The following is a 111,263-nucleotide window of genomic DNA, read 5'->3' as shown; positions in this document are numbered from 1 at the left end:
GGTTGAGTGTTCGTATGAGCCGATCACCGTGTATTCGGCGCGCTGGATTGATTGCAGCGATAAGAAGAAGTTGGAAGAGTTCTCCAACAAGGCCGTGGAAAACCTGGCAATCGACGGCGGTGGTCACCTGACCTACCTGGCGCCGACGCGGGTGAACCTGGCGTTGATGGAAGAGCGCTGGCCGGATGTGAAGTTCCGCGCGACCCGCGAACACCACTAAGGTCTGAGCGGTTCAGAGAATGTGGGAGGGGGCAAGCCCCCTCCCACATTTTGACCTCCTAAAGGCTGGGGATTGGCGGTAATCCGGCATCGCGACTAGCGTAAACGCTGGTGGCAGTTAATGACTGCCGTGCGGAGCCCATTTACTGACTGGACGGAATCGACCATGAGTATTTTTCAACGCGTAGTGCTGTTGATGAAAGTGCTGGTGCTGTTGTCGTTGGGGATGTCGACGGCCTGGGCGCATAACCCGGTACCGAGCGCAGCGGTGGTGACCAGTGGTCAGGCATCGCACTTGCAGTTGGCCAAGTCCGAAGCCGAACCAGGCGATCAGGGCCAGGGCGGCAGCGAGGGTGATGATGACTCTACTACCGACGAGCCCGACAGCGACGACGCAGACGCAGACGAAGGCGATAGCCAAACGTAGGCTCGCTAGAAAGAAAGCGCCTCCCGCCAGCCTATAGCTGGTGGGAGGCGCTTTTCAGACCTCAAACAATGCCTTAGAACGATGTAGTCACCGACGCGAAGTAAGCGCGGCCCGGTTCATTGTAGGTCTGGGCACCGGCGTCGTCGGCGTTACCTTTGCGAGACAGGCGCTTGTCCAGGAGGTTGTTGATGCCCACGCGTACGCTCAGGTTTTTGCTGAATTCGTAGCCGCTGCTCAGGCCCATCAACCCGTACGGGTCGACGTCCTGCTGGGCGCTGCGCTCGTAACTGCTGGCGCTGCGTGAGTTGAGCGTCGGTGCTTCTTGTTTGCCGTAATAGGTGCCGCTGACCTGGAATGACAGCTTGTCAGTGGCTTGCCAATCCAGCGTGGTGTTGACGGTGTACTTGGGGATGATGCTCAAGGGCTCGCCGGTGTCCTTGTCCTTGGAGTCGATCATGTAGGTCAGGTTGGTATTCAAGTCCAGATCATCGCGCAGGCTGATGAACAGGTTGCCTTCAACGCCCTGCACCAAGGCGGGCCCGCTGTTTTCCCACTCCAGCACGCGGCGACCGTTGCCCAGGCGGAAGGCCGCCTCGTTACTGGCGTTGATCTTGTTCTTGTAGTCATTACGGAAGTACGTCGCACTGGTACGCCAGGTGCCCTTGTCGAAAGCCAGGCCGATTTCCTTGTTGACGCTGATTTCCGGCTTCAGGTCGCGATTACCCACCAGGTAGCAACCGCCCATGTTGGCTTCGCTGGCGTTGCAGCCATTGCCACGGCTGTACAGCAAATAGTTCGGGTTGGACTGGTACAGGTTGGGTGTTTTATAGGCGCGGGCGATGCCACCCTTGATGCTCAATTCATCGGTCAACTGGTGCGAGGCGTTGAAGCTGGGGCTCCAGTTGCCGCCGTATTCCTCATGGTCGTCGAAGCGCAAGCCAGGCGTGATGACAGTCTTGCTGCCTAGCTCGATGTTGTCCTCGGCAAACAAGGCGTAGCTCGAGGCGGTGGTCTTGGTGCTGTTGCGGCTCACGCCCGGGATGGCGGGGATGCCGCCGGTGCCTGGGTCATAGCTTTGCGGGCGCAACGAGCCTGGGTCGTTCATCGACTCGTAGAGGTACTCGCTGCCCAGGGTCAGCACCTGTTCGGCACCGACGCTCAGGGGCAGGTTGACCTCGGCGGTGGCCCGAGTGTTGCGCAAGCGCGACTCGAAACGGCCTGCGCTGGCAGACGGCGCACCCTCGCCAGAACCGGCCAGGCCTTCATTGAGGCGTTCGTTGCGGGTCAGGTCGTGGGTTAGCGAAGCCAGGGTCGAGCCCCAGTCGAACTCGCCGCGGTGCGTGGCAGAAAAGCTGCTGCGCTGAATCACACTGGTTTCCTTGCCCACCAGGCTTTCCACGAACGCGCCACCGCCGTTGAGCATGGTATCGCCGGCGAAAATATTGCCCTGGCGGCTGTAGCTGGCTTCCAGGTCGAGGGTTTGCTCGGGGGTGAACTGCCAGCTCAGCAAGCCGTTCACGTCTTTATTGCGCACGCCTTCGCGGCCGGCCACCAGCGAGTCTGGGGTCGCCTGTGCTGCGCGGTTGATGTCGGCGTCATCGGCGTCGGTCTTGTTCAGGCCGCCATAGACGCGGAACGCCAGGGTGTCGGTCAACGGGCCGCTGAGGTTGAAGTTGGTGCGTTTGCTCGCGCCTTCGGCATCGTTTTCGGGGAAGGCGGTGTAGGCGGTCAGCGAGCCGTGCAGTTGGTCGGTGGGGCGTTTGGTGATGATGTTGATGACACCGCCCATGGCACCGGAGCCATAACGGGCGGCGGCCGGGCCGCGCAGGATTTCAATGCGTTCGACTTCTTCGGCCGGCACCCAATTGGTTTCGCCACGGGTATCGCGGTCGCCGCTCCAGCCATAACGCACGGCGTTGCGGGAGGTGGACGGCTTGCCATCGATCAGGATCAGGGTGTTTTCCGGGCCCATGCCGCGCAGGTCGATTTGGCGGTTGTTGCCACGGCTGCCGCTGGAACTGTTGCCGGTCAGGTTCACGCCCGGCTCGCGGCGGATGATCTCCGACAGGTCGTTGGTGGGCGGGCGTTTCTTGATGTCTTCGGCGGTGATGATCGACACACCGGGCGCCTGCTTGAGTTCTTCGGCAGCGGTGCCCAATACACGCGTTTCGCCCAGCACCAGGGCTTGGGGCGTGCCATCCACCGGCAGGTCTGTCGCTTGGATCGGCACTTTATCGCGCTCTTTTTCCACACTCTGCGCCAGCAGCGCGGGTGACGAAAGGGTAGCGATAAACGCCAGCGAGAGATGGCTGAGCCTGAATTGAGACGACATGTCCACAAAGTCCTTTAGGAGGGGCGATTGAACGAGAGGCGTCTGAATTTTTGTCGTGCATCCAGCGCTCTCCGTGCGTCGTAATGGTATTGATTCTCAAACAGAAGTAAATTGCATTTACAATCTATACACTTTTCGAAACGCTCTGGCTCAATGTTTTCAGGGCTTTTGGCATGGGTTCAAACGGTATGTTTTTTGTTACAACCGCGCAAAAAAAAGCCCCTCCAGCCAGACTGATGCGCAATCTGGCGGGAAGGGCGATGGAACTCGATATTACGCATTACCCCTGTGGGGCGGGCTTGCTCGCGAAGACGGTGTGTCAGCAACCCATCTGTAGCTGAACCCACGCATTCGCGAGCAAGCCCGCTCCCACAGAGGGAAACAATGTTGCTTCAGGCCACGAATTGCTCCGCGTAGTGACAAGCCACCTGCCGGTTATCCAACGGCCGCAACAGCGGCTCCTCACTGCTGCAGCGCTCGGTCGCATACGGGCAGCGCTTGTGGAACGCGCAACCCGGCGGCGGGTTCAGTGGGTTGGGCAGTTCGCCGACGATCTTGATCTTTGGCTTGCTCGGGTCCGGGTGAATGGTCGGCGTGGCCGACAGCAGCGCCTGGGTGTAAGGGTGCAGCGGGCGTGCGTAGATGTCTTCCTTGGGGCCCACCTCAACCGGGCGGCCGAGGTACATCACCATCACATCGTCAGCTACGTGCTGTACCACCGCCAGGTTGTGGGAAATGAACACGTAGGCGGTGTTGAATTCCTGCTGCAAATCCATGAACAGGTTAAGCACCTGTGCCTGGATCGACACGTCCAGCGCCGAGGTCGGTTCGTCCGCCACCAGCACCTTGGGTTGCAGCATCATTGCCCGAGCCAGGGCGATACGCTGGCGCTGACCACCGGAGAACATGTGCGGGTAGCGCTGATAATGCTCAGGGCGCAGGCCCACTTGCTTCATCATCGCCTGCACTTTTTCGCGGCGCTCGGCAGCGGACAGGTGGGTGTTGATCAGCAGCGGTTCGGCCAGTTGATCGCCGACTTTCTGGCGAGGGTTCAACGAGGCATAGGGGCTCTGGAACACCATCTGCACGTCTTTGCGCAATTGCTTGCGCTGAGCCTTGTTGGCGCCGGCCACTTCTTGCCCGGCGATTTTCAACGAGCCCGACGAGGGCTCTTCAATCAGCGTCAGGGCGCGGGCCAGGGTGGATTTGCCACAGCCCGACTCGCCTACCACGGCGAGGGTCTTGCCGGCTTCCAGCTCAAAAGACACACCATTAAGAGCACGCACGGTGGCGTGGCCTTTGAAGAGGCCACGGGACACTTCGTAGTGACGGGTGAGGTCGCGGGCGGTAAGTACGACGGCCATTACGCCACCTCCTGGTTCAACGGGTAGAAGCAGCGGGCAAGGCTGTTGCTTTTCGGATCGAGGCCCGGCCGCTGGGCGCGGCAGGAGTCCTGCACATACGGGCAGCGCGGCGACAGCAGGCAACCCTGCGGACGGTCATAGCGGCCCGGCACGATGCCCGGCAGCGTGGCCAGGCGCGTGGCACCCAGGCTGTGCTCGGGAATCGCCTTGAGCAACGCTTCGCTGTACGGGTGTGCCGGAATGTCGAACAGCTGCGGCACCTGGCCGACTTCCACTGCCTGACCTGCGTACATTACGCAAACGCGCTGGGCGGTTTCAGCCACTACCGCGAGGTCATGAGTGATCAGCACCAGGCCCATGTTCTGCTCTTTTTGCAGGGCCAGCAGCAATTCCATGATCTGCGCCTGGATGGTCACGTCCAGCGCAGTGGTCGGTTCATCGGCGATCAGCAGTTTGGGCTCGCCGGCAATGGCCATGGCGATTGCCACGCGCTGGCTCATACCGCCGGACAGTTGATGCGGGTAAGCGTCCATACGGCTGGCGGCGCCCGGGATCTCGACTTTTTCCAACAGCTCAATGGCGCGTTTGCGTGCTTGTTTGCCGGACATTTTCAAATGCAGGCGCAGCACTTCTTCGATCTGGAAACCCACGGTGTAGCTGGGGTTCAACGCGGTCATCGGGTCCTGGAACACCATCGCCAGGTCTTTGCCGACGATCTGACGGCGCTGGCGGTTGCTCAGCTTGAGCATGTCCTTGCCGTCGAAGTTCAGGGCATCGGCGGTGACGATGCCGGGATGTTCGATCAGGCCCATCAGCGCCATCATGGTCACGGATTTACCCGAGCCCGACTCGCCAACGATCGCCAGTACTTCGCCCTTGTCGACGGAAATGTCGAGGCCATCGACCACCGGCACGGCGGTCTTGTCGCCGAAGCGCACGTTGAGATTCTTGATTTCTAACAATGACATGGGAATCTCCTCAGGCGGCGTTCTTGAGTTTCGGGTCCAGCGCATCGCGCAGGCCGTCACCCATCAAGTTGATTGCCAGCACGCTGAGCAAAATGGTCAAGCCAGGCAGGCTCACCACCCACCAGGCGCGTTCGATGTAGTCGCGGGCCGAAGCCAGCATGGTGCCCCACTCAGGGGTTGGCGGTTGTACGCCAAGGCCGAGGAAGCCCAGGGCCGCGGCATCGAGAATCGCCGAGGAAAAGCTCAAGGTCGCTTGTACGATCAGCGGCGCCATGCAGTTAGGCAGCACGGTGATGAACATCAGGCGTGGCAGGCCGGCGCCGGCGAGGCGGGCGGCAGTCACGTAGTCGCGGTTCAGTTCGCCCATCACGGCGGCGCGGGTCAGGCGCACATAGGATGGCAACGACACGATGGCGATGGCGATCACGGTGTTGATCAGGCCAGGGCCGAGGATGGCCACAATCGCCACGGCCAGCAGCAGCGATGGCAGGGCCAGCATGATGTCCATCAAGCGCATGATGGTCGGGCCGAGCAAGCGCGGGAAGAACCCAGCGAACAGGCCCAGCAGGATGCCCGGGATCAGCGACATCACCACCGACGATAAACCGATCAGCAACGACAGGCGCGAGCCCTGGATCAGGCGCGAGAGCAAGTCACGGCCCAGTTCGTCGGTGCCCAGCAGGAACTGCATCTGCCCGCCTTCCAGCCAGGCCGGTGGCGTGAGCAGGAAGTCGCGGTATTGCTCGCTGGGGTTATGCGGCGCAACCCACGGGGCGAAGATCGCGCAGAACACGATCAGCAACATGAACAGCAGGCCGGCAACCGCGCCTTTGTTCTTGGAGAAGGCTTGCCAGAATTCTTTGTACGGGGACGGGTACAGCAGGCTCTGATCGACTGCTGACACTTGAGTAGGTGTGGTCATGGTCATGATCTCAGCGCTGGTGACGGATGCGTGGGTTGGCGAAGCCGTAGAGGATATCCACCACGAAGTTCACCAGGATCACCAGGCAGGCGATCAGCAGAATGCCGTTTTGCACCACCGGGTAGTCCCGCGCGCCAATGGCTTCGATCAGCCATTTGCCGATGCCGGGCCACGAGAAGATGGTTTCGGTCAGTACCGCACCGGCCAGCAGCGTGCCGACTTGCAGGCCGACCACAGTGAGCACCGGGATCAGCGCGTTACGCAGGCCGTGCACGAACACCACGCGCGCCGGCGACAGGCCCTTGGCCTTGGCGGTACGGATGTAGTCCTCACGCAGCACTTCGAGCATCGACGAACGGGTCATGCGCGCGATCACCGCCAGCGGGATGGTGCCGAGTACGATGGCTGGCAGGATCAGGTGGTGCAACGCATCCCAGAACGCGTCCGGCTCGTCGGCCAGCAGGGTGTCGATCAGCATGAAGCCGGTGCGTGGCTCGATGTCGTAGAGCAGGTCGATACGCCCGGACACCGGGGTCCAGCCCAGGCTCACCGAGAAGAACATGATCAGGATCAGGCCCCACCAGAAGATCGGCATCGAATATCCCGCCAGGGAGATGCCCATCACCCCGTGGTCGAACAGGGATCCTCGTTTGAGTGCCGCGATCACCCCGGCCAACAGGCCCAGAATACCGGCGAACAACAGCGCGGCCATGGACAGTTCCAGGGTCGCGGGGAAGAGGGCGGTGAACTCGGTCCACACGCTGGTGCGAGTGCGCAACGATTCGCCAAGGTCGCCCTGGGCGAGCTTGCCGACGTAATCCAGGTATTGCGCATACAGCGGCTTGTTAAGGCCAAGGCGCTCCATTGCCTGGGCGTGCATTTCGGGGTCAACCCGTCGCTCGCCCATCATGACTTCTACGGGGTCGCCTGGAATCATGCGAATCAACGCAAAGGTCAGCAACGTGATGCCGAAGAACGTGGGGATCAATAACCCCAGTCGGCGGGCAATAAAACTAAACATCTTGGTGTGTACCTCAATCAGCCGGTTAGGCAGGTCCGGCACCGTCAGTGTCGACGGTGCCGAGCGTTTTTCTTATTTACTTCACCTGGGTGGTGGCGAAGTTATTGGTAGTCAGAGGGCTTTGGGTATAACCCTCGACGTTCTTGCGCATGGCGGTAAACATTTTCGGGTAGGCCATGGGGATCCACGGTTGGTCCTTCTCGAAAACGGCCAAAGCTTGTTCATAGAGTGCGGCGCGTTCGGCGGGTTCAGCGTCGGCGCGGGCCTTGTCGATCAAGTCTTGAAACTCTTTGTTACACCAGCGGGCGTAGTTTTCGCCGTTTTTCGCTGCGTCGCAACTCAGGTTAGGGGTGAGGAAGTTATCCGGGTCGCCGTTATCCCCGGCCCAGCCTGCAGAAACCATGTCGTGTTCGCCGGCTTTAGCGCGCTTGAGCATTTCGCCCCACTCCATGACCTTGATATTGACCTTCAGGCCAATCTGGGCCAGATCCGCCTGCATGCGCTGGGCGCCGAGCATCGGGTTGGGGTTGGTCGGGCCGCCGCCGTTACGGGTAAACAGGGTGAACTCGGTGCCTTCCGGTACGCCGGCTTCCTTGAGCAGGGCGCGCGCCTTGTCCAAGTCGCGAACTGGGTTTTTCAGCTTGTCACTGAAGCCCAGCAGGGTCGGCGGGTACGGCCCGGTGGCATCGACGGCGTTGCCTTTGCCGTACAGCGATTCGTTGTAGCCCTTTTTATCGAAGGCAATATTGATCGCGTGACGTACCCGCGCATCGCTCATGTACTTGTGGGTGGTATTCATGGCGGTGTAGCTGGTGGTCATCGCCGCTAGTTCCGCCACTTTCAGGTTGGGATCAGCCTTGGCGCTGGGTACATCATCGGGCTTGGGATACAGCGCGATCTGGCATTCGTTGGCCTTGAGCTTTTGCAGGCGCACATTGCTATCGGTGGTGATTGCCAGAATAAGCGGGTCGGCCGGCGGCTTGCCACGGAAGTACTCCGGGTTGGCCTTGAAACGCACCTGGGCATCTTTTGCGTAGCGGTTGAAGATGAACGGCCCGGTGCCGATGGGCTTGGCGTTCAGGTCATCGGTCTTGCCGGACTTGAGCAACTGGTCGGCATATTCGGCGGAGTGAATCGAGGAAAACGCCATGGCCAGGTCGGCCAGGAACGGGGCTTCAGGACGGGTCAGGGTAAAGACGACGGTGTGATCGTCGGTTTTCTCTACGCTCTTGAGCAGTTCTTTAAAGCCCATGCTTTCGAAGTACGGATAGCCCACGTTGGACTTTTTATGCCAAGGGTGATTCGGGTCCAGCTGGCGCTGGAAGCTCCAAAGCACATCATCGGCATTCAGTTTGCGCGTGGGTTTGAAATAGTCGGTGGTGTGGAACTTGATGTCGTCACGCAGGTGGAAGGTGTAGGTCAGGCCATCGGCGCTGATTTCCGGCAGGTCTTTGGCCAGGGCAGGCACCACTTCTGTGGTGCCGGGCTTGAAGTCCACCAGGCGGTTGAACATGGTTTCAGCGGCGGCGTCAGCGGTCACGGCAGTGGTGTACAGGACCGGGTCGAAACCTTCCGGGCTGGCTTCGGTGCAGACCACCAGCGGTTTGGCCGAAACGCCGATCGCCACGCTCAACAGCGCAGCGGCCATGGCGGCTTGTAGTGGGAGCATTTTCATTCAGAGCCCTCTGCAATCGATGGAACCAGAAAAGCGTAGGCGGCAAGCTCGTCCTGAGCTCGCCGCCTGCCTGGCATTAATTAAAGGATGTTGAACGGGATGGTGGTAACCAGACGGAACTCTTTGATGCTGCCGTCGGACTGGAACTCGCTGCCACGGTGCTCAACATAGGTTGCGCGCACGGTGGTGGCTTTGAGCGGGCCGCTCTGCAGCGCGTAAGAGGCGCCTACACCGTATTCCTGGTGCTTCTCGCCGTCCTGGGACTGGATGCCGTCATAGGCAAACTTGGCCCGGCCATTGTTGCCGGTGTAGTGGGTACCATCGATGCCCCAGCCGCGTGCCGAGTAGGCGTTGAACTTAAGGCCAGGTACGCCGTATTCAGCCATGTTGATGGCATAGGCGATCTGGAAGGATTTCTCGTTCGGGCCGTTGAAGTCAGACGTCAGGGAGTTGGCCAGGTAGATACCGTTGGTTTCGTGCAGGTAGTCGAAGTACTCGTTACCGTTCACTTGCTGGTAGCCAAAGGTCAGGCTGTGTGCCTGGTGAGTCAGGCCCAGGGAGAGGGAGAAGGTATCGTTGTCGATTTCCCCCATCTCTTTTTTGCCTTCATCGACAGTCTTGTAGTAGTTGAAGCCGGTGGTCAGGCCCAACTGCTGCGCGTCGCCCAGCTCGTGGGTGGCGCCGAAGTAGTACTGGTTCCAGAAGTCCTTCACGTTAGCGGCGAAGAAGCTGGTCTTCAGGCTTTTCAGCGGCTGGTAGTTCACACCCAGGGTCGACACTTTGTCGGTTTCTGCGCCATTGCCGTATTCGGTACGGAATTTCGACAGGCTCTGCTCGCTACGTGGGGAAACGCGGTCGAACACGCCGCCCTGGAACGACAGGTTGCTGAACTCTTCGCTGTTGAAGCTCACGCCCTGGAAGCTCGAAGGCAGAGCACGGTTGCCGATGGTGTCGACGATGCCGCTGCTGAAGTTCTGGCGACCGGCGGTCAGTGTGGTGTTGGACACACGGAATTGCACGTTGGCCAGGCCCAGTTTGCTCCACTGGTCTACGGCGTCACCGTTGGAGTCGGCCAGGGTACGGTTGGAGCCGCCTTTGATATCACGCTTGCTGCGGTCCAGTACCAGGGCGTTGTACACCGCCACTTCAGTCTTGACCCCAACGGTGCCCTGGGTGAAACCCGAGCTGGCGTTGAGGATGGTGCCTTGCACCCAGTTGGTACGGTTGCGATCGGTCAGGGTCTGGCCGTGTTTCTGGTACGAGAAGGTGCCCCCGCGGTATTTGCTTTCATGGGAGTACCAGTTACGCGTGGTGCCGCCCAGGCTGAAATCTTCGATAAAGCCTTTGGCCTCGCTTTGGGCGCTGGTGCCGGCCAGGGTGGTAGGAACGAAGTCCTGGCTTTGCGTTTCAGCGTAGGCGGTGGCCGTGATGCTGCTGATGGCCAAGGCCAGAAGCGCTTTGCTGCTCAGTTTCATGGGTGAAGCTCCTTTGGTTCTCTTTTTTAATGCCGGTCTTTTTGGGTGATCCGGCTATTGGGTGTGGAACTTGTTCAAGCTATTGCAAACGTTTGGCGTAGGAAAATTCCCAACAAAAGCCTGCACGTTTGCCGGGGAGCTGATTTCGCTCCCCGCCATCCGGTTATTTTCTTATGGGTTGATGCTGACGCCCGAGAACACGTTGCGGCCGAAGGGGCTTACCTTGAAGCCTTCGACTTTGGCGCTTAACGGCTGGTTGACCGTCGAGTGGGCGATGGGCGTGATCGGCACCTGCTGCTTGAGCAGTTGCTGCGCCTGTTTGTACAGAACAGTCCTTTGTTCACGGTCGGTCACGACCTTGGCTTGCTTGATCAGCTTGTCGTACGCCGGGTCGCACCACATGGAGTAGTTGTTCCCGCCGATGGCGTCGCAGCTGTAGAGGGTGCCGAGCCAGTTGTCCGGGTCACCGTTGTCGCCGGTCCAGCCGATCAGGCTGACATCGTGCTCACCGTTCTTGGTGCGTTTGATGTACTCGCCCCATTCATAGCTGACGATCTTGACCTTGAGACCGATCTTGGCCCAGTCGTTCTGCAGCATTTCCGCCATCAGCTTGGCGTTGGGGTTGTACGGGCGTTGCACCGGCATGGCCCACAGGGTGATCTCGGTGCCTTCCTTGACGCCAGCGGCCTTGAGCAACTGCTTGGCTTTTTCCGGGTCGTAGGCGGCGTCCTTGATGCTGTCGTCGTAGGACCACTGCGTGGGTGGCATGGCGTTGACCGCCAGTTGCCCTGCGCCCTGGTACACAGCATTGAGGATGCTCTGCTTGTTCACCGCCATGTCCAGCGCCTGGCGTACTTCCAACTGATCGAACGGCTTGTGGCGCACGTTGTAGGAGATATAGCCCAGGTTGAAGCCCGGTTTGGTCAGCAGTTGCAGGTTCGGGTCGGTCTTGAGGGCTTCGACGTCGGCGGGGCGTGGATGCAGGGTCACCTGGCATTCGCCGGCCTTGAGCTTCTGCACGCGCACCGAGGCGTCGGTGTTGATGGCGAAGATCAGTTGGTCCAGCTTGACGCGGCTCGGGTCCCAGTACTGTTTGTTGCCCACGTAGCGGATCTGCGAGTCTTTCTGGTAACGCTGGAACACGAAGGGGCCAGTGCCGATCGGCTTCTGGTTGATGTCGCTGGGCCGGCCTTGCGTGAGCAACTGCTCGGCGTATTCCGCCGAAAGGATCGCGGCAAAGCTCATGGCGATGTTCTGCACGAACGCTGCGTCGACCGTGTTCAGCGTCATCACTACGGTGTAGGGGCTGGTTTTCTCGACCTTGGCGATGTTCTTGTTCAGGCTCATCCCGTTGAAGTACGGAAACTCGGTGGGGTAGGCCTTACGGAACGGGTGCTCGGGGTCAAGCATGCGGTTGAAGGTGAACAGCACGTCGTCGGCGTTGAAGTCTCGCGTCGGCTTGAATTCTTTGTTGCTGTGGAACTTCACCCCTTCACGCAGGTGGAAGGTGTAGGTCAGGCCATCAGGGGAAATATCCCACTTGGTTGCCAGCCCAGGGACGACGTCGGTCGCGCCTTTTTCGAACTCCACCAAACGGTTATACAAAGGCTCCGCCGCATCGTTGTCGGTAGCGGTGGTGTATTGCGCAGTGTCAAACCCTGCCGGGCTGCCTTCGGAGCAGAACACCAGGCTCTTTTTCTCGGCGGCTTGGCCCATGGTGGCCATGGCCAGCAGGCTGGTGGCAAACAGAGCGGATACAACGGTGGTATGGCGCATGACGATCCCGGTCCTTGTTTGTAGTTATCAACAGCGAGCCTACCTGCTGGCGTGCAGCCAGGCAGACCTCACTGATCCCACACACAGCAAGTGCCCTTCCCAGAGTGATGCCTCTGCTGTCCTACGACCTTATGGGGCGTTGACCTTGCAGTAAATGCGTCAATTCTGACTGACCTTGTAGGCAACGGAGGCACGGGTCGCAGTTCATTGCTGTAAGACGGCAACGCTTGCAAACGTAGTCTGTTTCCTAAGGTCCAGGCGGATGGAATAACGGCGACGTTATGAAACGTCGCCGTTATTGGTCCTTACTTGCCGCTGACGCTAACGCCGTAGAAGGAATTCAAGCCAAACGGGCTGATCTTGAAGTCCTGCACGGTATTACGCATGGGTTGATACACCGTCGAGTGCGCGATAGGTGTGTAAGGCAATTCGCGTTTAAGCAGCTGTTGCGCCTGTTTGTACAGTTCGGTGCGCTTGGCGACATCCGTGGTCGATTTGGCCTGGCTGATCAGGTCGTCATACTGTTTATTAACGAACTTGGAGAAGTTGTTACCGTTCAACGCCGGGGACGAAAACAGGGTGCCCAGCCAGTTGTCAGGGTCACCATTGTCACCGCTCCAGCCGATGATCATCGCCTGGTTCTCGCCACCTTTGGAACGCTTGATGTACTCGCCCCACTCGTAGCTGACGATGTTGACCTTCAGGCCGATCTGTTTCCAGTCGCTCTGCAGCATCTCGGCCATCAGCTTGGCGTTCGGGTTGTACGGACGCTGAACCGGCATGGCCCAAAGAGTGATCTCGGTGCCTTCCTTTATGCCAGCCTCCTTGAGCAGTTCCTTGGCTTTGGCAGGGTCGTACTTGGCGTCCTTGATCGTAGTGTCGTACGACCATTGGGTGGGTGGCATGGCATTGACGGCCAATTGCCCAGCGCCCTGGTACACGGAGTCGATGATCTGCTGCTTGTTCACCGACATGTCCAAAGCCTGGCGAACCCGCAGGTCAGCCAGCGGGTTTGGCGTCGTCTGGCCCTTGAGCACAGGCATCACGTTGTAGGCGATGTAGCCCAGGTTGAAGCCGGCCTGGTGCGGCATCTTCATGTCCTTGTCCGCTTCCAGCGGCTTGATATCGGCCGGGCGAGGATAGGCTGTGATCTGGCACTCGTTCTTTTTCAGTTTCTGGATGCGTACTGAAGGGTCCGTGGAGATTGCGAAGATCAGGTTATCGATCTTGACGTCTTCAGGCTTCCAGTATTCCTTGTTGCCGGTGAAGCGAATGTTGGAGTCTTTCTGGTAGCTCTTGAACACGAACGGGCCAGTGCCGATCGGCTTCTGGTTGATGTCGGCGGCCTTGCCTTCCTTCAACAGTTGGGCGGCATATTCGGCCGACTGGATCGATGCAAAGCTCATCGCGAGGTTCTGGATAAACGCCGCGTCCACGGTGCCAAGGGTGAACTTGACGGTGTGGTCATCGACTTTCTCGATGTTCTTGATGTTCTTGTCCATCTCCATGTCCGAGAAGTACGGGAACTCGGTAGGGTAGGCCTTACGGAACGGATCATCTTTATTGATCATTCGGTTGAAGGTGAACAGTACGTCGTCAGCCGAAAATTCACGAGTAGGCTTGAAGTACGGGGTGGTATGGAACTTGACGCCTTCGCGAAGGTGGAAGGTGTACGTCAGGCCATCCGGGGAAACGTCCCAGCTGGTGGCCAGGCCAGGAACGACGGCGGTGCCGCCACGTTCGAACTGGCTCAGGCGGTTGAACATGGTTTCGGCCGAGGCATCGAAGTCTGTTCCGGTGGTGTACTGGCCTGGGTCGAAACCGGCCGGGCTCCCTTCGGAGCAGAACACCAGGTTAGTTGCCGCAAGGGCTACGGGGGCTGCGGCCATAAGGCCAGCGCTCACTAATAACGGAAGGACTGCGTGTTTAAGCATGTTGGCCTCATGATTTGTTGTCATTTTTGGTGGTGAGGGCGACCTCGTGAGTCGGCCTGCGGATACTTATGCAGGCGCCATACCCAATGCAAGATGCAGAGCGGTTGCAAAGGGAAAACTGTGGTACGAACGTACAGGAATGTCGCAATTATGAAAGTTTCGACACAAAAGTGCTTATTTGGAGGGTTTTTTCGGTGCAAATGGCGCACCAAAAATGCCCATCCGAGGCGTCTAGCGCACTCGGTTGGAGCATTGATGTTACTTATCTAGACCCACGCCGTAGAAGGGCGTCAGTCCAAACGGACTGATCTTGAAATCCTGCACTTGCTTGCGCATAGGCTGGAAAACCGTCGAGTTTGCAATGGGCGTTATAGGTACTTGTTCCTTAAGGATTTTCTGGGCCTGTTGATACCACTTGATGCGCTGCTCGCGGTCGCTGCTGACCTTGGCTTGTTGCACCAACTTGTCGTAGGCCGGGTTACACCATTTGGCATAGTTGCTGCCCTTGACCGCGGCACAACTGTAGAGCACGCCTAGCCAGTTATCGGGGTCGCCGTTGTCGCCGGTCCAGCCATAAATCATTGCATCGTGCTCGCCGTTTTTGGTGCGCTTGATGTACTCGCCCCACTCATAGCTGACGATGTTGGCCTTGATACCGACCTTGGCCCAATCCTGTTGAATCATCTGCGCGGACATCCGTGCATTAGGATTCGAGGCGCGTTGTACGGTCATCGCCCACAGGTTAATGGTGGTACCTGGTGCAACCCCTGCTTCTTTTAGTAGCAACCGGGCCTTGGTCGGGTCGTAGGGCGCATCGTGTATCGTGGGGTCATAAGACCACTGCGCGGGAGGCAGTGCGTTCTGCGCCAATTGTCCGGCGCCCTGGTAAACGGCCTTGATGATGGCGGGCTTGTCGATGGCCATGTCCAGGGCCTGACGAACCTTGAGTTGATCCAGCGGCGGGTGAGTCACGTTATAGGCCAGGAAGCCCAGGTTGAAGCCTGCTTGTTGCAATACGCGCAGGTTGGGGTCTTGCTTCATCATTTCGATATCGGCAGGGCGCGGGTAACCGCTGACCTGGCATTCGCCTGCCTTGAGTTTCTGCAGGCGCGCGGCGGCGTCCGGGGTGATGGCGAATATCAGGTTGTCGAGCTTCACATCCTCGGGTTTCCAATACTGTTTATTGGCCACATAACGGATCTGCGAGTCCTTCTGATAACGCTTGAACACAAACGGCCCGGTACCGACCGGTTGCTGGTTGATCTGCTCGGCCTTGCCTTGTTTCAACAACTGGGCGGCGTATTCGGCCGATTGAACAGAGGCAAAGCTCATGGCCAGGTTTTGCACGAACGAAGCATCGACAGTGTTCAAGTTGAACCGCACAGTGTGCTCGTCGAGTTTTTCGACGCTTTTGATCGTGGTGTTCAAACCCATGTCGGTGAAGTAGGGCGATTCGGACGGGTAGGCCTTGCGAAACGGGCTGTCGGCATCGAGCAAGCGATTGAAGGTGAACAGCACGTCATCGGCGTTGAAATTGCGGGTCGGGATGAAGTGGTCGGTGGTGTGGAACTTGACCCCGTCACGCAGGTGGAAGGTGTACGTCAGGCCGTCCTTCGATACATCCCAGCTTGTCGCCAGACCAGGTTCTACCTCGGTGCCGCCACGCTTGAACTGGGTCAGGCGGTTGAACACGGTTTCGGCGGAGGCATCAAAATCGGTGCCGCTGGTGTATTGGCTGGGGTCGAAGCCGGCGGGACTGGCTTCGGAGCAATAGACCAGGGTGGTGGCGGCCTGGGCCATGGGCATACAGGCCAGCAGGCTTGCGGCGATCAATAGTGGTTTGAAGGCGATTCTTTCCATGGAGACCCCTGAAATGGCAAGCATATTAGGCTGCCCAAACAAAAACGGCGGTTACCGAGGTTACCGCCGTTCAGGTGTTTCAGGTAAGGGGCCTTAGCCGGTTTATGCATTTACTATGTAGGTGACCTCGACCTTGGTAGGAACATCTTTATCGATCGCATAGGCACCGTCCAACTCGTTACTCTCCCGTATCGTGAAGGTCCTGTTGATTGTTAACTTTACACCCGGAGCATTTTGGATATTTTTATCGGCGTTAGAGAAGTGTCCTTCAGAAGTCATATGGACCTTGGCCAGGTTGTTCGAGGGATCGTATTCAATCTGAAACTGGGTATTGTCAGCCTTAAAAAAATAGCCCTTCTGCAGAGTCACCTCTTCTTTGTTCAGGTCAAGTTCGTGTAGGTCAACGATAGCGGGCCCGGCAGAGCCTTGATGAGCCACTTCGGAGATGCGAGCCCGCAGATCGGCATTGGGAATTGCCGCTTCGAACTGCGCAATCCTTGCTTGCTTGGCACCCGCCGTCGTGTCTGCTGTTGCGTTCAGCTCAGTAGTCACTGACAAGGCGTTTTCGGTAGTGGTGACAGTGTAAGGATTACGATCGATATCCTTGACGAAGGCGGGCGAATACTCGCTGGCACCGTATTCCGTGGTGTGTGCTATCTCTTCCGGCAACAAGGTAAAATTCGGTTCTTCAAGGGTCCACGAGGTGATGAGCTTTTTTTTAATTATTCCTTCTTCCTCGATGTGACTGAAAGAGAACTCGTAGTTGGTTCCCGCTTTGTTCTTCAAGATTTCATCGAACTGTTCGGCACCGGCTATTTTTTTTCCATCGATATCGACAAATTCATCGGCAAAAGTGGGTGGGGACTTCAGGTCATCACTCGGCGTTGGCGAAACTGGACGACGTAGCCATGCAAACAACCCAGCACCGTCGCCGGGCGCGCGAGCCCATTCGCCATCGCGCCCGGGTGTTATTACCGTCAGCCCTGCGCGAGTATCCGGGTCAATAATTTTGGCAAATGAGTCGCCGGTCCTGTAGCGCCCGGATATTTCAAAGACCTTGCTCGTCCTTGTTTCATCGGTAAGGCGTACGAATTGGCGGAACGCCCCGGTGTCGTCAGTCATTCGATAAACCCCCAGTGCATCTCGGGTGGCATTTTTTATCAATGCCTCACCCTCAGGGACCGCATATTTGGCCAGCGGGATGAGTGACCGGGAGTCAGGCAGGGGCTGTGGAGCAGGTTTGCCAGCGCGCGTACCCCCGGACGGTCCCGGTTGTGGTTCCGCGACTTCATTGGCGGGGGTTGGGGTAATCGGTTCACCCAGTGGTAATTCTTTTTCGGGAGGCAATGCAAAAGGGTCTTCGGGGACTGAGCTGGCTCCGACCGAGAAGAGTGTGTTCAGTAAGCCATCGAACGCCTTGGAGGCACCCTCGTCACGCTCTTGCACTGTGTCGCCAGACGAGGTTTTTTCTGCGCCCAGCGCCAATTCGGTCAATCCTGTCACGACGGCTACCGCGGCCACGGGTGCGGCAATCGGCGCAAGTTTGGCCAATAAGCCAGCCGCCACGGTAATGTCGTTGAGCCAGGTGTCTCGAGTCTCTTCGCTGTTTGACTTGATGACCACGTCAGCATCGCTTTTCATGCGCTCCTGGGTGGTGGTCGCCAGGGTAGTAAATAAGTCGCCGGTAATTTTCGAGTGGCTTGCATCGATTGCCGGTCCCTTCAGTTCGCCGCTGGCCATTTTCTTCAGGTGTGTATCCAAGCCATCTTTCGTTTCGCCTACGTGGGTGAACCACAGGAGGGGCATAAGTACTTTCGCCGCTCTGGCGGCAAAACCGGCGGTTTGGTCCTGGCGATAAATCATCGGGAAGTGACTCGCCAAGGCCTCACTTTTTTTCGGATCTTTTGCCTGATCAATCAGCCATTGTTCCAGCTTTTGCGCAGAGTCGAACCTGAGAAACGCCGGCTCGGCGCCTGGGATGTAAAGCACTTGCCGGCCACCGTCGCCCGCGCTGAATCGCACAATGTCGCTGGAGGTAAAACCGTGGATGCTCAAGGCATTCGCCTGTACAGGGGCTTTTATCGGTGTTTTGGCTTTGAGTTGGTCGACGCTGATCGGTGCATTTTCATCCAGGGGCAGGTCGGGTACTGCTGCCATCACCATCTTGTAGTCGTCACGAGTGAATTGGTGTTCGGGTGCTTGCAGCGCACGTTCAACTGCAGGCCATGCTTGAGCTGTCTTGAATTGTTTGCGGGCCTGGAAGGTGAACTCGCCTTTGATCGCCGTCTGGTAGCTATCGGAATGAGAGTTCCAGAAGTTGTCGATCTTCTGGGTCATTTGGCTCTGGAAGTCAGTCTTCCAGCTTTCATGCATCACTTGCGACGGTTTGAGGTCGATCTGGTTGTGCTTGCCGTAGCCGCCTTTTTCGCTTTGCCCAGCAGGTTGGGTATACAGCCCCGCTTCCAGGTCCAGGTTGCCGGGCACCCAATCGTGCTCGGAGAAGTTTTTCAGCAGGGCGTCGGGCAGGCGCAGCGAAGACCAGGGCTCTTGGAATGTGTGTTCCCAGCCGGTCGCCGTGTCTGCACTTTCGCCACCTTTGAAACGGTTCAGGTACACGGTGTCGGAGTCGATAGGTTTGCCCGTGAGTTTGAGCAGCAGGTCATCCGCCCACTTTTTGGCCTCTGCCCGCGTATTGGGCAGGTTGTTGGCGACGTCAACCGCCAAACGCTTGTAAGCCAACGCCTGTGGTGCGGTGCTGTAGTAATTGGCGGCATTGTGTTTTTGCACTTGCAGCGCTTGTGAAGAGCGGCTGCTGGCAGGGCGCAGGCGGTCATTGGCGGGGATAGGGTCGAAGCTGTCTTTATGTTCCAGATACCTTATTTGTGTTCGAGCCTGGGACAGCGTTTGGGGAAGGGACACGCCTTCAAAGTTGGCCACCACTTTTGCACTGACCTGTATGGAGTCCTTACCCAGCCTCACACGCAAATCACCGTTATTGCCAGGGGCGATAACTTTTGCGGTCTCCAGCAAGGGGCCTGAAATTTGTCCCCAGCCTGATGTATCCGAGAGATGGAAGGTTTTCGTTTTGCCCTCGATCTCGGCGGACAAGGTACCTGTAGACGGGTTGATTGAAAGCAAGGTGTCCGGGGCGAAGTGTTGTTCGCGCAGCCAGCCCTGTACCACGGCGTTTTCCACATGCATGCGATACAGCCCGAGCCATTGGCCCAGAGTGCTTTGGGGCGGCACGGTTATCAGCCCGGCATTGCCGTGCAACACCTTGCGTTGTACGGCCTCGAGGTAGGCCTTGAGCAGTGCTGTTTCATCGGGTTGGACAGCCTTTGGCGTGGGCGGTGACGATGCCGGCGTCGCCTGAGCTTGAGTGTTGGATGTCGCAGTAGCGACGGCGAGGGGCAGCGATAACGAGGGTGTTGGATCGAGTGATAGGGACATGAATTCGGCTCTCATTGTATGAATAAATGCCAGCACAGCCCTCCCTGGTAGCTATGGCAGTAATGAGTCGTGAAAACCGGACACTTGATTCCTACGAGATGTGCTGCCGTATATGACGGCGCGCGTGCGCGCAAAAAAAGCGCAATCCCGTGGGGCTGCGCCTTTGTTCTGTCTAAAAAGTTACTGTAAAACTTCGATCACACCATCGGCACTCATGCTGACCTGGCTGGTACCTGCTTCCACTTCCGGCGTCGGTGCTGAATCGGCCATCGCGGCTTTCATCATCATGCCGCCATTGCGGGCGTAGGGCATCGGGTAGCCATTGGTGTTGAAGTTCAGGTTGACGATCTTGTAGCCCTTGCCACCGAGTGCATCGGTCGCCAATTGTGCGCGCGCCTTGAATGCAGCCACGGCGTCTTTGAGCAGCGCATCTTCGCTGGCCTTGCGCGTGGCATCGGCGATGGCGAAGTCCATGCTGTCCATTTTCAACGTGTTCAACAGCTCACCGGTGAGCTTGGACAGCGCCGGGAAGTCCGCGCTTTCCAGGCGCAGCTCGGCGCGTTCACGCCAGCCGGTGATCTTCTGGTTCTTGCTGTCGTAGATCGGGTAGCTGTTGCGGCTGCCCTGGCGCAAGGTCACGCCTTTGACTTCGCGGGCCTGGCCCAGGGCCTGGTTCAGGGTGGTGGTGATTTCGGCCGCGAGCTTGGCCGGGTCGGCGTTTTGCGATTCGGTGTAAAGGGTGACGATCATCTTGTCGCGGGCCACTTCCTGGCTGGCTTCGGCGCGCAGGGAGATCTGGTTGTAATGCAATGCATCGGCGGCCATGGCCGGCAGGCTGGCCAGGGCGCTGGCGCTGAGGGTAATGATGGCTGCACTGCGAATGAAACGAGACATGGAAGCTCCTTGAGATAGTCGTGCTCGGTATGACTGTAGACGTTGGCACTGGGTTCTTCGGGTTTACACATTACCTACAAGTTATGCCGGCGCCGACGAACGGTCATTTACCCGGCCTGCGTCAAAGAGCCACACACGCCGTGCCAGCAGGTCTGCTTCGTTTATACTCGTGCCGATCCGCCTGCAGCGCTCAACGGGAGAGCTCATGCTCGCCGCCGTAAAACTGACTTCCGCCACTCGCCAGAACCTTTGGCGCCTGACGTTCATTCGCACCCTGGTATTGGCCGCACAGGCTGGTTCCGTCGGGCTTGCCTATTGGTTCGACCTGCTGCCGCTGCCCTGGCTGCAACTGGCCGTGACCCTGGGTTTTTCCACCGTATTGTGTGTGTTCACCGCCATTCGATTGCGTACCACTTGGCCGGTGACCGAGTTGGAATATGCTCTGCAACTGGCCTGTGACCTGTTTATCCACAGCGTGTTGCTGTACTTCTCCGGTGGGTCCACCAACCCCTTCGTCTCCTACTACCTGGTGCCTTTGACCATCGCTGCCGTCACCCTGCCGTGGCGCTATTCGGTGGTGCTGTCGGGGATTGCGCTGACGCTGTACACCCTGCTGTTGGCGCAGTTCTACCCCTTGCAGACGTTCCCCATCGCCCGGGAAAACCTGCAGATCTACGGAATGTGGTTGAGCTTCGCCCTGTCTGCGGCAGTCATCACCTTCTTTGCCGCGCGCATGGCCGAAGAACTGCGCCGCCAGGAAGAACTGCGCGCCATTCGCCGTGAAGAAGGCCTGCGTGACCAGCAGTTGCTGGCTGTCGCCACCCAGGCCGCAGGCGCTGCCCATGAGTTGGGCACGCCGCTGGCGACCATGAGCGTGCTGCTCAAGGAAATGACCCAGGACCATCACGACCCGGCCCTGCAGGACGATTTGAGCGTGCTGCAGGAACAGGTCAAGCAGTGCAAGCTGACGTTGCAGCAACTGGTGCGCGCCGCTGAAGCCAATCGCCGTCTGGCGGTCGAAATGCAGGACGTCACCCAGTGGCTCGATGAGGCGCTCAACCGCTGGCACCTGATGCGTCCCGAAGCCAGTTACCGTTTCAACCTGCTGGGCCAAGGCAGCGTGCCGCGCATGGCGCCACCGCCGGACCTGACCCAGGCGCTGCTCAACTTGCTGAACAATGCAGCCGACGCTTGCCCTGAAGGCCTCGGCGTGCAGTTGGACTGGGACGCGGAAAACGTCACCATCAGCATTCGTGACCACGGCGCGGGCGTGCCGTTGGCCATTGCCGAGCAGATCGGCAAACCCTTCTTTACCACCAAGGGCAAAGGCTTCGGCCTGGGCCTGTTTTTGAGCAAGGCCAGCGTGACCCGCGCGGGCGGCTCAGTGAAGCTCTATAGTCATGAGGAAGGTGGCACGCTCACCGAGCTGCGCCTGCCCCGTGTCGCACGAGGAGATATCGATGAGTGACGAGATCCAAGTCGAAGGCGAAGAACTGCCGCACCTGTTGCTGGTAGATGACGACGCGACCTTTACCCGCGTGATGGCGCGCGCCATGAGCCGGCGCGGTTTTCGCGTCAGCACCGCAGGCTCTGCCGAAGAGGGCCTGACCATCGCCCAGGCCGACCTGCCGGACTACGCCGCCCTCGACCTGAAAATGGACGGCGACTCGGGCCTGGTACTGCTGCCCAAGCTGCTGGAACTCGACCCGGAAATGCGCGTGGTGATCCTCACCGGTTACTCCAGCATTGCCACCGCCGTCGAGGCGATCAAGCGCGGCGCTTGCAATTACCTGTGCAAACCCGCGGATGCCGACGACGTGCTGGCCGCCTTGCTGTCCGAGCATGCCGACCTCGACACCCTGGTGCCGGAAAACCCGATGTCGGTGGACCGCCTGCAGTGGGAACACATCCAGCGCGTGCTGACCGAGCACGAAGGCAATATCTCCGCCACCGCCCGCGCTTTGGGCATGCATCGGCGTACCTTGCAGCGCAAGTTGCAGAAGCGCCCGGTACGACGCTGAACGGCGACTGAACAACTCGCTTCAGGCTGCACGGACGCACGAACCGATCCCCTATGATCGGTTCAAACGCCTGTGACTTTTTCCTACCGAGCCTGAACGATGAATCAGAATGCTGAATATCGCGCGGTCAACGACGCGGTGCGTGGGCAATTCTTCCGCCGAACCTGGGCGATGATCACACCCTATTGGCGCAGTGAAGAGAAGGGCAGGGCCTGGCTGCTGCTGGCCGCAGTGATTGGCCTGTCGCTGTTCAGCGTGGCGATCTCCGTGTGGATCAACCACTGGTACAAAGACTTCTACAACGCCCTGGAGAAGAAGGACACCGCGGCCTTCTGGCAGTTGATCGGCTATTTCGGCGGGATCGCGGCGGTGGCGATACTCGGCGCGGTGTACCGCCTTTACCTGACCCAGATGCTGACTATCCGCTGGCGCGCCTGGCTCACCGAAAAACACTTCAGCCGTTGGCTGGCCCACAAGAATTACTACCAGCTGGAGCAGGGCGGCTACACCGATAACCCGGACCAGCGGATTTCCGAAGACCTCAACAACTTTACGTCCGGCACCTTGAGCCTGGGCCTTGGGTTGCTGCGTAACGTGGTCAGCCTGGTGTCATTCTCGATCATCCTGTGGGGTGTCTCGGGCAGCATCGAAGTGTTCGGCATCACCATTCCCGGCTACATGTTCTGGTGTGCGTTGCTGTACGCCGCCGTGGGCAGTTGGCTGACGCACCTGATCGGCCGGCGCTTGATTGGCCTGAGCAACCAGCAACAACGCTTTGAAGCGGACCTGCGTTTTTCCATGGTGCGGGTGCGTGAGAATGCCGAAAGTATCGCCCTGTACAACGGCGAGCCGAATGAAAGGCAGCGCCTGAGCACCCGCTTCGGCAAAGTCTGGCAGAACTTCTGGGACATCATGAAAGTGTCCAAGCGCCTGACCTTTTTCACCGCCGGCTACAGCCAGATCGCAATCATCTTCCCCTTTATCGTCGCCGCGCCGCGCTATTTCACCGGCAAGATCGAGCTGGGCGAGCTGATGCAAATCAACTCGGCGTTCGGCAACGTGCAAGAGAACTTCAGCTGGTTTATCAACGCCTATTCGGAGCTGGCAACCTGGCGCGCCACCAGCGACCGTCTGCTGAGTTTCCAGCAGGCCATGAGCGACAACGAGCAACGCACGCCGGCGATCGACGTGCGCCCTGAAGGCGAGCGCCTGGTGATCAAGGACCTGGGCATGGACCTGGCCGACGGCCGTCACCTGCTCACTGATGCCGACATGACCGTGGAGCCTGGCGAGCGCGTCATGCTCAGCGGGCGTTCCGGCAGCGGCAAGAGCACTTTGCTGCGGGCGATGGGGCATCTGTGGCCCGCCGGTCATGGCAGCATTCGCTTACCGGCGACGCGCTATCTGTTCCTGCCACAGAAGCCTTACTTGCCGATTGGTACGCTCAAGGCCGTGTTGAGTTATCCACAGGACGACAGCGTCTATCCGGCAGAACGTTATGCACAGGTCCTGGAGACTTGCCGCCTGCCGCACCTGGTCAATCGCCTGGATGAAGCCAACCACTGGCAACGCATGCTCTCGCCGGGTGAGCAACAGCGCCTGGCCTTTGCCCGTGCGCTGTTGTTTGCACCGCGATGGCTGTACATGGATGAGGCAACCTCGGCCATGGATGAAGAAGACGAAGCAACCTTGTACCAGGCGTTGATCGATGAGTTGCCGGGGTTGAGCATCGTCAGCGTCGGCCACCGCAGCAGCCTCAAGCGTTTCCATGGGCGGCATGTGCGCATCGACGGTGGGCGGTTGCAGGAACAACAACCGACCTGAACGCGTGCGCGCTCGATGTGGGAGCCGGGCTTGCCCGCGATGGCGGAGTGTCTGAGGCAGGTGTGTCAACGGGCACGCCGCTATCGCAGGCAATCCAGCTCCCACAGGAGACGGTGTTGTCTGATGATTCAGGCACCTAATAAAAAGCCCGGCTGATCATCGATCAGCCGGGCTTTTTTATTGCCCGAAGATGACTTACTTCTTCAAGCCGTAATGCTCATCCAACATGCCTGGAGCGTTCGGCGTCTTTGGCGCGTAGTCCCGTGGTGGCTCCTGGTTTTCCCGAGGCGGGGTCAGGCGTTCCCGTGGGGTTTGCGGTGCATCGGAATGCAGCGCGGCCAGCAGGCGCTGGCGGGTGATGTCGTCGAGGGCCAGGCGGTTAGCGCCATCGGCGAGGTGATCCTGTACTTCCTGGTAGCTCTGGGTGAGCTTCTTGACCAGGGTCGCGGTGCTGTTGAAGTGGGTAACAACCTCGTTCTGATAACTGTCAAAACGTTCCTGAATGTCATCCAGCTGACGCTGCGTGCGGTTAGGCGCGGCATTCGGCAGCAGGCGGGCAACCAGGAAACCAATGGCGACACCGGCAACCAGGGCAAGAGTCGGCAACAACCAAACTAAGAGCGAGTGTTCCACGAGTCCTTCCTCTATAAACGGCTTTGCTTTACGTTAACGGCTCAAACCTGCGCTGTATACCGCGATTAAGCTCGCAATGATGCCATGCACAGACTTTTAGCTAGACGAGTCGACCCCTTGAGAGGTCACGGAGTTCATCCTTGCTCATGCGTGAAACCCCCGTTTTGATCGATGGCCCGGCGGGCCAATTGGAAGCCCTGTACCTGGATCACCCCGAACCACGTGGCCTGGCGCTGGTTTGCCACCCTAACCCGGTGCAGGGTGGCACCATGCTCAATAAAGTCGTCTCGACCCTGCAACGCACTGCCCGCGATGCGGGTTTGATTACTTTGCGTTTCAATTACCGTGGTGTGGGTGCCAGTGCCGGTACTCACGATATGGCCACCGGTGAGGTCGACGATGCTGAAGCGGCCGCCACCTGGCTGCGTGAAAAGCACCCGGACCTGCCGATCACCTTGCTCGGTTTTTCCTTCGGCGGTTACGTGGCTGCCAGTCTCGGCGGGCGTTTGGAGGCCAAGGGCGAAAAGCTCGCGCACCTGTTCATGGTGGCTGCGGCGGTGATGCGCCTGGGCGAGTCGGACGTGCTGCCCCAAGGCTGCCCATTGACCCTGATCCAGCCGGAAAGCGACGAAGTGGTCGACCCGCAAGTGGTCTACGCCTGGTCCGCCGCCCTGAAACGCCCCCATGAGCTGCTGAAAGTGGCAGAATGCGGACACTTTTTTCATGGCAAGCTGACCGATCTCAAGGATCTGGTGCTGCCACGCCTTTCGAATTGATGACAAGCGATCACCCATGACGACCCGTACCCGTATCCTCACCGGCATCACCACCACCGGCACGCCGCACCTGGGCAACTACGCCGGTGCGATTCGCCCGGCGATCCTCGCCAGCGAAGACGCGAATGCCGATTCCTTCTACTTCCTGGCCGACTACCACGCCCTGATCAAATGCGATGACCCGCAGCGCATCCAGCGCTCGCGTATGGAAATCGCCGCGACCTGGCTGGCCGGTGGCCTGGATGTGAACCGGGTGACCTTCTACCGCCAGTCGGACATCCCGGAAATTCCCGAGCTGACCTGGCTGCTGACCTGCGTTGCCGCCAAGGGCCTGCTCAACCGCGCCCATGCCTACAAGGCCTCGGTGGACAAGAACGTGGAGAACGGCGAAGACCCGGATGCGGGCATCAGCATGGGCCTGTACAGCTACCCGGTGCTGATGGCCGCGGACATCCTGATGTTCAACGCGCACAAGGTGCCGGTGGGCCGCGATCAGATCCAGCACGTGGAAATGGCCCGCGACATCGGCCAGCGTTTCAACCACCTGTTCGGCAACGGTAAAGAATTCTTCACCATGCCCGAGGCGCTGATCGAAGAAAGCGTGGCCACCTTGCCGGGCCTGGATGGCCGCAAGATGTCCAAGAGCTACGACAACACCATCCCGTTGTTCACCACCGCCAAGGACATGAAGGACGCGATCTCGCGGATCGTCACCGACTCCCGCGCGCCAGGCGAACCCAAGGATCCGGACAATTCGCACCTGTTCACCCTTTACCAGGCGTTCGCGACCAAGGCCCAGGAAGCCGAATTCCGCGGTCAGTTGCTAGACGGCCTGGGCTGGGGCGAGGCAAAGAACCGTCTGTTCCAACTGCTCGACGGCCAGCTCGGCGAAGCGCGCGAGCGTTACCACCAACTGATGTCGCGCCCATCGGACATGGAAGACCTGCTGCAGGTCGGCGCCAAGAAGGCCCGCGCTGTGGCGGCACCGTTCCTGGCCGAGCTGCGTGAAGCGGTGGGCCTGCGTTCGTTCGTCAACCAGGCGGCGGCGCCGGTCGCCACCAAGAAAAAAGCCGCGAAGGCTGCGCGGTTTGTGAGCTTCCGTGAAACTGACGGCAGCTTCCGCTTCCGCCTGCTGGCCGCTGATGGCGAGCAACTGCTGCTGTCGCGCAACTTTGCCGATGGCAAAGCAGCCGGCGCGGTGACCAAGCAACTGCAAAGTGGTGATGCGCTGGACGTACGCGCCGAGGCCCTGGGCTTCAGCGTATGGCTGGACGGCGCCGCAGTCGCTGACAGTGCCGAGTATGCCGATCAAGCATCGCGTGACGCGGCCATCGAAGCCTTGCGCGTTGCGTTGACCCCAATCGAGGATTAACCCGACCAAGGGTTGATTGCCATTATCCAGGGCCGTCGTTACAGTGTCGGCCCGTTTTTGTTGCCTTGCTAACGAAATTATGACGCCCCTAGAACGATATCAAGCTGATCTGAAACGCCCCGAGTTCTTCCACGACGCGGCCCAGGAAAATGCCGTGCGTCATTTGCAGCGCCTGTACGAGGACCTCGTGGCCGCGTCGCAAAGCAAGCCAGGGATGTTCAGCAAGCTGTTTGGCAAGAAAGACCACACGCCGGTCAAGGGCCTGTATTTCTGGGGCGGCGTGGGCCGTGGCAAGACTTACCTGGTAGACACCTTCTTTGAAGCGCTGCCGTTCAAGGAAAAGGTGCGTACGCACTTCCACCGCTTCATGAAGCGCGTGCACGAAGAGATGAAGACCCTGCCGGGCGAGAAAAACCCGCTGACCATCATCGCCAAGCGTTTCGCCCAAGAGGCCCGGGTGATCTGCTTCGATGAATTCTTCGTCTCCGACATCACCGACGCCATGATCCTTGGCACCCTGATGGAAGAACTGTTCAAGAACGGTGTGACCCTGGTGGCCACGTCGAACATCGTGCCCGATGGCCTGTACAAGGACGGCCTGCAACGTGCACGCTTCCTGCCGGCCATTGCGCTGATCAAGCAGAACACCGATATCGTCAACGTCGACAGCGGCGTCGACTACCGCTTGCGTCATCTGGAGCAAGCCGAGCTGTTCCACTTCCCGCTCAACGAAGCAGCACACGAAAGCCTGAAGAAAAGCTTCCGTGCGCTGACGCCGGAGTGCACCCAGGCGGTGGAAAACGACAAGCTGATGATCGAGAACCGCGAAATCATCGCGCTGCGCACCTGCGATGACGTGGCCTGGTTCGAGTTCCGCCAACTGTGCGATGGGCCACGCAGCCAGAACGATTACATCGAGCTGGGCAAGATCTTTCACGCCGTGATCTTGAGTGGTGTGGAACAGATGGGCGTGACCACCGACGATATCGCCCGACGGTTCATCAACATGGTCGATGAGTTCTACGACCGTAACGTCAAGCTGATCATCTCGGCGGAAGTCGAACTCAAGGACCTCTATACCGGCGGCCGCTTGAACTTCGAATTCCAGCGCACCTTGAGTCGCCTGCTGGAAATGCAGTCCCACGAGTTCCTGTCGCGCGGCCACAAGCCTTAAGCAATCTCCAGCTCAATGGAGAGCTAATGTGGGAGCCGGGCTTGCCCGCGATGGGGGTGTATCAGCCAACTATAGGCTGGCTGATACACCGTCATCGCAGGCAAGCCAGCTCCCACAATGGTTTGTGTTGGTCTGAGCTCAGGCGGCTTGCTGGAATTGCTGCCTGTACTGGTTCGGCGACAACTCCGTGTGCTGCCTGAACAACCGCGCAAAGAAACTCGCATCGTCGTAACCCACCTCGTAGCTGATGGTCTTGATGCTCTTGCGGCTGCCCGAGAGCAAGCCCTTGGCCGTTTCGATGCGTAGGCGCTGCAGGTAATGCAGCGGCTTGTCACCGGTGGCGGTCTGGAATCGGCGCATGAAGTTGCGGATGCTCATGCCGTGTTCCCGGGCGACGTCTTCAAAGCGGAATTTGTCGGCAAAGTGCTCTTCAAGCCAATGCTGGATCTGCAGGATGATCACGTCCTGATGCAGCTTCTGCCCGCCAAACCCGATCCGCCCCGGTGAATAGTTGCGCTGCACTTCATAGAGAATGTCGCGGGCCACCGCCTGGGCGATGTTGGCGCCGCAGAAGCGTTCGATCAGGTAGATATAAAGGTCGCAGGCCGACGTGGTGCCGCCGGCGCAGTACAGGTTATCGGCATCCGTGAGGTGCTTGTCCTGGTTGAGTTGCACCTTGGGGAAGCGCTCGCTGAAGGCATTGAAGAAGCGCCAGTAGGTGGTCGCCTCCTTGCCATCGAGCAGCCCGGCTTCGGCCAGCCAGAACACCCCGGTGGCCTCGCCGCAGAGTACGGCGCCGCGGGCGTGCTGTTCGCGCAGCCACGGCAGCACTTGCGGGTAGCGGGAGCACAGGGCATCGAAGTCGTCCCAGAAGGCCGGCAGCACAATGATGTCGGCGTCTTCGAGGCCGCCGTCCACTGGCATGATCACATCGCTGAAGCTGCGCACGGACTGGCCGTCGGGGCTGACCAGGCGCGTTTCGAACCCTGGGGTCAGGCCCAGCCCTTGCTGTTTGCCATGGCGCAGGCTGGCGAGATGGAAGAAATCCTTGGCTTGCATGAGGGTTGAAGCGAATACCCGATCAATGGCCAAAATGCTGACGCGCCGCAACGGCGTGGAGATTTGGTTAGACATAATTTCATTTATTCTTATAGGGGAAAGTGGTCACCAGACGGCTGGATCGTCTTATTTTTTGTCGCATGTGTCCAGTGTCCCGTGACGCCTTCGGGGCATAGGCTCTGTGGGCTCGTCCTTGTCCGACAATCCACGCAGGTGACCCATGATCCCCAGAACCTTGTTCAGCTCGGAGCACGAACTCTTCCGTGAGAGCGTACGCACTTTCCTCGAAAAGCATGCCGTGCCCTTCCATGGGCAATGGGAAAAGCAGGGCTATATCGACCGTAACTTGTGGAACCAGGCGGGGGAGGCGGGCATGTTGTGTTCCCACCTGCCAGAGGAGTATGGCGGGCTGGGCGCGGACTTTCTCTATAGCGCGGTGGTGATCGAAGAAGTCAGCCGCCTGGGTTTGACCGGCATCGGTTTTTCCCTGCATTCGGATATCGTCGCGCCCTACATCCTGCATTACGGCAGTGAAGCGCTGAAGCACAAGTACCTGCCCCAGTTGATCTCCGGAGAGAGGGTCACAGCCATTGCCATGACCGAGCCGGGCGCCGGTTCCGACCTGCAAGGGGTCAAGACCAGCGCAGTGCTGGACGGTGACGAGTATGTGATCAACGGCTCCAAGACCTTTATCACCAACGGTTACCTGGCCGATCTGGTGATTGTCGTCGCCAAGACCGACCCCAAGGCTGGCGCCAAGGGTACCAGTCTGTTCCTGGTGGAAGCCGACACGCCGGGCTTCGACAAAGGTAAGCGCCTGGAGAAAGTTGGCATGAAGGCCCAGGACACCTCGGAGCTGTTCTTCCAGGATGTGCGCGTGCCCAAGGAAAATCTGCTGGGCCAGGCGGGCATGGGCTTTGCCTACCTGATGCAAGAGTTGCCGCAAGAACGCCTGACCGTGGCGATTGGCGCGCTGTCCTCAGCCGAAGCGGCGTTGCAGTGGACCCTGGACTACACCCGTGAGCGCAAGGCGTTCGGCAAGGCGATCGCCGACTTCCAGAACACCCGGTTCAAGCTGGCGGAGATGGCCACCGAGATTCAGATTGGCCGTGTGTTTGTCGACCAGTGCATGGCCTTGCATCTGGAAGGCAAGCTGGACGTGCCCACGGCGGCGATGGCCAAGTACTGGGCCACCGACCTGCAGTGCAAGGTGCTCGATGAGTGCGTGCAGTTGCATGGCGGCTACGGCTTCATGTGGGAATACCCGATTGCCCGGGCCTGGGCGGATGCGCGGGTGCAGCGCATTTATGCGGGGACCAATGAGATCATGAAGGAGATCATTGCGCGGGCACTTTGATTGTTAGGTGCTCTTGATTGATCGTTCCCACGCTCCGCGTGGGAACGCCTCATGTGACGCTCCGCGTCACGACTCTGAAAGCGGACGCAGAGCGTCCAAGGCGGCATTCCCACGCAGAGCGTGGGAACGATCAGTGCGGATCAATCAAGGTGCTGGGTTTGGATGATCCTTCTGAATCGCCTCAATCCCTTCCAACACTTCTTTCGATAATTTCATGTCGGCACTGGCGATGTTGCTGTCCAGTTGTTCCAGCGATGTGGCCCCAATAATATTGCTGGTCACAAACGGTTGCTGCGTCACAAACGCCAGCGCCATCTGCGCCGGGTCCAGGCCATGTTCCCGCGCAAGAGCCACATACCGGCTGCACGCCGCTTCCGATTGCGGGTTGAAGTAGCGGCTGAAGCGGCTGTACTCGGTCAGGCGCGCCTTGGCCGGGCGAGCGCCATTTTCGTACTTGCCACTGAGCATGCCGAACGCCAAAGGCGAATAGGCCAACAAGCCGCACTGTTCACGAATGGCAACCTCCGCCAGGCCCACTTCAAAACTGCGGTTGAGCAGGTTGTAGGGGTTCTGGATCGACACGGCGCGCGGCCAGCCGCGAGCTTCGGCCAGGGCGAGGAACTTCATGGCGCCCCACGGCGTTTCGTTGGACAGGCCAATGTGGCGGATCTTGCCGGCCTTTACCTGTTCATCCAGGGCTTCGAGCGTTTCCTCCAGTGGGGTGAGGTCGTCTTCGTCCTTGTGCTTGTAGCTCAACTGGCCGAAGAAGTTGGTGCTGCGCTCCGGCCAATGCAGTTGGTAGAGGTCGATCCACTCGGTCTGCAGGCGCTTGAGGCTGGCGTCCAGGGCTGCGGCGATGTGCTTGCGGTTGTGGCGCAGGTGGCCATCGCGGATGTAGTCGATGGTGTTGCCGGGGCCGGCGATCTTGCTGGCGAGAATCCAGTCGGCGCGGTCGCCACGGCTTTTGAAGTAGTTGCCGATGTAGCGCTCGGTGGTGGCGTAGGTGTCGGCCTTGGGCGGCACCGGGTACATTTCTGCGGTGTCGAGGAAGTTGATCCCCGCGGCCTTGGCCCTTTCGATCTGCGCGAAGGCCTCTGCCTCGCTGTTCTGCTCGCCCCAGGTCATGGTGCCCAACGCGATCGCGCTGACATTCAGATCGGTGCGGCCCAGCTGTCGGTAATCCATCGGGTACTCCTTCGGGGTAAAACAATCATAAAAGCAGGTTGAATTTTTTTTCGCAATCTGCATAATTGCCCACCTCTTTCTGCAGTGGAAGTGATGCGCCGCCTGCCGAAGAATCTTGCCGTTGAACGGACGCGCCGACCCGAGCCCCCGATAGCGTCTGTATCCGGCTGCCTTTGACCTTGTCAAAGTACGCACTATTCAGTAAGATCCGCCGTCTAAATTTACAGGCGGCCCCTGAGGCTATTAAAGAATGACAACTTTTACTGCAAAACCGGAAACAGTTCAGCGCGACTGGTTTGTCGTCGACGCCGCTGGTCAGACCCTGGGTCGTCTGGCCACTGAAGTCGCCAGCCGTCTGCGTGGCAAGCACAAGCCTGAATACACCCCGCACGTTGATACCGGCGACTACATCGTCATCATCAACGCTGAGCAGGTTCGTGTAACCGGCAACAAAGCAAGCGACAAAATGTACTACCGTCACTCCGGTTTCCCAGGCGGTATCAAGTCTTCCAACTTCGAAGGCCTGATTGCCAAGAAGCCTGAAGCCCCGATCGAAATCGCGGTCAAAGGCATGCTGCCTAAGGGCCCACTGGGTCGCGATATGTTTCGCAAGCTGAAAGTCTATGCGGGCGCTGTACACCCTCATGCTGCTCAGCAGCCCCAAGAACTGAAGTTTTAACGGAATAGTTCATTATGTCGGCGACTCAAAATTACGGCACTGGCCGTCGCAAAACCGCAACCGCACGCGTTTTCCTGCGTCCGGGCACTGGTAACATCTCGATCAACAACCGCTCCCTGGACAACTTCTTCGGTCGCGAAACTGCCCGCATGGTAGTTCGTCAGCCGCTGGAATTGACCGAGACCGTTGAAAAGTTCGACATCTACGTCACCGTTATCGGTGGCGGTGTAAGTGGTCAAGCTGGCGCAATCCGCCACGGTATCACTCGCGCTCTGATGCAGTACGACGAAACCCTGCGTGGCGCTCTGCGCAAAGCTGGCTTCGTGACTCGCGATGCTCGTGAAGTTGAACGTAAGAAAGTCGGTCTGCGTAAAGCGCGTAAGCGTCCGCAGTACTCGAAGCGTTAATTCGCTTTACGTTCCACAAAAACGCCCAGCCTCCTCACGGAGCTGGGCGTTTTTTATTGCCTGCGATTTATGCACATTTTTCGCCGTGACAACTTGCCACATCCGTAGACCCCCTATACTACAAGGCCTGGAGGCGGAGCCCCGGGCAATTCCCTTGTCATACGTGGGGCTTTTCATTACCATCCGTCAAAATTTTTATAAGTAAAGATTCAACACTTAGTAGACGCCTGATTTAACAGGCCAAAAAGCTGATGGGAGAGGACTGAATGAGCAATGACGGCGTGAATGCAGGCCGGCGTCGCTTCTTGGTAGCAGCCACATCCGTGGTGGGTGCTGCAGGAGCGGTGGGGGCTGCGGTCCCGTTCGTGGGGTCATGGTTTCCCAGTGCCAAGGCGAAAGCCGCAGGTGCACCGGTGAAGGTGAATGTCAGCAAGATCGAGCCAGGCCAGCAGATGATTGCTGAGTGGCGCGGCCAGCCGGTTTTCATTGTTCGTCGTACCGAGGAAATCCTGGGGAATCTGAAGAAGATCGAAGGCCAGCTGTCTGACCCGACGTCCGAAAAGTCCGACCAGCCCGCCTACGCCAAGAACGAAGCGCGTTCGATCAAGCCAGAAATTCTGCTGCTGGTTGGTCTGTGTACCCACTTGGGTTGTTCACCTACCTTCCGCCCGGAAGTGGCGCCTGTCGACTTGGGCAAAGACTGGGTCGGCGGTTATTTCTGCCCGTGCCACGGTTCCCACTATGACCTCGCCGGCCGCGTCTACAAATCCCAGCCTGCGCCCCTGAACCTGCCGGTTCCTCCTCACAATTACGAATCTGACGACATCATTGTCATTGGCCTCGACAAGGAGAACGCGTGATGAGCAAGTTCATGGATTGGGTGGATGCGCGCTTCCCCGCCACTAAAATGTGGGAAGACCATCTCAGCAAATATTACGCGCCGAAAAACTTCAACTTCTTCTACTTCTTCGGCTCCCTGGCGCTGTTGGTGCTGGTCAACCAGATCGTCACTGGCGTGTGGTTGACGATGAGCTACACGCCGTCGGCGGAAGAGGCGTTTGCCTCTGTCGAATACATCATGCGTGATGTCGAGTACGGCTCGATCCTGCGCCTGTTGCACTCCACCGGTGCGTCGGCGTTCTTTATCGTCGTCTACCTGCACATGTTCCGCGGCCTGCTCTACGGCTCGTACCAGAAGCCCCGTGAGCTGGTGTGGGTCTTCGGCATGTTGATCTATCTGGCACTGATGGCCGAAGCCTTTATGGGCTACCTGCTACCTTGGGGCCAGATGTCGTACTGGGGCGCCCAGGTGATCATCTCGCTGTTCGGCGCAATCCCGGTGATCGGCAACGACCTGACCCAGTGGATTCGTGGTGACTACCTGATCTCCGGCATCACCTTGAACCGCTTCTTCGCCTTGCACGTGGTGGCCTTGCCGATCGTGATCCTGGGCCTGGTGGTCTTGCATATCCTGGCGCTGCACGAAGTGGGTTCCAACAACCCGGATGGCGTGGACATCAAGAAGCACAAGGACGAGAACGGCATCCCGCTGGATGGCATTCCGTTCCACCCGTACTACACCGTGAAAGACATTGTCGGCGTGGTCGTGTTCCTGTTTGTGTTCTGCTCGATCGTGTTCTTTTTCCCGGAGATGGGCGGTTATTTCCTGGAGAAGCCTAACTTCGAACAGGCCAACGCCTTCAAGACACCTGAGCACATTGCCCCGGTCTGGTACTTCACGCCGTTCTACGCGATCTTGCGCGCGATCCCCGACAAACTCATGGGCGTGATCGCCATGGGCGCGGCCATCGCGGTGCTGTTCGTGCTGCCGTGGCTCGACCGTAGCCCGGTCAAGTCAATGCGCTACAAAGGCTGGCTGAGCAAGATCTGGCTGTGGGTGTTCTGCATTTCATTCGTGATCCTGGGTGTGTTGGGTGTATTGGCGCCCACCCCTGAGCGGACGTTGCTGTCGCAGGTCTGCACCTTCCTGTACTTCGCCTACTTTATTCTGATGCCGTTCTATACCCGGCTCGAGAAGACCAAACCGGTTCCGGAAAGGGTGACTGGCTGATGAAAAAATTACTCGTTGCATTCGTGCTTGCGGCACTGCCGCTACTGTCCTTCGCTGCCGAACATGGTGCGCAGCTGGAAAAAGTCGATATCGATGTGTCTGACAAAGCCGCCATGCAGGATGGGCTGCGTACATTCACCAACTACTGCATGGGGTGCCACAGCGCCAAGTTCCAACGGTACGAGCGCGTTGCCGATGACCTGGGCATTCCCCATGAAGTGATGCTCAGCCACGCGGTGTTCACGGGTGCCAAGATCGGCGACCACATGAACATCGGCATGCAACCGGCCGACGCCAAGACCTGGTTCGGCGCCGCACCGCCCGACCTTACCCTGGTGGCCCGTGTACGCGGTACCGACTGGCTCTACGGTTACCTCAAGTCCTTCTACGAAGACCCTGCGCGCCCCTATGGCGTGAACAACAAAGTCTTCCCGAACGTCGGCATGCCGAACGTTCTGGTCGGCCTGCAGGGGCGCCAAGTGGTAGGATGCAAGCAGGTTCAGGTCGTTGAAGACGGCAAGAAGCAATATGATCCGTTGACCGGCACGCCGCTGACCCATGAAGCGTGCGATCAACTGACCATCGTGCCCAAGACCGGTACGCTGAACGAAGAGCAGTTCGACGAGAAGGTCAAGAACCTGGTGACCTTCCTGGCCTACTCGGCCAACCCGGTCAAACTGCAGCATCAGCGCATCGGTACCTACGTCTTGCTGTACCTGGCTTTCTTCTTCGTATTCGCTTATTTGCTCAAGCGTGAATACTGGAAGGATGTGCATTGATCCAACCGTAAGCAATTGCTGTTAATCTTGCGCGCCCAGCGGCATCTCTGAACACGTAGCGCCGGTTTGAACCGGTCGTTACAGGGATGCTTTCTGGGCGCGCTCGTTTTTGAGCTTTCGATAATTTCAACAAGCGAGGAGGACCGCCATGGGCGTGACCAACCGGTTGGCCTGTTACTCCGACCCCGCCGACCACTATTCCCACCGAGTACGTATCGTGCTCGCAGAGAAGGGTGTCAGCGCCGAGATCATCAGTGTGGAGGCGGGCCGTCAGCCGCCGAAGCTGATCGAAGTGAACCCTTACGGCAGCTTGCCCACCCTGGTCGATCGTGACCTGGCGTTGTGGGAGTCGACCGTGGTGATGGAATACTTGGATGAGCGTTACCCTCATCCGCCTTTGCTGCCGGTGTACCCGGTGGCGCGTGCCAACAGCCGCCTGCTGATCCATCGGATCCAGCGTGACTGGTGCGGGTTGGTGGATGTGATCCTGGATTCGCGTTCCAAAGAAGCCGCTCGTGTGCAGGCGCGCAAGGAATTGCGCGAGAGCCTCACCGGCGTTTCGCCGTTGTTCGCCGATAAACCTTTTTTCCTCAGTGAGGAACAAAGCTTGGTGGATTGCTGCCTATTACCCATACTCTGGCGCTTGCCGATTCTGGGCATTGAACTGCCACGGCCGGCCAAGCCGTTGCTTGATTACATGGAGCGCCAGTTTGCGCGTGAGGCTTTCCAGGCAAGTCTGTCTGGTGCCGAACGCGATATGCGCTAAGGCTTAAGGAGCCGTTGATGAACTCCAGTCGACCTTACCTGGTCCGCGCGCTCTATGAGTGGATTGTGGACAACGATTGCACCCCGCACATGCTGGTCAATTCCGAATTTCCTGCGGTTCAGGTACCCCAGGGTTTTGCCAGTGACGGGCAAATTGTGCTGAACGTATCGCCCAGTGCCGTGCGCCACCTGCACATGGACAACGAAGCGGTGAGCTTCGAAGGGCGTTTCGGCGGTGTGCCCCATACGCTGTTCGTGCCCATCGGCGCCATCCTCGGGATCTACGCCCGGGAAAATGGCCAGGGCATGGTGTTCGATCTGGAGTCGCCTTTAGAGGATGACGAAACGATCGAAGGCGAAGACGGTGATGATGTACCGCCACCGGATACCGAGCCGCCGCGCCCTAGCGGTCGGCCAAGCTTGAAAGTGGTGAAGTAGGCGGATTTCGCTTACAGACCCATCTGAAAAATGCCCCGACGTCTGTCGGGGCATTTTTTTTGCGTGAAGGATATGGATGAAAGTCGCGCCAGAACGGTGATCGTACAACCACCATGGGCTATGATGCGGTCTTTAGTTCGTCGAGAAAGATGGTTCATCATGGAAAACGCCAGCGCCGCCCCACGTCTTCCCCGCAAGCGCCGCAGCCTTGCCCAGGAATTGGTCACGGTGTTGTCCGAGCAGATCCGCGATGGCCAGCTCAAACGCGGCGACAAGCTGCCCACCGAGTCGGCGATCATGGACGCCCATGGCGTCAGCCGGACGGTGGTGCGTGAAGCCATCTCGCGCCTGCAGGCGGCGGGGCAGGTCGAGACTCGCCATGGTATCGGCACCTTCGTGCTGGACACGCCAAGCCCCAGCGGTTTTCGCATAGACCCGGCCACCGTGGTGACCTTGCGTGATGTGCTGGCGATTCTGGAGTTGCGTATCAGCCTTGAAGTGGAGTCTGCTGGCCTCGCGGCGCTGCGTCGCAGCGATGAGCAACTGGCGGCCATGCGTGCGGCCCTCGATGCCTTGAATGAAAGTGCGGCCCACGCCGGCGATGCGGTGGCGTCGGACTTTGCCTTCCACCTGGAAATTGCGCTGTCTACCGGCAACCGCTACTTCACCGACATCATGACCCACCTGGGCACCAGCATCATTCCGCGTACCCGCCTGAATTCGGCGCGCCTGGCCCATGATGACCAACAGCACTACATGAGCCGCTTGAGTCGCGAACACGAAGAGATCTACGAGGCGATTGCCCGCCAGGATTCGGATGCGGCACGGGCGGCGATGCGCTTGCATTTGACCAACAGTCGCGAGCGACTGCGCCATGCCCATGAAGAGGCAGAGGCGCAGCGGGGCTGATCGTTCCCACGCTCTGCGTGGTAACGCCTCTATGGACGCTCCGCGTCCCGATGCGCGTGAATTTCTCAAGCCCTCGCAGGGTGACGCGGAGCGTCATAGGCTGTATTCCCACGCAGAGCGTGGGAACGATCATGCCAGCCGTTAGTTGGCGGGTTGGTTTGGCTTGTAGTCCTTAAGCAATAAGTACGTACTCCATCCCCACCAATCATTGGTCCAGTGCTTGTCGTTCAAATCGTTGACGTCCTTGCGCCGCAGCACCTTGTCCCCCTCTATCTTGAACAGCGGCGAGAAGTTATTCGCCGGGTTCTGCGCGGCGTTCAGGTCGGGCACATACAGCGGTGCCTTGAACTCAGCCGGGGAGGGCGCGATGCCGCTGATGAAGGTTTCGAAGATTTCATCTGCCGAGGCCTGTACCGCCCGTTTGACCTGCACGCGATTGTCGGCGTCAATGCTGTCGAAGTAGCGCTTGTCGCCGTAGGCATGCCACTGAGCGCCCATGGCATTGCGCACCTTGAGCCCGAATTTACTGTCTTCATCGTGCATGAAGCGGCTGATCAGCGAGCCGAGTTCTCCTGGCGTCACCACTGCCGCCAGTTGTTTGCGCGGTACCCGCAGGTGGCCGGCGGAAAACAGATCGGTCAAAAAGTGATCGGCAAAGCTGTTCATGGCGTAAGCCAATTCCAGGGCCTGGTCGGTGCCGGTCTGATGGGCCACCACTGCCTGTTGCAGTGCTGCCGTATGGCCGGCCATGTAGGCCGACAAGGCCCACTCACCGAAGTGGTCGGCGTTGTCGGCTGCCAGTTTCAAGTAGCGGCCCAGTGGCACGAGGGCCGAAACAGCGCTGCCGCCGCCGGTGATGCGGTTCCACTCCTCGGACAACGTATCACCCAGGGCGTCGTAGGCTTCGTGCGGCTGTTTGCCGTCCTTGATCGCCTGGTTGACGGCGTTGATCTCCTTTTGCATCACCGCCAGGATCTTCTGCGCTTCTTGCCGTGAAGCGGGCAACACGGCAAGAGAATTGAAGGCCGCGGTAAAGCGTTGCACGCGCTCGGACGGGGAGTTGCCATCGCTGATCGGTTGGCCGGGGATGCCATAGAAGTCGCCGCCCAGGGCGATTACTTGACCATAGGTCAGCGCGAGCCCGTTGGGCAGGTGCAGTTCGACTTGGCGCGCAGGGATGGCCGGGGCGTCCTTGCTGAAGCGAAGCAGGGTGTCATCGCCGATGGCGGTGTGTTCACCGCCTTCGAAACGCAGGGTAGGGGGGTTTTTTTCGGGTACTGCGAGTTCAAGACCTGACATGTTAGCTCCTTGCTATGTCGTAGGATTCTTCCGTGATAACTGTATACATATACAGTTATATGGATCATAGGTGAGAAATTTCCTACGTCAAGAGCCGCGTCTTAAGCCTTCGCAGGAGTACGCCGGATGAATTGCAGTTGACGAATTTATTTATAGTTGTACGATGACGTACGACATCATCAAAACCAACAACAACCTTTCGTTAGAAAGTCTTCGCCCAGGGTGTTCGAATAATGAATCCACAAGAACTGAAGTCCATCCTCTCCCACGGTCTGCTGTCTTTCCCGGTGACCGATTTCAACGCCCAGGGTGATTTCCACCAGGCGGGTTACATCAAGCGCCTGGAATGGCTGGCCCCTTATGGCGCCAGCGCCTTGTTCGCCGCAGGCGGCACAGGTGAGTTTTTCTCCCTGGCGGCCAGCGAATATTCCCAGGTGGTGAAAACCGCCGTGGATACCTGCGCGTCCAGCGTGCCGATCCTGGCCGGTGTGGGCGGTGCTACCCGCCAAGCCATCGAGTACGCCCAAGAGGCCGAACGCCTCGGCGCCAAAGGTTTGCTGCTGCTGCCGCACTACCTCACCGAAGCCAGCCAGGACGGGGTTGCCGCCCACGTTGAAGCCGTGTGCAAGTCGGTCAAGATCGGCGTGGTGGTGTACAACCGCAATGTCTGCCGCCTGACCGCACCGCTGTTGGAGCGCCTGGCCGAGCGCTGCCCGAACCTGATCGGCTACAAGGATGGCCTGGGTGATATCGAGTTGATGGTGTCGATCCGCCGTCGCCTGGGCGACCGTTTCAGCTACCTCGGTGGTTTGCCGACTGCAGAGGTTTACGCCGCAGCCTACAAGGCCCTGGGCGTGCCGGTGTACTCCTCGGCGGTGTTCAACTTCATCCCCAAGACGGCGATGGATTTCTACCATGCCATTGCCCGCGAAGATCACGCCACCGTCGGCAAGATCATCGACGACTTCTTCCTGCCGTACCTGGATATCCGTAATCGCAAGGCCGGTTACGCGGTGAGCATCGTCAAGGCCGGTGCGAAAATCGTCGGTTATGACGCCGGCCCCGTGCGCACGCCACTGACCGACCTGCTGCCGGAAGAGTACGAAGCCCTCGCCGCGCTGATCGACAAGCAAGGCGCGCAATAAATTATCCACAAGGCCGCTGAGCAATCAGCGGCCTTTTGCGTCAGGAGAAGATTCGTGTCCCAAGCAAAGCGTTTTGAGAACTACATCAATGGCCAATGGGTAACCGGCGCCGACTACTGCACCAACATCAACCCCTCGGATGTGTCCGACGCCATTGGCGAATATGCCAAAGCCGACGTGGCCCAAGTCAACGCGGCCATTGACGCTGCCCGCGCCGCGTTCCCGGCGTGGTCCACCTCCGGTATCCAGGCGCGTCACGATGCGCTGGATAAAGTCGGCAGCGAGATTCTCGCCCGTCGTGAAGAACTCGGCACCCTGCTGGCCCGCGAAGAGGGCAAGACCCTCCCCGAAGCCATTGGTGAAGTGACCCGCGCCGGCAATATTTTCAAATTCTTCGCCGGTGAGTGCCTGCGCCTGTCGGGCGATTACGTGCCTTCGGTGCGCACGGGCGTCAACGTTGAAGTGACCCGCGAAGCCCTCGGTGTGGTGGGCCTGATCACCCCGTGGAACTTCCCGATCGCCATCCCCGCGTGGAAAATCGCTCCGGCGCTGGCCTACGGCAACTGCGTGGTGATCAAGCCTGCCGAACTGGTGCCGGGCTGTGCCTGGGCCTTGGCCGAAATCATCTCCCGCGCCGGCTTCCCTGCCGGTGTGTTCAACCTGGTGATGGGCAGTGGCCGTGTGGTCGGCGACGTGCTGGTCAACAGCCCGAAAGTCGATGGCATCAGTTTCACCGGGTCTGTGGGTGTTGGGCGTCAGATCGCCGTCAGCTGTGTATCGCGCCAGGCCAAGGTGCAGTTGGAAATGGGCGGCAAGAACCCGCAGATCATTCTCGACGATGCCGACCTCAAGCAGGCTGTCGAGCTGTCGGTACAGAGTGCGTTCTACTCCACCGGCCAGCGTTGCACCGCCTCGAGCCGCTTGATTGTCACCGCGGGGATCCACGACCAGTTTGTCGCCGCCATGGCCGAGCGCATGAAGTCGATCAAGGTCGGCCACGCTTTGCATAGTGGTACCGACATTGGCCCGGTGGTGTCCCAGGCCCAGTTGGATCAGGACATGAAATACATCGACATCGGCCAGAGCGAAGGCGCCCGGCTGGTGAGCGGTGGCGGCCTGGTCACCTGCGACACCGAAGGCTATTACCTGGCGCCCACACTGTTTGCCGACAGTGAAGCGGCGATGCGCATCAGCCGTGAAGAGATCTTCGGCCCGGTGGCCAACGTGGTGCGCGTGGCGGACTACGAGGCGGCGCTGGCCATGGCCAATGACACCGAGTTCGGCTTGTCGGCCGGCATCGCCACCACCTCGCTCAAATATGCCAACCACTTCAAGCGCCACTCCCAGGCTGGAATGGTGATGGTCAACCTGCCGACGGCGGGGGTGGACTACCACGTTCCATTTGGTGGCCGTAAGGGCTCATCCTACGGTTCGCGTGAGCAAGGTCGCTATGCGCAAGAGTTCTACACCGTGGTGAAAACCAGCTACATCGGTTCGTAACACGCAGCACCCCGTGGCACCGGCTCCAGGTGGGAGCTGGCTTGCCTGCGATAGCCTCACCTCGGTCTCGCTGACACACCGAGGTGCCTGCATCGCGGGCAAGCCCGGCTCCCACATAGTGCGGTTTCCAGGGCAAAAAAAATGATTACCCGCAAAAAAAATAATTAGTGGGAGTACTTCTACATGCAAGCGACCAAGCCGACCCATGTCCGCTATTTGATCCTGCTCATGCTGTTCCTGGTGACCACGATCAACTACGCCGACCGGGCCACCATCGCTATCGCCGGCTCCAGCCTGCAAAAAGACCTCGGCATCGACGCGGTCACCCTCGGTTATATCTTCTCTGCATTCGGTTGGGCCTACGTGGCCGGGCAAATTCCCGGTGGCTGGCTGCTCGACCGTTTCGGCTCGAAAAAAGTCTATGCCCTGAGCATCTTCACCTGGTCGCTGTTCACCGTGCTGCAAGGCTATGTCGGTGAGTTTGGCGTCTCCACTGCGGTGGTCGCGCTGTTCATGCTGCGCTTTATGGTGGGCTTGGCCGAGGCGCCGTCGTTTCCGGGAAATGCCCGTATTGTTGGGGCGTGGTTTCCTACGGCGGAACGCGGCACTGCGTCGGCGATCTTCAACTCGGCCCAGTATTTCGCCACGGTGTTGTTCGCGCCGTTGATGGGCTGGATCGTCTATCGCTTTGGCTGGCAGCACGTGTTTATCGTGATGGGCGTGATCGGCATTGTTTTCTCGCTGATCTGGCTGAAAGTTATCCACAGCCCGCGCCAGCATCCGATGATCAACGAGGCCGAGTTCAATCACATCGCCGCCAATGGCGCGATGGTCGATATGGATCAGGACAAGGGCAAGGGTAAGAAAACCGACGGGCCCAAGTGGGATTACATCCGCCAGCTTCTGACCAACCGCATGATGCTTGGCGTCTACCTGGGCCAGTATTGCATCAACGGTATCACCTACTTCTTCCTGACCTGGTTTCCGGTGTACCTGGTGCAGGAGCGTGGCATGACCATCCTCAAAGCCGGCTTCATTGCCTCGTTACCGGCGATCTGCGGCTTTATCGGCGGGGTGCTCGGCGGGGTGATTTCCGACTACCTGCTGCGCAAAGGCCATTCGCTGACCTTCGCACGCAAGGCGCCGATCATCGGTGGCCTGCTGATTTCCAGCAGCATCGTGGCGTGCAATTACGTGGACATCGAATGGATGGTGGTGGGCTTCATGGCCTTGGCCTTCTTCGGCAAAGGCGTTGGCGCATTGGGTTGGGCGGTGGTGTCCGACACCTCGCCGAAACAAATCGCCGGGCTCAGTGGCGGCTTATTCAACACCTTCGGTAACCTGGCGTCGATCACCACGCCGATTGTGATTGGCTACATCATCAGCACCACCGGCTCGTTCAAATGGGCGCTGGTGTTCGTCGGCGCCAACGCGCTGGTGGCGGTATTCAGCTACCTGGTGATTGTCGGCCCGATCAAGCGCGTGGTGCTCAAGGAGCCGCCCACCAAAGGCCCGGAGTTGACCAACCTTTCCCAAGCGCATTCCTGAGGTTCGTGTGATGCAGTTGATTGAACATGCTGACTCGCCGCGCTCGATCCGTTTGCACGAGCGCGACAATGTGGTGATCGTGGTGAACGATCAAGGGGTACCTGCCGGTACCGAGTTTCCCGACGGCCTGGTCACCGTGGATTTCATCCCGCAGAGCCACAAGGTGACCCTGGAAGACATCCCCGAGGGCGGCCAGATTATTCGCTACGGCCAGACCATCGGTTATGCCCTGGCGCCGATTCCGCGCGGCAGTTGGGTGCAGGAGGACCAGTTGCGCATGCCCACCGCACCGCCGCTGGACAGCTTGCCGCTGTCCACCGAGGTGCCTGAAACCCAGGCGCCCCTGGAGGGGTTTACCTTCGAGGGCTATCGCAATGCAGACGGCACCGTGGGCACGCGCAATATCCTCGGCATTACCACCACCGTGCAATGCGTTACCGGCGTGCTGGACCATGCGGTCAAGCGCATCAAGGACGAGTTGCTGCCCCAGTACCCGCATGTCGATGATGTGGTGGCGCTGACCCACAGCTACGGCTGCGGCGTGGCGATTACGGCGACGGATGCCTATATCCCCATCCGCACCGTGCGCAACCTGGCGCGCAACCCCAACCTGGGCGGCGAGGCCTTGGTGATCAGCCTGGGCTGCGAAAAGCTTCAGGCAGGGCAGGTGATGCACGATAACGACAGCTCCGTGGACCTGAGCGAGCCATGGCTGTATCGCTTGCAGGATTCCAGCCACGGCTTTACTGAAATGATCGAGCAGATCATGGCCCTGGCCGACGTGCGCTTGAAAAAACTCAACCAGCGTCGCCGCGAAACCGTGCCGGCCTCCGAGTTGATCCTGGGCATGCAGTGCGGCGGCAGCGATGCGTTTTCCGGCATCACCGCCAACCCGGCGCTGGGGTATGCCTCGGATCTGTTACTGCGTGCCGGCGCGACGGTGATGTTTTCCGAAGTGACTGAAGTGCGCGATGCGATTTACCTGCTGACCTCACGCGCGCAGAACCAGGACGTCGCCCGCGAGCTGGTCAGGGAAATGGACTGGTACGACCGTTACCTGGCCAAGGGCGAGGCAGACCGCAGCGCCAATACCACGCCGGGTAACAAGAAGGGCGGGCTGTCGAATATTGTCGAAAAGTCGTTGGGCTCCATCGTCAAATCCGGCAGCAGTGCCATCAACGGCGTGCTTGGCCCTGGTGAGCGCTTCAAGGAAAAGGGCCTGATCTTTTGCGCCACACCGGCCAGTGATTTTGTCTGCGGCACCTTGCAACTGGCGGCGGGGATGAACCTGCACGTGTTCACCACCGGGCGCGGCACGCCGTATGGGCTGGCGATGGCGCCGGTGGTGAAGGTCTCCACCCGCACCGAGCTGGCCCAGCGTTGGCCGGACCTGATCGATATCGACGCCGGGCGCATTGCCACGGGGCGGGCGAGTATCGAGGAGCTGGGTTGGGAGCTGTTCCACTTCTATCTGGATGTGGCCAGCGGCAAGAAGCAGACCTGGGCAGAGCGGCATAAGCTGCATAACGACATCACGCTGTTCAACCCGGCGCCGATTACCTGAAACCAGGCGCTAACCTGTGGGAGCTGGCTTGCCTGCGATAGCGGTGCATCAATTATGAGTGCATCGGCTGACATATCGCCATCGCAGGCAAGCCAGCTCCCACATTTGAATGGCGTTGCCCACACGAACCCGCTCGGACTGGCTTATCATTAGCCAACTAACGACGCCCACCAAGGTTCTCCCCGGCATGCTGGCAATCTTCCTCACCACCCTCACCATCACCGCGCCGGTGTTTGCCATGCTGTTCCTGGGCGTGTTTCTAAAGCGCATCAACTGGATCAATGACAACTTTATCCACACCGCATCGTCCCTGGTGTTCAACGTCGCCATGCCGGCGCTGCTGTTCCTTGGCATTCTGCATGCCGACCTGCACTCGGCGCTCAAGCCGGGGTTGCTGATCTACTTTTGCGTCGCCACCCTGGTGAGCTTTGCCATGGCCTGGGGCTGGGCAATCTTTCGTTGCAAGCGCGAAGACCGAGGCATCTACGCCCAAGGCGCGTTTCGTGGCAATAACGGGGTCATCGGCCTGGCGCTGGCGGCCAGTATGTACGGCGACTACGGTATATCGCTGGGCGCGATCCTCGCCGCGCTGGTGATCCTCTTTTACAACACGCTGTCGACCATTGTGCTGGCGGTCTATAGCCCAGTGATCAAGTCCGACCCGTGGAGCATCTTCAAAAGCGTATTGGCCAACCCGCTGATTATCAGCGTGATCGTCGCCACGCCGTTCGCGTACTTCCAGATCGGCGTGCCCGGCTGGTTGGAGAAGTCCTTGCAGTACCTGTCGGACACCACGCTGCCGTTGGCGTTGATTTGCATCGGCGGCACCTTGTCCATGGCCGCGCTGCGCAAGAGCGGCAACATGGCGTTGAGCGCGAGCCTGATGAAGATGATCTGGCTACCAGTGATCGCCACGTTGGGCGCTTGGTTGCTGGGGTTCCGGGGGCCGGAGTTGGGGATTCTGTTTCTGTATTTCGGCGCGCCCACGGCCGCCGCGAGCTTTGTAATGGCCAGGGCGGCGGAGGGTAATCATGAGTTGGCGGCCGCGATTATCGTGATCACCACGTTGATGGCGGCGGTGACCACGAATATCGGGATTTTTGTGTTGCAGGCGGGTGGTTGGATCTGAAATAGGCGGGCAGCTTGAGGCCCCATCGCAGCGATGCGGCGACCCGACAAGCCAGCTCCCACATGTGGATGTGTGAATACACTCAAGTGTGGGAGCTGGCTTGCCTGCGATAACTATCTGGCAGTCACTGCTGATCCGCCTGATACGCCTCAATCACTTCCTGCGCCGCCCGAAACGCATCAATCGCCGCCGGCACCCCGGCATACACCGCGCAATGCAGCAGCGCTTCGCGGATCTCCTCCACCGTACAGCCATTATTCAGTGCACCGCGCACATGGCCCTTGAGTTCCTGCGGGCACTTGAGGGCGGTGAGGGCGGCGAGGGTGATCAGGCTGCGGGTCTTGAGCGGCAAACCCTCGCGGTTCCAGACGCTGCCCCACGCGTGCTCGTTGACGAAGTCCTGCAGCGGCTGGGTGAACGCCGTGGCATTGCCCAGGGCGCGGTCGACGAACGCATCGCCCATGACCTGGCGACGTACTTCAACCCCGGGTTTTTTCTGATCGGTCATTGCGATTCCCTCTTGTGTTGGCGGTGCCAGGCGCGCAGTGAGGTGAACAACAGCAAAACCACTAACGCTGGCAGGACGTAATACAGCATCAATTGTTCAAGCTTGTTGGCCAGCGGCATGCCCGTGGTGAAGGCCATGACATGCAGCCCGTACGCCAGGTACAGCCCCAGCAGCACCAGCCCTTCGATACGTGTTACCCGATAGCCGGTATAGAACACCGGCAGGCACAGAATGATGGCGCCGAGCATCACCGGTAAATCGAAGTCCAGGGCGTTGGGTGATACCGAAAGCGGTGTCGGCGCCACCAGTGCGGTAAAACCCAGCACGCCGAGCAGGTTGAACAGGTTGCTGCCGATCACGTTGCCTACGGCAATCTCCCGTTCGCCACGCAACGCGGCGATCAGCGACGTGGCAAGGCACGGCAGCGAGGTGCCGACGCCGATCAACGTGAGGCCGATGACGCGCTCCGACAATCCGAGATCGCCCGCCACCTCCACCGCTGCGCCGAGCAACAAATGCCCGGCCAGCACCAGCACCAGCAAACCGCCGAGCATCAGCAGCACACTGCTCAGCCATGGCGCCTTCGCCACGGTGTCCAGAGTGCGCGGGCGGCGGGAATGACGTGTCTGGTAATGCAATACGCCTAGGTAGGCCACCAGCGCCACCAGCAGCACGGCGCCATCGAAGGGCGTCAGCATTTCATTGGCGGCGAGGATAAACACCAGCAGGCCGGCGACGATCATCACCGGGATATCCACGCGCACCAGCTGCCGCGAGACCCGCAGCGGAATGATCAGTGCGGACAAACCCAGGGTCACAAGGATATTGAAGATGCTGCTGCCGATGACGCTGCCTACGGCAATGTCCGTGTTGCCGGCCAGCGTGGCCTGAAGACTGACGGTCATCTGTGGCGCACTGCTGCCGAAGGCGACGATGCTCAAGCCGATGATCAGTGGCCGCACCTTGAGGCTCGCCGCCAGGCGTACCGCGGCGCGTACCAGGATTTCAGCGCCGATGATCAGCAAGATCAGGCCGCCCACCAGTTCGAGCAGGCTCCAGGGTGAGAGGGCGTTCAATCCGAAAATGCTCAAGGCTGCCTCGATCAGTTGTTCAGGGCTTGCACGCGTACCCGTGCGGTACCGCTGCGCAGCATGCGCAACTGCTCGGCAGCCTTGCGTGAAAGGTCGATCAGGCGCCCACGGGTATGCGGGCCGCGATCAGTGATACGCACCACGACAGAACGGTTGTTGTCGAGGTTGGTCACCTTGACCTGGGTGCCGAAGGGCAGGCGCCGATGGGCGGCGGTCAAGGCGTTCTGGTTGAAAGGTTCACCGCTGGCGGTTTTCTTGCCATGGTGCTTGGCGCCGTAATAAGACGCGGTGCCGGTTTCGTCGTAGCCGTTGGGGTCGATGAGGCCGCTGGCGCAACCGGCCAGCAGGGAGGACAGGGCCAGGAGGCCGAGTAGACGCTTCATTTCAAGATGTCCCCGTTGGATCGTTCCCACGCTCTGCGTGGGAATGCAGCTGGTGACGCTACGCGTCACAAAAGCGGACGCGGAGCGTCCCGTGAGACGTTCCCACGCAGAGCGTGGGAACGATCATGGATCAGCCTTCGAGCTTGCTTTTGAGCAGTTCGTTCACCTGTTGCGGGTTGGCTTTGCCCTTGGAGGCTTTCATCGCCTGGCCGACAAAGAAGCCGAACATCTTGCCGCGCTTGGCTTCGTCTGCCGCACGGTATTGCTCGACCTGCTCGGCATTGGCCGCGAGCATTTCATCGAGTACGGCCGAGATGGCGCCGCTGTCGGTGACTTGCTTGAGGCCACGCTTCTCGATGATCTCGTCGGCATTGCCTTCACCGGCGGCCATCGCTTCGAACACGGTCTTGGCAATTTTGCCGGAGATGGTGTTGTCCTTGATGCGCAGCAGCATGCCACCCAGTTGTTCGGCGGTGACCGGCGCTTCGTCGATTTCCAGGCCTTGTTTGTTCAACAGGCTGCCCAGCTCGACCATCACCCAGTTGGCCGCCAGCTTGGCGTCGCCGGCAATGCTCACGACTTTTTCGAAGTAGTTGGCTTGTTCACGGCTGGAGGCCAGGACGCTGGCATCGTAGACCGACAGGCCGAACTGCTCCTGGAAGCGCTCGCGTTTTTGCTGCGGCAGTTCCGGCAGGGTGGCGCGGATGTCATTGAGGAAGGAATCCTCCAGCACCACCGGCAACAGGTCCGGGTCGGGGAAGTAACGGTAGTCGTTGGCTTCCTCTTTGCTGCGCATGGCGCGGGTTTCGTCTTTGTTCGGATCGTACAGGCGCGTTTGCTGGATCACCTTGCCGCCGTCTTCGATCAGCTCGATCTGGCGACGTACTTCGCTGTTGATCGCCTTCTCGATGAAGCGGAACGAGTTAACGTTCTTGATCTCGCAGCGGGTGCCGAACTCGACCTGGCCCTTTGGGCGGATCGACACGTTGCAGTCGCAACGCAGCGAGCCTTCGGCCATGTTGCCGTCGCAGATGCCCAGGTAGCGCACCAGCGCGTGGATGGTCTTGACGTAGGCCACGGCTTCCTTGGCGCTGCGCATGTCCGGCTCGGACACGATCTCCAGCAGCGGCGTGCCAGCACGGTTCAGGTCGATACCGGTAGCGCCCGGGAATTCTTCGTGCAGGCTTTTGCCGGCGTCTTCTTCCAGGTGCGCACGGGTGACGCCGACGCGCTTGATGGTGCCGTCTTCCAGGGGAATGTCCAGGTGGCCCTTGCCGACAATCGGCAGTTCCATCTGGCTGATCTGGTAGCCCTTGGGCAGGTCCGGGTAGAAGTAGTTCTTGCGCGCAAACACGTTGTGCTGGCCGATCTCGGCGTCAATCGCCAAGCCGAACATCACGGCCATGCGCACCGCTTCGTGGTTCAGCACCGGCAGCACGCCGGGCATGCCCAAGTCGACCAGGCTGGCCTGGGTATTGGGTTCGGAGCCGAACGTGGTGGCGCTACCGGAGAAAATCTTCGATTGGGTGGCGAGCTGGGTATGAATCTCCAGCCCGATCACAACTTCCCATTGCATAGTGTTCTCCTCAGAAGCCGGTAGGGGTGCGGGTGTGCCAGTCGGTATTCAACTGGTACTGGTGCGCCACATTGAGCAGGCGGCCTTCCTGGAAATACGGGGCGAGCAATTGCACGCCCACCGGCAGGCCATCGACGAAACCTGCGGGCATGGACAAGCCCGGCAAGCCCGCGAGGTTGGCGGTGATGGTGTAGAGGTCTTCCAGGTACTCGGCGATCGGGTCGCCGGTCTTGGCGCCGATCTTCCACGCCAGGTTTGGCGCGGTCGGGCCGAGGATCACATCGACTTCTTCAAAGGCGGCCATGAAGTCGTTCTTGATCAGGCGACGGATTTTTTGCGCCTTGAGGTAGTACGCGTCGTAGTAGCCGGCGGACAGGGCATAAGCACCGACCATGATCCGGCGCTGCACTTCACTGCCGAAGCCTTCGCCGCGGGAGCGTTTGTACAGGTCGGTGAGGTCTTTCGGGTTCTCGCAGCGATAGCCGAAGCGCACGCCGTCGAAACGCGACAGATTGGAAGAGGCCTCTGCTGGCGCGATCACGTAGTAGGCGGGAATCGCGTGCTGGTTGTTCGGCAGGCTGATTTCCTTGATCACGGCGCCAAGCTTTTCGAGCTCTTTGATGCTGTTTTGCACCAGTTCGGCGATACGCGGGTCGAGGCCAGCGCTGAAGTATTCCTTCGGCACGCCGATGCGCAGGCCCTTGATCGAGGTGTTCAGGCTGGCGCTGTAGTCCGGCACTGGCTCGTCGATGCTGGTGGAGTCCTGTTTATCGAAGCCTGCCATGCCTTGTAACAATATTGCGCAGTCTTCAGCCGTGCGTGCCAGAGGGCCGCCCTGATCGAGACTTGAGGCGTAGGCGATCATGCCCCAGCGGGAAACGCGACCGTAGGTCGGCTTCAGGCCGGTTAGGTTGGTGAAGGCGGCTGGCTGGCGGATCGAACCGCCGGTATCGGTGGCGGTAGCGGCCGGCAGGAAGCGCGCGGCCACGGCCGCCGCCGAACCACCGGACGAACCACCCGGGACGTGTTCCAGGTTCCACGGGTTTTTCACCGCGCCGTAGTAGCTGGACTCGTTGGCCGAACCCATGGCGAATTCGTCCATGTTGGTCTTGCCAAGGGTCACGGCGCCGGCGGCGGCCAGCTTGGCGACCACAGTGGCGTCGTAGGGCGCCTTGAAGTTGTCGAGCATCTTCGAGCCGCAGCTGGTGCGAATGCCCTGGGTGCAGAACAGGTCCTTGTGGGCGATCGGTGCGCCGAGCAGCGCACCATTCTCACCGTTGGCGCGACGGGCGTCGGCGGCCTTGGCCTGGCTCAGGGCCAGCTCCTCGGTGAGGCTGATGAAGCTGTTGACCTTCGGATCGAGCGCGGCGATACGCGCCAGCAAGGTCTGGGTCAGCTCTTCGGAAGAAAACGATTTGTCGGCGAGACCGCGGGCGATCTCGGCCAGAGTCATGTGATGCATGAAAGGCTCTTTCCCTTTAGTCGATGACTTTCGGAACCAGGTACAGGCCGTTTTCGACCGCTGGCGCGATGGACTGGTAGGCCTCGCGATTATTGCGTTCGGTCACGACGTCTGCGCGCAGGCGCTGGCTGGCTTCCAGTGGGTGAGCCAGGGGCTCGATGCCGTCGGTATTCACGGCCTGCATTTGGTCGACCAGCCCGAGAATGCTGTTCAGGGCTGCGGTGGTCTGTGGAAGATCGGCATCATTAAGGCCAAGCGAGGCCAAATGTGCGATTTTTTCCACGTCGGAGCGTTCAAGCGCCATGGGATTCTCCAGTGGAAAACAGAACGGAGGGCGTCCGTGTGTTAGATTGTCGGAACACTACCGCATTTCTACGGTCATAAGGCCGCGATTGTGGGGGTTGGTGCACAGAAAGTCGGCCAATTTAGCACATTGGCGCCTTGCCCAAAATCCCTGTCGTTGTTAGAGTTTGCCGCACTTTTTTACCCACGCGTTGCCTAGGGTCCTTTCCCCATGTTCAAGAAACTGCGTGGCATGTTTTCCAGCGATCTCTCCATTGACCTGGGCACTGCCAACACCCTTATTTACGTGCGCGAGCGCGGAATCGTTCTGAATGAGCCATCGGTTGTGGCCATTCGGACCCATGGTAATCAGAAAAGTGTCGTTGCCGTTGGCACCGAGGCCAAGCGCATGCTCGGCCGTACACCAGGCAATATTGCTGCCATTCGTCCGATGAAGGATGGCGTGATCGCCGATTTCAGCGTCTGCGAAAAGATGCTGCAGTACTTCATCAACAAAGTTCACGAAAACAGTTTCCTGCAGCCCAGCCCTCGCGTGCTGATCTGCGTTCCGTGCAAGTCCACCCAGGTGGAGCGTCGTGCCATCCGTGAATCGGCCCTTGGCGCCGGTGCCCGTGAAGTATTCCTGATCGAAGAGCCGATGGCGGCTGCGATCGGTGCCGGCCTGCCGGTGGAAGAAGCGCGCGGTTCGATGGTGGTGGATATCGGTGGTGGTACTACCGAAATCGCCCTGATTTCCCTGAACGGTGTGGTGTATGCCGAATCCGTGCGCGTGGGCGGCGACCGCTTCGACGAAGCGATCATCACTTATGTGCGTCGTAACTACGGCAGCCTGATCGGCGAATCCACCGCCGAGCGCATCAAGCAGGAAATCGGCACCGCTTACCCAGGCGGCGAAGTGCGCGAAGTCGATGTGCGCGGTCGCAACCTGGCCGAAGGCGTTCCACGTGCCTTCACCCTGAACTCCAATGAAGTGCTGGAGGCTCTGCAAGAGTCCCTGGCCACCATCGTTCAGGCGGTGAAAAGTGCCCTGGAGCAATCGCCGCCGGAGCTGGCTTCCGATATCGCCGAGCGTGGCCTGGTACTGACCGGTGGTGGCGCCTTGTTGCGCGACCTCGACAAGTTGCTGGCCCAGGAAACCGGCCTGCCGGTGATCGTCGCCGAAGACCCGTTGACCTGCGTTGCCCGTGGCGGTGGTCGTGCGCTGGAAATGATGGATAAACACACCATGGACCTGCTCTCCAGCGAATAAGATTGCCTGGATGGTTCATGCTTCGTCGGCAGGCAGCACTTTGCAGTGCTGCCTGTTGGCGTTTATCTTCTTCAATCTGCATCCAGGCCGGTTTGATGCCGTATGAATAAAGAGAACATTTGCCTGGGAGGAGCGGCTTATTAAACCGCTTTTCGCCAAAGGCCCCTCATTGGGTGTGCGCTTATTGGTGCTGACCGTGCTTTCGGTCGCGCTGATGGTGGTCGATGCCCGCTTTGCACTGCTCAAGCCGGTGCGCAGCCAGATGTCGCTGGTGTTGATGCAGACCTACTGGATCACCGACCTGCCGCAACGTCTCTTCCAGGGCGTGTCCAGCCAATTTGGCAGCCGCACCGAACTGGTCGCCGAGAACGAAAAACTCAAGACTGAAAACCTGCTGTTGCAGGGGCGCATGCAAAAGCTGGCGGCCCTCACCGAGCAGAACGTTCGGCTGCGCGAGTTGCTCAATTCTTCCGCACTGGTCAACGAAAAGGTCGAGGTGGCCGAACTGATCGGCATGGACCCCAACCCCTTTACCCACCGCATCATCATCAACAAGGGTGAGCGCGACGGTGTGGTGCTTGGTCAGCCGGTGCTCGACGCCCGTGGCCTGATGGGCCAGGTGGTGGAGTTGATGCCCTACACCTCGCGGGTGCTGTTGCTGACGGACACGACCCATAGCATTCCGGTACAGGTCAACCGTAACGGTTTGCGCGCGATTGCCAGCGGCACCGGTAACCCGGAACGCCTGGAACTGCGCCATGTGGCCGACACCGCTGACATCAAGGAAGGCGACCTGTTGGTCAGCTCTGGCCTGGGCCAGCGCTTCCCGGCGGGTTATCCGGTGGCGACGGTCAAAGAGGTGATCCACGATTCCGGCCAGCCGTTCGCTATCGTTCGGGCGGTACCGACTGCCGCGCTGAACCGCAGCCGTTACCTGCTGCTGGTGTTCAGCGACAACCGCACCCCGGAAGAGCGCGCTAACGACGCTGCCCAGGCCCAGGAAGCGGAGGACCAGCAGAATGGCACCGCGCCTATCGTGCCGGCCACGGTGCCAAAACCTGCTTTTGTTGGTCCGCCTGCACCCGCGCCAGCCACGTCACCTGCACCGGCAGCACCTGTGGCAACGCCGGCCAAACCTGCCGCGCATAACGCGCGCCCAGCTAAACCGACCGCCGCTCCGGCCACCACACCGCAGAGGGGGGACTAATGGCGGGTACTCATTCACGCAATGGCTGGGTCGTCTGGCTGACCTTCGCCATCGGCTTGCTGCTCAGCGTTTCGCCGCTGCCGCAGTTCATGGAAATCCTGCGCCCGCTCTGGCTGGCCTTGTTGCTGGCGTTCTGGTCATTGAACCTGCCGCACAAGGTGGGCATGGTCACGGCCATGTGCCTGGGGTTGGCCGAAGATGTGCTGTATGGCACCTTGCTGGGCCAGAACGCGTTGATCCTGACACTGATTACCTTCCTGGTGCTGTCGTTGCAACAGCGCCTGCGCATGTTCCCGATGTGGCAGCAGTGCCTGGTGATCCTGGTGATCTTCGGCCTGGCGCAGTTGGTGCAACTGTGGCTGAGCGCCTTGACCGGCAACCGTCAGCCTACGCTGGCGTTGGTCTTGCCGGCGCTGGTCAGTGCATTGTTGTGGCCCTGGATCAGTTTTGGCCTGCGCGGGCTGCGTCGGCGCTATAAAATCAATTGAATGGTTGCGAGGCTCTGCCTGGTTATCGAACTCAACAGGGAGAGGCTGCAATGAATTCGCTTTACCTGGCCTCGGGCTCCCCGCGGCGACGTGAGCTGTTGACCCAGATCGGTGTGCCCTTCACCGTGGTCAGCGCCGCTATTGATGAAACCCCTCTTGCCAACGAGCCTGCCGTTGCCTATGTCGAGCGCCTTGCGCGCGGCAAGGCGACGGCGGGTTTTATTGCGCTTGGCCAAACCCTGGGCGCCTGTGTATTGGGGGCCGATACGGCTGTGATCGTGGATGGCCAGATCCTGGGCAAGCCCGTTGACCAGGCCGATGCGCTGGCGATGCTGTTGGCACTTTCCGGTCGAGAACATGAAGTGCTCACCGCCATTGCCCTGACTGACGGCCAGCGTTGCGAAACCCGATGTGTAAGCAGTCGTGTACGTTTTCGCGAGGTGTCTGTTCAGGAGGCTACCGCCTACTGGCACAGTGGTGAACCGCAGGACAAGGCCGGCGGCTATGCTATCCAGGGGTTGGGTTCGGTGTTCGTTGCCGGGCTCAATGGCAGTTATTCCGCGGTGGTGGGCCTGCCTGTGTGCGAAACCGCGCAACTCCTGGCGCAATTCGGCATACCCTGTTGGCAAAACCTTACCGTGTGCTGAACGCCGTATTCCAGCGCCAAGCCTTAAGCGACCGGTCACTATTGTGAAAACGCCTGAACGAGACCCAGCCATGAGTGAAGAGATTCTGATCAATATCACGCCGATGGAATCGCGCGTGGCGGTGGTAGAGAACGGTGTTCTGCAAGAAGTGCATGTCGAACGCACCCAAAAGCGCGGGATCGTCGGCAATATCTACAAAGGCAAGGTGGTGCGCGTATTGCCGGGCATGCAGGCGGCCTTCGTCGACATCGGCCTGGACCGTGCAGCGTTTATCCATGCCTCGGAAATTTCCCTGCGCGAGGGCCCTGCGGTGGAAAGCATCAGCGCTCTGGTGCACGAGGGCCAGAGCCTGGTGGTGCAAGTCACCAAGGACCCTATCGGTTCCAAGGGCGCCCGCTTGACCACCCAGTTGTCGATTCCCTCGCGCTACCTGGTGTACATGCCGCGCACTGCCCATGTGGGCATTTCCCTGAAGATCGAAGATGAAGCCGAGCGCGAGCGCCTGAAGAAGGTGGTCAGCGACTGCGTCGCCGCCGAGGGCATCAAGGAAGCGGGTGGGTTTATCCTGCGCACCGCCGCAGAAGGCGCTGGCGCTGACGAGATCCTCATGGATATTCGCTACCTGCGGCGCCTGTGGGATCAGATCGACGCGCAGATCAAGACCATCGGCGCGCCCAGCGTCATCTATGAAGACCTTGGCCTGGCGCTGCGCACGCTGCGCGACCTGGTCAGCCCGAAGATCGAGAAAATTCGCATCGACTCGCGGGAAACCTTCCAGCGCACCACGCAATTTGTCGCTGAGTTGATGCCAGAAATCGCCGATCGCCTGGAACACTACCCCGGCGAGCGGCCGATATTCGACCTGTATGGCGTCGAAGACGAAATCCAGAAAGCCCTGGAACGCAAGGTGCCACTCAAGTCCGGCGGCTACCTGGTGGTAGACCCGGCAGAAGCCATGACCACCATCGACGTCAATACCGGCGCATTCGTGGGCCATCGCAACCTTGAAGAGACCATCTTCAAGACCAATCTCGAGGCGGCTACCGCTATTGCCCGCCAACTGCGCCTGCGCAACCTGGGCGGCATCATCATCATCGACTTCATCGACATGGAAGATGAAGAGCACCAGCGCCAGGTGCTGCGTACGCTTGAGAAGCAACTGGAGCGCGATCACGCCAAGACCAACATCATCGGCATCACCGAGTTGGGCCTGGTGCAGATGACTCGCAAGCGCACGCGCGAAAGCCTGGAACAGGTCCTGTGCGAGCCGTGCAGCAGTTGCCAGGGGCGCGGCAAACTGAAGACCCCGGAAACGGTTTGCTACGAGATTTTCCGCGAGATCCTGCGGGAGGCACGCGCCTATCAGGCCGAAGGTTATAGAGTACTTGCCAATCAGAAAGTGGTGGATCGCCTGCTGGACGAAGAGTCCGGTAACGTCGCCGAACTGGAAAGTTTTATCGGTCGCACGATTCGCTTCCAGGTCGAAACCATGTATTCCCAGGAACAATACGACGTGGTGTTGCTCTGATCCCCAACTGTGCACTTTCTTCGAGACCGGCAGACCTTGATCTGCCGTCCGCTAACTGTTTTTTGAGGGTCGCCTGACATGGAGCGTCTGATACGCTTTTTTGCCGCTTTGACCCGTTGGGGCCTGGGCCTGTGTGCGTTGTCGCTGGTATTGGCGGCGGTGTATGTGAGCCTGGGGCGCGAACTCACCCCGCTGGTGGCTGAATACCGCGCCGAAGTCGAGGCCAAGGCCCAGGCTGCGCTGGATACGCCGCTGCATATCGGTAGTCTTGAAGGCCGTTGGAGCGGGTTTGCCCCGGTATTGCTGGCCCACGACGTCATGGTCGGCGAGGGCAGCAGTGCCTTGCGCCTGGACCAGGTGGAAGTGGTGCCGGATATGTGGGCCAGCCTGATGGCCCGCGAAGTGCGTATCGCCCATCTGCAAGTCAGTGGCTTGCAACTGAGTGTCAAGGAGAACCAGGACGGCCGCTGGACCCTGCAAGGCTTGCCGGTGCAGGACGACCAGCCGTTGGACCCGCAACAACTGCTGACGCGCATGCAAATGGTCAAGCGCGTGTCGGTGCTGGACAGCCAGGTGACCCTGCAACCCTTCGACCAGGCACCAGTGACCGTGACCTATGTGGGCCTGAGCCTGCATACCGGCATGAGCCAGCAGCGTCTGGATGCTCGCCTGACATTGCCCGATGGCCAACCGTTGGCGGTCAGCCTGCGCAGCCGCATTCGCGCCAGTCAGTGGAAAGACGCTGAGGTCGATGCCTACCTGAGCCTGCCGCAAAGCGACTGGGCCAAGTGGATTCCCGCCAGGCTGACCCAGCAATGGAAGCTGACGCAATTGAAGGCCGGCGGTGAGTTTTGGCTCAGTTGGGCCAAAGGCACGGTGCAAAGCGCGGCGGTACGCCTCAATTCGCCCCAAGTGAAGGGCAGCTACGCCGACCGTAAGCCGGTGCACCTTGAAAACCTGGCCCTGACCGCCTACCTGCAACGCAGTGACACTGGCCTCAAGGTGCTGTTTGATTCCCTGGCGATGAACATTGGCGAAACCCGCTGGGAATCGCGCCTGCAATTGCAGCAAAACCTGGCGACCGACAAAGAACAGGAGGTGTGGAAATTGCAGGCCGACCGTCTCGACCTGGCCCCCATTACCCCGCTGCTCAACGCCTTGGCGCCGCTGCCGGACGGTTTCGCCAAGGCCGTCGAACACCTCAAAGCCACTGGCCTGTTACGCAATGTGCTGGTGGACTTCCGACCGCAAGACACCACCGACCGAAAACTCAGTTTTGCCGCCAACCTGGAACGTGTCGGCTTCGATGCCTACTTTGGCGCGCCAGCCGCACGCAATGTGTCCGGCAGCATCAGTGGCGACCTGGGCCAGGGCGAGTTGCGCATGGACAGCAAGGACTTTTCCTTGCATTTGTATCCGATCTTCGCCAAGCCGTGGCAGTACATCCAGGCCAATGCACGCCTGACCTGGAAGCTGGACAAGCAAGGCTTCACCCTGATCGCCCCATATATCAAGGTACTGGGCGAGGAAGGCAAGGTGGCGGCGGACTTCCTGATTCGCCTGCATTTCGACCACAGCCAGGAAGACTACATGGACCTGCGGGTCGGCATGGTCGATGGCGATGGCCGTTTCACCCCCAAGTACCTGCCCGCCGTGTTGAGCCCGGCGCTGGATGAGTGGTTGCGCACGGCGATCCTCAAGGGCGCGGTGGACGAAGGCTTCTTCCAGTACCAGGGTTCGCTCAGCCACAATGCACTGCCCGCGTCGCGCAATATCAGCCTGTTCTTCAAGGTGCATGATGCCGAACTCGCCTTCCAGCCGGGCTGGCCGCACGTGAACAAGGTCAATGGCGAAGTGTTTGTCGAGGAGAGCGGCGTACGCATTCTGGCGAGCAAGGGCCAATTGCTCGACACCCAGGTCAAGGATGTCTACGTCAATATCCCCCACGCCCCAGCGGGCGGGGACAGTCATCTGCTGCTCACGGGCGGGTTCTCCGGCGGTTTGGGCGACGGCCTCAAGATCCTTCAAGAAGCCCCGATTGGCACGGCGTCTACGTTCGCTGGCTGGAAAGGCGAGGGCGACCTGCAAGGTAGCCTGGACCTGGACGTACCGCTGGCCAAAGGCACTGAGCCCAAGATCGTGGTGGACTTCAAGACCGACAAAGCGCGCCTGCAATTGGCGGAACCGCCGCTGGACCTGACCCAGCTCAAGGGCGATTTTCGCTTCGACAGCGCCAAGGGCCTGAGCGGGCAGAAGATCTCGGCCCAGGCGTTCGACCGCCCCATCACGGCGCAGATCTTTGCCGAAGGCAAACCGGGCAATATCAGCACGCGGGTGACTGCCAATGGCCAGGTCACCGTCAAGCGCCTTACGGACTGGTTGAAAATCAGCCAGCCGTTGCCGGTCTCCGGCGATATTCCCTACCAGTTGCAAGTGATCCTCGACGGCGCGGACAGCCAGTTGATGGTCAATTCCAACCTCAAGGGTGTCGCGGTGGACCTGCCGGCACCGTTCGGCATGCCGGCCAGCCAGGGACGTGACAGCACCTTCCGCATGACTTTGCAGGGCGCTGAACGCCGTTACTGGTTTGATTACGGCGAGCTGGCTAACTTCACCTTTGCTGCGCCGCCGGACAAGTTCAATGATGGCCGCGGCGAATTGTTCCTCGGCGATGGTGATGCCGTGTTGCCCGGTGCCAAAGGCCTGCGCATTCGTGGCGTGCTGTCGGAACTGGATATCGATCCCTGGAAGAAACTCGTGGATCGCTACGCGGGCAATGATCCAGGTGGCAACGCCAAGCAACTGCTCAGCGGTGCGGACTTCAAAGTGGGCAAGCTGACCGGGTTTGGTACCCAGTTTGACCAGGTCAGCTTGCAGCTCGATCGCAAACCAGCGGCCTGGGGCCTGCAACTCGATAGCCAGCAAGCCAAGGGCGCGGTGAACCTGCCGGACGCCAAAGGCGCGCCGATTGCGGTCAACCTCAAGTATGTGAAATTGCCTGCGCCAGACCCGACCGCGCAGGCGGACGAAAACGCGCCGGACCCGCTGGCCGATATCGACCCAAAAAGCATTCCGGCACTGGATATTGCCGTCGACCAGCTGTTCCAGGGCTCGGACCTGATCGGGGCCTGGTCGCTGAGAATCCGCCCGACCGCCAAGGGCCTGGCCTTCAATAACCTCGACCTTGGCCTCAAGGGCATGCTGCTCAAGGGCGCTGGGGGTTGGGAAGGTGCGCCAGGCGCCAGCAGCAGTTGGTACAAGGGCCGCCTCGATGGGCGCAACATTGCCGACGTGCTCAAGGGCTGGGGTTTTGCGCCTACGGTGACCAGCGAAGACTTTCATCTGGACGTCGATGGCCGCTGGCCGGGCTCGCCTGCCTGGGTCGGGCCCAAGCGGTTTTCCGGCAGCCTGGATGCCGCGTTCCGTAAAGGTCAGTTCGTCGAAGTGGAGGGCGGGGCCCAGGCATTGCGAGTGTTTGGCCTGCTTAACTTCAACTCCATTGGCCGGCGTTTGCGTTTGGACTTTTCCGACTTGTTCGGCAAGGGCTTGAGCTACGACAGGGTCAAGGGCTTGTTGGCCGCCAGTAATGGCGTGTTCGTGACCCGCGAGCCCATCACCATGACCGGGCCTTCCACCAATCTGGAGCTTAACGGCACCCTGGATCTGGTTGCCGATCGCGTCGACGCCAAATTGCTGGTCACCTTGCCTGTGACCAACAACCTGCCGATTGCGGCGCTGATTGTCGGTGCGCCGGCCATTGGTGGTGCGCTGTTTTTGATCGACAAGCTGATCGGTGACCGGGTTTCGCGCTTCGCCAGTGTGCAATACAAGGTGCAAGGCCCCTGGAAGGATCCAAAAATCACCTTCGACAAGCCATTTGAAAAGCCAAACTGAGAGCCTGTGGAGTAGCATGGCCCCATGCCCTGTATGGAGTGTCGGCCCATGTCCTTTGCGGTAATTCAAATGGTCAGCCAGAGTGACGTGCTGGCCAACCTCGCCCAGGCGCGTCGCCTGCTGGAGCAGGCGGCGGCCGATGGCGCGAAACTCGCGGTGCTGCCAGAGAATTTCGCCGCCATGGGGCGCCGCGATGTGGCCGACATTGGCCGCGCCGAGGCGTTGGGGCAAGGCCCTGTGCTGCCCTGGTTGAAACAGGCCGCCCGCGACCTCACCTTATGGATAGTGGCCGGCACCTTGCCGCTGCCACCCAAGGACCAGCCCCACGCCAAACCCAATGCTTGCTCGCTGCTGATCAACGATCAGGGTGAAATAGTCGCTCGCTACGACAAACTCCACCTGTTTGATGTGGACGTAGCGGATGCTCGCGGTCGTTATCGCGAATCTGACGACTATGCTTTCGGTAACCAGGTGGTGGTGGCGGATACGCCGGTGGGCCGTGTGGGGTTAACGGTGTGCTACGACCTGCGGTTCCCCGAGCTGTACAGCGAGTTACGTGCGGCGGGGGCTGAACTGATTACCGCGCCCTCGGCCTTCACGGCAGTGACCGGGGCTGCGCATTGGGATGTGCTGATTCGCGCACGTGCCATCGAAACCCAGTGCTACCTGCTGGCAGCTGCCCAGGGCGGTGTGCACCCAGGCCCACGGGAAACCTTTGGCCACGCGGCGATTGTCGACCCTTGGGGCCGAGTGCTGGCGCAACAGGATCAAGGCGAGGCGGTGTTACTGGCCGAACGCGATAGCAGTGAACAGGCGTCGATACGGGCGCGCATGCCGGTGGCCAATCACCGGCGCTTTTTCTCGCAGGGCGCGCAGCGGCCTGCTTCAGAACGATGAATTTAAGGCCAAACCTATGAGCGAGTTGTTGTCCTCAGTCAGTGATCATCTCCTGGCACCCGGTGGCGTGACCATCGAAAGCCTGCAAACCGTGCTGGGTGATCTGGCCGGGCCGGGTATCGATGCGGCTGACCTGTATTTCCAGGGGCAGATTTCCGAGTCCTGGGCGCTGGAAGATGGGATCGTCAAGGAAGGCAGTTTCAACCTTGACCAGGGCGTAGGCGTTCGCGCGCAATCGGGTGAGAAAACCGGCTTTGCCTACAGCAATGCGATCACCCTGGAGGCCCTAGGCCTGGCGGCGCGTGCCGCCCGTTCGATTTCCCGTGCCGGGCAGAATGGCACGGTGCAGGCGTTCAGTACCCAGGACGTGGCGCAGTTGTATGCGCCGGATAACCCCTTGGAAGTGATCAGCCGTGCGGAAAAGGTCGAGCTGCTCAAGCGAATCGACGCAGCCACCCGCGCCTTGGACCCGCGTATCCAGCAAGTGACCGTGAGCATGGCGGGCGTGTGGGAGCGCATCCTCGTGGCGTCCACAGACGGTGGGCTGGCGGCGGATGTACGGCCGCTGGTGCGTTTCAATGTGAGTGTGATCGTCGAACAGAACGGGCGCCGCGAGCGCGGTGCCCATGGCGGCGGCGGGCGCACCGACTACCGTTATTTCCTCGCTGACGACCGTGCCATGGGCTATGCCCGTGAGGCGCTGCGCCAGGCATTGGTCAACCTGGAAGCGATTCCGGCACCCGCCGGCACCTTGCCGGTGGTGCTGGGCTCGGGTTGGTCTGGCGTGTTGCTCCACGAAGCCGTGGGCCATGGCCTGGAAGGCGATTTCAACCGCAAGGGCAGTTCCGCCTACAGTGGGCGCATGGGCGAAATGGTTGCGTCCAAGCTGTGCACCATTGTCGATGACGGCACCCTCGCCGGCCGCCGTGGTTCGCTGAGTGTCGATGACGAAGGCACGCCGACCGAATGCACCACCCTGATCGAGAACGGCGTGCTCAAGGGCTACATGCAAGACAAGCTCAACGCCCGCCTGATGGGCGTGGCGCGCACCGGTAATGGTCGTCGTGAATCCTATGCGCATCTACCAATGCCGCGCATGACCAACACCTACATGCTCGGTGGCCAAAGCGATCCGGCAGAAATCATTGCCTCGGTAAAACGCGGTATCTACTGCGCCAACCTCGGCGGCGGCCAGGTGGACATCACCAGCGGCAAGTTCGTGTTCTCCACCAGCGAGGCGTACCTGATCGAAGACGGCAAGATTACCGCGCCGGTCAAAGGGGCGACGCTGATTGGTAACGGCCCGGAAGCCATGAGCAAGGTGTCGATGGTCGGTAACGACCTGTCGCTGGACAGCGGGGTGGGCACGTGCGGCAAGGATGGGCAGTCGGTGCCGGTAGGTGTCGGCCAGCCAACCTTGAAAATTGATGCGATCACCGTGGGTGGTACGGGATCGTAGGAACGCAAGCTTCGGGTGGCGAAGACCGCCACCCGGGGAAGAGGATCAGCGCAGGCCGCGTTGAGTCTCGTCCAGCTCACGGATGTATTTGAAGATTTTACGGCTGGTGGCCGGCACCTTGTTATGCGCCAGCTCGTGCTGGGCCTGACGGATCAGGGAGCGCAATTGCTGGCGGTCCGCGTCCGGGTAGTCCAGTACGAATTTCTCCAGCACCGCGTCATCGCCCGAGATCAGGCGGTCACGCCAACGTTCCAGGTTGTGGAAGCGTTCGTTGTACTGGCGAGTGGAGGCATCGGTTTGATCGAGCAAAGTCAGAATGGCGTCAATGTCTTGGTCGCGCATCAGTTTGCCGATAAACGAGATGTGCCGTTTACGCGCGATATTCGCGGTGTGCTTGGGCGCATCCGCCAGGGCCCGACGCATTTCGTCGGTCAGTGGCAGTTTGGCGACCAAATCCTTTTTGAGCGTTGTAAGGCGCTCGCCAAGGTCAACCAGAGCATGCAGCTCACGTTTGACCTGGGTTTTGCTTTTCTCCCCATCGAGGGAGTCGTCGTAAGAATCAACCATGGTGGCAGTCCGCAAAGAAACGCCGCCATGATAACCAGTCGGGGGCCGCTTGTCCGGCCCGGTCGCTCGATGGCCATTACCGAAAGCAGAATTTGAGTGGAGAAAACCATGAGTGCAGCCCAAAGCGTCGGTCCACAAGCGTTACCGGCCCTGCAGGAACAAGTCGAGCAGATCCTTGCCGAGGCCAAGCGCCAGGGGGCCAGCGCCTGTGAAGTGGCGGTGTCGCTGGAGCAAGGGTTGTCGACTTCGGTGCGCCAGCGGGAAGTGGAAACGGTTGAATTCAATCGCGACCAAGGGTTTGGCATTACCTTGTATGCGGGCCAGCGAAAAGGCTCGGCCAGCACTTCCGCCAGTGGCCCTGAGGCGATTCGCGAGACCGTCGCCGCAGCACTGGCGATTGCCAAGCACACCTCCGAGGATGAAAGCTCGGGCCTGGCCGACAAGGCGTTGATGGCCAAGGATGTGCAGGATTTTGACCTGTTCCACGCCTGGGATATCACGCCTGAGCAAGCCATCGAGCTGGCGCTGACCTGCGAAGCGGCAGCCTTCGATGCCGATGCCCGCATCAAGAATGCGGACGGCACCACCTTGAGTACCCATCAGGGTTGCCGCGTCTACGGCAACAGCCATGGCTTTATCGGTGGCTATGCGTCCACGCGTCACAGCCTCAGTTGCGTGATGATCGCCGAAGCCAACGGGCAGATGCAGCGTGATTACTGGTATGACGTAAACCGCCAAGGCGATTTACTGGCAGACCCTGCAAGCATTGGCCTGCGTGCGGCGCAACGGGCTGCGAGCCGCCTGGGCGCGCGCCCGGTGCCGACCTGCGAAGTGCCTGTGCTGTTTTCCGCAGAGCTGGCCGGTGGTTTATTCGGCAGCTTCCTCGGCGCGATTTCCGGTGGCAACCTGTATCGCAAGTCTTCGTTCCTGGAAGGCGCCATCGGCCAGAAGCTGTTCCCTGAGTGGCTGACCATCGACGAGCGCCCGCATCTGATGCGCGCGATGGGCAGTTCGTCGTTCGACGGCGATGGCCTGGCGACCTATGCCAAGCCGTTTGTCGAGCAAGGTGAGCTGGTGTCCTATGTGCTGGGCACTTATGCCGGTCGCAAGCTGGGCCTGCCAAGCACCGCTAACGCAGGCGGCGTGCATAACCTGTTCGTGACCCACGGTGATGAAGACCAGGCGGCGTTGTTGCGGCGGATGGGGCGTGGGTTGCTGGTGACTGAATTGATGGGCCATGGCCTGAACATGGTCACCGGTGACTACTCGCGTGGTGCGGCGGGCTTCTGGGTGGAGAATGGCGAGATTCAGTTCGCCGTCCAGGAAGTGACCATCGCGGGCAATATGCGCGATATGTTCAAGCAGATCGTTGCCGTGGGTAACGACCTTGAACTGCGCAGCAATATCCGCACGGGTTCGGTGCTTATTGAACGCATGACGGTCGCTGGCAGCTAATCCCTCCCGCACGTTCTGAAAGGCGCGCCATCGCAAAGATGGCGCGCCTTTTTTATTGCGCCTCTTTTGACAGGATTAATGGGTCACTCTTGTTTTGATTCTCAATATCATTTAATAATAAATATCATTACCGAATGAGTGTGTCTCATGAGTTCTGTCTTGCATGAGGATCCCTATCTGGAAAGCTGGCGTTGGATGAGCCGCCAGATTCGCTGTGGCCTGGATCCCAATGAACCCCGCCTGATTGAGCATTACCTGAACGAAGGTCGGTACCTGGCGTGTTGCACCGCAACCCATCCGTGGACCATCGCTGAAACCTCATTTCGTTTGTTGATCGACACCGCCGCTGATGTCGCCTTGCCCTGGCATTGGCGCTCCCTGTGCCTGGACCAGGCCTGGCGACCACTGCGCGACCTGGAAAAACTCTCCCACTGTGCCTGCCGCCTCAAGCGCTGGCAGACCTTTGCCTGGCAATTGGCGAGCTGCGAATTACTGCCTTCGATTTCCGTTTCTGACTTGGTGCAAGGATCTAATGATGAGTAACACCCGTATCGAACGCGACAGCATGGGCGAACTGCATGTGCCGCAAGAAGCTTTGTATGGCGCACAAACACAGCGTGCGGTGAACAACTTTCCGATCAGTCATCAACCCATGCCGGCGCAATTCATCCGCGCCCTGATCCTGGCCAAGACCGCCGCCGCGAGGGTCAACGTCGACCTCAAGCAAATCAGCGAAGGGCAGGGCAAGGCCATTGTCGATGCCGCCCAAGGCCTGCTGGAAGGCGACTACATGCAACACTTCCCGGTGGATATCTTCCAGACCGGCTCCGGCACCAGCTCCAACATGAACGCCAATGAAGTGATCGCGACGCTTGCCAGCCGTTTGCTGGGCGAGGCGGTTAACCCCAACGATCATGTGAATTGCGGCCAGAGCAGCAACGACATCATCCCCACCACCATCCACGTCAGTGCCGCGTTGGTGCTGCATGAGCAAACGCTGCCGGCCCTGCTGCATCTGGTGCAGGTCATCGAGCAAAAAGCCGAGGCAGTTCACCCGTTCATCAAGACCGGCCGCACGCATTTGATGGACGCCATGCCGGTGCGCATGAGCCAGGTGCTCAACGGCTGGGCGCAGCAGCTCAAGGCCAATATCGGCCACTTGCAGGACCTGCTGCCGGCGCTGCAAGCACTGGCACAGGGCGGCACGGCGGTCGGTACCGGGATCAACGCGCACCCCGAGTTTGCCGGGCGCTTCAGCCAGCAACTGAGCCTGTTGACCGGAGTGAAGTTCACCCCTGGCAAGAACCTGTTCGCGCTGATTGGCTCCCAGGACACCGCCGTTGCAGTCTCTGGCCAGTTGAAAGCCACGGCGGTGTCACTGATGAAGATCGCCAATGACCTGCGCTGGATGAACTCCGGCCCATTGGCTGGCCTCGGTGAAATCGAACTGGAGGCGCTGCAGCCGGGCTCGTCGATCATGCCGGGCAAGGTCAACCCGGTCATCCCGGAAGCGACCGCCATGGTGGCCGCCCAGGTCATCGGCAATGACACAGTGATCACGGTGGCCGGCCAGTCGGGCAATTTCGAGCTGAATGTGATGCTGCCGATCATTGCCCAAAACCTGCTCAGCAGCCTGGAGTTGCTGGCCAATGCCAGCCGGTTGCTGGCGGACAAGGCCATTGCCAGCTTCAAGGTCAACGAACCCCAGCTCAAGGAAGCGCTGTCACGCAATCCGATCCTGGTCACCGCACTTAACCCGATCATCGGCTACCAGAAAGCCGCTGAAATCGCCAAGAAGGCGTATCAGCAAGGCCGCCCGGTGATCGATGTCGCCCTCGAACACACCGACCTGCCGCGCAGCCAACTGGAAGTCCTGCTGGACCCGGAAAAGCTCACCGCCGGCGGCGTGTAATCAACGACCCCGCTTTGGAGGCTCACCATGGAGCACTGGAAACGCACGATCGAACGGGCCAATCGCTGCTTTATGGCAGGCGAGTTGGTTGACGCTCGCGAGGCCTATCTGCAAGCCCTGGCCCTGGCCCAAGTGTTGTTCGAACGCTGGGCGGATGCTGACGAAGCAGTGGCGGCTTGCGTCATTTCCCATCACAACCTGGCGGACCTGCACTTGCGCCTGAACCAGCCTGAGGAAAGCGCGGAATACCTCTGCGCTATCCATCAGCGCCTCTTACAGACCATGCAGAACCCGCGACTCAGCCCGTCACTGCGCGAGGCCGCGCTGCGCCAAAGCAGCAAGACCTACGTCGAGCTGCTGAATTTCATCAGCGATCACGGCGAATACCCACGCACTCATCGGCTGCTGGGCAGTGCTGCGACGCCAACGTCCACGTCCCACTATGGAGCACATTGATATGACCTATACCTTGCCGGCCTTGCCTTACGCCTACGACGCCCTCGAGCCGCATATCGACGCGCAAACCATGGAAATTCACTACACCAAGCACCACCAGACCTACATCAATAACCTCAATGCTGCGGTCGAGGGGACTGAGTTCGCCGGCTGGCCGGTGGAGAAGCTGGTGTCCAGCGTCCAAACATTGCCGGAGAAATTACGCGCTGCTGTGGTCAACCAAGGAGGCGGGCATGCGAACCACTCGTTGTTCTGGGCAGTCATGTCACCGACAGGGGGCGGCAAACCCGAGGGCGCGCTGGGCAAGGCTATCGACGAGCAATTGGGTGGTTTCGACAGCTTCAAGGAGGCGTTCACCAAGGCGGCCTTGACGCGATTCGGCAGCGGTTGGGCCTGGCTGAGCGTTACGCCACAAAAAACGCTGGTGGTGGAAAGCAGCGGCAACCAGGACAGCCCGCTGATGAGCGGCAATACGCCGGTGCTGGGCCTGGACGTCTGGGAGCACGCTTACTACCTGCAATATCAAAACCGACGACCGGAGTACATCAATGCATTCTATAGCGTCATCAACTGGCCGGAGGTTGCCGCGCGCTATCAGGCCGCTTTGGCCTGACATTCACTACATAACAAGATCTAAGGCCGACTATGGGCACTCAAACACTGGCGATCGGTAGCGTGCGAATGTTTCGTTATGCGTTTGGCACGCTGCTGCTATTGGCAGGTACTGCGTTATTGGTGGCCCATGGGCTGGCCTGGTTGAACCTGGAACCGCGCATACTGCGTGCTTTGCAGGGTGGGGCGATCTGCGCGCTTGGCACGGCGCTGGGCGCGGTGCCGGTGTTGGTGATTCGGCGCATGCCGATGGCGCTTAGCGACACCCTGCTGGGCTTTGGTGCCGGTGTGATGCTGGCGGCGACTGCGTTTTCTCTGGTGGTACCGGGCATCGCCGCCGCCGAAAGCCTGGGACTTTCACCTTGGGGCGCCAGTGGCTTGATCAGCTTCGGCATCATGCTCGGGGCGTTCGGCCTGTACCTCGTAGACCGCAAGGTTTCTGGCGCCAGCCCGGAAATGCTGGTGGGTACACCGGATAAACCGGTTATCCCGCCGCGTATTTGGTTGTTCGTGTTTGCCATCATTGCGCACAACATTCCGGAAGGCATGGCTGTGGGGGTTTCTGCGGGCGGAGGCATGGCGGATGCCGACAGCCTCGCCATGGGCATTGCCCTGCAGGATGTGCCTGAAGGGCTGGTGATTGCGCTGGTATTGGCTGGGGCGGGAATGTCGCGGATCAAAGCCTTTTTGATTGGCGCTGCATCAGGCTTGGTTGAGCCGGTATTTGCGGTGCTCTGTGCATGGCTGGTGAGCCTTGCCGAAGTGTTGTTGCCGCTGGGTTTGGCGTTGGCCGCCGGGGCAATGTTGCTGGTCGTGACTCATGAAGTCATCCCCGAGTCGCGCCGCAATGGCCATGAAAATCTCGCCAGCCTTGGGCTGTGCCTCGGGTTTTGCCTGATGATGGTGATGGATACGGCGTTAGGCTGAGGGTGGTTCCCTGTAGGAGGGAGCCTGCTCGCAAAAAAAACGGAGAGCACTGCGTTAACCAGGATGCCGCGTTATCGTTGACGTTTTTCGCGAGCAAGCTCCTACAGTAGGGTTATTCGCCTTCGTCGAAGTAGTTGTTGATCAACGCGACCAGTGCGGCCATTGCTTCGTCTTCTTGCTCGCCTTCGGTGCGCAGATGGATTTTGGTGCCTTTGCCGGCCGCCAACATCATCATCGCCATGATGCTTTTGCCATCGACCATGGACTCTGGCGTACGCCCAGCACGGATCTGGCAGGGGAACTGCCCGGCCACGCCGACGAATTTAGCCGACGCCCGGGCGTGCAAGCCCAGCTTGTTGATGATTTCAATTTCCAGAGCAGGCATCGCGCAGGTGTTCCTTTCAACTCAGGTCGCGGTGGCGAACCTGGACGTTCTTGAGGGTTTGTTGCAGCACCTGGCCCAGCCGTTCAGTCAAATAGACCGAGCGGTGGTGGCCGCCGGTGCAGCCAATGGCAATGGTGACATAGGCTCGATTGCTGGCGGCAAAGCGCGGCAACCATTTGAGCAGGTAGCTGGAGATGTCCTGGAACATCTCTTCCACATCCGGTTGTGCGGCCAGGTAGTCGATCACAGGCTGATCCAGCCCGGACTGATCGCGCAACTCCGGCTTCCAGTAAGGGTTGGGCAGGCAGCGCACATCGAACACTAGGTCGGCATCTACCGGCATGCCGCGCTTGAAGCCAAATGACTCGACCAGAAACGCCGTCCCCGGCTCAGGCTGGTTCAGCAGGCGCAGCTTGATCGCGTCGCGCAACTGATACAAGTTCAGATTGGTGGTGTTGATCTTCAGGTCGGCCAGGTCAATGATCGGCCCGAGCAGCTTGGTCTCGTCCTCGATGGCTTCGGCCAGGGAGCGGTTGGCGCTGCTGAGGGGGTGGCGTCGACGGGTTTCGGAGAACCGCTTGAGCAAGGTCTCTTCGTCGGCATCCAGGTACAGCACATCGCAATGAATGTGCTTGGCACGCACTTCTTCCAACAGTTCCGGGAACCGCGAGAGGTGGCTAGGCAGGTTGCGCGCATCAATCGAGACCGCCACCAGCGGCTGCGCCAATTCGGTATGGATCAGTGCGCGTTCCGCCAGCTCTGGCAGCAGGCCGGCGGGCAGGTTGTCGATGCAATAGAAGCCGTTGTCCTCAAGCACATTGAGGGCGGTGCTCTTACCCGAGCCGGAGCGACCGCTGACGATGATCAAACGCATGATTACTGCCCGTTTTGTTCATCCAGGACAACTTGGTACAACGCTTCATTGCTGGAGGCGCTGCGCAGTTTGTCGCGTACATCCTTGCGGTCCAGCATGCTGGCGATCTGCCGGAGCAGTTCCAGGTGCGCATCGGTGGCGGCTTCCGGGACCAGCAGCACGAAGAGCAGGTCGACCGGGGCGCCGTCGATGGCGTCGAAATCAATGGGGTGATCCAAGTGCAGCAAGGCGCTCACAGGTGTTTCACAGCCTTTGAGGCGGCAGTGCGGAATGGCGATGCCGTTGCCAAAACCGGTGGAACCGAGTTTTTCACGGGCAATCAACGCTTCGAAGACATCTTGCATCTCCAGATCCGGCACTTCGCGTGCGATCAGGTTGGCAATTTGTTCGAGGGCTTTTTTCTTGCTGCCGCCCGGCACGTTCACGAGGGAACGGCCGGGGGTCAGGATGGTTTCAAGTCGGATCATGGGGGGAGAGTTAACGACCTGTACCTTGCATCAGGTGCAGATTCTTTTCCTTATGCTTTATGAGTTGGCGGTCGAGCTTGTCGTAGAGCGAGTCAATTGCCGCGTACATGTCTTCATGTTCTGCATTGGCAACGAGCTTGGCATTCGGTACGTGCAGGGTGGCCTCGATTTTCTGCTTGAGCTTATCGACCTCCATGGTGACCTGCACGTTGGTGATCTTGTCAAAATGTCCCGCAAGCTTGTTCAGTTTGCTCTCGGTGTATTCACGCAGGGGCTTGGTGACTACCAGCTGGTGTCCACTGATGTTGACTTGCATACAGCTTCTCCTTCGTTGCCAGTGCATAAAGCGGTGGGCAGGAATACCCACCACTGGAACGCTGTGGCCCGCCCGTCACATCAAACGCTTACGCTCGCTGGATGGCGCGATCCCTAGGGACTCGCGGTACTTGGCGACGGTTCGACGGGCGACCTGAATGCCTTGTGCCTCCAGTAAACCAGCGATCTTGCTGTCACTCAACGGCTTTTTCTGATTTTCAGCGGCAACCAGTTTTTTGATGATCGCGCGGATCGCCGTGGACGAGCATTCACCGCCTTCAGAGGTGCTGACGTGGCTGGAGAAAAAGTATTTCAGCTCATAAATACCCCGTGGGGTGTGCATGAATTTCTGCGTGGTAACCCGGGAAATCGTCGATTCATGCATGCCGACGGCTTCGGCGATGTCGTGCAGCACGAGAGGCTTCATGGCCTCGTCGCCGTACTCCAGAAAACCGCGCTGGTGTTCGACGATCTGGGTTGCGACTTTCATCAGGGTTTCGTTGCGGCTTTGCAGGCTCTTGATGAACCACCGCGCTTCCTGCAACTGGTTGCGCATGAAGGTGTTATCGGCGCTGGTGTCGGCGCGGCGCACAAAACCTGCGTATTGCGGGTTGACCCGCAGGCGCGGTACCGACTCCTGGTTCAGCTCCACCAGCCAACGTTCGTTGTCCTTGCGCACGATGACGTCGGGCACTACGTATTCGGCTTCGCTGGATTCGATCTGCGAGCCTGGGCGCGGGTTGAGGCTTTGCACCAGCTCGATGACCTGGCGCAAGTCATCTTCCTTGAGCTTCATACGGCGCATCAGTTGGCTGTAGTCGCGACTGCCCAGCAGGTCGATGTAGTCACTGACCAGGCGTTGCGCTTCGGTGAGCCATGGGGTCTTGGCCGGCAATTGGCGCAGTTGCAGCAACAGGCACTCGCTGAGTGTGCGGGCACCAATGCCGGCGGGCTCGAATTGCTGGATGCGGTGCAGGACGGCTTCGATTTCGTCCAGTTCGATATCCAGTTCCGGGTCGAAGGCCTCAAGGATCTCCTCGAGGGTTTCGTCCAGGTAGCCCTGGTTGTTGATGCAGTCGATCAGGGTGACCGCGATCAGGCGATCGGTATCGGACATCGGCGCCAGGTTCAGTTGCCACAACAGGTGGCTCTGCAGGCTCTCGCCCACCGACGTACGGGTGGTGAAGTCCCACTCGTCATCATCGTTGCTCGGCAGGCTGCTGGCGCTGGTCTGGTAGACGTCTTCCCACGCGGTATCCACGGGAAGCTCGTTGGGAATGCGTTCGTTCCAGTCGCCTTCCTCCAGGTTGTCCACCGTCGGGGCGGTTTCCTGATAGGAGGGTTCCTGCACGTCGGGATTGGGTTTTTGCTCGATGTTGTCGGCCAGCGGGTCTGCATTATCGAAGTCGTCGCCTTCTTCCTGGCGTTCGAGCATCGGATTGGACTCCAGGGCCTCCTGGATTTCCTGTTGCAGGTCCAGGGTCGACAATTGGAGCAGGCGGATGGCCTGTTGCAGCTGCGGTGTCATCGTCAGCTGCTGGCCCATTCTCAGGACTAGCGATGGTTTCATGGCAGGGGCTTAACACCTTATTCGCCGGCGCAATGCGCCATCCACGACAGGGCGCGTGAGCGCCAAACATAAGCAAATTATATGCCTGATCTCGGGGCCTTTGCCTAGAGCGCGGTAACAATAAAAAAACCGAGGTTTCCATTGACTCCCGCGCGCTCCAGGGAAAAGCGCGATACCCCTGTGTTTACAGGCGGAACTCGTGACCCAGGTACACTTCCTTCACCAGCTCGTTAGCCAGGATAGTCTCGGCATCGCCTTCGGCAATCAGCTGACCATCGTTGACGATATACGCTGTTTCGCAGATATCGAGGGTTTCGCGCACGTTGTGGTCGGTGATCAGCACGCCAATGCCCTTGGCCTTGAGGTGATGGATGATCTGCTTGATGTCACCCACCGAAATCGGGTCGACACCGGCAAAGGGTTCATCCAGCAGGATGAATTTCGGCGCGGTCGCCAGGGCGCGGGCGATTTCCACGCGGCGGCGCTCACCACCGGACAGGCTCATGCCGAGGTTGTCGCGAATATGGTTGATGTGGAATTCCTGCAGCAGGCTTTCCAGCTCCTGGCGGCGGCCATCGCGATCGAGTTCCTTGCGGGTCTCGAGAATCGCCATGATGTTATCGGCTACCGACAGTTTGCGGAAGATCGACGCTTCCTGGGGAAGATAGCCGATACCTGCCCGTGCACGACCGTGCATGGGTTGATGGCTGACATCCAGGTCGTCGATCAATACACGACCCTGGTCTGCCTGGACCAGCCCGACGATCATATAGAAGCAAGTGGTTTTGCCGGCACCGTTGGGGCCGAGCAAACCGACGATCTGGCCGCTGTCGATCGACAGGCTGACGTCGCGTACCACCTGGCGGCTTTTATAGGCCTTGGCCAGATGCTGGGCTTTCAGGGTTGCCATTACTCGGCCTTCTTCTTCGGCTGGATAACCATGTCGATGCGCGGGCGCGGTGCAGTGACCTTGGAGCCGTTGGCGCGACCGGCGTTGGCGATCTGCTTGACGGTGTCATAGGTGATCTTTTCACCTTCGGTCGAGTTGCCGTCTGGGCTCAGTACCTTGGCCTGGTCGATCAACACGATACGATTCTGCTGGGCGTGATACTGGATAGTCTTGCCGTAGCCCTTCATCGGGCCGGTGTCGGTAGCGGACTGCTTCTGCTCGAAATAAGCCAGGTTGCCCACCGACGTCACCACGTCAATGTCGCCTGCCTGGGTGCGCGTCAGAGTCACCGTGTTGCCGGTAATCTTCATCGAGCCCTGGGTGATGATCACGCCGCCTGTATAGGTGGCAACACCTTTCTTGTCATCGAGCTGTGCATCGTCAGCCGAAATATGGATCGGTTGCTGGCTATCGTTCGGCAGAGCCCAGGCGCTCACGCTTCCCAGTGCTGCGCCCAGACCGAGCAAAATAGGGAGGGTTTTAACGAGCCTCATACTGTCCTCTTACGTTCGATAGCAGGTGTATCCTGCTTTCTTTCAAATACGCTTTCATTCCCTTGCCAGTCGATACACCGCCAGCGCCGTCGATTCTAACGTCTTGCTCGGTCTGCGCATATTGCTTCTGTGGGAATACGGTCATGCGACTGCTGGTAATGATGGTGTCGCGGTTCTGCGCGTCTGTACGTGCGACGCGAACCGAGTCGATCAGTTCAACTTCGGTGCCATCCGGGTTGACCTCGCCACGCTTGCTGGTGACGTGCCAGGGAAATTCGGTGCCGCGATACAGGTTCAGGTCCGGATTGGTCAGCAGGCTGACTTCGGAAGCCTTCAAGTGCTCGACCTTGTCCGATGTCATCTCATACTGCACCTTGCCGTCAGGCAGGTACTGAATGCTGTAGGCATTGGTGGCGTAATAGTCGATAAGACCTTCGTCAACCTGCGCAACAGGCTTGTCGAGAAAGCGCTCCGGGCTGATATTCCAGTAGCCCACCGCCAGGAGCAGCGCGGCGATGACCCCGAATAACAGGAAGTTGCGAATCTTTTTGCTCAGCATATAACGCTCTATAGGTAGGCGGCGTGGGCCGCTTCAAGACTGCCCTGGGCACGCAGGATCAACTCGCAGAACTCGCGGGCGGCACCTTCGCCGCCACGGGCGGTGGTGATGCCATGGGCGTGTTCGCGGACAAACGCCGCGGCATTCGCGACGGCCATGCCCAGGCCCACCCGGCGAATCACCGGCAGGTCTGGCAGGTCGTCGCCCAGATAGGCGACCTGTTCATAGCTTAGGTTGAGTTGGCCAAGAAGCTCGTCCAGCACCACCAGTTTATCCTCGCGGCCCTGATACAGGTGAGGAATACCAAGGTTTTGTGCGCGGCGTTCCACAACCGGTGTTTTTCGACCGCTGATAATTGCGGTTTGCACGCCCGCTGCCATCAGCATTTTGATGCCTTGGCCATCGAGGGTGTTGAAGGTCTTGAATTCGCTGCCGTCTTCGAGGAAGTACAGGCGGCCATCCGTCAGCACGCCGTCAACGTCGAAAATCGCCAGTTTGATGTTTTTACCGCGTTGCATCAGGTCGCTGGTCATTTACATCACTCCTGCGCGCAGCAAGTCGCCTAGGTTTAGGGCCCCGATCGGCCGATCATCGTGGTCGACCACGATCAGTGCGCCTATCCGGTGGTCTTCCATGATTTTCAACGCTTCAGCCGCGAGCATTTCGGCGCGGGCGGTCTTGCCGTGAGGGGTCATCACGGCGTCGATGGTCGCGGTATGGATATCAATGGTGCGGTCAAGGGTGCGACGCAGGTCGCCGTCGGTGAATATCCCGGCCAGCCGGCCATCGGTTTCGACGATGGCGGTCATGCCCAAGCCCTTGCGCGTCATTTCCATCAGCGCATCCCGAAGCAGAGTGCCGCGTGGAACGCTCGGCAGCTCGGCGCCGCGATGCATGACATTTTCCACTTTCAGCAGCAGGCGACGGCCCAGTGCGCCACCCGGATGTGAAAATGCGAAGTCCTCGGCCGTAAACCCGCGGGCCTCCAGCAATGCCACCGCCAGGGCATCGCCCATTACCAGCGCGGCGGTGGTGGAGGAGGTGGGCGCCAGATTCAGTGGGCAGGCTTCGTGGGTCACGTGCACGTTCAGGTTGACGTCGGCAGCCTTGGCCAACGTTGACTCAGGGTTACCTGTGAGGCTGATCATCTGGATGCCCAGGCGCTTGATCAGCGGCAACAGGGTCACGATTTCGTTGGTGGTGCCGGAGTTGGATAGCGCCAAAATCACGTCATCCTTGGTGATCATGCCCATGTCGCCGTGGCTGGCTTCGGCCGGGTGCACGAAAAACGCAGTGGTCCCCGTGCTTGCCAAGGTCGCCGCGATCTTGTTGCCAATGTGGCCGGACTTGCCCATGCCGACCACCACAACGCGGCCCTTGCTCGCCAGAATCATCTCGCAGGCGCGCACGAAATCCGCGTCGATATGGGCCAGCAAGCCTTCTACGGCTTCAAGCTCAAGGCGTATGGTGCGTTGTGCGGATTGAATAAGGTCGCTGGATTGGCTCATGTCTGAAATCGTATAGCCTGACGAAAAGTCGGCGATTATAGCGGTAATGATCGATTCCCTCACGCAAGTTCGTCAGGCTTTGTGCGCGGGATAACTGAAAAGCACCGTGGGCAACATAGCAAGCAACGTTTTTTCCCTGTCTCAAATCTGAACCAGCGCTGTTCCGGCCTTGGGCGCTCTGTACCAGCAGTGATATAGTTCGCCGCCAGTTCGGTCCGCCCAACCCATGTGCTCAACTATTGCGCATCTGTTGAAAACCAAAGTCGCACACATGGTGTCTGAGTGAAAGGCTGCATCCCAAGGAGATTAGATGAGTGCCGATAACGCCTACGCGGTCGAGCTGAAGGGTCTTACCTTCAAGCGCGGGACGCGCAGCATCTTCAATAACGTCGATATTCGCATTCCTCGCGGCAAGGTCACGGGCATCATGGGGCCTTCCGGTTGCGGCAAGACCACCCTGTTGCGCCTGATGGGCATGCAATTGCGCCCCAGTGCCGGGGAAGTGTGGGTCAACGGCCAGAACCTGCCGACGCTGTCGCGCAGCGATCTGTTCGATGCGCGCAAGCATATGGGCGTGCTATTCCAGAGCGGCGCGCTGTTTACCGACCTCGATGTGTTCGAAAACGTGGCCTTCCCGCTGCGGGTGCACACCCAGCTGTCCGATGAAATGATTCGTGACATCGTGTTGCTGAAACTGCAGGCCGTAGGCCTTCGCGGCGCCATCGACCTGATGCCGGACGAGTTGTCCGGTGGCATGAAGCGCCGTGTCGCCCTGGCGCGGGCCATTGCGCTCGACCCACAGATCCTCATGTATGACGAGCCATTCGTGGGGCAGGACCCGATCGCCATGGGCGTGTTGGTGCGCCTGATCCGCCTGCTCAACGATGCACTGGGAATCACCAGTATCGTGGTATCCCACGACCTGGCCGAAACCGCGAGCATTGCCGACTATCTGTATGTAGTCGGTGATGGCCAGGTGCTGGGGCAGGGTACGCCTGAAGAGTTGATGAACGCCGATAACCCGCGCATTCGCCAATTCATGACCGGCAACCCCGATGGCCCGGTGCCTTTTCACTTTCCGGCGGCGGACTACCGCTCAGATCTTCTGGGGAAGCGCTGATGCGCAAGACATCTCTTATCGAGAAGGTTCGCCTTTTCGGTCGTTCGGGCATCGACATCGTCGAAGTGCTGGGGCGTTCGACCATTTTCCTGTTTCACGCCTTGCTGGGGCGCGGCGGCATCGGCGGCGGCTTTGGCCTGCTGGTCAAGCAACTGCACTCGGTGGGGGTGATGTCCCTGGTGATCATCGTGGTCTCCGGCGTGTTCATCGGCATGGTGCTGGCCCTGCAGGGTTTCAATATCCTGTCCAGCTACGGCTCGGAGCAGGCGGTAGGGCAGATGGTGGCCCTGACTCTGTTGCGTGAGCTTGGCCCGGTGGTCACCGCCTTGTTGTTCGCTGGGCGTGCGGGCTCGGCGTTGACCGCTGAAATCGGCAATATGAAGTCCACCGAGCAGCTGTCCAGCCTGGAAATGATCGGCGTGGACCCGCTCAAGTACATCGTTGCCCCGCGCCTGTGGGCCGGCTTCATTTCCCTGCCACTGCTGGCAATGATCTTCAGCGTGGTGGGTATCTGGGGTGGTTCGTGGGTGGCGGTTGACTGGCTGGGGGTCTACGACGGCTCCTACTGGGCCAACATGCAAAACAGCGTGACCTTCACCGGTGACGTGCTCAACGGCATTATAAAGAGCATCGTCTTTGCCTTTGTGGTGACCTGGATTGCCGTATTCCAAGGCTATGACTGTGAGCCCACTTCAGAGGGGATCAGCCGTGCCACCACCAAGACCGTTGTGTACGCCTCGTTGGCGGTACTGGGCCTTGACTTCATTTTGACCGCCTTGATGTTTGGAGATTTCTGATGCAAAACCGCACTGTGGAAATCGGTGTCGGCCTTTTCTTGCTGGCTGGCATCCTGGCTTTACTGTTGTTGGCCCTGCGAGTCAGCGGCCTGTCGGCCAGCCCTACCGCCGATACCTATAAACTTTACGCGTACTTCGACAATATCGCCGGTTTGACGGTCAGATCCAAAGTGACCATGGCCGGTGTCACCATCGGCAAAGTCACGGCAATCGATCTGGATCGCGACAGCTTTACCGGTCGGGTGACGATGCAACTGGACAAGAAGGTAGATAATCTGCCAACTGACTCCACGGCATCTATCCTCACTGCGGGTTTGCTGGGCGAGAAGTACATCGGGGTCAGCGTGGGCGGGGAAACAGCCCTGCTCAAGGATGGTTCGACCATCCACGACACACAGTCGTCGCTGGTGCTTGAAGACCTGATCGGAAAATTTTTGCTCAATACGGTCAATAAAGACGCCAAATGAGGAATCTGTTCATGATCTCTACCTTGCGACGTGGCCTGCTGGTACTGCTTGCAGCATTGCCGATGATGGCCAACGCGGCAGGTTCTGCCCACGATTTGGTGCAGGACACCACCAGCAAAATGCTGGCTGACCTCAAGGCTAATAAAGAACAGTACAAGCAAGACCCTTCCAAGTTCTACAACGCGCTCAACACGATCGTTGGCCCTGTGGTCGATGCTGAAGGCATCTCCAAAAGCATCATGACGGTCAAGTATTCGCGCAAGGCTACGCCTGCGCAGATGCAGACGTTCCAGGAAAACTTCAAGAAGGGTCTGTTCCAGTTCTACGGCAACGCTCTGCTGGAATACAACAACCAGGGCATTATCGTTGATGCGCCCAAGGACGAGTCGGGCGACCGTGCTGAAGTCGGGATGAAAGTCTCCGGCAGCAATGGCGCCGTGTACCCTGTGTCCTACACCCTGACGAAGATCAACGGTGAGTGGAAGCTGCGTAACGTGATCATCAACGGTATCAACATCGGCAAGCTGTTCCGTGATCAGTTCGCCGACGCGATGCAGCGCAATGGCAACGATCTGGACAAGACCATCAACGGTTGGGCCGGTGAAGTGGCCAAGGCCAAGGAAGAAACCGACAAAGCTGCCGGGAAGCCTGCGCAATGACCGAGTCGGCTGTTCGTATCGGCGACGCCGGCGAGCTGTTCCTCAGCGGCGTGCTGGATTACCGCACCGGGCCTGACCTGCGCAAGCAGGGCCAGGCGCTGATCAAGGCCAGCAAAGCGCCAGAGCTGGTGCTTGATTGCTCGGCGGTGACCAAGTCCAGCAGCGTCGGCCTGTCGTTGTTGCTGTGCTTCATGCGTGATGCCGAGGCGGCGAAAAAACCGGTCAGTATCCGTGCGTTGCCGGAAGACATGCGCGAAATTGCCGAAGTTTCCGGTTTGACCGAGCTACTGGCGCATCCTTAATACACATTGTTAAAGAAGCCCCCCGTCAGAGTCCTGCTATGCGGGGTTCGCAGGCGCGGGGCTTTTTTGTATGATGTGCGACCCGTGCGCACTGGGCGCCGATAGAGGTTGAGCATGCAGGCCCTAGAAGTTAAGAGCTTCCTTGAAGGAAAGCTGCCTGAAACGACTGTAGAAGTCGAAGGCGAAGGCTGCAATTTCCAGCTGAACGTGATTAGCGATGAACTGGCGGCATTGAGCCCGGTCAAGCGTCAGCAGCAGATCTATGCCCATTTGAACCCATGGATCACCGATGGCAGCATCCATGCGGTCACTATGAAATTTTTCAGCCGCGCGGCCTGGGCCGAGCGCACCTGAGCCCCCAAGGCGTCGAGATTCTTATGGATAAATTGATTATTACCGGCGGTGCCCGCCTTGATGGCGAGATTCGCATTTCCGGTGCGAAAAACTCCGCCTTGCCGATCCTGGCAGCGACCCTGCTGTGCGATGGCCCGGTGACTGTGGCCAACCTGCCGCACCTGCACGACATCACCACCATGATCGAGCTGTTCGGTCGCATGGGCATTGAGCCGGTGATCGACGAGAAACTGGCCGTCGAAATTGACCCACGTACCATCAAGACCCTGATTGCCCCGTACGAACTGGTGAAAACCATGCGTGCGTCGATCCTGGTGCTGGGCCCGATGGTTGCCCGTTTCGGCGAAGCCGAAGTAGCCTTGCCTGGCGGTTGCGCCATTGGTTCGCGTCCGGTCGACCTGCACATCCGTGGCCTTGAGGCCATGGGCGCAGTCATCGACGTCGAAGGCGGCTACATCAAAGCCAAGGCGCCGGAAGGCGGCCTGCGCGGCGCGAACTTCTTCTTTGATACCGTCAGCGTCACCGGTACCGAGAACATCATGATGGCCGCTGCCCTGGCCAACGGTCGCAGCGTGTTGCAGAACGCCGCACGCGAGCCGGAAGTGGTCGACCTGGCCAACTTCCTCAACGCCATGGGCGCCAAAGTTTCCGGCGCTGGCACTGACACCATCACTATTGATGGTGTAGAGCGTCTGCACACCGCCACCTACAAAGTCATGCCTGACCGCATCGAGACCGGTACCTACCTGGTTGCCGCTGCCGTGACCGGTGGCCGTGTGAAGGTCAAGGACACCGATCCGACCATCCTGGAAGCCGTCCTGGAAAAACTCAAGGAAGCCGGCGCAGAGATCACCACCGGCGAAGACTGGATCGAGCTGAACATGCACGGCAAGCGGCCAAAAGCCGTCAACGTGCGTACCGCTCCGTACCCGGCGTTCCCGACCGACATGCAAGCGCAGTTCATCTCCTTGAACGCGATTGCCGAAGGCACCGGTGCTGTGATCGAGACCATCTTCGAAAACCGCTTCATGCACGTGTATGAACTGCACCGCATGGGCGCCAAGATCCAGGTCGAAGGCAACACCGCCATCGTCACCGGGATCGACAAGCTCAAGGGCGCGCCAGTAATGGCAACCGACCTGCGTGCCTCGGCCAGCCTGGTAATCTCGGCACTGTGCGCCGAAGGTGACACCCTGATCGACCGCATCTACCACATAGACCGTGGTTACGAGTGCATCGAAGAGAAACTGCAGATGCTCGGCGCGAAGATTCGCCGCGTACCGGGCTAGTCCCCGCTGCCCTGTAGGAGCGAGCTTGCTCGCGAAGGCCTCATGTGAACCGCGTTGACTCTGAATAAACGCGTTATCGTTGACGTTCTTCGCGAGCAAGCTCGCTCCTACAAACACTGGTTTGTTTCAAATCGAGGCTGTCATGGCCTCGATCTGTGTCTGGCGCCGTTTGCGACCGGACAGCAATAGCCTGATGAAGGACTGACATTTCCCATGTTGACCATCGCACTGTCCAAGGGCCGCATCCTTGACGACACGTTGCCGCTTCTGGCTGAAGCGGGCATCGTGCCGACCGAGAATCCGGACAAGAGCCGCAAGCTGATCATCCCCACGACCCAGGACGACGTGCGCCTGCTGATCGTGCGGGCTACCGACGTGCCGACCTACGTTGAACATGGCGCCGCCGACCTGGGTGTTGCCGGCAAGGACGTGCTGATGGAATACGGTGGCCAGGGCCTGTACGAGCCTCTGGACCTGCGCATCGCCCTGTGCAAGCTGATGACCGCTGGCCGCGTGGGTGATGTCGAGCCCAAGGGCCGCCTGCGGGTCGCCACCAAGTTCGTCAACGTTGCCAAGCGCTATTACGCCGAACAAGGCCGTCAGGTCGATATCATCAAGCTCTACGGCTCCATGGAGCTGGCACCGCTGATCGGGCTGGCCGACAAGATCATCGACGTGGTCGACACCGGCAACACCCTGCGTGCCAACGGTTTGGAGCCCCAGGATTTTATCGCTGACATCAGCTCCCGCCTGATCGTCAACAAAGCATCGATGAAGATGCAGCACGCCCGTATTCAGGCGTTGATCGACACCCTGCGCAAGGCAGTGGAGTCTCGACACCGCGGTTGACTCACCCGCGTAGCTGAAGAGCTACGCCCGTCTATCCGCCTCATAGCCAGAATTCTCAGGTGCCCAAGCGGAAACGACTGCTAGTTTAGGGCGCCTGAGTTTTTGCCAATTCTATTGAGGCCCTCGCTATGACCACGTCCACTGCAATTGCCCGACTCAACGCTGCCGACCCGGATTTCGCCCATCATCTGGATCATCTGCTGAGCTGGGAAAGCGTGTCCGACGACTCGGTCAACCAGCGGGTGCTCGACATCATTAAGGCCGTGCGTGAGCGCGGTGATGCTGCGCTGGTGGACTTCACCCGCCAGTTCGACGGCCTGGACGTGCAGTCCATGGCTGACCTGATCCTGCCGCGTGAACGCCTGGAGCTGGCGCTGACGCGCATCACCGCACCGCAGCGCGAAGCCCTCGAAGTCGCTGCGGCGCGGGTACGCAGCTATCACGAAAAGCAGAAGCAGGACTCCTGGAGCTACACCGAGGCCGACGGCACTGTGCTGGGCCAGAAGGTCACGCCACTGGACCGCGCCGGCCTTTACGTGCCGGGCGGTAAGGCGTCGTATCCATCGTCGGTGTTGATGAATGCGATCCCGGCCAAAGTCGCCGGCGTGACCGAAGTGGTCATGGTGGTGCCGACCCCCCGTGGCGAGATCAACGAGCTGGTGCTGGCTGCCGCCTGCATCGCCGGTGTGGACCGTGTGTTCACCATCGGTGGCGCCCAGGCCGTCGCAGCGCTGGCCTATGGCACCGAAAGCGTGCCGAAGGTCGACAAAGTGGTCGGCCCCGGCAATATCTACGTCGCGACTGCCAAGCGCCATGTGTTTGGCCAGGTCGGTATCGACATGATCGCCGGTCCTTCCGAAATCCTCGTGGTGTGTGACGGCCAGACCGACCCGGACTGGATCGCCATGGACCTGTTCTCCCAGGCGGAGCACGATGAAGACGCCCAGGCGATCCTGGTCAGCCCCGATGCCGAGTTCCTCGACAAGGTCGCCGCCAGCATCAATAAGCTGCTGCCGACCATGGAGCGTGCCGAGATCATCGAGAAGTCGATCAACGGCCGTGGTGCGCTGATTCTGGTGCGTGACATGGAGCAGGCCATTGAAGTGGCCAATCGCATCGCGCCGGAGCACCTGGAGCTGTCCGTGGCGGACCCACAGGCCTGGTTGCCATCGATCCGTCACGCTGGGGCGATCTTCATGGGCCGTCACACCAGCGAAGCCCTGGGCGACTATTGCGCCGGCCCCAATCACGTGTTGCCAACCTCCGGCACTGCGCGTTTCTCGTCGCCGCTGGGGGTGTACGACTTCCAGAAGCGCTCGTCGATTATCTTCTGCTCGCCACAAGGCGCTTCCGAGCTGGGCAAGACCGCCTCGGTGCTGGCCCGTGGTGAATCCCTCAGCGCGCACGCACGCAGCGCTGAATACCGCATCGTCAAGGGAGCGTAAGGCATGAGCAAATTCTGGAGCCCTTTCGTCAAGGACCTGGTGCCTTACGTACCCGGTGAGCAACCGAAGCTGACCAAACTGGTCAAGCTCAACACCAACGAAAACCCCTACGGCCCATCGCCCAAGGCGCTGGCGGCAATGCAGGCCGAGTTGAACGACAACTTGCGCCTGTACCCGGACCCCAACAGCGACCTGCTCAAGCAGGCCGTGGCCAGGTATTACGGGATCGATGCCGGCAAGGTGTTCCTCGGCAACGGTTCTGACGAAGTCCTGGCGCACATCTTCCATGGCCTGTTCCAGCACGATCTGCCGCTGCTGTTCCCGGATATCAGCTACAGCTTCTACCCGGTGTACTGCGGCCTGTACGGCATTACGTTCGACGCGGTGTCACTGGACGAACAGTTCCAGATTCGGGCCGCTGACTATGCCAGGCCCAACGGCGGGATCATCTTCCCCAACCCTAACGCGCCCACCGGCTGCGTACTGGCGCTGGACGCGGTGGAGCAGATCCTCAAGGCCAGCCCGGACTCGGTGGTGGTGGTCGATGAAGCCTATATCGACTTCGGCGGCGAAACTGCCATCAGCCTGGTCGACCGTTACCCGAACCTGCTGGTGACCCAGACCCTGTCCAAATCGCGCTCACTGGCCGGTTTGCGTGTGGGCCTGGCTGTGGGCCACCCAGACCTGATCGAGGCGCTAGAGCGGGTCAAGAACAGCTTCAACTCCTACCCGTTGGATCGGTTGGCGATTGTTGGCGCGGCGGCCGCGTTTGACGACCGTGAATACTTTGAGAAAACCTGCCAGTGGGTGATCGACAGCCGCAACCAGGTCGTCGCGCAATTGGAAGCGAAGGGATTCGAGGTATTGCCATCGGCAGCGAACTTCATCTTCGCCCGTCACCCGCGGCATGACGCTGCAGGGCTGGCCGCCAAGTTGCGTGAGCAAGGGGTGATCGTGCGGCACTTCAAGCAGGAGCGGATTGCCCAGTTCCTGCGGATCAGCATCGGGACGCCGGAGCAGAACCAGGCGCTGATCGACGGGCTCGGTGAGCTCTAACAGACGCTGAAAATCAAATGTGGGAGCTGGCTTGCCTGCGATGACGGTGTAACAGTCGACCTATCTGTCGTTTGATACACCGCTATCGCAGGCAAGCCAGCTCCCACACTGATTTGCGTTTAGTCAGTTACAGCAGCGGCTCATCCGGCTTCTTGTTCTTCCAGCCATCATTGCCCGGTAGCAGCAAGTTCAAACCAATTGCCACCACCGCACACAGGGCGATGCCCTTGAGGCCGAAATCATCCGGGCCGGTGCCGGTACCCACCAGCACACCGCCAATCCCGAACACCAACGTTACCGACACAATCACCAGGTTGCGCGCCTCGCCCAGGTCGATCTTGTGGCGAATCAGCGTGTTCATCCCCACCGCAGCAATCGAGCCGAACAGCAGGCACAGAATCCCGCCCATCACCGGCACCGGGATGCTCTGCAGCAGCGCGCCGAACTTGCCGATGAACGCCAGGCTGATGGCAAACACTGCCGCCCAGGTCATGATTTTCGGGTTGTAGTTCTTGGTCAGCATCACGGCGCCGGTCACTTCGGCGTAGGTGGTGTTCGGCGGGCCGCCAAACATGCCGGCAGCCGTGGTGGCGATACCGTCACCCAGCAGCGTGCGATGCAGGCCAGGCTTTTTCAGGTAATCGCGGCCGGTCACGCTGCCTACCGCAATCACACCCCCGATATGCTCGATCGCCGGGGCCAGGGCCACCGGGACGATAAACAGGATGGCCTGCCAGTTGAACTCCGGCGCGGTGAAGTGGGGCAGGGCGAACCAGGGGGCGGCGGCGATTTTCGCCGTGTCGACCACACCAAAGTAGAACGACATGGCAAAACCCACCAGCACGCCGGAAATGATCGGCACCAGGCGGAAAATGCCCTTGCCGAACACCGCCACGATCAAAGTGGTAAGCAGCGCTGGCATCGAGATCAGCATCGCCGTCTGATAGTGGATCAACTCGGCACCGTCGCCAGACTTGCCCATGGCCATGTTGGCGGCAATCGGCGCCATGGCCAGGCCGATCGAGATAATCACTGGGCCAATCACCACGGGCGGCAGCAGCCGGTCGATAAAACCGGTGCCCTTGACCTTCACGGCCAGTCCCAGGAACGTATAGACGAAACCCGCCGCCATCACGCCGCCCATGGTCGCCGCCAGGCCGAACTGGCCCTTGGCGAGAATGATCGGGGTGATGAACGCGAAGCTCGATGCCAAAAATACCGGCACCTGCCGCCCTGTCACCACCTGGAACAACAACGTGCCCAGGCCTGCGGTAAACAGCGCGACGTTTGGATCAAGACCTGTGATCAGCGGCATCAACACCAACGCGCCAAATGCTACGAAGAGCATTTGTGCGCCAGACAGGATCTGGCGCCAAAGCGGGTCGTTGAATTCATCCTGCATGCTCACGCGTCCTTCTGCTTGGTGCCGAAGATCTTGTCACCGGCATCGCCCAGGCCCGGGATAATGTAGCCGTGTTCATTCAGGCGCTCATCGATGGATGCGGTGTAGATCTGTACATCCGGATGGGCCTTCTCGACGGCGGCGATGCCTTCTGGCGCGGCCACCAGCACCATGGCGCGGATGTCCCGGCAACCGGCTTTTTTCAGCAAGTCGATGGTGGCGACCATGGAACTGCCGGTGGCGAGCATCGGGTCGATGATCATGGCCAGGCGTTCGTTGATTTCCGGGACGAGTTTTTCCAGGTAGGTGTGGGCCTGCAGTGTTTCTTCATTGCGGGCTACGCCCACGGCGCTGACCTTGGCGCCCGGGATCAGGCTGAGTACACCTTCGAGCATACCGATACCGGCACGCAGGATAGGGACGACGGTAATTTTCTTACCGGCGATTTTCTCCACTTGTACGGGACCAGCCCAACCGGGGATCTCGTAGGTTTCCAGGGGCAAATCCTTGGTGGCTTCGTAAGTGAGCAACGCTCCGACTTCCTGAGCAAGCTCACGGAAGTTCTTCGTGCTAATGTCGGCACGGCGCATAAGGCCGAGTTTGTGTCGGATCAGCGGGTGGCGGATCTCGCGAGTGGGCATAGGAAAGGCTCCGGCGGCGGGCAAAAAAACCGGCCTAGATTAATCTATCCGAGGGTGTTGTCCTATAGACATCAAGTACGTTAGTCCATAAAGGCTTGATTGGAGCGCACGAGAAGCGTACCTTCGCCCGCTTTTCTTGCCACAGCACCCCCTTGGAGAGCGCCATGTCTGCTGATCTCGAGCATATCCGTCAAATCATGCACGAGGCTGACTGCCTGTACACCGAAGCGCAAGTCGAAGCAGCGATCGCCAAGGTTGGCGCGCACATCACCCGCGAAATGGCCGACACCAACCCGGTGGTCTTCTGCGTGATGAACGGTGGCCTGATCTTCGCCGGTAAATTGCTGACTCACCTGCAGTTCCCGCTGGAAGCCTCTTACCTGCACGCCACCCGCTATCGCAATGAGACCAGCGGCGGCGACTTGTTCTGGAAGGCCAAGCCGGAAGTGTCGTTCATCGACCGCGATGTGTTGATCATCGATGACATTCTCGATGAAGGTCACACCCTGGGCGCTATCATCGATTTCTGCAAACATGCCGGTGCACGCAAAGTGCACACCGCCGTGCTGATCGACAAAGACCACGACCGCAAGGCGCGCCCAGAGCTGAAAGCCGACTTTGTCGGGTTGCCGTGCGTCGACCGTTATATCTTCGGGTATGGCATGGACTACAAGGGCTACTGGCGTAATGCCAATGGCATCTACGCCGTTAAAGGAATGTAATCGATGGCCCGCTTTCTTGATCAGACGCTGTTTGCCGAGTTGGCCGAGAAAGCGGCCGCCAATCCCCGTGGTCGTCAAAACGTTAACTTCCATGAGATGCAAGAGCCTTGTCATCGCATGGCCGTCGGTTTGCAGCCCAGCACCTATGTACAGCCTCACCGTCACCTGAGTGCCGATAAGGCGGAGACGTTGCTGGTGCTCAAAGGGCGTCTGGGAATCCTGATTTTCAGCGAGACGGGGGAAGTGTTGAGCAAGCGTGTGTTGGAAGCGGGCGGGGAATGCCAGGGCGTCGACCTGTCGCCCGGCGTGTTCCATGGCCTGGTAGTGCTTGAGCCGGACAGCGTGATGTTTGAGTGCAAGGCTGGCCCTTACCGCGCTGTGGGTGAGGGTGAGCTGGCCGACTGGGCTCCCCGTGAAGGCGAGGCAGGTATGGCTGAGTATCATCGCTGGATGCTTGCCCAGTTCGACTGAGCAAGCCCCGTCCCACATTGCTTTCTCACCGCTTTCGAAGCCGGCGTCGCGCAGGTAGACTTCAAGCCCCGTGTAAATGTCTGCAGGCTGGAGTCGGTAATGCGTAAAGATAAGAAACAGGTGATTGGCGACGAAATCGGTGACGACCAGATCAAGTTGTTCCTGGACTTCGAGCCGGTTGATGCGACGTCGCCGTCCCTGCACAAACTGATCAAGGCCTATCGCGGCCTGCGTATCGACGACTTCGAGCGTTTCCTGGGCTTTTTCAAAGAAGCAGGCCTGGACCTGGACGGCAAGGACGAGCATGGCCAGACCTTCGTCGACCTGATCAAAGACCAGCGCAACGCCGCCGAATACATCGAGCTGATCGACAACGCCCGCGGCTGATTATCCGAGCCACAAAAAAACGCCCCGGCCTCATGAGAGGCCGGGGCGTTTCGCGCTCGTTCCCACGCTCTGCGTGGGAATGCATTCTGTGACGCTCTGCGTCACGACCTCACGCGTAGCTTTCAGCCTCGTTGCTTTGCTCCACCAGCTCCAGGCTGATGTTGTTCTGCGTGTTGAGCTTGCGATACAGCTCGGCGTCCGTCTCCAGCACTTTCTCGCGTGCCGGGAAGATCTCATGCAGCTTGGTAGCCCACTCACCGGCGGCTTTCTCCGGGAAGCAGCGCTCGATCAGCTCCAGCATGATCGAGACCGTGACCGAAGCACCAGGAGACGCGCCCAGCAGTGCCGCAAGCGAACCGTCCTTGGCCGCGACCAGTTCGGTGCCGAACTGCAGCACGCCGCCTTTCTTCGGGTCTTTCTTGATGATCTGCACGCGCTGGCCGGCCACTTCCAGGCGCCAGTCTTCGGCTTTCGCCTCGGGGTAGAAGCGACGCAGGGATTCCAGGCGCTGTTCCATGGACTGGCGCACTTCGCTGACCAGGTACTTGGTCAGGTCCATGTTGTCGCGGGCCACGGCCAGCATCGGGCCGATGTTGCCGGCGCGAATCGACATCGGCAGGTCAAGGAACGAGCCGTGCTTGAGGAACTTGGTGGTGAAACCAGCGTATGGCCCGAACAGCAGGGATTTCTTGCCATCCACCACGCGGGTGTCCAGGTGCGGCACGGACATCGGCGGCGAGCCCACGGCAGCCTGGCTGTAGACCTTGGCCTGGTGCTGCTTGACCACTTCCGGGTTGTCGCAACGCAGCCACTGGCCGCTCACCGGGAAGCCGCCGAAGCCTTTGCTCTCTTCGATGCCCGAAGCCTGCAGTAACGGCAGCGCCGCACCGCCAGCGCCGAGGAACACGAACTTGGCATCGACGTCGCGGCTGTTACCGCTGTTGACGTCCTTGATGCTCACGGTCCAGCCTGCGCCGTTGCGCTTGAGGCCGGTTACGCGCTTGCAGTACTTGACCTGGGCGTCTGGCGAACTGGTCAGGTGGCTGAGCAGCTGATTGGTCAGGGCGCCAAAGTTGACGTCGGTGCCGTTCATCACGCGGGTGGCGGCGATTTTTTCGTCGAGCGGGCGGCCCGGCATCATCAACGGCATCCACTCGGCCATTTCGCTGCGGTCTTCGGTGTAGTGCATGTCCGAAAACGCGTGGTGCTGGCTGAGGGTCTCAAAGCGCTTCTTGAGGAAGGACACGCCTTTGTCGCCCTGCACGAAGCTCAGGTGCGGCACCGGGCTGATGAACGACTTGGACGAGCCAAAGGTGCCTTTCTTGGTCAGGTAAGCCCAGAACTGCTTCGACACCTCGAACTGGGTGTTGATGTGCACGGCTTTCTTGATGTCGATGGAACCATCGGCGGCCTGTGGCGTGTAGTTCAGCTCACACAGCCCGGCATGGCCGGTGCCGGCGTTGTTCCACGGGTTGGAACTCTCCGCGGCACCCGAGTCCATCAGCTCAACGACTTCCAGCGTGAGGCTGGGGTCGAGCTCTTTGAGCAGTACGGCCAGGGTGGCACTCATGATGCCGGCCCCTACCAGTACTACGTCGACTGCTTCGTTATGCGCCATTTAACGCGTCTCCAAAATCTGCAGCACCAAATTGACGGCATGGCTGCCAGGAGTGACGGGGCGATTCACGTGTTGCCCCAGGTTACCCATGGCCAGGATCGCCATGTCCGTTTCGCAATTCTTTGCAACTTCAGCACACGCTTCCTGCCGGGCTAATCTGCCTATGAACGCATTCATGGGCGCCTGTGGCAATTCGACTTATGGTCAAAGCGTGCGATTCGTGCAACCAATCCGTAGCGGACAGGCTCAAGCTCCGGTTTTTGAGGAAGGCTCGATCCTGTGTAATTGGGCTGACCCAGACGCTGATGGTGCTTGTACAAACGCCAAACTATTCATTTGCTCGCCACACTCTTGTGAAGTTGTGAAAACCCGTTTTTTCACGCTCTTTTGAAGACGTGAACCTCAAAAAAGGGCTGCCCCAGCCTGGCACCTGGCCCGTAAACCTCTGCCGACACGCGGCAAAACGGGCAAACAACTCAAGTGGCCGAGCGCAATGGCAGCTCTGGCAGATTCGATGAAAGACGGGGTGGTTTGCAAAGGAAACAGCAAGCACGCCAGCTTCACTCGATCTGTGTGGGCGGCTCTCTGTGGGCGATTTTGGGGGCTAATGCCTGGGCATTAACGATGCTGCGTGGCCCGATCAGGAGACGTCCTTATAATCGGGGGGAGATTGTAGCGAAGAACGCCAAGGAAATGGGCGTGTTTTATGACTTTTATTCGGGTCCCGGTCAGGAGGCCAACGCTTGCCGATGTTGTGCGCGAAAAACCTGCGGGCTGACCCGGGCGCTGGCCGGCAGTGGGCGGTGCATCCAGCCCAGGTGAGTCTCGGTCACTTCCACCCAGCCTTCACCGACGGGCGGCAGGCTGCACTGCTTGAATGCCTGGCAATGGCCTTTGGCATCGAGCAAGGCAAAGTGACGATGGCGGGTGTGTGACATGAACAGGGTCTTGAGAAGGCGCATGGCTGTGTACCTGGTGTGTTACATGCTTGAAGGTTGCCAGTGTGGCATGACACTGGGGTGACGAATTTATGCGAATTTGTAATTTGCACCGGGGCTTCAGTCGTCGTTCAGGATCGCTGGTGAGTGGCGCGCGTGCACCGTTATACTGGCGACCTGTCTGCACCTAGTCCTGGAGAAATGCGATGTTGCAACGCCTGTTGTTCGGTTTGATCACTGTGACCAGTTTGACCCTTGTCGGCTGCGCCAACAGCCCGCAACAACTCAGCCCGCAACCTAAAGTCACTGCGCCGTTGGCTGCGGTAGGCCATGGCCAGCCGGTGTCGGTGCGCGTGGTCGACGGTCGTCCGTCGCCGACCCTGGGCTCGCGTGGCGGCCTGTACCCGGAGACCGCACTGATTTCGGTGACCGGCCAGGATGTGCTGCCCAAGTTGCAGGCCCAGGCTGAAGCTGCTGTGCGTTTGTTGGGCTTTACGCCGACCAACTCGCCAGGCGTACCACAACTGACCGTGACCCTGGCCGAGCTTAAATACCAGTCGCCCAAAGACGGCCTGTATGTGACCGAGGCTTCCATCGGCGCCACCTTCAAGTCTGACGTCAGTGCCGGCACCCGCCGTTACAGTGGCCGCTACGCCGCCTCGCTCAACCAGCGTTTCGGCATGTCGCCCAACCAGGAAACCAACACCAAGCTGGTCAGCGACGTGCTCAGCGATGCCCTGACCCGCCTGTTCAAGGACCCAAGCATCGGCCAACTGCTCAGCGCGCAATAAGCCGCTCACAAAAAAACCGGGCTCATCGCTGAGCCCGGTTTTTTTATGCCTGTGGTTTTGTCATGCCGCCGTATCGACATAAAAGTCCAGCATGCTCACGCCGGTGAGCACATCCAGCTCCGGCAGATCGGCATGCTGGTGCCCGCCGAGGGCGCAATACACCAGCCAATGGCGGTCCTGAACGTTGAACGCGAGGCTGCCGATCAGCGCCTCCTGTTCATCGCTCTGGGCGATCAGATACAGCCGATCCTGGTTTTGCGCATGCAACATGACAAGCTCCTCAAGCGTCGAAGGGCAACAGAGTGGCTTGTTAAGGTGACGTTCAGGTGACGGCGTAAATTACTGGATACATTAGCCGTCCATGGGGAAGGAGCATTTAAGGCGCAGGAGGCGACTGTCGTTCAGGTGTGTATCTGGACTGATACCCGAACACTGGTTCACCGAGGTTTGCGATGGCGCTGCCCGCACTGCTCATTAATATTGTTGCCCTGTTGGTTGCCTGCTCGGGCGCCTGGTTGCTGTTTATCACCCGCCTGCATGCACAGCGTGCGATGGCCGACCTGGCCCTGCGCAGCGAAGAGCGCGCTATCGACCAGCCGATGCTGTTTCTGGATACACGCACCGAACGGGCGCATCGCCTGGCATACCGCGTCGGGTTCGCCTGCCTTGGCCTGGCCCTGGCCATCTCCTGGCTCAGCACCCACTTCTAATTCCACTGCAAAACCAAATGTGGGAGCGGGCTTGCCCGCGAAGGCGGTGTATCAGCCGCTGAATCTTTAACTGAACCACCGCTATCGCAGGCAAGCCAGCTCCCACACTGGCCATGTACTGCCCACAGAATCAGCGCCTGCCCCATATCCCCTGTGGGCTCACATATTTGGGTTGGGTGTTTATAGAGGGATCCCAGCCTTGACTCGGTATTGGTTGCGTACCGGCGTCGCATACTGCACCACCAGATAAGGCCGGTGCTCCGCCGGGCACTCGTTCAAGCGCCGTTCCCATTCCGCCTTGGCCTTGGCCAGCTCATCGGCAGGGAATACGTCCGCCGCCTTGGGCACCTGCAATTGCGGGTCGGCGTCACTCCACTGCGCATATGCCAGGTAGTGCACCGGGAACAACCGATAGCCGCCCAGGATCTGCCGGTCCATTTCCACGGCCAGCAGCTTGGTGTCTTCGAAACGCTCGGTGATCGGCGGCGCAAAGTTCACGTGCACCCGGCCTTTATAGCCGGTAATGCCCAGGGCAATGCTCACATCATCCTCGCCCGGTGCCTTGCTGTAGGTACCGGTGGTGGCGCGGATATACAACTCGCGGGCTTTGGCGGCATCGCAAGGGTCGTACTCGTAGCTGATGGACACCGGCGTCAGGTTCAACGACTGGATGACCTCGGCAAATGGCTCGTCCTTGCGGCTGACGTGGAACATCTTGAGGATCGCCGATTCGGTACGGTCATCGCCATCCTTGGCCCGGCCTTCAGCCTGGGCAATCCAGATCGACTGGCAGTCGTTGCGGATCGAATGGTTGATGTAGGCCGACAGCAAGTTGTAAGCCGCCATCTTCTCCTTTCGCCCGGTGATCGAACGGTGCACGATGAAGCTCTTGTTCAAGCGCATCAGGTCGCTGACAAACGGCTTTTGCAGCAGGTTGTCGCCGATGGCGATGCGCGGCGTCGGCAGGCCGGCGTGGTACACGGCGTAGTTGACGAAGGCCGGATCCATCACGATGTCGCGGTGGTTGGCCAGGAACAGGTAGGCGGTGCCGGATTTCAGTTGCTCGACGCCGGTATAGGTCACGCCGTCGGTCGCCCGGTCAATGGTGTGGTCAACGTAGTACTCGACCTTGTCCTGCAGCGTGGCCACGGTGGTGACGCCAGCGAACTCACGGCGCAGTTTGCGCGCGATCATTGGCTTGAGCAGCCAGCCCAGGGCGCCTGCAAAGCGCGGGAAGCGGAAGTGGGTCAGGATGTCCAGAAAGGCCTTGTCACTGAACAGGCGCGCCAGCACTGCCGGGACTTCGCTGTCGTTGTAAGGTCGGATGGTATCGAATTCGCCCATCATGCTCTCTTGTTAGAAACGGCTAGGGTAAGTAAAAGGAAATGTCAGGGTGCGGTCCGAATAAGGGGCCGGCCAAGAATAGCCCTGTAAATAGACCGGCGATTATACGCACAAGTCACCTGGGAGACTGCGATGCTCGAAACTGCGCTGTACGATTGTCCTTATTGTGGCGAAGAGGTCGAGACAACGGTGGATTTGTCCGGTGGTGACCAGACCTATATAGAAGACTGCCAAGTGTGTTGCCGGCCGATCACATTCGACCTGCAAGTTCATGGTGAAGAGTGGATGCTTGAAACCCGTAGCGAAAATGAATAATGCGCAGCGGGAACGAATAAAAAGGTACGCCCATGCAGCGAGTCTACGAACCGGAAAACCTGATGGAGGGCGAGTTGCTGCAGCAGATGCTTGCCAGTGAAGGCATCGAGGCGCATCTGGTGGGGCGCCACCTGCTCGGCGGCACGGGCGAGTTGCCGATCTTCGGCTTGCTGGGGCTGGAGGTCGATAACGATCAGGCGGCTGTTGCCCGCGAGCTGATCACTGCCTATATCGGCGCGCAACCGTTGCCCGGCGACGAACCCGACAGCTTCCCCGACGTATTGGTCTGTTAGGCTGTCGGTCGGTTTACCCCAAGAGTCGTGTTGCCCCATGTGTGGACGTTATGCCCTGTTTCGCTGGAACCCTGCCTTTGCTGCCTTGCCCGGCTTCCCCGCGGATCAGCAGGCCCAGTGGAACATTTCCCCCAATGATTCGGTACTGATCCAGCGCCTGAGCGAAGGCCAGCTCACCCTGGCGCGTGCCCGTTGGGGCCTTACGCCGCCTTGGCTGACAGACCTGTCGCGTACTCCAGCCCATGCCCGCGCCGAAACCCTGGCCGAACAACCGATGTTCCGTGAAGCGTTCCGCCAGCGCCGCTGCCTGCTGCCGGCCAACGGTTTCTACGAATGGCGCGGCACCCAGCGCAAGCGCCCGTATTGGCTCACGCCGGGGGAGGGCTCCACGTTGTTCTTTGCCGCAGTGTGGGAAGCGTATCCGGTGCAGGAGCAGGTATGGCTGAGTACGGCGGTGGTTACCCAAGCGGCGCAAAGTCAGCGCCGGCCATTGATCCTGGACGCGGCAGCGCAGGCCGCCTGGCTCGACCCCGAGACACCGCTGCATGTATTGCAGAGCCTGCTGGCGGCTGAGCCTGCCGTGCTGCGCGAGCGGGTGCTGGCCAATATGGTCAACGATCCGAAGCTCAATGGGCCCGAGTGCCTGACCCCGGCGTGAGCTTTGCCAGTCCGGTCGCGTTCGGATGTATCTGAAATTCAGCGGTTAAACGTCTGGTGTATCTGGCGCAGATACCAATGACCGCCTACGATACGCGCCATGTTTTCAGGGAGCGTGTTCATGAAGAAGTCATTGGTGGTAAGCGGTTTGGTTGCAGCGATGCTGCTGGCGGGTTGTCAGTCGGTCAATACCACCAGCGGCGGCGCCGTTGGGGTGGAGCGCAAGCAGTACATGTTCAGCATGCTGTCGAGCCAGGAAGTCGACCAGATGTATGCCCAGTCTTATCAGCAGACCCTGGGTGAAGCCAGCAGCAAAGGGGTGTTGGACAAGACCAGCGCCAACGCCAAGCGCGTGCAGGCCATTGCCAAGCGCCTGATCGCCCAGGCTCCGACTTTCCGCGCGGATGCGGCCCAGTGGAACTGGGATGTGAACCTGATCAAAAGCGATGAGATGAACGCCAACTGCGGGCCTGGCGGCAAGATCCTGGTGTACAGCGGCTTGATCGACAACCTCAAGCTCACCGATGACGAACTGGCCGCCGTGATGGGCCATGAAATCGCCCACGCCTTGCGTGAGCACGGCCGAGAAGCCATGTCCAAGGCTTACGGTATCCAGATGGCCAAGCAGGGCGCCGGGGCAATATTCGGTCTCGGCCAGGACAGCCTGGCACTGGCCGATACCGTGGCCAACTACGGCATGACCTTGCCCAACAGCCGCAGCAATGAAAACGAAGCCGACCTGATCGGCCTGGAACTGGCCGCCCGCGCTGGTTACAACCCGAACGCGGCCATCACCTTGTGGAACAAGATGGCCAAGGCTTCGGAAGGCGCACCGCCGGAATTCATGAGCACGCACCCGGCTTCCGACAGCCGCATCGCGTCCTTGCAGGCGGCGATTCCGAAGGTAATGCCGCTCTACCAGCAGGCCAAGAAGTCCTGATCGACGCCCTGTGGCAGCGAGTTCGCTCGCGAATGCGGTGTTGCAGTGACTCATTCAGTGACTGATACCTCGCCTTCGCGGGCAAGCCCGCTCCCACAGGGGCCTATGCCAGGCGCTGATTCTGGACCACTGTGGGAGCTGGCTTGCCTGCGATAACGCCCGTTCAGCAACAGATTCAGTGACTGATACGCCGCTATCGCGGGCAAGCCCGCTCCTCCCGCCCTGATCGGTTTACAGCCAGCCGCTGCTCTGCATGGCCTTGTACACCGCAATAATCGCCAGCACGAAGAACGCCGTAGCCGCCAAGCGACGAATCAAGGTCAGCGGCAGCTTCTCCGCGGCAAAATTCCCCGCCAGCACCACCGGAACGTTGGCAATCAACATGCCCAGGGTGGTACCGATAATCACCAGCCAAAGTTCCGGGTATTGCGCCGCCAGCATCACCGTGGCGATCTGGGTCTTGTCACCGATTTCGGCGAGGAAGAATGCAATCAAGGTGGTCAGGAAGGGCCCGAACTTACGGGTGGTACTGGCTTCGTCATCATCGAGTTTGTCCGGCACCAGAGTCCACAGCGCCGTGGCGCAGAAGCTCGCGGCGAGGATCCAGTGCAGCACCGCATCCGAGAAGAAACTCCCGAACCAGGCGCCCACGGCACCGGCCGCCGCATGGTTGGCCAGGGTCGCGGCGACGATACCGGCGATGATCGGCCAGGGCTTGCGAAAGCGCGCAGCAAGGATGAGTGCGAGCAGTTGCGTCTTGTCGCCGATTTCGGCCAAGGCAACGATTGCGGTAGGAACGAGTAGTGAATCCAGCATCAGGTAGTTTCCAGGGGCGGGTCGACACGGCTATGACACGTACAGCCTTCCCGCCCCGGGTAAGGTGTGCGTGTCATAGGTCTTGTCAAACCCCGGTCCGTCTGTGCGGACTCCTGGGTCGCATACGCCATGGTCTGCTGACCAAGTATGTTGACGTATGCCGGACGAGCATGGCGCTCGTGGGAGACTACTCCCCTAGGACGCTGCGGATTCTGCCTAGGCAAAACCCATTCGGCAAGCGTTCTTTTTCAAACCTCCGTCAGGGACGCTTGGCGCGGTAAATGCGAAAACCATTGCCTTCGGCCTTGATTGCGCAGATGCCCAAATGCTCTTCGATCAGTGGCTGGTACTTCAGGAAACTATTGGCGACCAAGCGAAGTTCGCCACCTTTTGCCAGGTGTTTCGCCGCTTTTCGCAGCAGATTCTCCGTGGCGAAATAATCGGTGTGCACGCCGACATGGAACGGCGGATTGCTCAAAATCGCGTTCAAACCCATGGGCGCGGCGTCGATGCCGTCACCGGTCAACACATCAGCTTCCAGGCCGTTCGCTGCCAGCGTCAGGCGACTGCTGGCGGCGGCGAAGGCATCCACATCCAGCATCGTCACGGTGTTATGCGGGTAGCGGCGTTTGACCGCAGCCCCCAACACCCCGGCGCCGCAACCGAAATCGAGCAGGTTGCCGCTGGGCAGCTTGTCCAAGTGCTCCAGCAACAACTCGGTGCCGCGGTCCAGGCGACCATAGCTGAACACCCCTGGCAAGCTCACCACCTTCAGCGGGCCTTCGGCCAGCGGTACGTCGAAGACCTGTGCCAGGCTCTCAAGCTCCACGGCGTGCGGCGCGTTGGCGACGGTGACCTGCCACAGCTGGCAATGCCGTGCACTATCGAGCTTGCGCGGTTTGCCGAACGGAACCATCTGTTTGGCGGCGCTTTCGATACCCCCCTTTTTCTCGCCCACCAGAAACAGCTCAGCGCCAGGCAGGCGCGCGGCCACGGCGTTGAGCAGGTAGTCGGTGAGGTCTTTGGACTTGGGCAAGAAAATCACCGCCGCATCAAAGGCGCGCTCTGGCACCGTCACGCCAAACTGGCTGCGCTCTGCGAAGCGCGCATCGAGCGCCGCTTGGTCACCGGCATGCCAGCACCAGCCGTGGGCATTGGGCAGGCGCCCAAGCAAATCGTCGGCAGGCAAACCTACGAGCAGCAGGTTGCCTTGAAAAAGTTCGGCCTGGCGAAGCAGTACTTCACTGCGCGGATCCATAGTCTGCTCCTTGAAAAGGGGCGCAGTTTATCAACTGACGACGCGCAGCGGGGCGCCGTTGAAAAAGCCCTGGGCGTTTTCCGTGAGCTGGCCGACGATGCGCTGCCGCGCTTCGCGACTGCCCCAGGCGTTGTGGGGCGTGACGATCAAGCGTGGAATGTTTCCCGCCAGCAGCGGATTACCAGTGACTGGCGGCTCGACACTCAACACGTCAGTCGCCGCGCCGCCAAGATGACCACTGCGCAGCGCGTCGGCCAGGGCCTGTTCATTGATCAAGCCACCGCGTGCGGTGTTGACGATAAACGCGCCGGGCTTGAGCAGCGCCAGTTCACGGGCGCCGATAAAGTCGCGGGTGTGTTCATTGAGTGGGCAATGCAGGGTCAGCGCATCGACCTGGGTCAGCAATTCGTCCAGCGGCACACGGTCGGCGCGGGCAGGGCGCCCAGGTATCGCGCCGAGCACCACGCGCATGCCGAACGCTTCAGCCAGGCGTGCCACGGCACTGCCCAATTCACCGTGGCCGAGCAGGCCGAGGGTTTTGCCTTCCAGTTCGACGATCGGATGGTCCAGCAGGCAAAACTGTTTGGCCTGCTGCCATTTGCCAGCGGCCACATCCTGTTGATAGTCCTTCAAGCGCGTGGCGAGGTTGAGCAGCAGCATGATCGTATGTTGTGCCACCGACGGCGTGCCATAGCCCTGGCAGTTGCTCACGGTGATGCCGTGGGCGCGGGCCGCTTCAAGGTCGATATTGTTGGTGCCAGTGGCCGATACCAGGATCAGTTTGAGCTCGGGGCAGGCGGCCAGGGTTTGCGCCGTGAGCGGGATTTTATTGCTGATGGCGACTTGGGCGCCCTGCAAGCGCTCCAGCACATTTTCTGGCGTGGTCTGTTCAAACAACTGAAGCTGGCTGAAGCAGTCATGCAAACCGCTGAGGTCGAGGTCGCCCAAGTCCAGGGAAGGGTGGTCGAGGAAGACGGCGCGGCGATTGTTCATGATCAACTGTACCTTTTGCGACGAGGTTCGAAGGCGTAATCTGCCGAGCCTATCAGATGAAATAATCAGTTACTTAATGGAGTGAGCATGTACGTCGCCGAGTTTTTGACCGTAGCCTTGATTCACTTGTTGGCAGTGGCGAGCCCCGGCCCGGATTTCGCCGTGGTGGTGCGTGAAAGCGTGACCCACGGCCGCCGTGCCGGAACCTGGACGGCCTTGGGCGTCGGTTCGGCGATTTTCCTGCATGTGGGTTACTCGTTGCTGGGTATCGGCTTGATCGTGTCCCAGTCTATTGTGCTGTTCAATGCGTTGAAGTGGGCCGCAGCCGCGTACCTGCTGTACATCGGCTTCAAGGCCCTGCGCGCTCAGCCGGCCAAGCCTGCGGCCGAGGGCGAGCTGCACCGTGAAGCGGGCGAGCGCACTCCACGCGGCGCGTTTACCGCAGGCTTTGTGACCAATGGCTTGAACCCCAAGGCCACGCTGTTCTTCCTGTCGCTGTTCACCGTGGTGATCAACCCCCACACACCGCTGGCGGTACAGGCTGGTTACGGTGTGTACCTGGCGGTGGCCACGGCCCTGTGGTTTTGCCTGGTGGCCATGTTGTTCAGCCAGCAGCGCGTGCGCGCCGGGTTTGCAAAGATGGGTCATTGGTTTGATCGGACCATGGGCGCGGTGTTGATTGCCATCGGGGTGAAGCTGGCCTTTACCAGCATGAAATAATCACTTTTCTCAAGTCAGCACAGTCCAAATGTGGGAGCGGGCTTGCTCGCGAATGCGGTGGTTCAGTCAAAGATATACTGGCTGACACTCCGCATTCGCGAGCAAGCCCGCTCCCACATTGGGTCTCATTAGGTCCTCGGTAATGGCGTAACGCTAGCATTTGCTGGTCCCTGCAAATCATTCCTTTGGCTGATTTGGCTGAAACATAAGCGCTCTACAGTGCAGGTCTTCAAGCCAAGACCGTGCAGTCATTAAAGGGATTCTTATGTTGCAGACCCGTGTTATCCCGCCCGCCGAAGGTGCGTACCAGTACCCGCTGTTGATCAAGCGCCTGTTGATGTCCGGGACTCGCTACGAGAAGACCCGGGAAATTATCTACCGCGACAAGCTGCGCTACAGCTACCCGACGCTGATCGAGCGCGTTGCGCGCCTGGCCAATGTGCTGACCGAAGCCGGGGTCAAGGCTGGTGATACTGTGGCGGTGATGGACTGGGACAGCCACCGTTACCTGGAGTGCATGTTCGCCATCCCGATGATCGGCGCGGTGATTCACACCATCAACGTGCGCCTGTCGCCAGAACAGATTCTGTACACCATGAACCACGCCGAAGACCGCTTTGTGCTGGTCAACAGTGAGTTCGTGGGGCTCTACCAGGCCATTGCCGGGCAGCTCACCACCGTCGACAAGACCTTGTTGATTACCGATGGTGACACCCTCACCGCCGAGCTACCCAACCTGGTGGGTGAGTATGAAACCCTGCTGGCCGCGGCCAGCCCCATCTATGACTTCGAGGATTTCGACGAAAACTCGGTCGCCACCACCTTCTACACCACCGGCACCACCGGTAACCCCAAGGGCGTGTACTTCACCCACCGGCAACTGGTGCTGCACACCATTGGCGTGGCGACCATCATGGGCAGCGTCGACAGTGTGCGCCTGCTGGGCACCAACGATGTGTATATGCCGATCACGCCGATGTTCCACGTACACGCCTGGGGCTTGCCGTATGTGGCGACCATGCTCGGGCTCAAACAGGTGTACCCCGGCCGCTACGACCCCGAATACCTGGTGGAACTGTGGCGCAAGGAGAAGGTGACGTTCTCCCACTGTGTGCCGACCATTCTGCAAATGGTGCTCAACGCCAAGGCTGCGCAGAACGTGGATTTCGGCGGCTGGAAAATCGTCATCGGCGGCAGCGCCCTCAACCGTTCGCTGTATGAAGCTGCCAAGGCTCGTGGCATTCAGCTGACCGCTGCGTATGGCATGTCCGAGACCGGGCCGCTGGTGTCCTGCGCTCACCTCAATGATGAGCTGATGGCCGGCAGCGAAGATGAGCGCACCACCTACCGCATCAAGGCCGGTGTGCCGGGCCCGTTGGTCGAGGCGGCAATCATGGACACCGACGGTCGTTTCCTACCCGCCGATGGCGAAACCCAGGGCGAACTGGTGCTGCGCGCGCCGTGGCTGACCGAGGGTTACTACAACGAGCCGCACAAGGGCGCCGAGCTATGGGCCGGTGGCTGGCTGCACACCGGTGATGTGGCCACGCTGGATGCCTTCGGTGTGATTGATATCCGCGACCGCATCAAGGATGTGATCAAGACCGGCGGCGAATGGATCTCTTCCCTGGCACTCGAAGATCTGGTCAGCCGCCACCCGGCGGTACGGGAAGTGGCGGTGGTGGGCATTGCCGACCCGCAATGGGGCGAGCGGCCCTTCGCCTTGTTGGTGGTGCGTGAAGGGCATGTGATCGATGCGCGAGAGCTCAAGGAACACCTCAAGCCTTTTGTCGAGCTGGGCCATTTGAGCAAGTGGGCGATCCCGAGCCAGATCGCCGTTGTTACTGAAATTCCCAAGACCAGTGTCGGCAAACTCGACAAGAAACGTATCCGTGTCGACATCATCGAATGGCAGGCCAACAACAGCACGTTCCTGTCCACGCTCTAAACCCTCTCGCCGCGCCCGTTCGGGCGCGGCAATGCTCTATATCAAGCCTTTACTTGTGATTTGCCGAATTTCAGCCATCCTTCCCGCGTCGACCTTCGTCGGCGTGGCGAAAGGGTTGTGGCAGACAGGTTGGTGATGCAAATCACACTTTAGAGGGATCAAGCACTACCCCCCTCTGGCTATAGTCCCTTTCAGAGTTTTTCGCGGATGTTGCGCTTCGAGCCATGGAGGCTCGGTGGCGATGCGGCATTGGAATCGTTGTATCCCGGCCGTTACATCTGAAGAAAGGGCTCACTGCCATAACAATAAAATATGCACATGGAGTAGCGTCGATGACCTCAGTAAACCAGTTCTGGCGCCGGGCAAGACTGCCCCTGGCCGTCAGCCTCGCTTCTACGCTCGCCGGGCCGGCATTCGGCGTCAGTTTCAACATTGGTGAAATCGAAGGGAGCTTTGACTCGTCGCTTTCCGTGGGGGCGAGCTGGTCCACGGCCAAACCCAATCGTGACCTGATCGGTGCCAACAACGGCGGCAAGGGCCTGTCCCAGACCTCCGATGACGGGCACTTGAACTTCAAGCGCGGCGAGACGTTCTCGAAGATCTTCAAGGGCATCCACGACCTGGAACTGAAGTACGGCGACACCGGTGTGTTTGTGCGGGGCAAGTACTGGTACGACTTTGAACTCAAGGACGAAAGCCGTCCGTTCAAGGACATCAGCGACAACAACCGCAAGGAAGGCGCCAAGTCTTCGGGCGGGCAGATTCTCGATGCGTTCGTCTACCACAACTACTCGATTGCCGATGCGCCGGGTTCCGTGCGTTTTGGTAAGCAGGTGGTGAGCTGGGGGGAAAGTACCTTCATCGGCGGCGGCATCAACTCCATCAACCCGATCGACGTGTCGGCGTTTCGCCGTCCGGGGGCCGAGATCAAGGAAGGCTTGATCCCGGTGAACATGTTCTACGTGTCCCAGTCGCTCACCGACAACCTGTCGGCCGAGGCGTTTTACCAGCTGGAGTGGGACCAGACCGTGACCGATAACTGCGGCACGTTCTTCTCGCAGCCGGACGTGATCTCCGATGGTTGCAGCAATAACCTGCGGGTACTGAACAAGCGTTCGACCATTCCTGCCGCCGCCCTGCCGACCCTGGGTGCCTTGGGGGTGGACGTGAACAGCGAAGGCGTGCTGGTGCGCCGTGGGCCGGACCGTGATGCCCGCGACAGCGGCCAGTTTGGCGTGGCCATGCGCTACAACTTCGAACCGCTGGATACCGAATTCGGCGCCTACTTCATGAACTACCACAGCCGTGCGCCGATCTTCAGCGCGCAGGGCGCGCCATCGGCGGCCTACACGCGTCCGCTGGGGCCACTGGGGGCCTTGCGACCGTTGATCGTGGCGGGTAGCTCGAACTACTTCGTCGAGTACCCGGAAGATATTCGCCTCTACGGCCTGAGTTTCTCCACCACCTTGCCTACCGGCACCGCCTGGAGCGGTGAGTTGAGCTACCGTCCGAATGCGCCGGTGCAGTTGAGCACCACTGACATTCTGTTCGCCGGTGTCACGCCGATCCCCGGCTTTGGCAATGCGTCCGTGCTCAAGGGCACGCCGGGCCAGGACCTGCACGGCTACAACCGCAAGGAGGTCACCCAGTTCCAGACCACCTTCACGCACTTCTTCGATCAGGTGATGGGCGCCAGCCGCCTCACCACCGTCGGTGAAATCGGCGTGACCCACGTGGGTGGCCTGGAAAGCAAATCCCAGGCTCGTTACGGCCGCGACCCGGTGTTCGGCCCAGGCACGCTGCCAGGTGGGTTCTGCAACGCCCTCAACAACTCCACCGCCAACGGCGCCGGCTTGCCCAACGCTGCTGGCCTGAACACCAACTGCAACAACGACGGCTACACCACCGCAACGTCCTGGGGCTACCGCGCCCGTGCCATCTGGGAATACCCGGACGTGTTCGCGGGCGTGAACCTCAAACCCAACGTGGCCTGGTCCCATGACGTCAAAGGTTACTCGCCAGGCCCTGGCGGCAACTTTGAAGAAGGTCGCAAGGCGGTCAGCCTGGGCCTGGATGCCGAATACCAGAACACCTATACCGCGAGCCTGGCGTACACCAACTTCTTTGGTGGCAAGTTCAGCACTGTGGATGACCGCGACTTTGTCGCCTTGAGCTTCGGCGCCAACTTCTAAGCACACTCTTTTCAAGTGGCATGTATTCAGGAAGACCAGAGCATGAAAATAACAAAAAGTCTGTTGCACGTGGGTGTGCTTGGGCTGTCGATCCTGGCGAGTAACGTCATGGCGGCAGTCTCGGCAGATGAAGCCGCCAAGCTCGGCACGACCCTGACCCCGATGGGCGCCGAGATGGCCGGTAACGCGGCCGGCACCATTCCAAAATGGTCGCCATTGCCGACCAATGCCGGTGCGGTCGACGCCCGTGGTTTCCTCGCCAACCCGTATGCCAGCGAGCAACCGCAGTTCACCATCACCGCGCAGAACGTCGAGCAGTACAAAGACAAGCTGGCCCCCGGGCAATACGCGATGTTCAAGCGTTACCCGGACAGCTTCAAGATGCCGGTGTACCCGACCCATCGCGGCGCCACCGTGCCGGCCGAGGTGTTTGCCTCGATCAAGAAAAACGCCACCACCACCAACCTGGTGTCCGGCGGCAACGGTCTGGAAAACTTTGAAACCGCCGTCCCGTTCCCGATTCCCAAGAGCGGCGTTGAAGTGATCTGGAACCACATCACCCGTTATCGCGGTGGCAGCGTGACCCGCCTGGTTACCCAGGCCACCCCGCAAACCAACGGTTCCTACAGCCTGGTGTACTTCCGCGACCAGTTCGTGTTCCGCGACAAGATGAAGGACTTCGATCCGAAAAACCCAGGCAACGTGCTGTTCTACTTCAAGCAGCAAGTGACTGCGCCAGCGCGCCTGGCCGGTGGTGTGCTGCTGGTGCACGAAACCCTGGACCAGGTCAAAGAACCGCGTTCGGCCTGGGTCTACAACGCCGGGCAGCGCCGTGTGCGTCGGGCGCCGCAAGTGTCCTATGACGGGCCGGGTACTGCCGCCGACGGCCTGCGCACCTCCGACAACCTCGACATGTACAACGGTGCGCCGGACCGCTACGACTGGAAGCTGGAAGGCAAGAAAGAAATCTACATTGCCTCCAACAGCTACAAGATCGACGATCCCAAGCTCAAGTACGCCGATATCATCAAGGCTGGCCACATCAACCAGGACCTGGCTCGCTACGAGCTGCGCCGTGTCTGGCACGTGGTCGCCACCTTGAAGGAAGGCCAGCGCCACATCTACGCCAAGCGTGACTTCTACATCGACGAAGACACCTGGCAGGCAGCGGTGATCGACCACTACGACGGTCGTGGCCAACTGTGGCGCGTCGCCGAGGCCCATGGCGAGAACTACTACGACAAGCAAGTGCCGTGGTACGCCCTGGAAACCCTCTACGACCTGCAGTCCGGCCGCTACCTGGCCCTGGGCATGAAGAACGAAGAGAAGCAGGCCTATGACTTCGGCTTCACCGCCAGCACCAGCGACTTCACCCCAGCGGCCCTGCGCCAGGACGGTGTTCGCTAACCTCTGCTGATGCTCTCTGAATGATCGCTCCCACGCTCTGCGTGGGAGTGCTTCCTGTGACGCTCTGCGTCACGCCTCAAAAGTCGACGCGCAGCGTCGAAGTCTGCATTCCCACGCAGAGCGTGGGAACGATCATTCCTGGATGGGCGCGTTTTTTTTTGTGCTTCGCGAGCAAGCTCGCTCCTGCTTCTTGCTTGGCGGCTGGAAGGGATATTTCTTGTCGCAGTTCTTTTTCAGCCATTTGTTGCAAAGATCTACAATCCCGCCGCTTTTACCGCTAGTCTGCGGACATCTGCAATGCCGACAACAGCCTTCTACAAGAGCCCGGCGATGACTGATCTGTCCCGAACCCATGGGCCTGCCAGTGTGGTGATGCCGCCGCTGGAAGGCCGCTTCTACCGGCCCCCGTTGCCTGACGGCTACGTGCTGCGCCCGCGCCTGTGCGAACGGCTGAATGCGGGCCTTGATGGGCGACTGTTGCTGGTCAGCGCGCCCGCGGGGTTCGGCAAGAGTTCGTTGGCGGTGGAGTTCTGCCAGGGCTTGCCAGCCCAGTGGCAAAGCCTGTGGTTGGGCCTGAGCCCTCGTGACAATGACCCCGGCCGTTTCCTGGAGCGGCTGCTCGACGGCTTGCAACAGTATTTTCCGCAACTCGGCGCCCAATCCCTGGGGTTGCTGAAAATGCGCCAGCGTCACCAACCCTTTGCCTTCGAAGAATGGCTCGATGGCCTGCTCGACGAACTGGCCGTGCACCTGTCTGCACGTTCGCCGTTATTGCTGGTGCTGGATGACTATCACCTGGCCCAGGGCCCGGTGCTGGATCGCTGCCTGCAGTTTTTTCTCAATCATTTGCCTGATGGCCTGGTGGTGCTGGTCACCAGCCGGCAGCGTCCGGACTGGCACCTGGCACGCCTGCGTCTGTCGCGACACCTGTTGGAACTGCATGAGCAAGACCTGCGCCTGACCCATGACGAATCCCTGGCGGTGCTGGATGGACACGGCAATGCATTGCGCGGTGAGGCGTTGGAAAACCTGATCCGTCGTAGCGAGGGCTGGGTCGCCGGCCTGCGCTTCTGGTTGTTGGCGGCCTCCGAAGCCGGCAGTGAGGGCGCCTTGCCGCAAAGCCTGCACGGTGGCGAAGGGCTGATTCGCGATTACCTGCTCGAAGAAGTCATCGACTGCCTGCCCGCAGAAGTGCAAGCGTTCCTGTATGACACCGCACCTCAGGAGCGTTTTTGCAGCGAATTATGCGACGCCGTCCGCGAGGCCCATGACAGCGCAGAAATCCTGCGCTATTTGCAGGCTCATCAAGTGTTCCTGGTGCCGTTGGATGAGCAAGGGCACTGGTACCGTTATCACCATTTGTTCTCCGACCTGCTGCGTACCCGCCGCGAGAAAAGCGCCACCTTGCCGCCGGCCAGCCTGCACTTGCGCGCCTGTCGCTGGTTTAACACCCAGGGCTTGATCGACGAGGCGGTGGAGCAGGCGCTGCGGGCCGGGCATCTGGATGTGGCGGCGAATCTGGTGCAGAACCTGTCCGAAGAGCAACTGCTGGCAGAGCAGAACATCGGCATGCTGCTGCGCTGGAAGATGGACTTGCCCGACAGCCTGCTGATCAGCACGCCGCGTTTGATCGTGCTGTACAGCTGGGCGCTGGGGCTCGCATGCCAATTGGATGCAGCGCAGGAGCTGTCCAGCTACCTCAGCCGCTTCCTGCCGGCGCCATCGGCCACCGCGCAAAAATCCATGTTGGCCCAATGGTTGGCGCTGAGCGGGATTATTGCCCGTGGGCGCGGAGACCGTGAGCTGACCCAGCGCTATTGCAACGAAGCGTTGGAAAGCTTGCCGCCAAAGCGTTACGGCCAGCGCCTGATGTGCCTCTCGACCCTGTCCAACCTGGCGATCGTCGATGCCGACCTGTGGCGCGCTCGTGGTCTGAACCGCGAATCGTTGGAGCTGGCGCAGCGCGTCGGTAACCCCTTGTTTGAAGCCTTGGCCCATTACGACCGGGCGCGGGTGCTGCAGGCGCGGGGGGAGATCCTGCGTTCCCTGGATGAAGCCCGCCAGGGCCTTGAGCGCCTGCATGGGCTGGCGCCCCAGCGCCTGTATGCCGTGCGCGCACGCCTGTCGCTGTACGAGGGGTACCTGCTGCTGGTGCGTTACCAGCCCGAAGCCGGCCTGGCGCGTTTGCGCGCCGGCCTGGCCGAGGCCCGTGCCTGCCGCGATATCAGCGTGCTGATCGGGCACTGCGTCATCGCCAGCTTCGAAGGGCGGCGTGGGGAGTTTGCCCATGCTTTTGCCGAACTGGCCGAGGCCGAGCGCTTGATGCACATCTGGGATGTGCCGCCGATCTATTACCTGGCGATGATCACCCTGATCAAATGCGAGTTGTGGCTGGCCCAGGGGCGCACTGACCTGGCCGACGCCTGGCTGGCCCGCCTGGGGCAGACCTACAACGGCGAGCACGCTGCGGCCGCCCCCGAGTTTCATCCGCACTTGCCGCAACATATCGAGCTGCAACAAGCCGCGCTCGATGCCACGCGCCATCAGCCCGACAGCGCGCTGCAACGCCTAGAAGCGCTGGCCCAGCAGGCTCATGACAGTGGGCGCCAGATGATTGCCCTGATGGCGCTGGTCCAGCAGGTGCAGTTACTTCTGGATAATGGCCAGGAAGCCAAGGCCAGGCCGGTGTTCGCCCGTGCCCTGGAAGCCGGTTCAGGTGGTGCGTTGCAGCCGTTTCAACGGTTGTTGGAGGGTTACCCGCAGTGGATGCGCGAGCAGTTGGGCAAGGATTCCCATGGGCTGCTCAATCAGAGCTTGCTGGCGTTGCTGCCCCAAGTCAGCGCAGTTGAAGCCGCACCTCAACAGGAAACCCTCAGCACCCGAGAGCTGGCGGTGCTGCAACTGATTGCCCAAGGCTGTTCAAACCAGGAAATCAGCAACCAGTTGTTCATCTCTCTGCACACGGTGAAGACCCACGCCAGCCACATCAACAGCAAGCTCGGCGTGGAGCGTCGTACCCAGGCAGTAGCGCGGGCCAAGGCCATGGGCTTGTTGGCCTGAGCCCTGGGTTTATGGCGTGGTCGGGCAGCCTTTGAGTGAGGTGTCGACGGTCTGATTGATCAGCGCCGCGAAACGCTTGAGGTTGTTCTGATGCGCCACCACCAACTCGTCGATGCTCGGCCCGGCAGGTGATTGCAAGGTGGTGCGGCAGGTCAAGGCCGGGCGATCGCCATTGACTTGCCTCAGGCGCCAGCGCACATCGAGCAATGCGTACTGCCCCGGTACCGAGTCAAACCGCTGCACGTCTACGCGCAAAGCCACGGCTTGCCGGGCATTGCTGTTGGCCAATTGATCGACCAAGGCGCTCCTCAGTTCATCGGCGAGGGTGGCGGCCCACCACTGGGTTTCAAGAATCGCCAGGCCGCTGTCGCCCTGGCGGATCACTATCTGCGCGCGGTCGACCTGAGGCGGCACGCTGATGCTCTCAATGCGCACACCGCCGGCCTCTGCTCGCGTACTCGGGCTCAAGTGCGCCGGGGTCAGGGTATGAAAAGCGATGGGTTCACTGCGACAGGCACCGAGCAGCAGCAGGGCGCTCAGTAACGTGATCTTCAACGGCAATGTCATGGCGGCTCCAATGGTCATTTGCGGGGTGGCCCTTGCAGGTCCGTCGGTGCGGCGTTATCGGGGCGGCCGCGAATCAGCGACTCCGGATGCCGGCCCAGATAATCCGAAAGCTCGCGCAGGGAACGCGACATGCGCCCCAACTCGTCGAGGGTCTGGGTCAGTTGTTCACGCTGCGGCGAGTCTTCGGCCAGGGTTGAACTGGCCGATTGCAGGGTCTTGCTCACGTCGGCCAAGGTCGTTTGCACACCCGGCAGCGTCTTGGCGTTGAATTGCGCCAGGCCCTTGCGCAGTTCGACCAGGCTGGCGTCGAGGTTGCCGGCAATACGCTCGACAGGCAGTTGGCTGATCTTGTTGACGATGCCTTCGAACTTCTCTTGCAGCTGTTCCAGGTTGCCCGGGATGGTGGGGATGCCCACGGGGCGCTGGTTCGGGTCGAACGCGACTTTTTCCGCCTTGGGGTAGAAGTCCAGGGCGATGTAGAGCTGGCCGGTCAGCAAGTTACCGCTGCGAGCCTGGGCGCGCAGGCCGTTTTCGATGAAGGTCCCGATCAGGCGTACGCCGGCTGCCTCATCGTCAGGGTTATTGTTCATGGCCTTGAGCAGCTTGGTGTGGGCCTCGCCGAGCAGTTGCGGGTAGATCACGATGCCGACATTGACCGGGAAGGTGCGTTTCTTCGCATCGAAATCCAGGTTGATCGATACAACCCTGCCGAACTCGACGCCGAGGAACTCCACCGGTGCGTCGACTTTCAGCCCGCGCAGGGCCTGATCGAAGCGCAGGACCATGTATTGCCCCTTGCCGTTGGGCGGGGCGAGGGCGCTTTGCTGGTCTTCGAACAATTCAAAGCTGCGACTTTCTTCGGCCGGTTTGTCATTGGGGTTGTAGGGCGGCGCCTGGAAGGCAATCCCCCCCATCAACATGGATGACAAGGATTCGGTTTTCAGCGCAAAGCCATTGGCACCGACGCTCAAGTCGACGCCGCTGGCATTCCAGAACCGCGTGTTCTCGGTGATGTACACATCATTGGGCGCATGCACGAAGATTTCGACATTCACGCCCTTGCCCTCGTTGTCCAGCTCATAGGCCACCACCTGGCCCACCGGGATCTTGCGGTAATAGACGGGGGAGCCGATGTCCAGGGAACCCAGGGCCTGGGTGTGCAGGGTGAAGCGCTTGCCCGGCTCGCCGTAGGTGATGGGCGGCGGGTTTTCCAAGCCGGTGAAGTGCTTGGCGCGGGTCTCGGATTGACCGATGTCCGCGCCGATATAGTCGCCGGACAACAACGTGTCGATGCCCGACACGCCGCCTGCGCCGATGCGTGGGCGCACCACCCAGAATTTCGAATCTTCGCGGGTGAAGCTTTCGGCCTGTTTGACCAGTTCGACGGTGGCGTTGACGCTTTTCTGGTCATCGCTCAGGGCCACGGCGGTTACCTGGCCGATCACCACGTTGCGGTATTTGACCTCGGTTTTGTTGGCAACCAGCCCGCTGCCGGTCTTGAAGTTGAGGACGATGGTCGGCCCTTGTTGCATGACGCTGTGGATCACCAGCGAGATCCCCACCAGCACGGCGACAATCGGCACGATCCAGACCAGCGAAACGCTGAAACGACGCGTCTTGATCACGGGTTGCCCCGCAGGGGTATCAGCCTTGGATGAGCTCATCCGAGGTCTCCTCGTTAGGTGGGTTTTCCCAGATTAGCCGGGGATCAAAGCTCATGGCCGCGAGCATCGTAAACACGACCACCAGGCCAAAAAACAGAATACCCAGGCGCGGTTCGATCGTGCCCAGGGCTTGAAACTTCACCAGCGCGGCCACCAGGGCGACCACGATGACATCGAGCATCGACCAGTAGCCGATCAGTTCGATAAACCGAAACAGCTTCGAACGCTCCTTGCGCGCCCACTGGCTATTGCGCTGCACGGTGACCAGCAGCAGCCCCAGCGACAGGAACTTGATGCCCGGCACGGCAATGCTGGCGATGAAAATGATCAGCGCAATGTCCCAGGCGCCATGCTGCCAGAACTCCAGCACGCCACTCATGATGGTGCTGTCTGCGCCCGAGCCGAGCATGGTGGTGTTCATCACTGGCAATAAATTGGCCGGGACATAAAAGGCGAGGGCGGTGAGCATGTAGGCCCAGGTTCGGGTCAGGGACTGCACCTTGCGCCGATGCAGCGCGGCGCCACAGCGCTCGCACTCGGTGGGTTCAAGGCGCATGTCGCAGGGCTGGCCGCAGGTGTGGCACAGGCACAGGTTCAGCTCGCGAGCGGTGGGCGGTGAATTCATACGGTGTCCCACAGGTCACGCACATCGCGCCCGGCAATGCGGATCAGCAACAGGCTCAGGGCGGCCAAGGCAAACAGGCCGGTGCCAGGGATCACATCCAGCATGCCGGCCAGCTTGAACACCGCGACCATCGCGCCCAGCAGGCACACCTCCAGCATGCTCCAAGGCCTGAGCGCTTCGAGCCAGCGCATGCACAGCTTGAACGCTGGCGAGCGCCGGCCGGCCAAGGCGAAACTCAGCACCCAGATCAGCAACGCTAGCTGAAACACCGGGGCGATAATGATGGAGATCGCTGCCACCAGTGCAATGAACGTGATTGGCCCCAGGCTCAGTGCAACCACTGAGTCCCAGAGGGTGGCGCTGTTTTTCAAGCCTTGCAGGCTGATGCTCATCACCGGGTAAAAGTTGGCAAAGGTCCACAGCACTGCGGCAGTCACCGTCAGGGCCAGACGTTGTTGCACCGACAGGCCGTTATAGCGCTGCAGCACGCCCGAGCAACGTACGCATAGGGCTTTTTGATGTTTGGCGAGCGTGACTTTCTCGTACACGCAGTCGCAGTGCTCGCAGATGATCTGTTGATTCGCCATGGGTGTTGCTCCAAATGCGACTGACTGCAGCGGGGGATTTCAATGGCGCGTGTGTAGCTTAGCAGCGGATAGACCGCGCAATCGACTCCTTCCAGAGCAGGGGCAAGCTACACCATACTGCACTTGGAACGCGCCAGAGAGCTTGCAGGACACCCATGACTATTGA

108 protein-coding genes and 1 riboswitch (2 of these 109 cut by a window edge) are annotated in these 111,263 nt (G+C 59.9%); of the genes, 61 read left to right on the top strand and 47 right to left on the bottom strand.

Features of this window, described 5'->3' with window-relative positions:
- Together BOP96_RS01065 and BOP96_RS01060 are read left to right on the top strand one after the other, a co-directional pair.
- Positions 1 to 220, top strand: partial view of a peptide chain release factor 3 gene (locus tag BOP96_RS01065; protein WP_003188476.1) — the end only. Its footprint begins 1,364 nt before the window's first position; 220 of the gene's 1,584 nt are visible here — the last part of the coding sequence; the start codon falls outside the window, past its left edge; it ends in the stop codon at positions 218 to 220.
- 165 nt (positions 221 to 385) lie between these two features.
- Complete coding sequence (locus tag BOP96_RS01060; protein WP_014716893.1) at positions 386 to 646, top strand: hypothetical protein; 261 nt, start codon at positions 386 to 388, stop codon at positions 644 to 646.
- Between the two features lie 73 nt (positions 647 to 719).
- On the opposite strand, the gene BOP96_RS01055 is transcribed toward BOP96_RS01060, so the two are convergent.
- The 12 genes from BOP96_RS01055 to BOP96_RS01000 all read right to left on the bottom strand — a co-directional run bounded on the left by BOP96_RS01055 (position 720) and on the right by BOP96_RS01000 (position 20,317).
- Positions 720 to 2,978 (bottom strand): TonB-dependent siderophore receptor, encoded by a 2,259-nt coding sequence (locus BOP96_RS01055; protein ID WP_014716894.1) that lies wholly within the window; start codon positions 2,976 to 2,978, stop codon positions 720 to 722.
- Positions 2,979 to 3,370: 392 nt separating this feature from the next.
- Positions 3,371 to 4,342, bottom strand: a complete 972-nt coding sequence (locus tag BOP96_RS01050; protein WP_014716895.1) for a peptide ABC transporter ATP-binding protein — start codon at positions 4,340 to 4,342, stop codon at positions 3,371 to 3,373.
- Positions 4,342 to 5,310 (bottom strand): ABC transporter ATP-binding protein, encoded by a 969-nt coding sequence (locus BOP96_RS01045; protein WP_014716896.1) that lies wholly within the window; start codon positions 5,308 to 5,310, stop codon positions 4,342 to 4,344. Before BOP96_RS01045 ends, BOP96_RS01050 begins: the two co-directional genes overlap by 1 nt.
- Before the next feature lie 10 nt (positions 5,311 to 5,320).
- On the bottom strand, positions 5,321 to 6,232 hold the full coding sequence (locus BOP96_RS01040) for an ABC transporter permease subunit (RefSeq protein ID WP_003188486.1): 912 nt from the start codon (positions 6,230 to 6,232) through the stop codon (positions 5,321 to 5,323).
- 10 nt (positions 6,233 to 6,242) lie between these two features.
- Positions 6,243 to 7,253 carry an ABC transporter permease subunit gene (locus BOP96_RS01035; protein WP_003171721.1) on the bottom strand — a complete coding sequence of 337 codons (1,011 nt, stop codon included), beginning with the start codon at positions 7,251 to 7,253 and terminating at the stop codon, positions 6,243 to 6,245.
- Positions 7,254 to 7,329: 76 nt separating this feature from the next.
- A complete protein-coding gene (locus tag BOP96_RS01030; RefSeq protein ID WP_073451648.1) occupies positions 7,330 to 8,928 on the bottom strand; it encodes an ABC transporter substrate-binding protein in 1,599 nt (532 codons plus the stop codon).
- An 80-nt stretch (positions 8,929 to 9,008) separates the two neighbouring features.
- Entirely contained in the window at positions 9,009 to 10,403 is a 1,395-nt protein-coding gene (locus BOP96_RS01025; protein ID WP_014716898.1) for an OprD family outer membrane porin, read from the bottom strand.
- Positions 10,404 to 10,574: 171 nt separating this feature from the next.
- Positions 10,575 to 12,179 carry an ABC transporter substrate-binding protein gene (locus BOP96_RS01020; protein ID WP_020301279.1) on the bottom strand — a complete coding sequence of 535 codons (1,605 nt, stop codon included), beginning with the start codon at positions 12,177 to 12,179 and terminating at the stop codon, positions 10,575 to 10,577.
- A gap of 305 nt (positions 12,180 to 12,484) precedes the next feature.
- Positions 12,485 to 14,113, bottom strand: coding sequence for an ABC transporter substrate-binding protein (locus BOP96_RS01015; RefSeq protein ID WP_014716900.1), 1,629 nt, complete (start codon positions 14,111 to 14,113; stop codon positions 12,485 to 12,487).
- Between the two features lie 258 nt (positions 14,114 to 14,371).
- Positions 14,372 to 15,973: an ABC transporter substrate-binding protein gene (locus BOP96_RS01010; protein WP_073451646.1), complete on the bottom strand. Its 1,602-nt coding sequence runs from the start codon at positions 15,971 to 15,973 to the stop codon at positions 14,372 to 14,374.
- A gap of 102 nt (positions 15,974 to 16,075) precedes the next feature.
- Positions 16,076 to 19,423, bottom strand: a complete 3,348-nt coding sequence (locus BOP96_RS01005) for a dermonecrotic toxin domain-containing protein (RefSeq protein WP_073451644.1) — start codon at positions 19,421 to 19,423, stop codon at positions 16,076 to 16,078.
- Positions 19,424 to 19,603: 180 nt separating this feature from the next.
- Positions 19,604 to 20,317: an SIMPL domain-containing protein gene (locus tag BOP96_RS01000; protein WP_014716903.1), complete on the bottom strand. Its 714-nt coding sequence runs from the start codon at positions 20,315 to 20,317 to the stop codon at positions 19,604 to 19,606.
- 205 nt (positions 20,318 to 20,522) lie between these two features.
- Between BOP96_RS01000 and BOP96_RS00995 the strand changes: the two genes are divergently transcribed.
- The 3 genes from BOP96_RS00995 (at position 20,523) to BOP96_RS00985 (ending at position 24,162) form a co-directional block, all read left to right on the top strand.
- Complete coding sequence (locus BOP96_RS00995; protein WP_003188495.1) at positions 20,523 to 21,785, top strand: ATP-binding protein; 1,263 nt, start codon at positions 20,523 to 20,525, stop codon at positions 21,783 to 21,785.
- Positions 21,778 to 22,338: a response regulator transcription factor gene (locus BOP96_RS00990; RefSeq protein WP_003171731.1), complete on the top strand. Its 561-nt coding sequence runs from the start codon at positions 21,778 to 21,780 to the stop codon at positions 22,336 to 22,338. The genes BOP96_RS00995 and BOP96_RS00990 overlap by 8 nt, the downstream gene beginning before the upstream one ends.
- A gap of 99 nt (positions 22,339 to 22,437) precedes the next feature.
- Positions 22,438 to 24,162: an ABC transporter ATP-binding protein/permease gene (locus BOP96_RS00985; protein WP_058409861.1), complete on the top strand. Its 1,725-nt coding sequence runs from the start codon at positions 22,438 to 22,440 to the stop codon at positions 24,160 to 24,162.
- 195 nt (positions 24,163 to 24,357) lie between these two features.
- Here the strand turns inward: BOP96_RS00985 and BOP96_RS00980 are convergent, their stop codons facing one another.
- Positions 24,358 to 24,795, bottom strand: coding sequence for a YhcB family protein (locus tag BOP96_RS00980; RefSeq protein ID WP_003171734.1), 438 nt, complete (start codon positions 24,793 to 24,795; stop codon positions 24,358 to 24,360).
- Between the two features lie 146 nt (positions 24,796 to 24,941).
- On the opposite strand from BOP96_RS00980, the gene BOP96_RS00975 reads away from it, so the two are divergent.
- From BOP96_RS00975 to zapE, 3 genes are all read left to right on the top strand, one after another.
- Positions 24,942 to 25,571: an alpha/beta hydrolase gene (locus BOP96_RS00975; protein WP_038448913.1), complete on the top strand. Its 630-nt coding sequence runs from the start codon at positions 24,942 to 24,944 to the stop codon at positions 25,569 to 25,571.
- A 16-nt stretch (positions 25,572 to 25,587) separates the two neighbouring features.
- Positions 25,588 to 26,943, top strand: a complete 1,356-nt coding sequence (locus tag BOP96_RS00970) for a tryptophan--tRNA ligase (RefSeq protein WP_073451642.1) — start codon at positions 25,588 to 25,590, stop codon at positions 26,941 to 26,943.
- Positions 26,944 to 27,022: 79 nt separating this feature from the next.
- Positions 27,023 to 28,117: a cell division protein ZapE gene (gene zapE, locus BOP96_RS00965; RefSeq protein ID WP_014716907.1), complete on the top strand. Its 1,095-nt coding sequence runs from the start codon at positions 27,023 to 27,025 to the stop codon at positions 28,115 to 28,117.
- 138 nt (positions 28,118 to 28,255) lie between these two features.
- On the opposite strand, the gene BOP96_RS00960 is transcribed toward zapE, so the two are convergent.
- Positions 28,256 to 29,176: a GlxA family transcriptional regulator gene (locus tag BOP96_RS00960; protein WP_169918830.1), complete on the bottom strand. Its 921-nt coding sequence runs from the start codon at positions 29,174 to 29,176 to the stop codon at positions 28,256 to 28,258.
- 220 nt (positions 29,177 to 29,396) lie between these two features.
- Between BOP96_RS00960 and BOP96_RS00955 the strand changes: the two genes are divergently transcribed.
- A complete protein-coding gene (locus tag BOP96_RS00955) occupies positions 29,397 to 30,533 on the top strand; it encodes an acyl-CoA dehydrogenase family protein (RefSeq protein ID WP_019816964.1) in 1,137 nt (378 codons plus the stop codon).
- Between the two features lie 144 nt (positions 30,534 to 30,677).
- Here the strand turns inward: BOP96_RS00955 and BOP96_RS00950 are convergent, their stop codons facing one another.
- On the bottom strand, positions 30,678 to 31,718 hold the full coding sequence (locus tag BOP96_RS00950) for an NADP(H)-dependent aldo-keto reductase (protein WP_014716910.1): 1,041 nt from the start codon (positions 31,716 to 31,718) through the stop codon (positions 30,678 to 30,680).
- Positions 31,719 to 31,968: 250 nt separating this feature from the next.
- Here BOP96_RS00950 and rplM point away from each other — a divergent pair, with 250 nt between their 5' ends.
- From rplM to BOP96_RS00910, 8 genes are all read left to right on the top strand, one after another.
- Complete coding sequence (gene rplM / locus BOP96_RS00945) at positions 31,969 to 32,397, top strand: 50S ribosomal protein L13 (protein ID WP_003188508.1); 429 nt, start codon at positions 31,969 to 31,971, stop codon at positions 32,395 to 32,397.
- Positions 32,398 to 32,411: 14 nt separating this feature from the next.
- Positions 32,412 to 32,804 carry a 30S ribosomal protein S9 gene (rpsI, locus tag BOP96_RS00940; protein ID WP_002555064.1) on the top strand — a complete coding sequence of 131 codons (393 nt, stop codon included), beginning with the start codon at positions 32,412 to 32,414 and terminating at the stop codon, positions 32,802 to 32,804.
- A gap of 266 nt (positions 32,805 to 33,070) precedes the next feature.
- Complete coding sequence (gene petA / locus BOP96_RS00935; RefSeq protein ID WP_003188524.1) at positions 33,071 to 33,664, top strand: ubiquinol-cytochrome c reductase iron-sulfur subunit; 594 nt, start codon at positions 33,071 to 33,073, stop codon at positions 33,662 to 33,664.
- A complete protein-coding gene (locus tag BOP96_RS00930; RefSeq protein ID WP_003188526.1) occupies positions 33,664 to 34,875 on the top strand; it encodes a cytochrome b in 1,212 nt (403 codons plus the stop codon). The genes petA and BOP96_RS00930 overlap by 1 nt, the downstream gene beginning before the upstream one ends.
- Entirely contained in the window at positions 34,875 to 35,654 is a 780-nt protein-coding gene (locus BOP96_RS00925; RefSeq protein ID WP_014716911.1) for a cytochrome c1, read from the top strand. Before BOP96_RS00930 ends, BOP96_RS00925 begins: the two co-directional genes overlap by 1 nt.
- 148 nt (positions 35,655 to 35,802) lie before the next feature.
- The gene (locus BOP96_RS00920; RefSeq protein ID WP_003188529.1) at positions 35,803 to 36,420 is read left to right on the top strand and encodes a glutathione S-transferase N-terminal domain-containing protein; all 618 of its coding nucleotides are present in this window, start codon (positions 35,803 to 35,805) and stop codon (positions 36,418 to 36,420) included.
- Positions 36,421 to 36,437: 17 nt separating this feature from the next.
- On the top strand, positions 36,438 to 36,857 hold the full coding sequence (locus tag BOP96_RS00915) for a ClpXP protease specificity-enhancing factor (RefSeq protein WP_014716912.1): 420 nt from the start codon (positions 36,438 to 36,440) through the stop codon (positions 36,855 to 36,857).
- 159 nt (positions 36,858 to 37,016) lie between these two features.
- Positions 37,017 to 37,766, top strand: coding sequence for a FadR/GntR family transcriptional regulator (locus tag BOP96_RS00910; RefSeq protein ID WP_003188534.1), 750 nt, complete (start codon positions 37,017 to 37,019; stop codon positions 37,764 to 37,766).
- A 141-nt stretch (positions 37,767 to 37,907) separates the two neighbouring features.
- Here BOP96_RS00910 and BOP96_RS00905 read toward each other — a convergent pair whose 3' ends face one another.
- Positions 37,908 to 39,065 carry a phospholipase gene (locus BOP96_RS00905; RefSeq protein WP_073451640.1) on the bottom strand — a complete coding sequence of 386 codons (1,158 nt, stop codon included), beginning with the start codon at positions 39,063 to 39,065 and terminating at the stop codon, positions 37,908 to 37,910.
- Between the two features lie 233 nt (positions 39,066 to 39,298).
- Between BOP96_RS00905 and kdgD the strand changes: the two genes are divergently transcribed.
- The 5 genes from kdgD (at position 39,299) to BOP96_RS00880 (ending at position 45,951) form a co-directional block, all read left to right on the top strand.
- Positions 39,299 to 40,210, top strand: coding sequence for a 5-dehydro-4-deoxyglucarate dehydratase (gene kdgD, locus BOP96_RS00900; protein WP_003188537.1), 912 nt, complete (start codon positions 39,299 to 39,301; stop codon positions 40,208 to 40,210).
- 54 nt (positions 40,211 to 40,264) lie between these two features.
- Positions 40,265 to 41,710 (top strand): aldehyde dehydrogenase family protein, encoded by a 1,446-nt coding sequence (locus BOP96_RS00895; protein WP_073451639.1) that lies wholly within the window; start codon positions 40,265 to 40,267, stop codon positions 41,708 to 41,710.
- Positions 41,711 to 41,893: 183 nt separating this feature from the next.
- Positions 41,894 to 43,258 carry an MFS transporter gene (locus BOP96_RS00890; protein ID WP_073451637.1) on the top strand — a complete coding sequence of 455 codons (1,365 nt, stop codon included), beginning with the start codon at positions 41,894 to 41,896 and terminating at the stop codon, positions 43,256 to 43,258.
- 10 nt (positions 43,259 to 43,268) lie between these two features.
- Positions 43,269 to 44,822 (top strand): galactarate dehydratase, encoded by a 1,554-nt coding sequence (garD, locus tag BOP96_RS00885; protein WP_019816962.1) that lies wholly within the window; start codon positions 43,269 to 43,271, stop codon positions 44,820 to 44,822.
- Between the two features lie 187 nt (positions 44,823 to 45,009).
- Positions 45,010 to 45,951, top strand: a complete 942-nt coding sequence (locus BOP96_RS00880; RefSeq protein WP_003188544.1) for an AEC family transporter — start codon at positions 45,010 to 45,012, stop codon at positions 45,949 to 45,951.
- Between the two features lie 124 nt (positions 45,952 to 46,075).
- On the opposite strand, the gene BOP96_RS00875 is transcribed toward BOP96_RS00880, so the two are convergent.
- The 6 genes from BOP96_RS00875 to gatC all read right to left on the bottom strand — a co-directional run bounded on the left by BOP96_RS00875 (position 46,076) and on the right by gatC (position 51,275).
- Positions 46,076 to 46,459: a carboxymuconolactone decarboxylase family protein gene (locus tag BOP96_RS00875; protein ID WP_014716917.1), complete on the bottom strand. Its 384-nt coding sequence runs from the start codon at positions 46,457 to 46,459 to the stop codon at positions 46,076 to 46,078.
- The gene (locus tag BOP96_RS00870) at positions 46,456 to 47,535 is read right to left on the bottom strand and encodes a calcium/sodium antiporter (protein ID WP_014716918.1); all 1,080 of its coding nucleotides are present in this window, start codon (positions 47,533 to 47,535) and stop codon (positions 46,456 to 46,458) included. Before BOP96_RS00870 ends, BOP96_RS00875 begins: the two co-directional genes overlap by 4 nt.
- Positions 47,536 to 47,561: 26 nt before the next feature.
- Positions 47,562 to 47,933, bottom strand: a complete 372-nt coding sequence (locus BOP96_RS00865; RefSeq protein ID WP_014716919.1) for a septal ring lytic transglycosylase RlpA family protein — start codon at positions 47,931 to 47,933, stop codon at positions 47,562 to 47,564.
- Between the two features lie 130 nt (positions 47,934 to 48,063).
- Positions 48,064 to 49,509 (bottom strand): Asp-tRNA(Asn)/Glu-tRNA(Gln) amidotransferase subunit GatB, encoded by a 1,446-nt coding sequence (gene gatB, locus BOP96_RS00860; RefSeq protein WP_073451634.1) that lies wholly within the window; start codon positions 49,507 to 49,509, stop codon positions 48,064 to 48,066.
- A 10-nt stretch (positions 49,510 to 49,519) separates the two neighbouring features.
- Positions 49,520 to 50,971 (bottom strand): Asp-tRNA(Asn)/Glu-tRNA(Gln) amidotransferase subunit GatA, encoded by a 1,452-nt coding sequence (gene gatA / locus BOP96_RS00855; protein ID WP_014716920.1) that lies wholly within the window; start codon positions 50,969 to 50,971, stop codon positions 49,520 to 49,522.
- A gap of 16 nt (positions 50,972 to 50,987) precedes the next feature.
- Positions 50,988 to 51,275, bottom strand: a complete 288-nt coding sequence (gene gatC, locus BOP96_RS00850) for an Asp-tRNA(Asn)/Glu-tRNA(Gln) amidotransferase subunit GatC (RefSeq protein ID WP_003188556.1) — start codon at positions 51,273 to 51,275, stop codon at positions 50,988 to 50,990.
- 210 nt (positions 51,276 to 51,485) lie between these two features.
- Here gatC and mreB point away from each other — a divergent pair, with 210 nt between their 5' ends.
- From mreB to tldD, 8 genes are all read left to right on the top strand, one after another.
- Positions 51,486 to 52,523 (top strand): rod shape-determining protein MreB, encoded by a 1,038-nt coding sequence (mreB, locus tag BOP96_RS00845; RefSeq protein WP_002555108.1) that lies wholly within the window; start codon positions 51,486 to 51,488, stop codon positions 52,521 to 52,523.
- Between the two features lie 139 nt (positions 52,524 to 52,662).
- Complete coding sequence (mreC, locus tag BOP96_RS00840) at positions 52,663 to 53,730, top strand: rod shape-determining protein MreC (protein ID WP_073451631.1); 1,068 nt, start codon at positions 52,663 to 52,665, stop codon at positions 53,728 to 53,730.
- Entirely contained in the window at positions 53,730 to 54,218 is a 489-nt protein-coding gene (gene mreD, locus BOP96_RS00835; protein ID WP_073451629.1) for a rod shape-determining protein MreD, read from the top strand. Before mreC ends, mreD begins: the two co-directional genes overlap by 1 nt.
- 50 nt (positions 54,219 to 54,268) lie before the next feature.
- Positions 54,269 to 54,865 (top strand): Maf family protein, encoded by a 597-nt coding sequence (locus tag BOP96_RS00830; protein ID WP_073451627.1) that lies wholly within the window; start codon positions 54,269 to 54,271, stop codon positions 54,863 to 54,865.
- 70 nt (positions 54,866 to 54,935) lie between these two features.
- The gene (gene rng / locus BOP96_RS00825) at positions 54,936 to 56,393 is read left to right on the top strand and encodes a ribonuclease G (protein ID WP_003188562.1); all 1,458 of its coding nucleotides are present in this window, start codon (positions 54,936 to 54,938) and stop codon (positions 56,391 to 56,393) included.
- Between the two features lie 78 nt (positions 56,394 to 56,471).
- Positions 56,472 to 60,287, top strand: coding sequence for a YhdP family protein (locus BOP96_RS00820; protein WP_020301267.1), 3,816 nt, complete (start codon positions 56,472 to 56,474; stop codon positions 60,285 to 60,287).
- A gap of 48 nt (positions 60,288 to 60,335) precedes the next feature.
- Positions 60,336 to 61,184 (top strand): carbon-nitrogen hydrolase family protein, encoded by an 849-nt coding sequence (locus BOP96_RS00815; RefSeq protein WP_014716924.1) that lies wholly within the window; start codon positions 60,336 to 60,338, stop codon positions 61,182 to 61,184.
- 16 nt (positions 61,185 to 61,200) lie between these two features.
- Complete coding sequence (tldD, locus tag BOP96_RS00810) at positions 61,201 to 62,643, top strand: metalloprotease TldD (RefSeq protein ID WP_073451625.1); 1,443 nt, start codon at positions 61,201 to 61,203, stop codon at positions 62,641 to 62,643.
- A 45-nt stretch (positions 62,644 to 62,688) separates the two neighbouring features.
- Here the strand turns inward: tldD and yjgA are convergent, their stop codons facing one another.
- Positions 62,689 to 63,210: a ribosome biogenesis factor YjgA gene (yjgA, locus tag BOP96_RS00805; protein WP_073451624.1), complete on the bottom strand. Its 522-nt coding sequence runs from the start codon at positions 63,208 to 63,210 to the stop codon at positions 62,689 to 62,691.
- A 108-nt stretch (positions 63,211 to 63,318) separates the two neighbouring features.
- Here yjgA and pmbA point away from each other — a divergent pair, with 108 nt between their 5' ends.
- The 6 genes from pmbA (at position 63,319) to BOP96_RS00775 (ending at position 68,572) form a co-directional block, all read left to right on the top strand.
- A complete protein-coding gene (pmbA, locus tag BOP96_RS00800; protein ID WP_014716925.1) occupies positions 63,319 to 64,665 on the top strand; it encodes a metalloprotease PmbA in 1,347 nt (448 codons plus the stop codon).
- A 147-nt stretch (positions 64,666 to 64,812) separates the two neighbouring features.
- Positions 64,813 to 65,208, top strand: a complete 396-nt coding sequence (locus BOP96_RS00795; protein ID WP_003188570.1) for a hypothetical protein — start codon at positions 64,813 to 64,815, stop codon at positions 65,206 to 65,208.
- On the top strand, positions 65,201 to 66,577 hold the full coding sequence (locus BOP96_RS00790) for a class II fumarate hydratase (protein WP_073451623.1): 1,377 nt from the start codon (positions 65,201 to 65,203) through the stop codon (positions 66,575 to 66,577). Before BOP96_RS00795 ends, BOP96_RS00790 begins: the two co-directional genes overlap by 8 nt.
- Before the next feature lie 27 nt (positions 66,578 to 66,604).
- Positions 66,605 to 67,033, top strand: a complete 429-nt coding sequence (locus BOP96_RS00785) for a hypothetical protein (RefSeq protein WP_014716928.1) — start codon at positions 66,605 to 66,607, stop codon at positions 67,031 to 67,033.
- A 1-nt stretch (position 67,034) separates the two neighbouring features.
- Positions 67,035 to 67,646, top strand: a complete 612-nt coding sequence (locus tag BOP96_RS00780; protein ID WP_014716929.1) for a superoxide dismutase — start codon at positions 67,035 to 67,037, stop codon at positions 67,644 to 67,646.
- 32 nt (positions 67,647 to 67,678) lie between these two features.
- Positions 67,679 to 68,572: a ZIP family metal transporter gene (locus tag BOP96_RS00775; protein ID WP_014716930.1), complete on the top strand. Its 894-nt coding sequence runs from the start codon at positions 67,679 to 67,681 to the stop codon at positions 68,570 to 68,572.
- Between the two features lie 112 nt (positions 68,573 to 68,684).
- Here BOP96_RS00775 and BOP96_RS00770 read toward each other — a convergent pair whose 3' ends face one another.
- The 10 genes from BOP96_RS00770 to BOP96_RS00725 form a co-directional block, all read right to left on the bottom strand.
- Entirely contained in the window at positions 68,685 to 68,957 is a 273-nt protein-coding gene (locus BOP96_RS00770) for an HPr family phosphocarrier protein (protein WP_014716931.1), read from the bottom strand.
- A gap of 16 nt (positions 68,958 to 68,973) precedes the next feature.
- Entirely contained in the window at positions 68,974 to 69,831 is an 858-nt protein-coding gene (gene rapZ / locus BOP96_RS00765) for an RNase adapter RapZ (RefSeq protein ID WP_019816957.1), read from the bottom strand.
- A 2-nt stretch (positions 69,832 to 69,833) separates the two neighbouring features.
- Positions 69,834 to 70,298 carry a PTS IIA-like nitrogen regulatory protein PtsN gene (gene ptsN / locus BOP96_RS00760; protein WP_014716933.1) on the bottom strand — a complete coding sequence of 155 codons (465 nt, stop codon included), beginning with the start codon at positions 70,296 to 70,298 and terminating at the stop codon, positions 69,834 to 69,836.
- 10 nt (positions 70,299 to 70,308) lie between these two features.
- Positions 70,309 to 70,614 (bottom strand): ribosome hibernation-promoting factor, HPF/YfiA family, encoded by a 306-nt coding sequence (gene hpf, locus BOP96_RS00755; protein WP_014716934.1) that lies wholly within the window; start codon positions 70,612 to 70,614, stop codon positions 70,309 to 70,311.
- A 75-nt stretch (positions 70,615 to 70,689) separates the two neighbouring features.
- The gene (locus BOP96_RS00750; protein ID WP_014716935.1) at positions 70,690 to 72,183 is read right to left on the bottom strand and encodes an RNA polymerase factor sigma-54; all 1,494 of its coding nucleotides are present in this window, start codon (positions 72,181 to 72,183) and stop codon (positions 70,690 to 70,692) included.
- Between the two features lie 184 nt (positions 72,184 to 72,367).
- A complete protein-coding gene (lptB, locus tag BOP96_RS00745) occupies positions 72,368 to 73,093 on the bottom strand; it encodes an LPS export ABC transporter ATP-binding protein (RefSeq protein WP_003188582.1) in 726 nt (241 codons plus the stop codon).
- On the bottom strand, positions 73,093 to 73,626 hold the full coding sequence (gene lptA / locus BOP96_RS00740) for a lipopolysaccharide transport periplasmic protein LptA (RefSeq protein ID WP_014716936.1): 534 nt from the start codon (positions 73,624 to 73,626) through the stop codon (positions 73,093 to 73,095). Before lptA ends, lptB begins: the two co-directional genes overlap by 1 nt.
- On the bottom strand, positions 73,613 to 74,185 hold the full coding sequence (lptC, locus tag BOP96_RS00735) for an LPS export ABC transporter periplasmic protein LptC (RefSeq protein WP_014716937.1): 573 nt from the start codon (positions 74,183 to 74,185) through the stop codon (positions 73,613 to 73,615). Before lptC ends, lptA begins: the two co-directional genes overlap by 14 nt.
- Before the next feature lie 8 nt (positions 74,186 to 74,193).
- Positions 74,194 to 74,718, bottom strand: a complete 525-nt coding sequence (locus BOP96_RS00730) for a KdsC family phosphatase (protein WP_003188588.1) — start codon at positions 74,716 to 74,718, stop codon at positions 74,194 to 74,196.
- Positions 74,719 to 75,693: a KpsF/GutQ family sugar-phosphate isomerase gene (locus tag BOP96_RS00725; protein WP_014716939.1), complete on the bottom strand. Its 975-nt coding sequence runs from the start codon at positions 75,691 to 75,693 to the stop codon at positions 74,719 to 74,721. It lies immediately after the preceding gene.
- A gap of 310 nt (positions 75,694 to 76,003) precedes the next feature.
- Here BOP96_RS00725 and BOP96_RS00720 point away from each other — a divergent pair, with 310 nt between their 5' ends.
- The 10 genes from BOP96_RS00720 (at position 76,004) to hisC (ending at position 84,031) form a co-directional block, all read left to right on the top strand.
- Positions 76,004 to 76,813, top strand: a complete 810-nt coding sequence (locus BOP96_RS00720) for an ATP-binding cassette domain-containing protein (protein WP_003188590.1) — start codon at positions 76,004 to 76,006, stop codon at positions 76,811 to 76,813.
- The gene (gene mlaE, locus BOP96_RS00715) at positions 76,813 to 77,610 is read left to right on the top strand and encodes a lipid asymmetry maintenance ABC transporter permease subunit MlaE (RefSeq protein WP_003188592.1); all 798 of its coding nucleotides are present in this window, start codon (positions 76,813 to 76,815) and stop codon (positions 77,608 to 77,610) included. The genes BOP96_RS00720 and mlaE overlap by 1 nt, the downstream gene beginning before the upstream one ends.
- A complete protein-coding gene (gene mlaD, locus BOP96_RS00710; protein WP_003188593.1) occupies positions 77,610 to 78,077 on the top strand; it encodes an outer membrane lipid asymmetry maintenance protein MlaD in 468 nt (155 codons plus the stop codon). The genes mlaE and mlaD overlap by 1 nt, the downstream gene beginning before the upstream one ends.
- 11 nt (positions 78,078 to 78,088) lie before the next feature.
- A complete protein-coding gene (locus BOP96_RS00705) occupies positions 78,089 to 78,736 on the top strand; it encodes an MlaC/ttg2D family ABC transporter substrate-binding protein (RefSeq protein ID WP_014716940.1) in 648 nt (215 codons plus the stop codon).
- Positions 78,733 to 79,038, top strand: a complete 306-nt coding sequence (locus tag BOP96_RS00700; RefSeq protein ID WP_003188596.1) for an STAS domain-containing protein — start codon at positions 78,733 to 78,735, stop codon at positions 79,036 to 79,038. Before BOP96_RS00705 ends, BOP96_RS00700 begins: the two co-directional genes overlap by 4 nt.
- Before the next feature lie 114 nt (positions 79,039 to 79,152).
- Positions 79,153 to 79,392, top strand: coding sequence for a BolA family protein (locus tag BOP96_RS00695; protein WP_003188597.1), 240 nt, complete (start codon positions 79,153 to 79,155; stop codon positions 79,390 to 79,392).
- A 23-nt stretch (positions 79,393 to 79,415) separates the two neighbouring features.
- Positions 79,416 to 80,681, top strand: a complete 1,266-nt coding sequence (gene murA / locus BOP96_RS00690; RefSeq protein ID WP_003188598.1) for a UDP-N-acetylglucosamine 1-carboxyvinyltransferase — start codon at positions 79,416 to 79,418, stop codon at positions 80,679 to 80,681.
- Positions 80,682 to 80,894: 213 nt separating this feature from the next.
- The gene (gene hisG, locus BOP96_RS00685) at positions 80,895 to 81,530 is read left to right on the top strand and encodes an ATP phosphoribosyltransferase (RefSeq protein ID WP_003188599.1); all 636 of its coding nucleotides are present in this window, start codon (positions 80,895 to 80,897) and stop codon (positions 81,528 to 81,530) included.
- A 128-nt stretch (positions 81,531 to 81,658) separates the two neighbouring features.
- Positions 81,659 to 82,975 carry a histidinol dehydrogenase gene (gene hisD / locus BOP96_RS00680; RefSeq protein WP_014716941.1) on the top strand — a complete coding sequence of 439 codons (1,317 nt, stop codon included), beginning with the start codon at positions 81,659 to 81,661 and terminating at the stop codon, positions 82,973 to 82,975.
- A gap of 3 nt (positions 82,976 to 82,978) precedes the next feature.
- Positions 82,979 to 84,031, top strand: a complete 1,053-nt coding sequence (gene hisC / locus BOP96_RS00675; RefSeq protein ID WP_014716942.1) for a histidinol-phosphate transaminase — start codon at positions 82,979 to 82,981, stop codon at positions 84,029 to 84,031.
- Positions 84,032 to 84,158: 127 nt separating this feature from the next.
- On the opposite strand, the gene BOP96_RS00670 is transcribed toward hisC, so the two are convergent.
- Entirely contained in the window at positions 84,159 to 85,433 is a 1,275-nt protein-coding gene (locus BOP96_RS00670) for a uracil-xanthine permease family protein (protein ID WP_003188606.1), read from the bottom strand.
- A gap of 2 nt (positions 85,434 to 85,435) precedes the next feature.
- The gene (gene upp, locus BOP96_RS00665; RefSeq protein ID WP_003188608.1) at positions 85,436 to 86,074 is read right to left on the bottom strand and encodes a uracil phosphoribosyltransferase; all 639 of its coding nucleotides are present in this window, start codon (positions 86,072 to 86,074) and stop codon (positions 85,436 to 85,438) included.
- Between the two features lie 164 nt (positions 86,075 to 86,238).
- On the opposite strand from upp, the gene BOP96_RS00660 reads away from it, so the two are divergent.
- From BOP96_RS00660 to BOP96_RS00650, 3 genes are all read left to right on the top strand, one after another.
- Positions 86,239 to 86,796: a hypoxanthine-guanine phosphoribosyltransferase gene (locus tag BOP96_RS00660; protein WP_003188610.1), complete on the top strand. Its 558-nt coding sequence runs from the start codon at positions 86,239 to 86,241 to the stop codon at positions 86,794 to 86,796.
- A gap of 3 nt (positions 86,797 to 86,799) precedes the next feature.
- Positions 86,800 to 87,267, top strand: a complete 468-nt coding sequence (locus tag BOP96_RS00655; RefSeq protein WP_014716943.1) for a WbuC family cupin fold metalloprotein — start codon at positions 86,800 to 86,802, stop codon at positions 87,265 to 87,267.
- A 99-nt stretch (positions 87,268 to 87,366) separates the two neighbouring features.
- Positions 87,367 to 87,654 (top strand): PA4642 family protein, encoded by a 288-nt coding sequence (locus BOP96_RS00650; RefSeq protein WP_003188614.1) that lies wholly within the window; start codon positions 87,367 to 87,369, stop codon positions 87,652 to 87,654.
- A 109-nt stretch (positions 87,655 to 87,763) separates the two neighbouring features.
- Here BOP96_RS00650 and mqo read toward each other — a convergent pair whose 3' ends face one another.
- Positions 87,764 to 89,272, bottom strand: a complete 1,509-nt coding sequence (gene mqo, locus BOP96_RS00645; protein ID WP_014716944.1) for a malate dehydrogenase (quinone) — start codon at positions 89,270 to 89,272, stop codon at positions 87,764 to 87,766.
- Positions 89,273 to 90,000: 728 nt separating this feature from the next.
- Positions 90,001 to 90,234 carry a hypothetical protein gene (locus BOP96_RS00640; protein WP_014716945.1) on the bottom strand — a complete coding sequence of 78 codons (234 nt, stop codon included), beginning with the start codon at positions 90,232 to 90,234 and terminating at the stop codon, positions 90,001 to 90,003.
- A 182-nt stretch (positions 90,235 to 90,416) separates the two neighbouring features.
- On the opposite strand from BOP96_RS00640, the gene BOP96_RS00635 reads away from it, so the two are divergent.
- On the top strand, positions 90,417 to 91,001 hold the full coding sequence (locus BOP96_RS00635) for a YajG family lipoprotein (protein ID WP_014716946.1): 585 nt from the start codon (positions 90,417 to 90,419) through the stop codon (positions 90,999 to 91,001).
- A 60-nt stretch (positions 91,002 to 91,061) separates the two neighbouring features.
- Here BOP96_RS00635 and BOP96_RS00630 read toward each other — a convergent pair whose 3' ends face one another.
- Positions 91,062 to 91,271, bottom strand: a complete 210-nt coding sequence (locus tag BOP96_RS00630; RefSeq protein WP_014716947.1) for a hypothetical protein — start codon at positions 91,269 to 91,271, stop codon at positions 91,062 to 91,064.
- Positions 91,272 to 91,453: 182 nt separating this feature from the next.
- Between BOP96_RS00630 and BOP96_RS00625 the strand changes: the two genes are divergently transcribed.
- The gene (locus tag BOP96_RS00625) at positions 91,454 to 91,711 is read left to right on the top strand and encodes a hypothetical protein (RefSeq protein WP_073451621.1); all 258 of its coding nucleotides are present in this window, start codon (positions 91,454 to 91,456) and stop codon (positions 91,709 to 91,711) included.
- A 180-nt stretch (positions 91,712 to 91,891) separates the two neighbouring features.
- On the opposite strand, the gene BOP96_RS00620 is transcribed toward BOP96_RS00625, so the two are convergent.
- On the bottom strand, positions 91,892 to 93,055 hold the full coding sequence (locus tag BOP96_RS00620; protein WP_014716949.1) for a 1-acyl-sn-glycerol-3-phosphate acyltransferase: 1,164 nt from the start codon (positions 93,053 to 93,055) through the stop codon (positions 91,892 to 91,894).
- 132 nt (positions 93,056 to 93,187) lie between these two features.
- Between BOP96_RS00620 and BOP96_RS00615 the strand changes: the two genes are divergently transcribed.
- The 4 genes from BOP96_RS00615 to BOP96_RS00600 all read left to right on the top strand — a co-directional run bounded on the left by BOP96_RS00615 (position 93,188) and on the right by BOP96_RS00600 (position 95,260).
- Positions 93,188 to 93,370 carry a CPXCG motif-containing cysteine-rich protein gene (locus BOP96_RS00615; RefSeq protein ID WP_014716950.1) on the top strand — a complete coding sequence of 61 codons (183 nt, stop codon included), beginning with the start codon at positions 93,188 to 93,190 and terminating at the stop codon, positions 93,368 to 93,370.
- 32 nt (positions 93,371 to 93,402) lie between these two features.
- Positions 93,403 to 93,663 carry a putative signal transducing protein gene (locus BOP96_RS00610; RefSeq protein ID WP_014716951.1) on the top strand — a complete coding sequence of 87 codons (261 nt, stop codon included), beginning with the start codon at positions 93,403 to 93,405 and terminating at the stop codon, positions 93,661 to 93,663.
- Positions 93,664 to 93,700: 37 nt separating this feature from the next.
- Entirely contained in the window at positions 93,701 to 94,321 is a 621-nt protein-coding gene (locus BOP96_RS00605) for an SOS response-associated peptidase (protein ID WP_014716952.1), read from the top strand.
- Positions 94,322 to 94,441: 120 nt separating this feature from the next.
- Complete coding sequence (locus tag BOP96_RS00600; RefSeq protein WP_014716953.1) at positions 94,442 to 95,260, top strand: M48 family metallopeptidase; 819 nt, start codon at positions 94,442 to 94,444, stop codon at positions 95,258 to 95,260.
- A 231-nt stretch (positions 95,261 to 95,491) separates the two neighbouring features.
- On the opposite strand, the gene BOP96_RS00595 is transcribed toward BOP96_RS00600, so the two are convergent.
- From BOP96_RS00595 to BOP96_RS00585, 3 genes are all read right to left on the bottom strand, one after another.
- Positions 95,492 to 96,076: a TMEM165/GDT1 family protein gene (locus BOP96_RS00595; protein ID WP_014716954.1), complete on the bottom strand. Its 585-nt coding sequence runs from the start codon at positions 96,074 to 96,076 to the stop codon at positions 95,492 to 95,494.
- 87 nt (positions 96,077 to 96,163) lie between these two features.
- Positions 96,164 to 96,285: riboswitch (yybP-ykoY riboswitch) on the bottom strand.
- Positions 96,286 to 96,335: 50 nt separating this feature from the next.
- Complete coding sequence (locus BOP96_RS00590) at positions 96,336 to 97,334, bottom strand: class I SAM-dependent methyltransferase (RefSeq protein WP_073451618.1); 999 nt, start codon at positions 97,332 to 97,334, stop codon at positions 96,336 to 96,338.
- A 30-nt stretch (positions 97,335 to 97,364) separates the two neighbouring features.
- Positions 97,365 to 98,330: a 2-hydroxyacid dehydrogenase gene (locus BOP96_RS00585; RefSeq protein ID WP_058409900.1), complete on the bottom strand. Its 966-nt coding sequence runs from the start codon at positions 98,328 to 98,330 to the stop codon at positions 97,365 to 97,367.
- Between the two features lie 84 nt (positions 98,331 to 98,414).
- Here BOP96_RS00585 and BOP96_RS00580 point away from each other — a divergent pair, with 84 nt between their 5' ends.
- From BOP96_RS00580 to BOP96_RS00565, 4 genes are all read left to right on the top strand, one after another.
- On the top strand, positions 98,415 to 99,047 hold the full coding sequence (locus BOP96_RS00580) for a LysE family translocator (protein WP_014716957.1): 633 nt from the start codon (positions 98,415 to 98,417) through the stop codon (positions 99,045 to 99,047).
- Between the two features lie 265 nt (positions 99,048 to 99,312).
- A complete protein-coding gene (locus BOP96_RS00575; RefSeq protein ID WP_014716958.1) occupies positions 99,313 to 100,995 on the top strand; it encodes a fatty acid--CoA ligase in 1,683 nt (560 codons plus the stop codon).
- Between the two features lie 332 nt (positions 100,996 to 101,327).
- The gene (locus BOP96_RS00570) at positions 101,328 to 103,187 is read left to right on the top strand and encodes a DUF1302 domain-containing protein (protein ID WP_003188640.1); all 1,860 of its coding nucleotides are present in this window, start codon (positions 101,328 to 101,330) and stop codon (positions 103,185 to 103,187) included.
- A 42-nt stretch (positions 103,188 to 103,229) separates the two neighbouring features.
- Positions 103,230 to 104,594, top strand: coding sequence for a DUF1329 domain-containing protein (locus BOP96_RS00565; protein WP_014716959.1), 1,365 nt, complete (start codon positions 103,230 to 103,232; stop codon positions 104,592 to 104,594).
- A 76-nt stretch (positions 104,595 to 104,670) separates the two neighbouring features.
- Here BOP96_RS00565 and BOP96_RS30000 read toward each other — a convergent pair whose 3' ends face one another.
- On the bottom strand, positions 104,671 to 104,835 hold the full coding sequence (locus BOP96_RS30000) for a hypothetical protein (RefSeq protein ID WP_153649474.1): 165 nt from the start codon (positions 104,833 to 104,835) through the stop codon (positions 104,671 to 104,673).
- An 89-nt stretch (positions 104,836 to 104,924) separates the two neighbouring features.
- Between BOP96_RS30000 and BOP96_RS00560 the strand changes: the two genes are divergently transcribed.
- The gene (locus BOP96_RS00560) at positions 104,925 to 107,654 is read left to right on the top strand and encodes a LuxR C-terminal-related transcriptional regulator (RefSeq protein WP_073451615.1); all 2,730 of its coding nucleotides are present in this window, start codon (positions 104,925 to 104,927) and stop codon (positions 107,652 to 107,654) included.
- Positions 107,655 to 107,663: 9 nt separating this feature from the next.
- Here BOP96_RS00560 and BOP96_RS00555 read toward each other — a convergent pair whose 3' ends face one another.
- Genes BOP96_RS00555 through BOP96_RS00540 form a run of 4 tightly spaced genes read right to left on the bottom strand, consistent with a single transcriptional unit; the run spans position 107,664 to position 111,097 of the window.
- The gene (locus tag BOP96_RS00555; protein WP_019816952.1) at positions 107,664 to 108,221 is read right to left on the bottom strand and encodes a PqiC family protein; all 558 of its coding nucleotides are present in this window, start codon (positions 108,219 to 108,221) and stop codon (positions 107,664 to 107,666) included.
- Positions 108,222 to 108,235: 14 nt separating this feature from the next.
- On the bottom strand, positions 108,236 to 109,885 hold the full coding sequence (locus BOP96_RS00550) for a PqiB family protein (protein ID WP_014716962.1): 1,650 nt from the start codon (positions 109,883 to 109,885) through the stop codon (positions 108,236 to 108,238).
- The gene (locus BOP96_RS00545; protein WP_034134887.1) at positions 109,866 to 110,510 is read right to left on the bottom strand and encodes a paraquat-inducible protein A; all 645 of its coding nucleotides are present in this window, start codon (positions 110,508 to 110,510) and stop codon (positions 109,866 to 109,868) included. Before BOP96_RS00545 ends, BOP96_RS00550 begins: the two co-directional genes overlap by 20 nt.
- On the bottom strand, positions 110,507 to 111,097 hold the full coding sequence (locus BOP96_RS00540) for a paraquat-inducible protein A (protein WP_034134888.1): 591 nt from the start codon (positions 111,095 to 111,097) through the stop codon (positions 110,507 to 110,509). The genes BOP96_RS00545 and BOP96_RS00540 overlap by 4 nt, the downstream gene beginning before the upstream one ends.
- 155 nt (positions 111,098 to 111,252) lie before the next feature.
- On the opposite strand from BOP96_RS00540, the gene BOP96_RS00535 reads away from it, so the two are divergent.
- Positions 111,253 to 111,263 carry the start of an MBL fold metallo-hydrolase gene (locus BOP96_RS00535; RefSeq protein ID WP_014716965.1) on the top strand. 634 nt of this gene lie beyond the right edge of the window, so 11 of the gene's 645 nt are visible here — the first part of the coding sequence; its start codon is at positions 111,253 to 111,255; its stop codon lies off the right edge, out of view.

It is taken from the genome of Pseudomonas sp. FSL W5-0203 (assembly GCF_001896155.1).
GTDB classification, from domain to species: Bacteria; Pseudomonadota; Gammaproteobacteria; order Pseudomonadales; family Pseudomonadaceae; genus Aquipseudomonas; species Aquipseudomonas paracarnis.
This window is presented reverse-complemented; position numbering and strand designations above follow the sequence as displayed.

What these genes read in the sequence shown, in the direction of transcription:
- BOP96_RS00630 (WP_014716947.1), bottom strand. Translation starts at nt 91,271, where the DNA reads ATGTTGCATGCGCAAAACCAGGATCGGCTGTATCTGATCGCCCAGAGC.
- BOP96_RS01000 (WP_014716903.1), bottom strand. Translation starts at nt 20,317, where the DNA reads ATGTCTCGTTTCATTCGCAGTGCAGCCATCATTACCCTCAGCGCCAGC.
- hisC (WP_014716942.1), top strand. Translation starts at nt 82,979, where the DNA reads ATGAGCAAATTCTGGAGCCCTTTCGTCAAGGACCTGGTGCCTTACGTA.
- murA (WP_003188598.1), top strand. Translation starts at nt 79,416, where the DNA reads ATGGATAAATTGATTATTACCGGCGGTGCCCGCCTTGATGGCGAGATT.
- gatC (WP_003188556.1), bottom strand. Translation starts at nt 51,275, where the DNA reads ATGGCGCTTGAACGCTCCGACGTGGAAAAAATCGCACATTTGGCCTCG.
- mreB (WP_002555108.1), top strand. Translation starts at nt 51,486, where the DNA reads ATGTTCAAGAAACTGCGTGGCATGTTTTCCAGCGATCTCTCCATTGAC.
- BOP96_RS00635 (WP_014716946.1), top strand. Translation starts at nt 90,417, where the DNA reads ATGTTGCAACGCCTGTTGTTCGGTTTGATCACTGTGACCAGTTTGACC.
- BOP96_RS01055 (WP_014716894.1), bottom strand. Translation starts at nt 2,978, where the DNA reads ATGTCGTCTCAATTCAGGCTCAGCCATCTCTCGCTGGCGTTTATCGCT.
- BOP96_RS00930 (WP_003188526.1), top strand. Translation starts at nt 33,664, where the DNA reads ATGAGCAAGTTCATGGATTGGGTGGATGCGCGCTTCCCCGCCACTAAA.
- garD (WP_019816962.1), top strand. Translation starts at nt 43,269, where the DNA reads ATGCAGTTGATTGAACATGCTGACTCGCCGCGCTCGATCCGTTTGCAC.
- BOP96_RS00640 (WP_014716945.1), bottom strand. Translation starts at nt 90,234, where the DNA reads ATGCGCCTTCTCAAGACCCTGTTCATGTCACACACCCGCCATCGTCAC.
- BOP96_RS00960 (WP_169918830.1), bottom strand. Translation starts at nt 29,176, where the DNA reads ATGCAAGCCAAGGATTTCTTCCATCTCGCCAGCCTGCGCCATGGCAAA.
- BOP96_RS01035 (WP_003171721.1), bottom strand. Translation starts at nt 7,253, where the DNA reads ATGTTTAGTTTTATTGCCCGCCGACTGGGGTTATTGATCCCCACGTTC.
- BOP96_RS00590 (WP_073451618.1), bottom strand. Translation starts at nt 97,334, where the DNA reads ATGGATCCGCGCAGTGAAGTACTGCTTCGCCAGGCCGAACTTTTTCAA.
- BOP96_RS00790 (WP_073451623.1), top strand. Translation starts at nt 65,201, where the DNA reads ATGAGTAACACCCGTATCGAACGCGACAGCATGGGCGAACTGCATGTG.
- BOP96_RS00995 (WP_003188495.1), top strand. Translation starts at nt 20,523, where the DNA reads ATGCTCGCCGCCGTAAAACTGACTTCCGCCACTCGCCAGAACCTTTGG.
- BOP96_RS00750 (WP_014716935.1), bottom strand. Translation starts at nt 72,183, where the DNA reads ATGAAACCATCGCTAGTCCTGAGAATGGGCCAGCAGCTGACGATGACA.
- BOP96_RS00570 (WP_003188640.1), top strand. Translation starts at nt 101,328, where the DNA reads ATGACCTCAGTAAACCAGTTCTGGCGCCGGGCAAGACTGCCCCTGGCC.
- hisG (WP_003188599.1), top strand. Translation starts at nt 80,895, where the DNA reads ATGTTGACCATCGCACTGTCCAAGGGCCGCATCCTTGACGACACGTTG.
- hisD (WP_014716941.1), top strand. Translation starts at nt 81,659, where the DNA reads ATGACCACGTCCACTGCAATTGCCCGACTCAACGCTGCCGACCCGGAT.
- BOP96_RS00730 (WP_003188588.1), bottom strand. Translation starts at nt 74,718, where the DNA reads ATGACCAGCGACCTGATGCAACGCGGTAAAAACATCAAACTGGCGATT.
- BOP96_RS00865 (WP_014716919.1), bottom strand. Translation starts at nt 47,933, where the DNA reads ATGAAGCGTCTACTCGGCCTCCTGGCCCTGTCCTCCCTGCTGGCCGGT.
- BOP96_RS01045 (WP_014716896.1), bottom strand. Translation starts at nt 5,310, where the DNA reads ATGTCATTGTTAGAAATCAAGAATCTCAACGTGCGCTTCGGCGACAAG.
- BOP96_RS00970 (WP_073451642.1), top strand. Translation starts at nt 25,588, where the DNA reads ATGACGACCCGTACCCGTATCCTCACCGGCATCACCACCACCGGCACG.
- upp (WP_003188608.1), bottom strand. Translation starts at nt 86,074, where the DNA reads ATGCCCACTCGCGAGATCCGCCACCCGCTGATCCGACACAAACTCGGC.
- BOP96_RS00600 (WP_014716953.1), top strand. Translation starts at nt 94,442, where the DNA reads ATGAAGAAGTCATTGGTGGTAAGCGGTTTGGTTGCAGCGATGCTGCTG.
- BOP96_RS00575 (WP_014716958.1), top strand. Translation starts at nt 99,313, where the DNA reads ATGTTGCAGACCCGTGTTATCCCGCCCGCCGAAGGTGCGTACCAGTAC.
- gatA (WP_014716920.1), bottom strand. Translation starts at nt 50,971, where the DNA reads ATGCATCACATGACTCTGGCCGAGATCGCCCGCGGTCTCGCCGACAAA.
- mreD (WP_073451629.1), top strand. Translation starts at nt 53,730, where the DNA reads ATGGCGGGTACTCATTCACGCAATGGCTGGGTCGTCTGGCTGACCTTC.
- BOP96_RS00695 (WP_003188597.1), top strand. Translation starts at nt 79,153, where the DNA reads ATGCAGGCCCTAGAAGTTAAGAGCTTCCTTGAAGGAAAGCTGCCTGAA.
- petA (WP_003188524.1), top strand. Translation starts at nt 33,071, where the DNA reads ATGAGCAATGACGGCGTGAATGCAGGCCGGCGTCGCTTCTTGGTAGCA.
- BOP96_RS00700 (WP_003188596.1), top strand. Translation starts at nt 78,733, where the DNA reads ATGACCGAGTCGGCTGTTCGTATCGGCGACGCCGGCGAGCTGTTCCTC.
- BOP96_RS00610 (WP_014716951.1), top strand. Translation starts at nt 93,403, where the DNA reads ATGCAGCGAGTCTACGAACCGGAAAACCTGATGGAGGGCGAGTTGCTG.
- BOP96_RS00580 (WP_014716957.1), top strand. Translation starts at nt 98,415, where the DNA reads ATGTACGTCGCCGAGTTTTTGACCGTAGCCTTGATTCACTTGTTGGCA.
- BOP96_RS00605 (WP_014716952.1), top strand. Translation starts at nt 93,701, where the DNA reads ATGTGTGGACGTTATGCCCTGTTTCGCTGGAACCCTGCCTTTGCTGCC.
- BOP96_RS00830 (WP_073451627.1), top strand. Translation starts at nt 54,269, where the DNA reads ATGAATTCGCTTTACCTGGCCTCGGGCTCCCCGCGGCGACGTGAGCTG.
- BOP96_RS00540 (WP_034134888.1), bottom strand. Translation starts at nt 111,097, where the DNA reads ATGGCGAATCAACAGATCATCTGCGAGCACTGCGACTGCGTGTACGAG.
- hpf (WP_014716934.1), bottom strand. Translation starts at nt 70,614, where the DNA reads ATGCAAGTCAACATCAGTGGACACCAGCTGGTAGTCACCAAGCCCCTG.
- BOP96_RS00655 (WP_014716943.1), top strand. Translation starts at nt 86,800, where the DNA reads ATGGCCCGCTTTCTTGATCAGACGCTGTTTGCCGAGTTGGCCGAGAAA.
- BOP96_RS00815 (WP_014716924.1), top strand. Translation starts at nt 60,336, where the DNA reads ATGTCCTTTGCGGTAATTCAAATGGTCAGCCAGAGTGACGTGCTGGCC.
- rplM (WP_003188508.1), top strand. Translation starts at nt 31,969, where the DNA reads ATGACAACTTTTACTGCAAAACCGGAAACAGTTCAGCGCGACTGGTTT.
- zapE (WP_014716907.1), top strand. Translation starts at nt 27,023, where the DNA reads ATGACGCCCCTAGAACGATATCAAGCTGATCTGAAACGCCCCGAGTTC.
- BOP96_RS00625 (WP_073451621.1), top strand. Translation starts at nt 91,454, where the DNA reads ATGGCGCTGCCCGCACTGCTCATTAATATTGTTGCCCTGTTGGTTGCC.
- BOP96_RS00880 (WP_003188544.1), top strand. Translation starts at nt 45,010, where the DNA reads ATGCTGGCAATCTTCCTCACCACCCTCACCATCACCGCGCCGGTGTTT.
- BOP96_RS00905 (WP_073451640.1), bottom strand. Translation starts at nt 39,065, where the DNA reads ATGTCAGGTCTTGAACTCGCAGTACCCGAAAAAAACCCCCCTACCCTG.
- rpsI (WP_002555064.1), top strand. Translation starts at nt 32,412, where the DNA reads ATGTCGGCGACTCAAAATTACGGCACTGGCCGTCGCAAAACCGCAACC.
- BOP96_RS30000 (WP_153649474.1), bottom strand. Translation starts at nt 104,835, where the DNA reads ATGGCTGAAAAAGAACTGCGACAAGAAATATCCCTTCCAGCCGCCAAG.
- pmbA (WP_014716925.1), top strand. Translation starts at nt 63,319, where the DNA reads ATGAGTGCAGCCCAAAGCGTCGGTCCACAAGCGTTACCGGCCCTGCAG.
- rapZ (WP_019816957.1), bottom strand. Translation starts at nt 69,831, where the DNA reads ATGCGTTTGATCATCGTCAGCGGTCGCTCCGGCTCGGGTAAGAGCACC.
- lptA (WP_014716936.1), bottom strand. Translation starts at nt 73,626, where the DNA reads ATGAGGCTCGTTAAAACCCTCCCTATTTTGCTCGGTCTGGGCGCAGCA.
- BOP96_RS00615 (WP_014716950.1), top strand. Translation starts at nt 93,188, where the DNA reads ATGCTCGAAACTGCGCTGTACGATTGTCCTTATTGTGGCGAAGAGGTC.
- BOP96_RS00565 (WP_014716959.1), top strand. Translation starts at nt 103,230, where the DNA reads ATGAAAATAACAAAAAGTCTGTTGCACGTGGGTGTGCTTGGGCTGTCG.
- BOP96_RS00990 (WP_003171731.1), top strand. Translation starts at nt 21,778, where the DNA reads ATGAGTGACGAGATCCAAGTCGAAGGCGAAGAACTGCCGCACCTGTTG.
- BOP96_RS01015 (WP_014716900.1), bottom strand. Translation starts at nt 14,113, where the DNA reads ATGCTTAAACACGCAGTCCTTCCGTTATTAGTGAGCGCTGGCCTTATG.
- BOP96_RS00775 (WP_014716930.1), top strand. Translation starts at nt 67,679, where the DNA reads ATGGGCACTCAAACACTGGCGATCGGTAGCGTGCGAATGTTTCGTTAT.
- BOP96_RS01040 (WP_003188486.1), bottom strand. Translation starts at nt 6,232, where the DNA reads ATGACCACACCTACTCAAGTGTCAGCAGTCGATCAGAGCCTGCTGTAC.
- yjgA (WP_073451624.1), bottom strand. Translation starts at nt 63,210, where the DNA reads ATGGTTGATTCTTACGACGACTCCCTCGATGGGGAGAAAAGCAAAACC.
- BOP96_RS00925 (WP_014716911.1), top strand. Translation starts at nt 34,875, where the DNA reads ATGAAAAAATTACTCGTTGCATTCGTGCTTGCGGCACTGCCGCTACTG.
- BOP96_RS00560 (WP_073451615.1), top strand. Translation starts at nt 104,925, where the DNA reads ATGACTGATCTGTCCCGAACCCATGGGCCTGCCAGTGTGGTGATGCCG.
- BOP96_RS00975 (WP_038448913.1), top strand. Translation starts at nt 24,942, where the DNA reads ATGCGTGAAACCCCCGTTTTGATCGATGGCCCGGCGGGCCAATTGGAA.
- mlaD (WP_003188593.1), top strand. Translation starts at nt 77,610, where the DNA reads ATGCAAAACCGCACTGTGGAAATCGGTGTCGGCCTTTTCTTGCTGGCT.
- ptsN (WP_014716933.1), bottom strand. Translation starts at nt 70,298, where the DNA reads ATGATCCGACTTGAAACCATCCTGACCCCCGGCCGTTCCCTCGTGAAC.
- BOP96_RS00660 (WP_003188610.1), top strand. Translation starts at nt 86,239, where the DNA reads ATGTCTGCTGATCTCGAGCATATCCGTCAAATCATGCACGAGGCTGAC.
- BOP96_RS00670 (WP_003188606.1), bottom strand. Translation starts at nt 85,433, where the DNA reads ATGCAGGATGAATTCAACGACCCGCTTTGGCGCCAGATCCTGTCTGGC.
- BOP96_RS00650 (WP_003188614.1), top strand. Translation starts at nt 87,367, where the DNA reads ATGCGTAAAGATAAGAAACAGGTGATTGGCGACGAAATCGGTGACGAC.
- BOP96_RS00890 (WP_073451637.1), top strand. Translation starts at nt 41,894, where the DNA reads ATGCAAGCGACCAAGCCGACCCATGTCCGCTATTTGATCCTGCTCATG.
- BOP96_RS01050 (WP_014716895.1), bottom strand. Translation starts at nt 4,342, where the DNA reads ATGGCCGTCGTACTTACCGCCCGCGACCTCACCCGTCACTACGAAGTG.
- BOP96_RS00875 (WP_014716917.1), bottom strand. Translation starts at nt 46,459, where the DNA reads ATGACCGATCAGAAAAAACCCGGGGTTGAAGTACGTCGCCAGGTCATG.
- BOP96_RS00985 (WP_058409861.1), top strand. Translation starts at nt 22,438, where the DNA reads ATGAATCAGAATGCTGAATATCGCGCGGTCAACGACGCGGTGCGTGGG.
- BOP96_RS00780 (WP_014716929.1), top strand. Translation starts at nt 67,035, where the DNA reads ATGACCTATACCTTGCCGGCCTTGCCTTACGCCTACGACGCCCTCGAG.
- BOP96_RS00620 (WP_014716949.1), bottom strand. Translation starts at nt 93,055, where the DNA reads ATGGGCGAATTCGATACCATCCGACCTTACAACGACAGCGAAGTCCCG.
- BOP96_RS00720 (WP_003188590.1), top strand. Translation starts at nt 76,004, where the DNA reads ATGAGTGCCGATAACGCCTACGCGGTCGAGCTGAAGGGTCTTACCTTC.
- BOP96_RS01010 (WP_073451646.1), bottom strand. Translation starts at nt 15,973, where the DNA reads ATGGAAAGAATCGCCTTCAAACCACTATTGATCGCCGCAAGCCTGCTG.
- BOP96_RS00550 (WP_014716962.1), bottom strand. Translation starts at nt 109,885, where the DNA reads ATGAGCTCATCCAAGGCTGATACCCCTGCGGGGCAACCCGTGATCAAG.
- lptC (WP_014716937.1), bottom strand. Translation starts at nt 74,185, where the DNA reads ATGCTGAGCAAAAAGATTCGCAACTTCCTGTTATTCGGGGTCATCGCC.
- lptB (WP_003188582.1), bottom strand. Translation starts at nt 73,093, where the DNA reads ATGGCAACCCTGAAAGCCCAGCATCTGGCCAAGGCCTATAAAAGCCGC.
- BOP96_RS00950 (WP_014716910.1), bottom strand. Translation starts at nt 31,718, where the DNA reads ATGGATTACCGACAGCTGGGCCGCACCGATCTGAATGTCAGCGCGATC.
- BOP96_RS00785 (WP_014716928.1), top strand. Translation starts at nt 66,605, where the DNA reads ATGGAGCACTGGAAACGCACGATCGAACGGGCCAATCGCTGCTTTATG.
- kdgD (WP_003188537.1), top strand. Translation starts at nt 39,299, where the DNA reads ATGAATCCACAAGAACTGAAGTCCATCCTCTCCCACGGTCTGCTGTCT.
- BOP96_RS00955 (WP_019816964.1), top strand. Translation starts at nt 29,397, where the DNA reads ATGATCCCCAGAACCTTGTTCAGCTCGGAGCACGAACTCTTCCGTGAG.
- BOP96_RS01005 (WP_073451644.1), bottom strand. Translation starts at nt 19,423, where the DNA reads ATGTCCCTATCACTCGATCCAACACCCTCGTTATCGCTGCCCCTCGCC.
- BOP96_RS00820 (WP_020301267.1), top strand. Translation starts at nt 56,472, where the DNA reads ATGGAGCGTCTGATACGCTTTTTTGCCGCTTTGACCCGTTGGGGCCTG.
- BOP96_RS00770 (WP_014716931.1), bottom strand. Translation starts at nt 68,957, where the DNA reads ATGCCTGCTCTGGAAATTGAAATCATCAACAAGCTGGGCTTGCACGCC.
- mlaE (WP_003188592.1), top strand. Translation starts at nt 76,813, where the DNA reads ATGCGCAAGACATCTCTTATCGAGAAGGTTCGCCTTTTCGGTCGTTCG.
- tldD (WP_073451625.1), top strand. Translation starts at nt 61,201, where the DNA reads ATGAGCGAGTTGTTGTCCTCAGTCAGTGATCATCTCCTGGCACCCGGT.
- mqo (WP_014716944.1), bottom strand. Translation starts at nt 89,272, where the DNA reads ATGGCGCATAACGAAGCAGTCGACGTAGTACTGGTAGGGGCCGGCATC.
- BOP96_RS01025 (WP_014716898.1), bottom strand. Translation starts at nt 10,403, where the DNA reads ATGAAACTGAGCAGCAAAGCGCTTCTGGCCTTGGCCATCAGCAGCATC.
- BOP96_RS00795 (WP_003188570.1), top strand. Translation starts at nt 64,813, where the DNA reads ATGAGTTCTGTCTTGCATGAGGATCCCTATCTGGAAAGCTGGCGTTGG.
- rng (WP_003188562.1), top strand. Translation starts at nt 54,936, where the DNA reads ATGAGTGAAGAGATTCTGATCAATATCACGCCGATGGAATCGCGCGTG.
- BOP96_RS00595 (WP_014716954.1), bottom strand. Translation starts at nt 96,076, where the DNA reads ATGCTGGATTCACTACTCGTTCCTACCGCAATCGTTGCCTTGGCCGAA.
- gatB (WP_073451634.1), bottom strand. Translation starts at nt 49,509, where the DNA reads ATGCAATGGGAAGTTGTGATCGGGCTGGAGATTCATACCCAGCTCGCC.
- BOP96_RS00725 (WP_014716939.1), bottom strand. Translation starts at nt 75,693, where the DNA reads ATGAGCCAATCCAGCGACCTTATTCAATCCGCACAACGCACCATACGC.
- BOP96_RS00920 (WP_003188529.1), top strand. Translation starts at nt 35,803, where the DNA reads ATGGGCGTGACCAACCGGTTGGCCTGTTACTCCGACCCCGCCGACCAC.
- BOP96_RS01020 (WP_020301279.1), bottom strand. Translation starts at nt 12,179, where the DNA reads ATGCGCCATACCACCGTTGTATCCGCTCTGTTTGCCACCAGCCTGCTG.
- BOP96_RS00910 (WP_003188534.1), top strand. Translation starts at nt 37,017, where the DNA reads ATGGAAAACGCCAGCGCCGCCCCACGTCTTCCCCGCAAGCGCCGCAGC.
- BOP96_RS00705 (WP_014716940.1), top strand. Translation starts at nt 78,089, where the DNA reads ATGATCTCTACCTTGCGACGTGGCCTGCTGGTACTGCTTGCAGCATTG.
- BOP96_RS00545 (WP_034134887.1), bottom strand. Translation starts at nt 110,510, where the DNA reads ATGAATTCACCGCCCACCGCTCGCGAGCTGAACCTGTGCCTGTGCCAC.
- BOP96_RS01030 (WP_073451648.1), bottom strand. Translation starts at nt 8,928, where the DNA reads ATGAAAATGCTCCCACTACAAGCCGCCATGGCCGCTGCGCTGTTGAGC.
- BOP96_RS00555 (WP_019816952.1), bottom strand. Translation starts at nt 108,221, where the DNA reads ATGACATTGCCGTTGAAGATCACGTTACTGAGCGCCCTGCTGCTGCTC.
- BOP96_RS01060 (WP_014716893.1), top strand. Translation starts at nt 386, where the DNA reads ATGAGTATTTTTCAACGCGTAGTGCTGTTGATGAAAGTGCTGGTGCTG.
- BOP96_RS00915 (WP_014716912.1), top strand. Translation starts at nt 36,438, where the DNA reads ATGAACTCCAGTCGACCTTACCTGGTCCGCGCGCTCTATGAGTGGATT.